Source organism: Pseudomonas sp. AC172 (assembly GCF_979258595.1).
Genome location: NZ_OZ409868.1, coordinates 2,914,267 through 3,027,140 on the forward strand (window position 1 = coordinate 2,914,267; position 112,874 = coordinate 3,027,140).

General features: G+C 59.4%; 103 protein-coding genes and 4 tRNA genes (2 of these 107 only partly in view). 48 read left to right on the plus strand and 59 right to left on the minus strand.

The features are described 5' to 3' along the window. From ACZ0A4_RS12980 to ACZ0A4_RS12990, 3 genes are all read left to right on the plus strand, one after another. Window positions 1–74, plus strand: partial view of a LysR family transcriptional regulator gene (locus tag ACZ0A4_RS12980; protein WP_016986544.1) — the 3' portion only. It extends 856 nt beyond the left edge of the window; 74 of the gene's 930 nt are visible here — the last part of the coding sequence; its start codon lies beyond the left edge, outside the window; its stop codon occupies window positions 72–74. 188 nt (window positions 75–262) lie between these two features. Then, complete coding sequence (locus ACZ0A4_RS12985; protein ID WP_093434160.1) at window positions 263–664, plus strand: MerR family transcriptional regulator; 402 nt, start codon at window positions 263–265, stop codon at window positions 662–664. A gap of 86 nt (window positions 665–750) precedes the next feature. After that, the gene (locus tag ACZ0A4_RS12990; RefSeq protein WP_463575027.1) at window positions 751–1,650 is read left to right on the plus strand and encodes a hydroxymethylglutaryl-CoA lyase; all 900 of its coding nucleotides are present in this window, start codon (window positions 751–753) and stop codon (window positions 1,648–1,650) included. A 669-nt stretch (window positions 1,651–2,319) separates the two neighbouring features. On the opposite strand, the gene ACZ0A4_RS12995 is transcribed toward ACZ0A4_RS12990, so the two are convergent. Then, on the minus strand, window positions 2,320–4,017 hold the full coding sequence (locus ACZ0A4_RS12995) for an AMP-binding protein (protein WP_463575028.1): 1,698 nt from the start codon (window positions 4,015–4,017) through the stop codon (window positions 2,320–2,322). Window positions 4,018–4,227: 210 nt separating this feature from the next. Here ACZ0A4_RS12995 and ACZ0A4_RS13000 point away from each other — a divergent pair, with 210 nt between their 5' ends. The 4 genes from ACZ0A4_RS13000 (at window position 4,228) to ACZ0A4_RS13015 (ending at window position 9,975) form a co-directional block, all read left to right on the plus strand. Then, window positions 4,228–5,391 (plus strand): isovaleryl-CoA dehydrogenase, encoded by a 1,164-nt coding sequence (locus ACZ0A4_RS13000; RefSeq protein WP_110719347.1) that lies wholly within the window; start codon window positions 4,228–4,230, stop codon window positions 5,389–5,391. 97 nt (window positions 5,392–5,488) lie between these two features. Next, window positions 5,489–7,093, plus strand: a complete 1,605-nt coding sequence (locus tag ACZ0A4_RS13005) for a carboxyl transferase domain-containing protein (protein ID WP_463575029.1) — start codon at window positions 5,489–5,491, stop codon at window positions 7,091–7,093. Window positions 7,094–7,210: 117 nt separating this feature from the next. Then, a complete protein-coding gene (locus tag ACZ0A4_RS13010) occupies window positions 7,211–8,026 on the plus strand; it encodes a gamma-carboxygeranoyl-CoA hydratase (RefSeq protein ID WP_463575030.1) in 816 nt (271 codons plus the stop codon). Beyond that, window positions 8,026–9,975 (plus strand): acetyl/propionyl/methylcrotonyl-CoA carboxylase subunit alpha, encoded by a 1,950-nt coding sequence (locus ACZ0A4_RS13015; protein ID WP_463575031.1) that lies wholly within the window; start codon window positions 8,026–8,028, stop codon window positions 9,973–9,975. The genes ACZ0A4_RS13010 and ACZ0A4_RS13015 overlap by 1 nt, the downstream gene beginning before the upstream one ends. Before the next feature lie 18 nt (window positions 9,976–9,993). Here the strand turns inward: ACZ0A4_RS13015 and ACZ0A4_RS13020 are convergent, their stop codons facing one another. After that, window positions 9,994–10,653 carry a LexA family protein gene (locus ACZ0A4_RS13020; RefSeq protein WP_463575032.1) on the minus strand — a complete coding sequence of 220 codons (660 nt, stop codon included), beginning with the start codon at window positions 10,651–10,653 and terminating at the stop codon, window positions 9,994–9,996. 130 nt (window positions 10,654–10,783) lie between these two features. On the opposite strand from ACZ0A4_RS13020, the gene ACZ0A4_RS13025 reads away from it, so the two are divergent. Continuing rightward, a complete protein-coding gene (locus ACZ0A4_RS13025) occupies window positions 10,784–11,122 on the plus strand; it encodes a DUF6124 family protein (RefSeq protein ID WP_463575033.1) in 339 nt (112 codons plus the stop codon). A gap of 144 nt (window positions 11,123–11,266) precedes the next feature. Here ACZ0A4_RS13025 and ACZ0A4_RS13030 read toward each other — a convergent pair whose 3' ends face one another. Then, window positions 11,267–11,506 (minus strand): hypothetical protein, encoded by a 240-nt coding sequence (locus ACZ0A4_RS13030; RefSeq protein ID WP_463575034.1) that lies wholly within the window; start codon window positions 11,504–11,506, stop codon window positions 11,267–11,269. A 96-nt stretch (window positions 11,507–11,602) separates the two neighbouring features. Here ACZ0A4_RS13030 and ACZ0A4_RS13035 point away from each other — a divergent pair, with 96 nt between their 5' ends. Together ACZ0A4_RS13035 and ACZ0A4_RS13040 are read left to right on the plus strand one after the other, a co-directional pair. Beyond that, window positions 11,603–12,754 (plus strand): M14 family metallopeptidase, encoded by a 1,152-nt coding sequence (locus tag ACZ0A4_RS13035; protein WP_463575035.1) that lies wholly within the window; start codon window positions 11,603–11,605, stop codon window positions 12,752–12,754. A gap of 142 nt (window positions 12,755–12,896) precedes the next feature. Continuing rightward, on the plus strand, window positions 12,897–14,090 hold the full coding sequence (locus ACZ0A4_RS13040) for an MFS transporter (RefSeq protein WP_463575037.1): 1,194 nt from the start codon (window positions 12,897–12,899) through the stop codon (window positions 14,088–14,090). Here ACZ0A4_RS13040 and ACZ0A4_RS13045 read toward each other — a convergent pair. Next, the gene (locus ACZ0A4_RS13045; protein ID WP_463575038.1) at window positions 14,087–14,632 is read right to left on the minus strand and encodes a cytochrome b; all 546 of its coding nucleotides are present in this window, start codon (window positions 14,630–14,632) and stop codon (window positions 14,087–14,089) included. The two genes, ACZ0A4_RS13040 and ACZ0A4_RS13045, sit on opposite strands and share 4 nt — an antisense overlap. Beyond that, window positions 14,629–15,735, minus strand: coding sequence for a catalase family peroxidase (locus ACZ0A4_RS13050; protein WP_463575040.1), 1,107 nt, complete (start codon window positions 15,733–15,735; stop codon window positions 14,629–14,631). The genes ACZ0A4_RS13045 and ACZ0A4_RS13050 overlap by 4 nt, the downstream gene beginning before the upstream one ends. A gap of 157 nt (window positions 15,736–15,892) precedes the next feature. Between ACZ0A4_RS13050 and ACZ0A4_RS13055 the strand changes: the two genes are divergently transcribed. Beyond that, window positions 15,893–16,399 carry a sigma-70 family RNA polymerase sigma factor gene (locus ACZ0A4_RS13055; protein WP_463575041.1) on the plus strand — a complete coding sequence of 169 codons (507 nt, stop codon included), beginning with the start codon at window positions 15,893–15,895 and terminating at the stop codon, window positions 16,397–16,399. After that, entirely contained in the window at window positions 16,396–17,151 is a 756-nt protein-coding gene (locus ACZ0A4_RS13060) for an anti-sigma factor family protein (RefSeq protein WP_463575042.1), read from the plus strand. The genes ACZ0A4_RS13055 and ACZ0A4_RS13060 overlap by 4 nt, the downstream gene beginning before the upstream one ends. A 38-nt stretch (window positions 17,152–17,189) precedes the next feature. On the opposite strand, the gene ACZ0A4_RS13065 is transcribed toward ACZ0A4_RS13060, so the two are convergent. The 7 genes from ACZ0A4_RS13065 to ACZ0A4_RS13095 all read right to left on the minus strand — a co-directional run bounded on the left by ACZ0A4_RS13065 (window position 17,190) and on the right by ACZ0A4_RS13095 (window position 23,635). Next, on the minus strand, window positions 17,190–18,161 hold the full coding sequence (locus ACZ0A4_RS13065; RefSeq protein WP_463575043.1) for a Csu type fimbrial protein: 972 nt from the start codon (window positions 18,159–18,161) through the stop codon (window positions 17,190–17,192). Then, a complete protein-coding gene (locus ACZ0A4_RS13070) occupies window positions 18,158–20,515 on the minus strand; it encodes a fimbria/pilus outer membrane usher protein (RefSeq protein ID WP_463575044.1) in 2,358 nt (785 codons plus the stop codon). Before ACZ0A4_RS13070 ends, ACZ0A4_RS13065 begins: the two co-directional genes overlap by 4 nt. 79 nt (window positions 20,516–20,594) lie before the next feature. Continuing rightward, the gene (locus ACZ0A4_RS13075) at window positions 20,595–21,383 is read right to left on the minus strand and encodes a fimbrial biogenesis chaperone (RefSeq protein WP_463575045.1); all 789 of its coding nucleotides are present in this window, start codon (window positions 21,381–21,383) and stop codon (window positions 20,595–20,597) included. Window positions 21,384–21,416: 33 nt separating this feature from the next. After that, on the minus strand, window positions 21,417–21,917 hold the full coding sequence (locus ACZ0A4_RS13080) for a Csu type fimbrial protein (protein WP_016983916.1): 501 nt from the start codon (window positions 21,915–21,917) through the stop codon (window positions 21,417–21,419). A gap of 4 nt (window positions 21,918–21,921) precedes the next feature. Then, entirely contained in the window at window positions 21,922–22,458 is a 537-nt protein-coding gene (locus ACZ0A4_RS13085) for a Csu type fimbrial protein (RefSeq protein ID WP_277758475.1), read from the minus strand. 20 nt (window positions 22,459–22,478) lie between these two features. After that, the gene (locus ACZ0A4_RS13090; RefSeq protein ID WP_463575046.1) at window positions 22,479–23,012 is read right to left on the minus strand and encodes a Csu type fimbrial protein; all 534 of its coding nucleotides are present in this window, start codon (window positions 23,010–23,012) and stop codon (window positions 22,479–22,481) included. 101 nt (window positions 23,013–23,113) lie between these two features. Beyond that, window positions 23,114–23,635, minus strand: coding sequence for a Csu type fimbrial protein (locus tag ACZ0A4_RS13095; protein ID WP_463575047.1), 522 nt, complete (start codon window positions 23,633–23,635; stop codon window positions 23,114–23,116). Between the two features lie 285 nt (window positions 23,636–23,920). On the opposite strand from ACZ0A4_RS13095, the gene zapE reads away from it, so the two are divergent. Further along, window positions 23,921–25,051, plus strand: a complete 1,131-nt coding sequence (zapE, locus tag ACZ0A4_RS13100) for a cell division protein ZapE (RefSeq protein ID WP_463575048.1) — start codon at window positions 23,921–23,923, stop codon at window positions 25,049–25,051. 150 nt (window positions 25,052–25,201) lie between these two features. Beyond that, a complete protein-coding gene (locus ACZ0A4_RS13105; protein ID WP_463575050.1) occupies window positions 25,202–26,515 on the plus strand; it encodes a leucine-rich repeat-containing protein kinase family protein in 1,314 nt (437 codons plus the stop codon). Between the two features lie 109 nt (window positions 26,516–26,624). On the opposite strand, the gene ACZ0A4_RS13110 is transcribed toward ACZ0A4_RS13105, so the two are convergent. Beyond that, window positions 26,625–27,329, minus strand: a complete 705-nt coding sequence (locus tag ACZ0A4_RS13110) for a YebC/PmpR family DNA-binding transcriptional regulator (protein WP_102901638.1) — start codon at window positions 27,327–27,329, stop codon at window positions 26,625–26,627. Window positions 27,330–27,550: 221 nt separating this feature from the next. Here ACZ0A4_RS13110 and ACZ0A4_RS13115 point away from each other — a divergent pair, with 221 nt between their 5' ends. Next, window positions 27,551–28,936 carry a type VI secretion system Vgr family protein gene (locus ACZ0A4_RS13115; protein WP_463575051.1) on the plus strand — a complete coding sequence of 462 codons (1,386 nt, stop codon included), beginning with the start codon at window positions 27,551–27,553 and terminating at the stop codon, window positions 28,934–28,936. Between the two features lie 22 nt (window positions 28,937–28,958). On the opposite strand, the gene ACZ0A4_RS13120 is transcribed toward ACZ0A4_RS13115, so the two are convergent. Both ACZ0A4_RS13120 and ACZ0A4_RS13125 read right to left on the minus strand, forming a co-directional pair. After that, a complete protein-coding gene (locus ACZ0A4_RS13120) occupies window positions 28,959–30,350 on the minus strand; it encodes an FAD-dependent oxidoreductase (RefSeq protein ID WP_463575052.1) in 1,392 nt (463 codons plus the stop codon). Window positions 30,351–30,422: 72 nt separating this feature from the next. Then, window positions 30,423–31,748: an MFS transporter gene (locus tag ACZ0A4_RS13125; protein ID WP_141129167.1), complete on the minus strand. Its 1,326-nt coding sequence runs from the start codon at window positions 31,746–31,748 to the stop codon at window positions 30,423–30,425. A 282-nt stretch (window positions 31,749–32,030) separates the two neighbouring features. On the opposite strand from ACZ0A4_RS13125, the gene ACZ0A4_RS13130 reads away from it, so the two are divergent. Next, window positions 32,031–32,903: a LysR family transcriptional regulator gene (locus ACZ0A4_RS13130; protein ID WP_463575053.1), complete on the plus strand. Its 873-nt coding sequence runs from the start codon at window positions 32,031–32,033 to the stop codon at window positions 32,901–32,903. 122 nt (window positions 32,904–33,025) lie between these two features. Here ACZ0A4_RS13130 and ACZ0A4_RS13135 read toward each other — a convergent pair whose 3' ends face one another. Continuing rightward, complete coding sequence (locus ACZ0A4_RS13135; RefSeq protein WP_463575054.1) at window positions 33,026–33,886, minus strand: LysR substrate-binding domain-containing protein; 861 nt, start codon at window positions 33,884–33,886, stop codon at window positions 33,026–33,028. 112 nt (window positions 33,887–33,998) lie between these two features. On the opposite strand from ACZ0A4_RS13135, the gene ACZ0A4_RS13140 reads away from it, so the two are divergent. The 3 genes from ACZ0A4_RS13140 to ACZ0A4_RS13150 all read left to right on the plus strand — a co-directional run bounded on the left by ACZ0A4_RS13140 (window position 33,999) and on the right by ACZ0A4_RS13150 (window position 36,817). Then, window positions 33,999–35,108, plus strand: a complete 1,110-nt coding sequence (locus ACZ0A4_RS13140; protein ID WP_463575055.1) for a 2-aminoethylphosphonate--pyruvate transaminase — start codon at window positions 33,999–34,001, stop codon at window positions 35,106–35,108. A gap of 142 nt (window positions 35,109–35,250) precedes the next feature. Continuing rightward, the gene (gene phnX / locus ACZ0A4_RS13145) at window positions 35,251–36,078 is read left to right on the plus strand and encodes a phosphonoacetaldehyde hydrolase (protein WP_463575056.1); all 828 of its coding nucleotides are present in this window, start codon (window positions 35,251–35,253) and stop codon (window positions 36,076–36,078) included. 190 nt (window positions 36,079–36,268) lie between these two features. Continuing rightward, complete coding sequence (locus ACZ0A4_RS13150) at window positions 36,269–36,817, plus strand: cytochrome b (RefSeq protein ID WP_463575058.1); 549 nt, start codon at window positions 36,269–36,271, stop codon at window positions 36,815–36,817. Between the two features lie 3 nt (window positions 36,818–36,820). On the opposite strand, the gene ACZ0A4_RS13155 is transcribed toward ACZ0A4_RS13150, so the two are convergent. Then, a complete protein-coding gene (locus ACZ0A4_RS13155; RefSeq protein ID WP_463575059.1) occupies window positions 36,821–37,747 on the minus strand; it encodes a 1-aminocyclopropane-1-carboxylate deaminase/D-cysteine desulfhydrase in 927 nt (308 codons plus the stop codon). Between the two features lie 200 nt (window positions 37,748–37,947). Continuing rightward, window positions 37,948–39,987, minus strand: coding sequence for a 2,4-dienoyl-CoA reductase FMN-binding domain-containing protein (locus ACZ0A4_RS13160; protein ID WP_463575061.1), 2,040 nt, complete (start codon window positions 39,985–39,987; stop codon window positions 37,948–37,950). Between the two features lie 208 nt (window positions 39,988–40,195). Between ACZ0A4_RS13160 and ACZ0A4_RS13165 the strand changes: the two genes are divergently transcribed. Continuing rightward, the gene (locus ACZ0A4_RS13165) at window positions 40,196–41,326 is read left to right on the plus strand and encodes a carbon-nitrogen hydrolase family protein (protein WP_463575062.1); all 1,131 of its coding nucleotides are present in this window, start codon (window positions 40,196–40,198) and stop codon (window positions 41,324–41,326) included. Between the two features lie 2 nt (window positions 41,327–41,328). Beyond that, on the plus strand, window positions 41,329–42,369 hold the full coding sequence (locus ACZ0A4_RS13170; RefSeq protein WP_463575063.1) for an AraC family transcriptional regulator: 1,041 nt from the start codon (window positions 41,329–41,331) through the stop codon (window positions 42,367–42,369). 386 nt (window positions 42,370–42,755) lie between these two features. Here the strand turns inward: ACZ0A4_RS13170 and ACZ0A4_RS13175 are convergent, their stop codons facing one another. Further along, window positions 42,756–43,622: a DUF2242 domain-containing protein gene (locus ACZ0A4_RS13175; RefSeq protein ID WP_463575064.1), complete on the minus strand. Its 867-nt coding sequence runs from the start codon at window positions 43,620–43,622 to the stop codon at window positions 42,756–42,758. A gap of 92 nt (window positions 43,623–43,714) precedes the next feature. Then, entirely contained in the window at window positions 43,715–44,614 is a 900-nt protein-coding gene (locus ACZ0A4_RS13180) for a LysR family transcriptional regulator (RefSeq protein WP_463575066.1), read from the minus strand. A 118-nt stretch (window positions 44,615–44,732) separates the two neighbouring features. Between ACZ0A4_RS13180 and ACZ0A4_RS13185 the strand changes: the two genes are divergently transcribed. Continuing rightward, the gene (locus ACZ0A4_RS13185; RefSeq protein ID WP_463575067.1) at window positions 44,733–45,938 is read left to right on the plus strand and encodes an MFS transporter; all 1,206 of its coding nucleotides are present in this window, start codon (window positions 44,733–44,735) and stop codon (window positions 45,936–45,938) included. A gap of 709 nt (window positions 45,939–46,647) precedes the next feature. Here the strand turns inward: ACZ0A4_RS13185 and ACZ0A4_RS13190 are convergent. The 10 genes from ACZ0A4_RS13190 to ACZ0A4_RS13235 form a co-directional block, all read right to left on the minus strand. Beyond that, on the minus strand, window positions 46,648–48,519 hold the full coding sequence (locus tag ACZ0A4_RS13190) for a SurA N-terminal domain-containing protein (RefSeq protein WP_463575069.1): 1,872 nt from the start codon (window positions 48,517–48,519) through the stop codon (window positions 46,648–46,650). 228 nt (window positions 48,520–48,747) lie between these two features. Continuing rightward, the gene (locus ACZ0A4_RS13195) at window positions 48,748–49,020 is read right to left on the minus strand and encodes an HU family DNA-binding protein (protein ID WP_003183171.1); all 273 of its coding nucleotides are present in this window, start codon (window positions 49,018–49,020) and stop codon (window positions 48,748–48,750) included. A 148-nt stretch (window positions 49,021–49,168) separates the two neighbouring features. Then, entirely contained in the window at window positions 49,169–51,565 is a 2,397-nt protein-coding gene (gene lon / locus ACZ0A4_RS13200) for an endopeptidase La (RefSeq protein ID WP_463575071.1), read from the minus strand. 163 nt (window positions 51,566–51,728) lie between these two features. Beyond that, window positions 51,729–53,012: an ATP-dependent Clp protease ATP-binding subunit ClpX gene (clpX, locus tag ACZ0A4_RS13205; RefSeq protein WP_003223632.1), complete on the minus strand. Its 1,284-nt coding sequence runs from the start codon at window positions 53,010–53,012 to the stop codon at window positions 51,729–51,731. A gap of 112 nt (window positions 53,013–53,124) precedes the next feature. After that, entirely contained in the window at window positions 53,125–53,760 is a 636-nt protein-coding gene (gene clpP / locus ACZ0A4_RS13210; protein ID WP_007951559.1) for an ATP-dependent Clp endopeptidase proteolytic subunit ClpP, read from the minus strand. A gap of 93 nt (window positions 53,761–53,853) precedes the next feature. After that, complete coding sequence (gene tig, locus ACZ0A4_RS13215; protein WP_463575072.1) at window positions 53,854–55,164, minus strand: trigger factor; 1,311 nt, start codon at window positions 55,162–55,164, stop codon at window positions 53,854–53,856. Window positions 55,165–55,566: 402 nt separating this feature from the next. Next, a tRNA-His gene (locus ACZ0A4_RS13220) sits at window positions 55,567–55,642 on the minus strand. A gap of 77 nt (window positions 55,643–55,719) precedes the next feature. After that, window positions 55,720–55,804 (minus strand) — tRNA-Leu (locus tag ACZ0A4_RS13225). 56 nt (window positions 55,805–55,860) lie between these two features. Next, window positions 55,861–55,936, minus strand: a tRNA-His gene (locus tag ACZ0A4_RS13230). A 32-nt stretch (window positions 55,937–55,968) separates the two neighbouring features. Further along, window positions 55,969–56,045 (minus strand) — tRNA-Arg (locus ACZ0A4_RS13235). A gap of 275 nt (window positions 56,046–56,320) precedes the next feature. On the opposite strand from ACZ0A4_RS13235, the gene folD reads away from it, so the two are divergent. Together folD and pbpG are read left to right on the plus strand one after the other, a co-directional pair. Beyond that, window positions 56,321–57,175, plus strand: a complete 855-nt coding sequence (folD, locus tag ACZ0A4_RS13240) for a bifunctional methylenetetrahydrofolate dehydrogenase/methenyltetrahydrofolate cyclohydrolase FolD (RefSeq protein ID WP_007917331.1) — start codon at window positions 56,321–56,323, stop codon at window positions 57,173–57,175. Between the two features lie 230 nt (window positions 57,176–57,405). Continuing rightward, window positions 57,406–58,344: a D-alanyl-D-alanine endopeptidase gene (gene pbpG / locus ACZ0A4_RS13245; RefSeq protein ID WP_463575073.1), complete on the plus strand. Its 939-nt coding sequence runs from the start codon at window positions 57,406–57,408 to the stop codon at window positions 58,342–58,344. A 53-nt stretch (window positions 58,345–58,397) separates the two neighbouring features. On the opposite strand, the gene ACZ0A4_RS13250 is transcribed toward pbpG, so the two are convergent. The 3 genes from ACZ0A4_RS13250 to ACZ0A4_RS13260 form a co-directional block, all read right to left on the minus strand. After that, window positions 58,398–58,604 carry a hypothetical protein gene (locus ACZ0A4_RS13250; RefSeq protein ID WP_463575074.1) on the minus strand — a complete coding sequence of 69 codons (207 nt, stop codon included), beginning with the start codon at window positions 58,602–58,604 and terminating at the stop codon, window positions 58,398–58,400. A 12-nt stretch (window positions 58,605–58,616) separates the two neighbouring features. After that, window positions 58,617–58,823: a DUF6021 family protein gene (locus tag ACZ0A4_RS13255; protein WP_463575075.1), complete on the minus strand. Its 207-nt coding sequence runs from the start codon at window positions 58,821–58,823 to the stop codon at window positions 58,617–58,619. 90 nt (window positions 58,824–58,913) lie between these two features. Next, window positions 58,914–59,585: a peptidase C39 family protein gene (locus tag ACZ0A4_RS13260; RefSeq protein ID WP_463577551.1), complete on the minus strand. Its 672-nt coding sequence runs from the start codon at window positions 59,583–59,585 to the stop codon at window positions 58,914–58,916. 233 nt (window positions 59,586–59,818) lie between these two features. Between ACZ0A4_RS13260 and ACZ0A4_RS13265 the strand changes: the two genes are divergently transcribed. Then, complete coding sequence (locus ACZ0A4_RS13265; protein ID WP_371043623.1) at window positions 59,819–59,989, plus strand: hypothetical protein; 171 nt, start codon at window positions 59,819–59,821, stop codon at window positions 59,987–59,989. 257 nt (window positions 59,990–60,246) lie between these two features. On the opposite strand, the gene ACZ0A4_RS13270 is transcribed toward ACZ0A4_RS13265, so the two are convergent. Beyond that, on the minus strand, window positions 60,247–60,996 hold the full coding sequence (locus tag ACZ0A4_RS13270) for a TerC family protein (RefSeq protein WP_034154674.1): 750 nt from the start codon (window positions 60,994–60,996) through the stop codon (window positions 60,247–60,249). Window positions 60,997–61,025: 29 nt separating this feature from the next. Next, a complete protein-coding gene (locus ACZ0A4_RS13275) occupies window positions 61,026–61,268 on the minus strand; it encodes a hypothetical protein (RefSeq protein WP_007917343.1) in 243 nt (80 codons plus the stop codon). Between the two features lie 133 nt (window positions 61,269–61,401). On the opposite strand from ACZ0A4_RS13275, the gene nhaR reads away from it, so the two are divergent. Further along, on the plus strand, window positions 61,402–62,301 hold the full coding sequence (gene nhaR / locus ACZ0A4_RS13280) for a transcriptional activator NhaR (RefSeq protein ID WP_108225594.1): 900 nt from the start codon (window positions 61,402–61,404) through the stop codon (window positions 62,299–62,301). Here the strand turns inward: nhaR and ACZ0A4_RS13285 are convergent. Next, window positions 62,296–63,459, minus strand: a complete 1,164-nt coding sequence (locus ACZ0A4_RS13285; protein WP_463575077.1) for an MFS transporter — start codon at window positions 63,457–63,459, stop codon at window positions 62,296–62,298. The two genes, nhaR and ACZ0A4_RS13285, sit on opposite strands and share 6 nt — an antisense overlap. Window positions 63,460–63,796: 337 nt before the next feature. Here ACZ0A4_RS13285 and sstT point away from each other — a divergent pair, with 337 nt between their 5' ends. Continuing rightward, entirely contained in the window at window positions 63,797–65,029 is a 1,233-nt protein-coding gene (gene sstT, locus ACZ0A4_RS13290; RefSeq protein ID WP_463575078.1) for a serine/threonine transporter SstT, read from the plus strand. A 336-nt stretch (window positions 65,030–65,365) separates the two neighbouring features. Here sstT and ACZ0A4_RS13295 read toward each other — a convergent pair whose 3' ends face one another. After that, window positions 65,366–65,875 (minus strand): DUF1993 domain-containing protein, encoded by a 510-nt coding sequence (locus ACZ0A4_RS13295; protein ID WP_463575080.1) that lies wholly within the window; start codon window positions 65,873–65,875, stop codon window positions 65,366–65,368. Window positions 65,876–66,000: 125 nt separating this feature from the next. On the opposite strand from ACZ0A4_RS13295, the gene ACZ0A4_RS13300 reads away from it, so the two are divergent. Beyond that, on the plus strand, window positions 66,001–66,648 hold the full coding sequence (locus ACZ0A4_RS13300; RefSeq protein ID WP_463575082.1) for a YceH family protein: 648 nt from the start codon (window positions 66,001–66,003) through the stop codon (window positions 66,646–66,648). A gap of 134 nt (window positions 66,649–66,782) precedes the next feature. Here the strand turns inward: ACZ0A4_RS13300 and ACZ0A4_RS13305 are convergent, their stop codons facing one another. Together ACZ0A4_RS13305 and ACZ0A4_RS13310 are read right to left on the minus strand one after the other, a co-directional pair. Then, entirely contained in the window at window positions 66,783–67,301 is a 519-nt protein-coding gene (locus tag ACZ0A4_RS13305; RefSeq protein WP_463575083.1) for a cupin domain-containing protein, read from the minus strand. 212 nt (window positions 67,302–67,513) lie between these two features. Then, the gene (locus ACZ0A4_RS13310; RefSeq protein WP_463575085.1) at window positions 67,514–68,332 is read right to left on the minus strand and encodes a shikimate 5-dehydrogenase; all 819 of its coding nucleotides are present in this window, start codon (window positions 68,330–68,332) and stop codon (window positions 67,514–67,516) included. Window positions 68,333–68,588: 256 nt separating this feature from the next. Here ACZ0A4_RS13310 and ACZ0A4_RS13315 point away from each other — a divergent pair, with 256 nt between their 5' ends. From ACZ0A4_RS13315 to ACZ0A4_RS13325, 3 genes are all read left to right on the plus strand, one after another. Beyond that, the gene (locus tag ACZ0A4_RS13315; RefSeq protein WP_007917357.1) at window positions 68,589–68,948 is read left to right on the plus strand and encodes a hypothetical protein; all 360 of its coding nucleotides are present in this window, start codon (window positions 68,589–68,591) and stop codon (window positions 68,946–68,948) included. 230 nt (window positions 68,949–69,178) lie between these two features. After that, on the plus strand, window positions 69,179–69,373 hold the full coding sequence (locus ACZ0A4_RS13320; protein WP_016984641.1) for a hypothetical protein: 195 nt from the start codon (window positions 69,179–69,181) through the stop codon (window positions 69,371–69,373). 102 nt (window positions 69,374–69,475) lie between these two features. Then, window positions 69,476–69,658, plus strand: a complete 183-nt coding sequence (locus ACZ0A4_RS13325) for a hypothetical protein (protein ID WP_463575087.1) — start codon at window positions 69,476–69,478, stop codon at window positions 69,656–69,658. Here ACZ0A4_RS13325 and ACZ0A4_RS13330 read toward each other — a convergent pair. Next, window positions 69,655–70,716, minus strand: coding sequence for an AI-2E family transporter (locus tag ACZ0A4_RS13330; RefSeq protein WP_160058699.1), 1,062 nt, complete (start codon window positions 70,714–70,716; stop codon window positions 69,655–69,657). The genes ACZ0A4_RS13325 and ACZ0A4_RS13330 overlap by 4 nt on opposite strands. A 155-nt stretch (window positions 70,717–70,871) precedes the next feature. On the opposite strand from ACZ0A4_RS13330, the gene trhP reads away from it, so the two are divergent. Beyond that, complete coding sequence (gene trhP, locus ACZ0A4_RS13335; RefSeq protein WP_463575088.1) at window positions 70,872–72,203, plus strand: prephenate-dependent tRNA uridine(34) hydroxylase TrhP; 1,332 nt, start codon at window positions 70,872–70,874, stop codon at window positions 72,201–72,203. A 192-nt stretch (window positions 72,204–72,395) separates the two neighbouring features. On the opposite strand, the gene ACZ0A4_RS13340 is transcribed toward trhP, so the two are convergent. After that, window positions 72,396–73,262 (minus strand): LysR family transcriptional regulator, encoded by an 867-nt coding sequence (locus tag ACZ0A4_RS13340; protein ID WP_463575089.1) that lies wholly within the window; start codon window positions 73,260–73,262, stop codon window positions 72,396–72,398. Window positions 73,263–73,363: 101 nt separating this feature from the next. Here ACZ0A4_RS13340 and ACZ0A4_RS13345 point away from each other — a divergent pair, with 101 nt between their 5' ends. Further along, window positions 73,364–74,257: a DMT family transporter gene (locus ACZ0A4_RS13345; RefSeq protein WP_463575090.1), complete on the plus strand. Its 894-nt coding sequence runs from the start codon at window positions 73,364–73,366 to the stop codon at window positions 74,255–74,257. Between the two features lie 163 nt (window positions 74,258–74,420). Here the strand turns inward: ACZ0A4_RS13345 and ACZ0A4_RS13350 are convergent, their stop codons facing one another. Continuing rightward, window positions 74,421–74,654, minus strand: coding sequence for a hypothetical protein (locus tag ACZ0A4_RS13350; protein ID WP_064117699.1), 234 nt, complete (start codon window positions 74,652–74,654; stop codon window positions 74,421–74,423). Window positions 74,655–74,746: 92 nt separating this feature from the next. Beyond that, a complete protein-coding gene (locus tag ACZ0A4_RS13355) occupies window positions 74,747–75,460 on the minus strand; it encodes a FadR/GntR family transcriptional regulator (RefSeq protein ID WP_463575091.1) in 714 nt (237 codons plus the stop codon). A 346-nt stretch (window positions 75,461–75,806) separates the two neighbouring features. Between ACZ0A4_RS13355 and ACZ0A4_RS13360 the strand changes: the two genes are divergently transcribed. Further along, complete coding sequence (locus tag ACZ0A4_RS13360; RefSeq protein ID WP_463575093.1) at window positions 75,807–77,153, plus strand: MFS transporter; 1,347 nt, start codon at window positions 75,807–75,809, stop codon at window positions 77,151–77,153. Window positions 77,154–77,177: 24 nt separating this feature from the next. Continuing rightward, window positions 77,178–78,521 carry a glucarate dehydratase gene (gudD, locus tag ACZ0A4_RS13365; protein ID WP_463575094.1) on the plus strand — a complete coding sequence of 448 codons (1,344 nt, stop codon included), beginning with the start codon at window positions 77,178–77,180 and terminating at the stop codon, window positions 78,519–78,521. A gap of 189 nt (window positions 78,522–78,710) precedes the next feature. Here the strand turns inward: gudD and ACZ0A4_RS13370 are convergent, their stop codons facing one another. Then, window positions 78,711–79,583, minus strand: a complete 873-nt coding sequence (locus tag ACZ0A4_RS13370) for a LysR family transcriptional regulator (protein WP_463575095.1) — start codon at window positions 79,581–79,583, stop codon at window positions 78,711–78,713. Window positions 79,584–79,743: 160 nt separating this feature from the next. Here ACZ0A4_RS13370 and ampC point away from each other — a divergent pair, with 160 nt between their 5' ends. Beyond that, complete coding sequence (gene ampC, locus ACZ0A4_RS13375) at window positions 79,744–80,910, plus strand: class C beta-lactamase (RefSeq protein WP_463575097.1); 1,167 nt, start codon at window positions 79,744–79,746, stop codon at window positions 80,908–80,910. Window positions 80,911–80,973: 63 nt separating this feature from the next. On the opposite strand, the gene ACZ0A4_RS13380 is transcribed toward ampC, so the two are convergent. The 3 genes from ACZ0A4_RS13380 to ACZ0A4_RS13390 form a co-directional block, all read right to left on the minus strand. Continuing rightward, window positions 80,974–81,240 carry a hypothetical protein gene (locus tag ACZ0A4_RS13380; RefSeq protein WP_463575098.1) on the minus strand — a complete coding sequence of 89 codons (267 nt, stop codon included), beginning with the start codon at window positions 81,238–81,240 and terminating at the stop codon, window positions 80,974–80,976. Between the two features lie 16 nt (window positions 81,241–81,256). After that, on the minus strand, window positions 81,257–81,583 hold the full coding sequence (locus ACZ0A4_RS13385; protein WP_463575099.1) for a DUF6124 family protein: 327 nt from the start codon (window positions 81,581–81,583) through the stop codon (window positions 81,257–81,259). A 425-nt stretch (window positions 81,584–82,008) separates the two neighbouring features. Beyond that, window positions 82,009–82,572, minus strand: coding sequence for a DUF4174 domain-containing protein (locus ACZ0A4_RS13390; RefSeq protein ID WP_095114544.1), 564 nt, complete (start codon window positions 82,570–82,572; stop codon window positions 82,009–82,011). Window positions 82,573–82,780: 208 nt separating this feature from the next. Here ACZ0A4_RS13390 and ACZ0A4_RS13395 point away from each other — a divergent pair, with 208 nt between their 5' ends. Continuing rightward, on the plus strand, window positions 82,781–83,245 hold the full coding sequence (locus ACZ0A4_RS13395) for a GNAT family N-acetyltransferase (RefSeq protein ID WP_463575100.1): 465 nt from the start codon (window positions 82,781–82,783) through the stop codon (window positions 83,243–83,245). 36 nt (window positions 83,246–83,281) lie between these two features. Here ACZ0A4_RS13395 and ACZ0A4_RS13400 read toward each other — a convergent pair whose 3' ends face one another. From ACZ0A4_RS13400 to ACZ0A4_RS13415, 4 genes are all read right to left on the minus strand, one after another. Then, window positions 83,282–83,608, minus strand: a complete 327-nt coding sequence (locus ACZ0A4_RS13400; RefSeq protein WP_463575101.1) for a hypothetical protein — start codon at window positions 83,606–83,608, stop codon at window positions 83,282–83,284. Window positions 83,609–83,615: 7 nt separating this feature from the next. Beyond that, a complete protein-coding gene (locus ACZ0A4_RS13405) occupies window positions 83,616–84,401 on the minus strand; it encodes a sulfite exporter TauE/SafE family protein (RefSeq protein WP_242207532.1) in 786 nt (261 codons plus the stop codon). A 232-nt stretch (window positions 84,402–84,633) separates the two neighbouring features. After that, on the minus strand, window positions 84,634–85,848 hold the full coding sequence (locus tag ACZ0A4_RS13410) for an MFS transporter (protein ID WP_463575103.1): 1,215 nt from the start codon (window positions 85,846–85,848) through the stop codon (window positions 84,634–84,636). 176 nt (window positions 85,849–86,024) lie between these two features. Then, entirely contained in the window at window positions 86,025–86,774 is a 750-nt protein-coding gene (locus ACZ0A4_RS13415) for a hypothetical protein (protein WP_463575104.1), read from the minus strand. A gap of 277 nt (window positions 86,775–87,051) precedes the next feature. Between ACZ0A4_RS13415 and ACZ0A4_RS13420 the strand changes: the two genes are divergently transcribed. Beyond that, entirely contained in the window at window positions 87,052–88,200 is a 1,149-nt protein-coding gene (locus ACZ0A4_RS13420; RefSeq protein ID WP_463575105.1) for an aldose epimerase family protein, read from the plus strand. 143 nt (window positions 88,201–88,343) lie between these two features. On the opposite strand, the gene ACZ0A4_RS13425 is transcribed toward ACZ0A4_RS13420, so the two are convergent. From ACZ0A4_RS13425 to ACZ0A4_RS13450, 6 genes are all read right to left on the minus strand, one after another. After that, entirely contained in the window at window positions 88,344–88,739 is a 396-nt protein-coding gene (locus ACZ0A4_RS13425) for a hypothetical protein (protein WP_463575106.1), read from the minus strand. 79 nt (window positions 88,740–88,818) lie between these two features. Continuing rightward, window positions 88,819–89,082 (minus strand): PAAR domain-containing protein, encoded by a 264-nt coding sequence (locus tag ACZ0A4_RS13430; protein WP_463575107.1) that lies wholly within the window; start codon window positions 89,080–89,082, stop codon window positions 88,819–88,821. 134 nt (window positions 89,083–89,216) lie between these two features. Next, a complete protein-coding gene (locus ACZ0A4_RS13435; RefSeq protein ID WP_463575109.1) occupies window positions 89,217–89,648 on the minus strand; it encodes a DUF4265 domain-containing protein in 432 nt (143 codons plus the stop codon). 9 nt (window positions 89,649–89,657) lie between these two features. Beyond that, window positions 89,658–94,268: an RHS repeat-associated core domain-containing protein gene (locus ACZ0A4_RS13440; protein ID WP_463575110.1), complete on the minus strand. Its 4,611-nt coding sequence runs from the start codon at window positions 94,266–94,268 to the stop codon at window positions 89,658–89,660. Further along, window positions 94,265–97,171, minus strand: coding sequence for a type VI secretion system Vgr family protein (locus ACZ0A4_RS13445; protein WP_463575111.1), 2,907 nt, complete (start codon window positions 97,169–97,171; stop codon window positions 94,265–94,267). The genes ACZ0A4_RS13440 and ACZ0A4_RS13445 overlap by 4 nt, the downstream gene beginning before the upstream one ends. Window positions 97,172–97,297: 126 nt before the next feature. Next, complete coding sequence (locus ACZ0A4_RS13450) at window positions 97,298–97,813, minus strand: Hcp family type VI secretion system effector (protein WP_007949952.1); 516 nt, start codon at window positions 97,811–97,813, stop codon at window positions 97,298–97,300. Window positions 97,814–98,187: 374 nt separating this feature from the next. On the opposite strand from ACZ0A4_RS13450, the gene ACZ0A4_RS13455 reads away from it, so the two are divergent. Together ACZ0A4_RS13455 and ACZ0A4_RS13460 are read left to right on the plus strand one after the other, a co-directional pair. Next, window positions 98,188–99,009 carry an aldo/keto reductase gene (locus tag ACZ0A4_RS13455; protein ID WP_463575112.1) on the plus strand — a complete coding sequence of 274 codons (822 nt, stop codon included), beginning with the start codon at window positions 98,188–98,190 and terminating at the stop codon, window positions 99,007–99,009. A gap of 25 nt (window positions 99,010–99,034) precedes the next feature. Next, on the plus strand, window positions 99,035–99,505 hold the full coding sequence (locus ACZ0A4_RS13460) for a DUF1810 domain-containing protein (protein WP_463575113.1): 471 nt from the start codon (window positions 99,035–99,037) through the stop codon (window positions 99,503–99,505). Here ACZ0A4_RS13460 and ACZ0A4_RS13465 read toward each other — a convergent pair. Further along, window positions 99,470–101,830, minus strand: coding sequence for a DNA polymerase II (locus ACZ0A4_RS13465; RefSeq protein ID WP_463575114.1), 2,361 nt, complete (start codon window positions 101,828–101,830; stop codon window positions 99,470–99,472). The two genes, ACZ0A4_RS13460 and ACZ0A4_RS13465, sit on opposite strands and share 36 nt — an antisense overlap. Before the next feature lie 198 nt (window positions 101,831–102,028). On the opposite strand from ACZ0A4_RS13465, the gene ACZ0A4_RS13470 reads away from it, so the two are divergent. Then, window positions 102,029–102,469: a CBS domain-containing protein gene (locus ACZ0A4_RS13470; protein WP_008084932.1), complete on the plus strand. Its 441-nt coding sequence runs from the start codon at window positions 102,029–102,031 to the stop codon at window positions 102,467–102,469. A gap of 127 nt (window positions 102,470–102,596) precedes the next feature. On the opposite strand, the gene ACZ0A4_RS13475 is transcribed toward ACZ0A4_RS13470, so the two are convergent. Then, a complete protein-coding gene (locus ACZ0A4_RS13475; protein ID WP_463575115.1) occupies window positions 102,597–103,220 on the minus strand; it encodes a glutathione S-transferase N-terminal domain-containing protein in 624 nt (207 codons plus the stop codon). A gap of 1,113 nt (window positions 103,221–104,333) precedes the next feature. Here ACZ0A4_RS13475 and ACZ0A4_RS13480 point away from each other — a divergent pair. The 7 genes from ACZ0A4_RS13480 to ACZ0A4_RS13510 all read left to right on the plus strand — a co-directional run. After that, on the plus strand, window positions 104,334–105,149 hold the full coding sequence (locus ACZ0A4_RS13480) for an energy transducer TonB (RefSeq protein ID WP_463575116.1): 816 nt from the start codon (window positions 104,334–104,336) through the stop codon (window positions 105,147–105,149). A gap of 67 nt (window positions 105,150–105,216) precedes the next feature. Beyond that, window positions 105,217–105,903 carry a MotA/TolQ/ExbB proton channel family protein gene (locus tag ACZ0A4_RS13485; protein ID WP_371857975.1) on the plus strand — a complete coding sequence of 229 codons (687 nt, stop codon included), beginning with the start codon at window positions 105,217–105,219 and terminating at the stop codon, window positions 105,901–105,903. After that, entirely contained in the window at window positions 105,903–106,304 is a 402-nt protein-coding gene (locus tag ACZ0A4_RS13490; protein ID WP_463575118.1) for an ExbD/TolR family protein, read from the plus strand. Before ACZ0A4_RS13485 ends, ACZ0A4_RS13490 begins: the two co-directional genes overlap by 1 nt. A gap of 206 nt (window positions 106,305–106,510) precedes the next feature. Then, window positions 106,511–109,222 (plus strand): TonB-dependent receptor, encoded by a 2,712-nt coding sequence (locus tag ACZ0A4_RS13495; protein WP_463575119.1) that lies wholly within the window; start codon window positions 106,511–106,513, stop codon window positions 109,220–109,222. Between the two features lie 149 nt (window positions 109,223–109,371). Then, window positions 109,372–111,237 carry an extracellular solute-binding protein gene (locus ACZ0A4_RS13500; protein WP_463575120.1) on the plus strand — a complete coding sequence of 622 codons (1,866 nt, stop codon included), beginning with the start codon at window positions 109,372–109,374 and terminating at the stop codon, window positions 111,235–111,237. 1 nt (window position 111,238) lies between these two features. Continuing rightward, complete coding sequence (locus ACZ0A4_RS13505) at window positions 111,239–112,303, plus strand: microcin C ABC transporter permease YejB (protein ID WP_016983984.1); 1,065 nt, start codon at window positions 111,239–111,241, stop codon at window positions 112,301–112,303. Beyond that, window positions 112,303–112,874, plus strand: the 5' portion of a protein-coding gene (locus tag ACZ0A4_RS13510) for an ABC transporter permease (protein WP_150731467.1). It continues 451 nt past the right edge of the window; 572 of the gene's 1,023 nt are visible here — the first part of the coding sequence; the start codon lies at window positions 112,303–112,305; its stop codon lies beyond the right edge, outside the window. Before ACZ0A4_RS13505 ends, ACZ0A4_RS13510 begins: the two co-directional genes overlap by 1 nt.

Genomic DNA, 112,874 nt, shown 5'->3' on the forward strand with positions numbered 1-112,874 from the left:
GCTGGATGCGTGAGCAGATGATCGAGTTGTGCCAACAGGTGACGGCGCAGGAGAAGAAGCTCGATAAGGTGTAGGGCTTTTTACCGCGTTATCGTTCTTCGCGAGCAGGCTCGCTCCCACAGGTTCTGTGGTATTCACAAATCCACTGTGGGAGCGAGCCTGCTCGCGAAGAGGCCATCGAATACAACACAAAATCATCCCGCTTGACGTAAACGTCAACCTGCCATTAGCTTAGCGCCAAGACCTTTTTCCGAGCGCTTCCATGAGCAGCCAGACTTACAGCATCTCCGACCTCGCCCGCGAGCTGGACATCACCACCCGGGCGATCCGCTTTTATGAAGAGCAAGGCCTGCTCAGTCCTGAGCGTCGTGGCCAGGAACGCATCTATTCACCCCGCGACAAGGTCAGCCTGAAGCTGATCCTGCGCGGCAAACGCATCGGTTTTTCGCTGGCCGAATGCCGCGAACTGATCGAGCTTTACGACCCGTCCAGCGGTAACACCAAACAGCTCAACAGTATGCTGGCGAAAATCACTGAGCGCCGCGAGCAGTTGGAGCAGCAGTTGTTGGATATCGAACAGATGAAGCTGGAGCTGGATACCGCAGAAGAGCGCTGCGTGCAGGCGCTGGAGCAGACGCTCAAAAGCCAGCAGGCCATTCAGTAACAACCCCATTCCCTGTGGGAGCGAGCAGGCTCGCTCCCACAGGGGGATATCCGCAGACTTCAGATAATTACTACAGGTCAACCGCCATGTCCCTCCCCTCCCAAGTACGCCTGATCGAAGTCGGCCCGCGCGATGGCCTGCAGAACGAAGCCCAACCGATCAGCGTCACTGACAAGGTGCAACTGGTCGACGCTTTGAGCGCCGCCGGCCTTGGCTATATAGAAGTCGGCAGTTTCGTCTCACCCAAATGGGTGCCTCAGATGGCTGGTTCCGCCGAGGTGTTCGCGCAGATCCAGCGCAAACCCGGCGTGACCTACGGTGCACTGGCGCCGAACCTGCGCGGCTTTGAAGATGCGATCGGTGCGGGGGTCAAGGAAGTGGCTGTGTTTGCTGCCGCTTCCGAAGCCTTCTCACAGCGCAACATCAACTGCTCGATCAGCGAAAGCCTCGCGCGCTTCACTCCGATCATGGAAGCGGCGCAACAGCACGGCGTTACCGTGCGCGGTTACGTGTCCTGCGTGCTCGGCTGTCCGTACGAAGGCACGGTCGCGCCGGAGCAAGTGGCGATGGTCGCGCGCGAGTTGTATGCGATGGGCTGCTACGAGGTATCGCTGGGCGACACCATAGGCACTGGCACTGCTGGCGCGACTCGCCGCTTGTTTGAGGTGGTATCGGCGCAGGTTCCGCGCGACAAGCTTGCCGGGCATTTTCACGACACCTACGGTCAGGCCATGGCCAATATCTATGCCAGTCTGCTTGAAGGCATTTCAGTATTCGACAGCTCTATCGCGGGCCTCGGCGGCTGCCCGTACGCCAAAGGCGCGAGCGGTAACGTTGCTACCGAAGATGTGGTGTACCTGCTCAATGGCTTGGGTATCAAGACCGGAATCGACCTGGACGCCTTGATTGCCGCGGGTCAGCAGATCAGCGCGGTGCTCGGTCGCCCGAGCGGTTCGCGCGTGGCCAAGGCTCGCAGCGCACAGTGAGGGGACAAGGTGTTACCGCTGTGTCCGGAATGTGCGTTCAAGCGAGTAACACGGAAACAAATTGTCTGGTTTCGCTGGAGTGAAAAATCGCTGAAATTCTCAAGCTGTTGATTTATAAAGAAATTTAAAAGTTGGCACGGCTTCTGCTATCTCTATGGCATAACAAGAATAAAAAGCAGCAAACCAATAAAAACAAGACGTACCGACTCTGACATAACAAAAACAACACGGCAGAGACGCAGCTAACAGATTTTTTTGGAGAAGGTGTGCTTTTCAGGGTGCTCTCAGGAGTGACCCGCAACCGGGCAGAGAACAATAAAACTACCTTCAGGTAGCTCCCGAATCGGTTGGATCGCTTAGCGAGAAAGTAGATCAGCGCTCAAAAAAATACGTTTGCTCTTGACCCCGGATGGGGGTCGCCAAAAACAGCGGTAAAGGGCCACGGTTGCCAAAAACAACAACAGACCGACCCTCAATAATAAAAAAGAGCACGCGACGACAAAATTAAAGGGGAGCCTCGGCTCCCCTTTGTGCTTTCTGCGATTCCTCTTTTCCTCAACGCTTATCCCCTGTGGGAGCGAGCTTGCTCGCGAAAGGGGTGTGTCATCAACAAAGATATTGGCTGACCTGACGCCTTCGCGAGCAAGCTCGCTCCCACAGGGTTTGCGGTTACCGCTCGAAAGTTTTCAGTTCTTCGATGCTTATTTCGCGCATGCGAAATTTCTGGATCTTGCCCGTGACCGTCATCGGAAACTCTTCGACGAACTTGAAGTGCCGTGGCGTCTTGAAGTGCGCGATGCGTTCCTTGCACCAGGTTTGCAGCTCCAGCTCGGAAGCATTGTGGCCGGGGTGGAATTTGATCCAGGCAACAATCTCCTCGCCGTAACGTGAGCACGGAATGCCGATCACCTGCACGTCCGCCACCGCTGGGTGGGTGAAGAAAAACTCTTCCAGCTCACGCGGATAAACGTTCTCGCCACCACGGATGATCATGTCTTTGTTACGCCCAGCGATGTTGACGTAACCCTCCTCGTTCATGCTCGCCAGGTCGCCGGTGTGCATCCAGCCCCCCTCATCGATGGCTTCGGCGGTGGCCTGCGGATTGTTCCAGTAACCGAGCATCACACTGTAACCACGGGTGCACAGTTCGCCGATGGCGCCGCGCGGCACGAGGTTGCCTGCCTCATCAATGATCTTGCTTTCCAGCTGTGGCTGCGTGCGGCCAACGGTGGTCACGCGCAGTTCCAGCTCGTCGTTCGGGCCGGTTTGCAGCGACACCGGGCTGGTTTCGGTCATGCCGTAAGCGATCTGCACTTCGCTCATGTGCATCTCGCTGATGACCCGGCGCATCACTTCGATCGGGCACGTCGCACCGGCCATTATTCCGGTGCGCAGGCTCGACAGATCGAATTCGCCGCGCTGTGGCTGGTCGAGCATGGCGATGAACATGGTCGGTACGCCATAGAGGCCGGTGGCTTTTTCTGTGGCGACGGTTTGCAGGGTCAGCAATGGATCGAACGCATCGTTGGGGTAAATCATTGTGCTGCCGTGGGTGATGCAGCCGAGGTTGCCCATGACCATGCCGAAGCAGTGATACAGCGGCACCGGGATCACCAGACGATCGCGCGGGGTCAGGCCGATGCTTTCGCCAACCATGTAACCGTTGTTGAGAATGTTGTAGTGGCTGAGGGTCGCACCTTTGGGGAAACCGGTGGTGCCGGAGGTGTACTGGATATTGACGGGTTGATCGAAGTGCAGGCTGTTGCTGCGTTCGCTGAGCTGTTGCGGGGAAGTCTTCGCGGCCATATCAGTCAATTGCGACCACGGCAGGAAACCTGATGGCGGCTGTGCGTCGAGGCTGATCACGCCGCGCAATTGCGGCAGGCGCTCGCTGCGCAGTTGGCCGATGGATTGTTCGGCCAGTTCTGGTACCAACCCTTGCAACATGCCGTGGTAGTCAGAAGATTTGAACGTCCCGGCACAGACCAGCCATTGGCAGCCGGATTGTTTGAGCACGTATTCGAGTTCGGAGCTGCGGTAGGCCGGGTTGACATTAACCAGGATCACGCCGATTTTCGCCGTAGCGACTTGGGTGATGCACCACTGCGCGCAGTTCGGCGCCCAGATACCGAGGCGATCGCCGGCCTGCAAACCCAGGGCGAGCAGCGCTCTGGCGTGCAGATCCACCGCATCGGCCAGTTGGCGCCAGGAATAGCGCAACTGCTGATGGCGCACGACGAGCGCTTCTCCGTCGGGGTATTGCGCAACAGTCTGATCGAACTTCTGCCCGATGGTCATCGCCAGCAAGGCTTTGTCCTGAGAACCACGGGTGTAGCTGCGCTGCGGGTTTGCACTGGGTTGATCCATGACGACCCCTATTGTCTTTATTAGTGGGTTTTGCCGGATTTAATCCCAGAGGGATTTCTCCGCTTCAATCTTGAACTGCCCTTACTCTCGCCTAAGTTGACGTTAACGTAAAGGGTGATTGACAGCCATCCGCCACAGGCTTACGTTAACGTAAAGGTGAGAGCTGAGTGACCGCCCTCCCCACCCTACAAAGAAGCCAAAAGGTGCCCCATGAGCTATCCATCCCTGAACTTCGCCCTCGGTGAAACCATCGACATGCTGCGCGATCAGGTTCAGTCCTTTGTTGCCAAGGAGATCGCTCCGCGCGCGGCGCAGATCGACAGCGACAACCTGTTCCCCGCCGACATGTGGCGCAAGTTCGGCGACATGGGCCTGCTCGGCATCACCGTGCCGGAAGAGTACGGCGGCGCGGGTTTGGGTTACCTGGCGCACGTGGTGGCGATGGAAGAAATCAGCCGTGGCTCGGCCTCGGTGGCGCTGTCTTACGGCGCGCACTCCAACCTCTGCGTCAACCAGATCAACCGCAATGGCAACCACGAACAGAAAAGCAAATACCTGCCGAAGCTGATCAGCGGCGAACACGTCGGTGCGTTGGCGATGAGCGAGCCAAACGCCGGTTCCGACGTGGTTTCAATGAAACTGCGCGCCGACAAACGCGGCGACCGTTTCGTCCTCAATGGAAGCAAAACCTGGATCACCAACGGCCCCGACGCCAACACTTACGTGATCTACGCCAAAACCGACCTGGAAAAAGGCCCGCACGGCATCACCGCATTCATTGTTGAACGCGACTGGAAAGGCTTCAGCCGCAGCAACAAATTCGACAAGCTCGGCATGCGCGGTTCCAACACCTGCGAGCTGTTCTTCGATGACGTTGAAGTCCCGGAAGAAAACATCCTTGGCGTCCTCAACGGCGGCGTGAAAGTGCTGATGAGCGGCCTCGACTACGAGCGCGTCGTGCTGTCCGGCGGTCCGACCGGGATCATGCAGTCGTGCATGGACCTGATCGTGCCGTACATCCACGACCGCAAACAGTTCGGCCAAAGCATCGGCGAGTTCCAGCTGATCCAGGGTAAGGTCGCCGACATGTATACCCAACTCAACGCCAGCCGCGCCTATCTGTATGCGGTTGCGCAGGCTTGCGAGCGCGGCGAAACCACCCGTAAAGATGCCGCCGGGGTGATCCTCTACACCGCCGAACGCGCCACGCAAATGGCCCTCGACGCGATCCAGATTCTCGGCGGTAACGGTTACATCAATGAATTCCCGGCGGGCCGCTTGCTGCGCGACGCCAAGCTGTACGAAATCGGCGCCGGCACCAGTGAGATCCGTCGCATGCTGATCGGTCGCGAACTCTTCAACGAAACGAAATGAATTTCGTCAGCTGCGAGCCGCAAGTTTCAAGCTGCAAGAGAACCGCTTTAACTTGCCGCTCCAAGCTTGCAACTCGTAGCTGCTTACGGAGTAAGCCATGATTCTGCACACTCAGCTCAATCCTCGCTCAGCGGAGTTCGCCGCCAACAGCGCAGCGATGCTCAAACAGGTCGACGCGCTGCACACTCTGCTCGCCCAAGTGGCGCAGGGTGGCGGCGCGAAAGCCCAGGAACGCCATAACTCGCGCGGCAAACTGCTGCCGCGTGAGCGCATCAACCGCTTGCTTGATCCGGGTTCGCCATTTCTGGAAATCAGCCAATTGGCCGCCCACGCGGTTTACGGTGAAGACGTCCCGGCCGCCGGTGTGATCGCCGGGATCGGTCGGGTCGAGGGCGTCGAATGCATGATCGTTGCCAACGACGCGACGGTGAAGGGCGGTTCGTATTACCCGCTGACCGTGAAGAAACACCTGCGCGCGCAGACCATCGCGCAGCAAAATCGCCTGCCGTGCATCTATCTGGTGGATTCCGGTGGCGCCAACCTGCCGCGTCAGGACGAAGTGTTCCCGGACCGTGAGCACTTCGGGCGGATCTTCTTCAATCAGGCCAACATGAGCGCGATGGGCATTCCGCAGATCGCCGTGGTCATGGGCTCCTGCACCGCAGGTGGCGCGTATGTGCCGGCGATGGCCGACGAAGCGATCATGGTGCGCAATCAGGCGACGATTTTCCTCGCCGGCCCGCCGCTGGTGAAAGCCGCAACCGGTGAAGTGGTCAGCGCCGAAGATCTGGGCGGTGCCGATGTGCACTGCAAGATTTCCGGGGTCGCCGACCATTACGCCGAGAGCGACGAGCATGCCCTCGCCCTCGCCCGCCGCAGCGTTGCCAATCTCAACTGGCGCAAACGCGGTGAACTGCAGCAACGCGCGCCGATTGCACCGTTGTACGCCAGCGATGAGTTGTATGGCGTGGTCTCGGCCGACGCCAAGCAGCCGTTCGATGTGCGCGAAGTGATTGCGCGACTGGTCGACGGTTCGGTGTTCGATGAATTCAAAGCGTTGTTCGGCACCACGCTGGTCTGCGGTTTCGCGCACCTGCACGGCTACCCGATCGCGATTCTGGCCAACAACGGCATCCTCTTCGCCGAAGCCGCGCAGAAAGGCGCGCACTTTATCGAACTGGCCTGCCAGCGCGGCATTCCGCTGCTGTTTTTGCAGAACATCACCGGATTCATGGTCGGCCAGAAATACGAGGCCGGCGGCATCGCCAAACACGGCGCGAAACTGGTGACGGCGGTGGCTTGCGCGAAAGTGCCGAAATTCACCGTGATCATCGGCGGCAGCTTTGGCGCCGGCAACTACGGCATGTGCGGTCGTGCTTACGACCCGCGATTCCTGTGGATGTGGCCGAACGCACGCATCGGCGTGATGGGCGCCGAACAGGCGGCCGGCGTGCTGGTGCAGGTCAAGCGTGAACAGGCTGAACGCAGTGGCCAAACCTTCAGTGCCGAGCAGGAAGCCGAGATCAAGCAACCAATCCTCGACCAGTACGAAGAGCAGGGTCACCCCTACTATTCCAGCGCACGGCTGTGGGACGACGGCGTCATCGACCCGGCGCAGACCCGCGATGTGCTGGCCCTGGCCCTGTCCGCGTCGCTGAACGCGCCAATCGAACCGAGCCGCTTCGGCGTGTTCCGGATGTAATTTTTTGTGGGAGCGAGCCTGCTCGCGAATACGGTTTGTCAGGTAGCGGATACGTCGACTGATACATCGCTTTCGCGAGCAGGCTCGCTCCCACAGGAACCGTGGAGACGGACGAATATGAGCGATTTCAATACCCTCGAACTGCACAGCGATCCACGCGGCTTCGCAACGCTGTGGCTCAACCGCGCGGAAAAGAACAACGCTTTCAACGCCGAGATGATCCGCGAGCTGATCCTCGCCCTCGACAAAGTCGCCAGCGACGCCAGCCTGCGCTTCTTGCTGGTGCGTGGCCGCGGCAAACATTTCAGCGCCGGCGCTGACCTGGCATGGATGCAGCAATCGGCCGAGCTCGATTACCACACCAACCTAGACGACGCCCGCGAACTGGCGGAGCTGATGTACAACCTCGCCAAGCTGAAAATCCCCACCGTGGCCGTGGTGCAGGGCGCGGCGTTTGGTGGCGCGCTGGGGCTGATCAGTTGCTGTGATATGGCGATTGGCGCCGATGATGCGCAATTTTGCCTGTCGGAAGTACGCATTGGCCTGGCGCCGGCGGTGATCAGTCCGTTCGTGGTGCAAGCCATTGGCGAGCGCGCGGCGCGACGATATGCGCTGACCGCTGAACGTTTTGGCGGGCAACGGGCGCGGGAACTCGGTTTGTTGTCCGAAAGCTATCCCGCCACTGAACTGGATCAACAGGTCGAACAGTGGATCAACAACCTGCTGCTCAACAGCCCCGCCGCCATGCGCGCCAGCAAGGATTTGCTGCGTGAAGTCGGTAACGGCGCGCTGACCCCGGCGCTACGCCGCTACACCGAAAATGCCATCGCCCGCATCCGCGTCAGCCCTGAAGGTCAGGAAGGTCTACGGGCCTTTCTGCAAAAACGTCCGCCGAGCTGGCAAGCCGCAACCACCACCCAGGAGCCGCGTTGATGAGCGCACCCGTTCTCACCACCCTGCTGGTGGCCAACCGTGGCGAAATCGCCTGCCGCGTGATGCGCACCGCCAAAGCGCTGGGCCTGACCACGGTCGCCGTGCACAGCGCCACCGACCGTGAAGCGCGGCACAGCCGTGAAGCGGACATCCGCGTCGATCTCGGTGGCAGCAAAGCGGCCGACAGCTATCTGCAAATCGACAAATTGATCGCAGCGGCCAAGGCCAGTGGCGCTCAGGCGATTCATCCGGGTTACGGGTTTCTCTCGGAAAACGCCGGATTCGCTCGCGCCATTGAAGCGGCCGGTTTGATTTTCCTCGGCCCGCCTGCCTCGGCCATTGATGCGATGGGCAGCAAGTCCGCTGCCAAAGCGCTGATGGAAACCGCCGGTGTGCCATTGGTACCGGGTTATCACGGCGAAGCACAGGATCTCGAGACCTTCCGCGATGCCTGCGAGCGCATCGGTTATCCGGTGCTGCTCAAAGCCACCGCTGGCGGTGGCGGCAAAGGCATGAAAGTGGTCGAGGACGTCAGCCAATTGGCCGAAGCCCTCGCCTCGGCCCAGCGTGAAGCGCAGTCGTCGTTCGGCGACTCGCGGATGCTGGTGGAGAAATATCTGCTCAAGCCGCGTCACGTGGAAATCCAGGTGTTCGCCGATCAACATGGCAACTGCCTGTACCTCAATGAGCGTGATTGCTCGATTCAACGGCGCCATCAGAAAGTCGTCGAAGAAGCTCCGGCCCCGGGCCTGACGCCTGAACTGCGTCGCGCCATGGGCGAAGCGGCTGTGCGTTCGGCGCAGGCAATCGGCTATGTCGGCGCCGGTACGGTGGAGTTTTTGCTGGATGCGCGGGGCGAATTCTTCTTTATGGAGATGAACACGCGACTACAGGTCGAACACCCGGTGACCGAGGCCATCACCGGTCTCGATCTAGTGGCGTGGCAGATCCGTGTTGCCCGGGGTGAAGCGTTGCCGATCACCCAGGATCAAGTGCCATTGAACGGTCATGCGATTGAAGTGCGTTTGTACGCCGAAGACCCTGCGAATGACTTTTTGCCGGCGACCGGGCGTCTGGCGTTGTATCGCGAATCGGCAGCTGGGCCGGGGCGCCGGGTGGATAGCGGGGTTGAGGAAGGCGATGAAATTTCGCCGTTTTACGACCCGATGCTCGGCAAGCTGATTGCCTGGGGCGCGGATCGTGAACAGGCCCGGTTGCGCTTGTTGAGCATGCTCGACGAATTTGCGATTGGCGGTTTGAAAACCAACATCAATTTTTTGCGGCGGATCATCGCCCATCCGGCGTTTGCGGCGGCGGAGCTGGATACCGGATTTATTCCGCGCTATCAGGAGCAATTGCTGCCTGCCCCCGGCACTTTGAGCGATGCGTTCTGGAACGCGGCAGCGCAAGCTGTGGCGCAGAGTCTGCCGCAGTTGGCGCGTCAGGATGATCCTGCTTCGCCATGGTCACTCAACAGCGGTTTGCGTGCGGGATTGCCACGGGAAATCACCCTGCATTTGAGTTGCGAGGGACAGGATCGAGCGCTGACGCTGAGTACCGATGATCAGGCCAGACTGTCCGGCGAAGCACTCATCGTCGAGCACGACGGCGTTCGTCGTACATTGCGTGCCATCCGCCAAGGGGGCTCTCTGTACCTGCAATGGGAAGGTGAGTTGCGGCGCATCGAAACGTACGATCCGGTCAGCGCCGTCGAAGCCAGTCACAGTCATCAGGGCGGCCTGACCGCACCGATGAACGGCAGCATTGTTCGCGTATTGGTCGAGGCCGGGCAATCGGTCGAGGCCGGTGCGCAACTGGTGGTGCTGGAAGCGATGAAGATGGAGCACAGCATCCGTGCGCCGCATGCCGGGGTGATCAAAGCGCTGTATTGCCAGGAAGGTGAAATGGTTGGCGAAGGCAGCGCTTTGGTTGAACTGGAAGCCGTGTGATGGCGAGGTTCGATCTGACTAGTAGCGCGCCGTTGCCTGAACCACAACGCCGATGATTCGACACTCATCGGTCAGCAGGGCTTTCGGCCAGGTCGGATTGAGCGGCACCAGGTAACGCTGACCGCCCTCTTCGTCCAGCTTGCGAAAAATCGCTTCAGTGCTGTCGGGCCACTGGGCGATCACCAGTTTTCCGGGCACCGCCTCGGCGGCCGGGTCGACCAGTATCAGCATGCCTTCGGCAATGCTCTGGCCACTGGGCGCGGTCATCGAATCTCCCGTCACCGTCAACCAGAACGCCGGGCCACGCGCGTGGTAATCCGTCAGTTCGAAGCGCTGCTTGCCTGACGCCTTGGCGTAAGACGCCGGATTACTCTCGCGCACCTCGCACGTCGTCTGCCAATCGCTGACCGGGTAACGGAAGTACGGGTTGTACTTCTGCGCCAGCGGCATGTCGTCGTCAGGTGTTACTTGCGGTTCCCGGATCACCAGCACCACTTCGAGAAAATCCATGCCCAGCGCTTGCAGCACGCGATTCATTTCCGTGATGCCGGGTTCGCGACGCTTGTTCAGCCAATGACCGATCCCGCCCTGGGACATGCCGACGCGCTCTCCGAGCTCTGTTTGAGTGATTTTGAGTTCACTCATCTTGGCCTTGACCAACTCAATCCATTTATCCATGTGCAGCACCTTACGTCGACGCCTTCGGCCAGCAAAACACATATTGTAGTATTTAAATTCTGGTCACAACTACACATAGTACTATTCTTAGGGCACGGATTTTCAATCGACCAAGGAGTGCCTCTTCATCATGAATATCAGCAGCAAAGACTTGCCCGATCTGCAAATGGACACCACCTTCACCTCCCCTCAGGGCAATGCGGCAGCGCAGCGAGCGCTGGACTATTACTTGAAACCAGCTGTGTCAGAACCCGAGGTCGACGAGCGTTTTTTCGATGTCAGGCGCCATCTCAGTGGCGAAGAAGCTCTGGTGCACGCCTCGGACCTGTTGCGCTGTGCGGCGGCCACGGCGTTCAAGGCAGCCGAAAGCCTGCAAGGCGCGAGTCGCGATCTGGCATTTTCAGTGGTGCACATGGTGGATATGGCGCGGGCGATGGTCGACCATTCGCTTGATGCCGATGAAGTCTGAAGAACGGGATTGCGGAGGGACGGGAAAGAATTTCCCCATCGCGCAGATAAAAACATTTGACTTGCAAATGATAATGATTATTATTGCAAGCAGCTGGTCGCGAGATCAGTCGATGGACCAGAGACCTTAGGTCGGTCTTCTGGACTATCTCCTCATCAGGCTAATCACGGTTTTTGACCCGGCTTTTTGCCGGGTCTTTTTTTTGCCCGTTTTTCGGGCTTGTGTCTTCAGGCTAATGAAGTCTTTAGGTGCTGCAAATTCGATGACGCGGATAATATCAAAAGAATATCGCTTGGCAAGCCGGGCCCGGCCACATTGGGGCAAACTAATGACAATTAGCACTTGAGAATCAATCGCACAGTCTCTAAGCTGCTTGCGCGTCATGGAGGACGCCCCCCGCCACACCCCGCAATTCCCCTCGGTTTCAGCCCTGCCTGCGTGTAAAGTAACGGCCATAAAAATCATATTCAGGAATCGATTATGACCGTGGCCAAATCTTCGTTCGACATCAGCGCCAACTTCGACAGCGGCAACATCCAAGTCATCGACATCAGCAACCCGCTCAATCCGGTTCTGGCCATTCGCCCGGACACCCGCAGCGCTCATTTTCAGTGGTTCCACTTCAAGGCCAGCGGCCTGCATGTTCATCAGGAACACTGGTTTCGCCTGGTCAACGCCAGCCAATCCTCCTATAACAAAGCCTGGACCGGCTATCAGGCAGTCGCGTCTTACGACCACGTCAACTGGTTCCGCATCCCCACCAGTTTTGAAGGTGACAGCCTGCGCTTTTGCCTCGAAGCCGAGCAGACCCACGCCTGGTTCGCCTATTTCGAACCCTATAGCCGTGGCCGTCACGACTGGCTGATCGAGCAGGCGCTTAGCAAGGCCGGCACCGAATTGCTGGCGACCGGCAAAAGCATCGAAGGTCGTGACATTCAACTGCTGCGCAAAGGCACCGGCGCCGAAGGCCAGCGCAAAATCTGGATCATCGCTCAACAGCATCCCGGCGAACACATGGCCGAATGGTTCATGGAAGGCGTGATCGAACGCCTGGAAAGGCACGATGATCCGGTGCTGAGCAAGCTGCTCGCCAGCGCCGATCTGTACCTGGTGCCGAACATGAATCCGGACGGAGCCTTCCACGGTCACCTGCGAACCAATGCGATGGGTCAGGACTTGAACCGCGCCTGGCAGAACGCCAGTCAGGAAGTCAGCCCCGAGGTACTTTTCGTACAACAGCAAATGGAAAAGTATGGCGTCGACCTGTTCCTCGACGTACATGGCGACGAAGAAATCCCCCACGTGTTCACCGCCGGTTGCGAAGGCAATCCCGGCTACACGCCGCGAATCGAGAAGCTCGAAGAGCATTTCCGCAGCCACTTGAAACACACCACCAAAGACTTCCAGACCAGGTACGGCTACACCCGCGACGAACCGGGCCAGGCCAATATGACCCTGGCGTGCAACAGCGTCGGCCAAAAATACGACTGCCTGTCGCTGACCCTGGAAATGCCGTTCAAGGATCACGACGACCATCCCGACAAAGAAACCGGCTGGTCGGGCAAACGTTCAAAACAGCTGGGCAAGGATGTGCTGACGACCATCGCAGACATGGTTGATACCTTGCGCTGATCCCCTCCCCGCGCACGACCAGAAGATCGCAGTCTGACTGCGATTTTCTGCTTTCTACCGTCCATTGATTCGCTCAACAAGGTTGCAATATAAAACCCAATAGCGGTAAGGTTTTATTTTGAAACCTAAAGGGACTCGGGACATGCAACCTCTCAACAGCGCAGTGGTTCTGCTTTTCTCTGTGGCATGCGGCTTGGCCGTAGGCAACGTGTATTACGCGCAGCCACTGCTGGACGCCATGGCTGAAGCCTTTGCGATGTCGCCCGCGACCATCGGCATCGTCATCACCCTGACGCAAATCGGCTACGGCATCGGTCTTGTGTTACTGGTTCCCCTCGGCGATCTGCTCAACCGGCGCAAATTGATCGTCACTCAAACCCTTCTGTCCGCAGCGGCGCTATTGATGATTGCACTAGCGCCCAACAGTGCGTGGCTGCTGCTTGGCATGACATTGACAGGGCTGCTCGCCGTGGTGACGCAGGTATTGGTGGCTTACGCCGCCACGCTGGCGCTCCCTGCCCAGCGCGGGCGCGTGGTCGGTGTAGTCACCAGCGGCATCGTGGTGGGAATTCTGCTGGCACGCACGGTTGCCGGCGGCATGGCCGATCTGGCTGGGTGGCGAGCGATCTATTTCCTGTCAGCCGGGCTGACACTGTTGATGGCGTTGCTGCTGTTTCGCGTTCTGCCCAAGCATGAATTCCCACAACCGGCGACTGGCTACATTGCACTGATCACCTCGGTATTCAGCCTGTTCAAAGAAGAACCGGTATTGCGCCAACGCGCGATCCTCGCCCTGCTGACCTTCGCCAGCGCGATGGTGCTGTGGACGCCGATGGTGTTGCCACTGGCCGCGCCGCCTCTGTCCTTGTCGCACAGTGAAATCGGACTGTTCGGGCTGGCCGGTGCCGCAGGTGCGCTGGCCGCCGCACGGGCCGGGCATCTGGCCGATCGCGGTCTCGGGCAATGGGTCAGCGGTCTTTCGCTATTGTTGATGCTCGCTTCGTGGCTGCCGATTGCCCTCACCCAATCCTCGCTGTGGGCACTACTGCTCGGCGTGATCACCCTGGATCTGGGCTTGCAAGCCGTGCACGTCACCAGCCAGAGCATGATTTACAGCGTGCGCCCCGAAGCGCAAAGCCGTCTCACCGCCGGTTACATGTTGTTTTACTCAATCGGCAGCGCGCTGGGTTCAATCGGCTCGACCGCGATGTACGCGTGGGCCGGCTGGATCGGCGTGTGCCTGCTCGGCGCGAGCATCAATGCCGCGGCGCTGGCTTACTGGTGGCTGACCCTTAAAAGCGGCGCACCGGCTCGATGCGCCACTCAAACGGGTTAGCCGCGATCGCGACCGCGCAACATGCTGTCGAGCACCTCGTCGCGGCGAATCCAGCCATGAAACAGCGCCGCCGCCAGGTGCAGCAGCACCGTCAGGAACAACAGGTAGGCCAGATAACCGTGAGCCTTGCGCAATAACGCGAACAGCTGCGCATCGGCCGGAACGATCGCTGGCAACTGCAGCGTTGTACTGAGCATGACCGGCTCACCCGAAGCGCTGATCATTGCCCAGCCCAGCAACGGCAGCACCAGCATCAGCGCGTACAGCAACAGATGCGAAGCCTTGGCCGCCAGCACTTGCCAGCCCGGTAGGTCCGCTGGCAGCGGCGGCTGGCGAGTAGTGAACCGCACCAGCAAACGCACAATCACCAGTGCCAGTATCGCGATGCCCAGCGGTTTGTGCAGATGGATCAGCCATTCATGCCGCTCGGAAACCGAGGTGACCATGCCGGCGCCGATAAACAGCATGGCGATGATCATCAGCGCCATCAGCCAATGCAGCAGGCGCGCCAACAGGGCGAAATGCGTCGGTTGGGTTCTCATGGACGAGCCTCCTGTTTAGCGGCGGGCAACTGGCTGACTTCGCTGGTGCGACGCAGATAGGAATCGGCGTAACCGGCGGAACGGGCCGCGAGCAACGGGTCGTCGGAACCTTGAATCCCGGCCGGTAGCACCAGAGGGTCATAGTTGATGTCACGGCATTCGCCGCTCAGTTGCGGCTGGGTTTTTTCCAGCACCAGCGTGCCGGCGTTCAACACCTTGCGCCCCTCGGGCCAGGTCTTGCTGGCGTCGTTTACCGGATCTTCGGGGTTGGCCAGAGTGATATTCAACTGAAAACGCAGCGGCGCTGACGCCAACCGCTGCACCAGATCCTTCTCGAGAAAATCGCCGCCCTCAGGCGCACTGGCGCCCGCAACGTCCCGCGCCAACGGCGTCATGCTCCAGCGCACGGCCTGCTTTTTACCGCTGGCGTCGACCAGATAGAACGCGTTGACGCTGTTGTAAGTTTCAGTGGCATAACTGGCCGACGGCTTGGCGGTTTTCACCCAGGTCAGAAACGGCACGGTTTCCGGGTGCGAGGCGAAGAACGCCGGCACCTTGCTCGGATCAGGCTTGCCGGTGGCCGGATCCGGCGACTGCGCCTGCTGCAATTGATAGAACGCCTCAGGCGTACCGACCGGGAACACCGGCATGCTGTTCATCCCGGTGCGCCACTGCTGCCCATTGGCCTGGGTGAACCGCAGGGCCAGACTGCGAATCGGTACACTGCTGTCCGGTGCATACGGATTGCCAGCCGGCAGCGCGAAACGCCCGACCACTGCAGTCTGCGGTTCGTTGAACACCTGCGCGGTGGAGAATACCCGCGCCTCACCACTGCTCTCGAAATGCCCGATCACGCACACGCCTTTGGCGTGGTTGCGGCGAAACCCGGGATGCACGCCATTGTTCTTCTCCAGCACATCGACCAGCGCTTTTGGCGTCAGACGTTGTGGGTCGAAGTTACCGTGAACGTAGGCAAACGCCCCGGCCACCGCAGCGACTACCACGGCAATGCCGCCCAGACGCAGCACCAGGCTTGCTGCACTTAGAGGTGGACGCTTTGGCCCGCCGGGCGGTGCAGTATCGGGTGATGAACGATCAACCATGAAAAACTCCAGGGCCATCGGCCACGAGTAGGAAGAATCAGCAAGACGCACCTCGTGTGGATTTATTCCCCACCTCGGTATTTATTTTTCCGAACGTGGAATAACCTCCAACGGCGGACGTCTCCCTAGTCCACAGCGTAGTGACTAGCAGAATTTCATGAGCGAATTCGACGAACAGTTGAGAGAAATCATTCCCAGATTGCGCCGCTTTGCCGTGTCACTGACGCGCAACAGCAGCAGCGCCGACGATCTGGTGCAGGCCAGCCTTGAGCGGGCGCTGTCGAGTTGGGGCAATAAACGCGCCGACGGCGACTTGCGTGCCTGGCTGTTTGCGATCCTGTATCGGCAGTTTCTCGACGCCCATCGTCGCTCGCGACGCTATGCGCGCATGCTCGAATTCTTCACCGGTCGCGACGATGCCGAGCCCTCGGTCGAGCGCACCGTCATCGCCCAGTCGACACTGCAAGCCTTCGACCGTCTGCCTACCGAACAGCGTGCCCTGCTGCTGATGGTCTCGGTGGAAGGCCTTTCCTATAAAGAGGTCGCCGAGATTCTCGGCGCCCCGATCGGCACCGTGATGTCGCGCCTGTCCCGTGCCCGCCAGGCCTTGCGCCAACTCAGCGACGGCGAAATCAGCAGCCCTTCTTTGCGGATACTCAAATGATCAGCCTGCCTCCCAACGAGCGTGACCTGCACGCTTATGTCGACCACCAGCTCAGCGACGCCGACCGGCGCGTGCTGGAGACCTGGCTGGCCAGTCACCCGGATGAAGCGGCGCAGGTTCGCGCCTGGCAACAGGATGCCCAGCAACTGCGCGCGGCACTCGGCGGTGCATTGCAGCAGCCGGCCAATCCGGCCCTTGACCCTGCCATGATCCGTCAGCGCCGCCAGCGTCAGTCACGGCGTCATCTGGCCAGCGCCGCGGTGTTGCTGATCGCAGTCAGCGTCGGTGGATTCAGTGGCTGGCAGGCGCGGGAAATGACCCTCGTGCGCTCGTCCATGTTGCCGATGACTGACGCCTTGCAGGCCTATCGCTTGATTGCCCAGCAAGGCATGCTGCCGGCCGATTACAAAGTCGACAGTGAGGGTGACATGCAACGCTGGCTTGACCGCTATTTCACTCGGGCCAGCCGCTTGCCTGACCTGAGGGCGGCCGGGTTTGAACCGGTCAGCGGACGCCTGCTCAGCACCGACGAAGGCCCGGCGGCGATGGTCATGTATGAGGATCGCAGCGGGCACAAGGTGAGTTTCTACGTGCGCCCACCGGGGCCGAAGAACACCTTTTTACCCCGTGGAAGCCGCAGTGATGGCGACTTGCAGGCCGAATACTGGTCGGGCGGCGGGTACAACTACGCGATGGTCAGCCCGGTTGATACGCCGGCGGCGCAACAGCTCAAGCAATCACTGCAATTCTGAGAGCTCCACCTCGCTCCCACAAGGGTTCAGGGTCAGGCTCAGAAACCTACGTCGAGCACTACATTATCCAGATAGGTCCCCGCCGGCGGCGTGGTCTGGTCGGTGTAGATCTTCGCGTTGTAGTTGAAGATCTGACTGCCCGTGCCCAACCCGTTACCCGGATTGACCTCGGCGTCGGTACTCGCCCGCCTGGCCGTGCCGACACTGCCCCAGCGCGTGGTGCCGGCGCTTTTGAAAATGTCGTAGGCCAGATAATTGCTCCCGGAAATCATCCGTCGCCGGCCGCCGACACTCACCGCGTTCTGCCCGTCACTCAACCCCACGGTGTAGGCACTGCCCTTGGTGCAGGCCAGATTGATCGTCTGTCCGGTCACCGGCGTAAAAGCGCTGACCACCGGCGCACTGCCGAAGGCAATGTTCGGCGCAGTAATCGTGCAGTCATTGGACACCGTCAGATTCACCGTCAGCGAAGTCGTGCCGTTGGCGATATCGCGCCCGATGCAGATGGCACCGATGCCGATCCCCGAGCAGTAATTCCAGTTCCAGAAAATGCTCAGCGTCTCGGTATAAACCCCGGCGGCAACATTGCTGCCAATGGTTGTACCGAGATACAGCGGCACGGTTTTCGGCGTCGTGCCGTTGAGCAGGCCCAAGGCATCGATGATGCCATTGCGCGCAAAGTCATAGGCGGTGCCGCGGGTCAGCGGATAGCTGGTGCTGTTGTTCGCGTAGATCGTGTAATTGATGACATCGCCGGTCGGCCCGACCAGACCACTTTGAGTCGATGAAACGGTGCCCCAGAAGTGATCGTTGCTGGTCAGCAGGGACAACAGAGAGCCGGTGCAACTCAAACCCGCATTCAGTGTGGAACTGGGCTGCGAAGTCGTGCGCACGGCGATCGAACTGAGCATACCGAACGCCGCCGGCGTGGTGCTGACCACCGAGCACGCGGCCTGCGCCGCCGCCGGCAGCATCAGCGCCAGCAACATAAGCCAGCGTGCGCGGATCATTGACACACCAGCGGGCCAATCAACGGCACCTGATCCTGATTCAGGTCGACACTGAACTGCGCCTGGCAGGTCTTGCCGTCGGCCAGCGTCACGTGCAGCGAGTTCTGCGCCTGCAGGTTTTCCAGATAGACCAGCCCATCCCAGCCCACGACCGTTCGCGTGCCGCTCTGCTCATGCAAAACACCCGCGCCCAGCGGCAACTCGCGCTGCTGCGCGTCGACCAGCACGATGCTCGCGGCAATCACCCGGGTCAGCGGAAATTCCAGCAGATAACCGCTGCCACGCCTTACAGCGATGCGTTGTTCGACGTTGGGGCTGCGCACGTTGGCCGGCAGATTCAGGGGATCGATTTCATACTTGCCGCGGTAATAGGCGCTGCTCCATGGCACCAGCAAATGACCATTCTTGTCGGTCTGACCGACCTGCTGGTTTTCGTAGCGCACCGGAATGTCGGCAAAACCATCGGTACTGACCACCACAAACGCATCGTCGATACGGTTGGCGGCGAACACCTGACGGTCCATCCACACCAGCGAACCACTGGCGTCGGCCCAACGGGTTTCGGCGTCGGAAGTGCCGTAGACACCGGCCTGCAACTGCACCGATTGCAGACGCCAGGTGACGTCGGCCTGACGATAATCAGCACCATCACCCTTGGCGTAGCCCAGATTGAAACCCACGCCGCCCTCGGTCGGTACCGCGCGACTGTAGTTGACCCGCTGCTGGCTCTGCCCGGTTTTACTACGATCGCTGCTGATCGCCAGGCTGCCGCGCAGATCGAATGGAATCACCAGTTGTGCCTGCACAGCCCAGTTGCTGTCGCCGATCTCGCGGTTGGCCGACAGGTAGAAACTGCTGTTGCGCCACAACGGTTTGCTCCAGCTGAGGTTGAGCAGACGCGTACGCGAATCGTCCGCCGCGCGTACATCGAAATAACCCGCACCGAGGCTGCCCCAGCGGTCGAGGTTGAGACTCAGGGTAGCCTGCTCGCTGCGCCGGCTAAGGCTGATATAGGGACTGTCAACCACGCTGAGGTCGGCGTATTGATCGTGGCGTTGCAAGCGTTGGTAGGAAAAGCTGAAACGCTGATTACTGTACTGATAGCCCAGGCTTAATTGCTGACCGCCCTCGCCATCGAAACGACTTTGACTCACCGCGCTGTTGAGTACACCGAAGTTACCCAGCTGCCAATTGCCACCGAGGCCGCCGAGTGTCAGCGAATCGGCCGCTTCGGCATGACTTTCCAGTGTGAAGCCGTCACTGACGCCATAGCGCAGGCTGCCGGAGGTGACACCCGGGCCATAATTGAAATCCTTCAAACCATAGTCGCGACGCAACGTACCGGCAGCCACGGAAAAATCGCTCAAACCTTTTTGCAGCAAGGTGCTGGTGACATAGAACGGCACCGTGGTCGAGACCTGCCGACCGAGCGCATCGGTGGTCACTACGACAGCTTCGCCAGCACCGTTGATGAACGGAATATTGGTCAGCGTGTAAGGCCCGGGCTGCAAGTCTGCGCTGCTGGATTTGTAGCCATTGATGAACAGATCCACCGAGGACGGCACCGCCGCTTCACCGGCAAATTGCGGCAACGGATAGGTCACCAGATCCGGGCGTACGGCAAAGTCCCGAGAAAACTGCACGCCGCCCAGACGTACCGAACTGCTCCACGGCAACGCACCGCTGATCACGTCACCCGCCTCGTAGGTGAGCATTCGTTCATCATCGGAGTATCGCCACGTGGTGTCGTAGCGCAGATAGCCGTTGTCCAGCGTGTTGAGCGAATCGCCGGACAAGGTTTGCCGATACTGCCCGGTGTTGGACAGCGTGCCCCAGCTGTCGAACAGCCGCACTTCGTTCCACGCCGCCAGGTAAGTGCCGGCATCGTCGGTGTCGTTGAGGTACAGGTCATAATTGAACAACGCGCCGAAACTGCTCAGCGCCGGTGCGCGCGGGTAAGCCTGGCGATTGCCGATGAATTGTTCCGGCAGCCAGTCCGGCGGCACGTCCAGCAGCAAGCGTTGACCAACACTGTCGTAGTCACTGTGCAGTCCCGCCAGACTGTCGAGATCGACCTCGGCACCGAGACTGTCGGGCAACTTCATGCCGGTTTCGCGCAACGCCGTCGCCGGCACAAACAAGCGCCCGTCGCGCTGCTGCACTGCCACGACACGTCCGGTATTCATCTGGTTGACCACCAGTTCCAGAAACAACTGTGCATCACTCACGGCCTCCATGCCGCTGGGTGGCGGCGGCAGATCGCCGGCCCCGGATGGTTGAATGAACATCAGGCAACACGCGCCGGTGATGAGCCACAACGGACGCTGAATACGGCGAACCCGTGCTGGGTTCATACGCGTTTTACGTCCGTCAATGGACTGAATCCTCCTGATACCGCTTTCGTCGACGCCAGATGCCCAGGCTACGACTCACTCACTTGGCTGGCGTGATGCTCTGCACCTGTGCCGCGCCATTGACTCGTACCTGCAACGCCGAATCACTGGTCAGCGGCGTCGGTGCCGGCCAGCGCATCACCGCGCCGGGCAGCACATAACCCAGCAGCCCTTCGGCCAACGGTTTGCTCTGCCCGGCCTGCTTTATAGCGACATCGGTCAGCCGCGCATGCACTGCGCCCTGATTGCGCACTTCCACATAAGGCTTGCCATCCACAGCCACCGTGCGCCAGCTCAACTGCGGCAGGCCGACGCCCTTGGGATCACGCGCACGGCTGCTGTCCTCTTTGCTCCACAACCCGGCGCCATAGGCAAACAGCGGCACCGAATAACGCATCTGGAAGCGGATCGCTGCCGCTGTTTTGCCGCCGTCGGTAGTCGCTGGTTGCGCAGAAGGAATCTCGTCGATGATGATCCGGTAGGCCAGTTCCTGTCCCGGCGGCACTTCTTTGGTCCGGGTCAGGCGCACCAGTTGTTTCTGCCCCGGCTCGATTTTCGCCACCGGCGGGCTGCCGATCACGTCGCGTTGGTTCTGGTATTGCTCGGCGAAACCACTCTGGCTCCAGCCGAACACGCGGATCTGCAGATTGGCGGTTTCGTTGCCGCGGTTTTCCAGCCACAGCGCACTGGCCTGTTGATCAGCCTCCAGCACCGGATCGATCGGCCAGATCAGCACCGAACTCGCCGCGTGTGCCTGGCTTGCCCCAAGCGTGACCATCGTCCACATCGCACAGCGCAGGAAAGAATGCCGTGACGTAACTGCCCCCATAAACCTGCTCCTTGTCGGCCATTCAACTTCGCCTTACCACGACAGTTGCACCTGCAACACATCGCTGTACGTCCCCCCAGGCTGATTGCCCGGCAATTGCACCTGACCGTAAATCGGCAGGCTGATGTTGTTCGCATCGCTGTAAGCCACCGCCACACTCTGGCCAATGCCCAGGCTCTGGCTGTACGCCGCATCGCGAAACAGTGCATACGCTACCCGCGCACTGCCGCTGTTGACCTGCATGTGCCGGCCACTGCTGTTGTACTGGCCGCCATCGACGCTCATGTTCAGCGTCACGCCCGGCGTGCATTGCAATTGCACGCCACCGGTCAGTGCGACCTGCACGGTGCCGGTGGCCAGTGCCGAACGCGAACCGAAATTCAGCCCGCCATAATTCGACACCCCGCCCACCACCAGACACCCGGCAGTGACCGTGGCGCTGACCTGAAAGCTCTGGCTCGTCGCTGCGGTCAGCGGCAGCGGCGCACTGCCCGCACAAAGCAGGAGCAACGCGGCACAGCCATGACGGCGCATGGCATCAGAACGTCAGTTCAACAGCGACGGTGTCGGTGTAAGTCCCCGCCGGCAAACCCGCCTTGCCCACCGCCTGACCGTAAATATTCACCGTCTGCGCGACCCCGGTGCTGGCCGCAAGATTGATGGTCCCGTCGATCGCCAGCAGTTGCGAGTGCCCGGCATCGGTGTACAAGTCGTACGGCACATAATTGGCAACCCCGTCATACAACGCTCGCGTGCCGCCCGGCGACATGCCGTCATGGGAACCCGCGCGCACCTTGACCGTCGGCGTGGTGCCGCTAGAGCAGAGAATCGACAGCGCCCCGCCGCCACCGCCCAACACCTGCCCGGTGGCGGTGGTGAACAGGCTGTTGGCGGTGCCGAAATTCAACGCACCGAAGTTCAGCCCGGTGGAACCGCCGGCGCCGTTGACCTGGCAGCTGCTGATCAGAATCAGGCTGGAGGTGATCTGGCCGGTGACCGTGGTGGCGGCGTTGGCACCTGAAACCAGCGCCAGGCCGAGCAGTGACAAACCTATCCTTGATGCAAACGTACGCATGGAGTCCGTCCTCTACGGGTTTACCAGTCGAGCGTCACCGTCAGGGTGTCGGTATAGACCCCTGCCGGCACCGCGCGGGTATTCGCCACCACCGAGCCAAATACCGGAATGGGTATCTGCGCAGCGCTGGTGACAGCGAAATTGTGTTGCTGGCCGATGCTGTAGCTCCGGGCGCCGGAGGGATCGACAAACAGCTGATAAGGAAGGGTCTGGCGGCCGTTGCTCAGCCGTCGGGTGTTGCCGTCACCGTGGGTGCCGCCATCGATGGTGACGGTGAAACCGGTGACCGAAGGATTGCAGGCGACATTGAGTTTGCCACTGCTGTCGCTGCCGAGACTGGCCTTTATCGGCGCGTTCCAGGTGGGGCCCTGAAGGCCAAAATCGAGGGTGCCGAGGTCGCTGACCGGGCTGGCGGGAGTGCTGGTGTTGGTGACTTCACAGCCGGCAATCAGGATCAACCGCGCATTGATCTGCCCGCTGACCGCCGCTTGCGCATCGTCTGCGAGCATAGCCAGCGTACCTGCCGCCACCACCATCCAGTGTCTGCCTGTCATTGCGCCCGTCCCTGCTCCTTTACGCTGACTCGATCACCGCGCTCATCTTTGAGCGCCTTCCTTGTGCACCCGCGTCCACCGAGTGCCTGTTGTCATCGCGATCACCAAGTGACCGTCACCTTGACCAGATCCGAATAACGGCTGACTCGCGGTACTTCAGCCAACCGCTCGATGCGCGCGTACAGCGGTAATTCCACCGTGCCGCTGTCCGGCACCCGTCCGCTGACCGGCACGTTCACCACCAGCGGCAGTCGTCGCGCCGCGTCCTGATACAAGCGGTAGGGAATCGGCTTGCTGCCCGCCGCCCCTGCCATGTAACGGACTTCCCCGACACCGCCGTGCAAACCGCCGTCGACGCGCATCTGGTACGGCGTGTCCGGGTTGCACTCCAGCCGTGGCAGGCGCTGATTGGTCAGCGCTGCCGCCAACGGCCCGGCAGGATCATCGAGACGCGCAGTGCTGCCAAAGTCGAGCACACCCAGTTGCTCGATGCCGGCCTCGCGCTGCTGGCCGATCAACTGGCAGCCACGCTGCACATCGACGCGCACTTCGACCTGAAGATCCGCCGCATAGACAGGCGTAACGAGTACTCCCAGCAGGCCGATGACCACCCCTGTATTCACTGCGCCATTCCTTGTCAGTGATCGCTTGCGACGTCGTTTCTGTGATTGAGGTTAGCAACAGTCGACGATTCCGCCAGTCGATTGGATCCAGGGATCGCCCGGGATATGTTTCGAAAGGTTGGCAAGTGGTCGGGCCATGTCGCTAAAAATTGCTGTACGCGCCGCATAAGTTTGTTCAATAACCGCCCACTCTCGCCCCGTCCCAGTGGCTGGCCAAGTCGGCGTCTGGTTACACTATGTCGCCGCGCTTCCGGGAGCCGGTTCTACGAACACGGAGACGCCAACGTGCCAGCCCACCCGCCGAAACGATCGCGACTGATCCAGCGCTGGCCGGCGTTGCGCCACTGGTTCGGCAAGGGTTTGCCGGCCAGCGCCGGGCATGACGCCAGTGCCCAGTCGATCCGCGACCAGTTCCGGCACAAGGCCAGCGGTCAGGGTTACACCCTCAGCCACAGCCAGCAGCGCGTCATCGATTGCATGGCGCAGCAGGCCAGTCTGCTGTTTGGCGCCAGCGGCCAAACCGCGCCGAGCCTCTATCTGTTTGGCGCCGTCGGACGCGGCAAGAGCTGGTTGCTCGACGGCTTCTTTCAGGCTTTGCCGATCACGCAGAAACGGCGCCTGCATTTCCATCAGTTCTTCGCGCAATTGCATCAAGGCATGTTCAGCCATCGCGAGCAGGACGATGCCCTCGAAGTGACCCTCGACGAACTGCTGGAGGATTGTAGGGTGCTGTGTTTCGACGAGTTTCATGTGCATGACATCGGCGATGCCATGCTCATCACCCGGCTGTTCAAAGCGTTGTTCAAGCGGCGGATTCTGCTGCTGGTGACCTCCAACTATGCGCCTGAAGGCTTGCTGCCCAATCCGCTCTATCACGCCCGCTTCAAACCGGTGATCGAGCTGATCAATACGCACATGCAGGTCATGGAAGTCGGCGGTCCACACGATTACCGCAGTCACACGCGCCACTCTGCGCAGCAGATATTCACTCAAGGGCATTACGTGTGGCCAGCCACGCCAGCGCAACGCGCCGCTCTGAACTTGGCGCCCGCGTATGCGCCGGGCGTTGCGCTAACGGTCGGCACCCGGCAGATTCGGGCTCGGTGGTGTAAAGAGCGAAGTGTTGGTTTTACCTTCAACGATCTGTGTGAACAGCCGACGGCGGTCATGGATTATCTGGAGCTGTGTCGACGTTTCGACCGCTGGATCATTGATGATCTACCGGAACTGGGAGAATGCCCGATCGCCGCGCAACAACGCTTCATCAACCTGATCGACGTGCTGTATGACCAGGACAAGCATCTGACGTTACTGGGTCGCCTGCCCTTGCGCGAAAGCCTCGAAGGCCACGCCATTGACCTGGCGCGCACGCGCAGTCGGTTGGGGCAGTTGCAAGAGATACACAACGACGACTGACCACACCGGCCCTGTGGGAGCGAGCTTGCTTGCACAGGGTTTTGTGGCGTTTTCAACATGCAACTCAGGCCCGGAACCTGCTTTGCCGTTATCATGTCGCCCATTCCCAGCGCCAAAGCGTCGCTCCACTGATCATTAGCGAACACAAACATGCACACCCTTGCTCAATTACGCGCCGGCGAGTTGTCGGGCATCACGCGGCTGGATCTGTCTTGCGGCCTGACCGAGTTCCCGGTCGAGATTTTCGACCTGGCCGACACTCTGGAAATCCTCAATCTCAGCGGCAACGCCCTGAGCCGTCTGCCGGATGACTTGCACCGTCTGACGCGCCTGCGCGTGCTGTTCTGCTCCGACAACCCGTTCACCGAACTGCCGGCCTGTCTCGGTCAATGCGCGGCGCTGACGATGGTCGGCTTCAGGGCCAATCGCATCGTCAACGTCCCCGCTCAAGCCCTGCCGCCACAGCTGCGCTGGCTGATCCTGACAGACAACTGCATCGAACGCCTGCCGAGCGAACTCGGTGAGCGCCCGGCCCTGCAAAAACTCATGCTGTCCGGCAATCGTCTGCAAGCGCTGCCGCCTTCGCTGAGCAACTGCCATCGGCTTGAGTTACTGCGCATTTCCGCCAACCGGTTTACCGAGCTGCCGCAGTGGCTGCTCGCGCTGCCGAGTCTGACCTGGCTGGCCTACGCCGGTAATCCGCTGGAGACCGAGGCGGACGCCACCGCACTGGAGGCGACGCCGCCAATCGACTGGTCGGCGCTGCGTCTGGAGCAACGTTTGGGTGAAGGTGCCTCGGGGGTGATTTCCCGGGCGAGCTGGCAACGCGACAATGGCTCAGTGACGTCGGTTGCGGTGAAATTGTACAAAGGTGAAATGACCAGCGATGGTTCCCCGCTGCACGAAATGAACGCCTGTGTCACCGCCGGCCTGCATCCCAATCTGATCCGCATCGAGGGGCGCATCAGTGGCCATCCCGACGGCCAGCAGGGATTGGTGATGCAACTGATCGATCCGTCCTTCCGTAACCTCGCCGACCTGCCAAGCCTGGCATCCTGCTCGCGCGATGTGTATGCCGATGATTGCCGCTTCAGTGCCGAGGTTGCGCTGAACATTGCCAAAGGCATCGCTTCGGCAGCGCAACACTTGCATCAACAAGGCATCACCCATGGCGATCTCTACGGGCACAACATTCTGTTGAACGAGCGCGGCGATTGCCTGCTCGGGGATTTTGGCGGGGCGTCGTTCCACGCGATTGCCGACACGGCGGAAACGCGCGCACTGCAACGTATCGAAGTACGTGCGTTCGGGATTTTGCTGGGGGAATTGCTGGCACGCATCGACTCGGGGTTGAGCGATGAATTGCGTGCGGTGCTTGAAGAGCTGGAGCGGCGTTGCTGTCAGGCGGATGTGATGGCCCGGCCTGGGTTTGACGAAGTCATTCGGCAACTTGAGAATCTGTGACCGCTGCGCGGTCAATCGCGAGCAGGCCCGCTCCAGGGGATTTGTGAACGCCACAGATCCAGTGTGGAAGCTAGCCTGCTAGCGATGAGGCCATCACTGATGAAGCCGATCAGCCCGCCAGGCCGACAAACATGTCCTGTACATCATCATGGTTGTCGAGGCCTTCGAGGAACGCTTCAACCTCAGCCATCTGCTCGTCGCTCAAACCGCTGACCGGGTTCTTCGGCTGGTAGCCCAGTTTGGCCGACAGCACGGTGAAGCCTTGCTCTGGCAGCGCTTTCTGCACCGCATCCAGATCGGTAGGATCGGTCAGGAACAGCGTTGCGCCGTCTTCGCCCGGCTCGAAATCCTGCGCGCCCGCTTCGATCGCAGCCATTTCCGGATCGGCGTCCGGGGTGTCCGGTGAAGCCTCGATCATGCCGACATGGTTGAAGTCCCAGGCCACGGAGCCGGAAGCCCCCAGTTGGCCCTTACGGAATGCCACGCGGATTTCCGCAACGGTACGGTTGATGTTGTCGGTCACGCACTCGACGATCAACGGCACCTGGTGCGGGGCGAACCCTTCGTAGGTCACGCGATGGTATTGCACGGTTTCACCCAGCAGACCGGCGCCTTTCTTGATTGCGCGATCCAGGGTTTCTTTTGGCATCGAGGCTTTCTTGGCCTGTTCGACCACCAGACGCAGGTGTGCGTTGGTGGTGGTATCGGCACCGTTGCGGGCAGCGATAGTGATTTCCTTCACCAGTTTGCCGAAGATCTTGCCCTTGGCGTTGGCTGCCGCTTCTTTGTGTTTAACCTTCCACTGTGCGCCCATTACTCACTCTCTTGATCTGTGGCGCCGAGACATCTATTGGCCGACGCGTGGCGCCAAGTTTATACGGCCTAAAGTCGGCAATCGACCAAAAAAACACAATGCAGAATCGACATCTTCACCAGTGCTTGTAGGGGGATTCTGAAAAACACCTTTGACATGACCATTCAGCGCTGTGGTTTCGTACCCTCTCAGGCCCGTATTGCCTGACAGAGCCTGTTCGAATGCTCAATGACAAGGAAAGTCCTTTTACCCTGACCCTTACCGACAGCGGCCTGTGCCTGCCGGTGGTGCGTTTCCACGGTGAGGAAGCGCTCAACCAGCCCTACCGCTTCGACATCGAACTGATCGGCCTGGCCCCCGCCGTGGCGCCGGGTAACTTCCTGCACCAACCGGCCTACCTGCGCCTGGATGACCAGCATGGGGTTCACGGCTTGATCGACAGTGCCTGTTGCGAACATCGCGGCACGCATCGGATCGGCTATCGACTAACTGTCGTGCCGCGCCTGCAAAAGTTGGCCCAGCCGTGCAAACGGCGGGTCTTCGTGCAACGGAGCGTGCCGCAGATTCTCCAGCAACTGCTCAAGGAAAATGCCCTGCCCGTTGAGGGCTACCGAATTGAAATGAGCGTCGGGCAATACCCTGTCCGTCCGTTTTGCATTCAGTACGAAGAAAGTGATCTGGCGCTGCTGCACAGGCTTTGCGAGGAGGAAGGCATCCACTATCACTTCGAACACCGAATGGACGGCCACATTGTCGTGTTCGCCGATGACAGCCTGAGCCTGCCCCAAGTGCCGGTGCTGCTTGCCTTCAAGACCGGCGAGCAAACGCCCTCTCCCTGCGTCAGTGCGCTGTACCAGCATCACCACGCTGCCCCCATCGCCACGCTGCAGGCGGTGCGTAATCGAGGGCAACAGCTGATCAGCGCCGATGCCGCCAACCACATCACGGCAAATCCCCTGCCGCCAGAGCAACGTCACCACGAACAACGCAGCCGTCGGCATCTGGAGCGGCAACGCTGCCAGCACCGCACGATCAATGGCCGCAGTGATCGGGTCGGTTTGCTCAGTGGGCATCTGCTGCAAGTGTCGGCGCATCCGATCAGCCACTTCAACGAACAATGGCGGATCACGTCGATCCGTCATCACGGGGAGCATCCGTCGATTCTTGACCCGAGCCCTGCCCTGCACCGCTACCACAACGATTTCGCTGCCCAGCCCTGGTCAACCGATTTTCGTCCCGCGCTTAGGCAAGCCCGCCCCGGCATTGCGGGATATCAGCTGGCGCAGGTGTTCGGGCCTGCCGGGCAACCGGCACAACTCGATGAGCAGGGTCGAGTCGCCGTCAGTCTGTGGCCCTCGAAACACCCGCAAGCACTTGATGACAACGCGATCTGGTTACCCATCGCCATGACGCGAGCCAATGGTCGAATCGCACTGGACGAACTGCCCTGCGCCGACAGCGAAGTGTGGGTGAGTTTCCTCGACAGCGACCCGGATCGACCGATCCTGTGTCTGGGCAACTCGCGCAAGCCTACGCCTCGCGAACCATCACCCGCACGTGACAGCAGCTTGTTGCTCGACTGGTTGCTCAACAGCGATGCCCGTTGAGCCAACCTGCAGGAGCAGTGTTTCAACCTTTGTCGGCCTTGCCCGCCGCCGCGGCGAATTTCGCCAGACGCACGTCCAGGTGCCGAGGTCGCCGCCCATGATCCTCGGCGCGCTCCTTGCGGCGGATGGCGTTGCGCACCATCAATGAGCCGAGGTAACGGATAGGTTCCGGCGGGAAGTAGCCCAGCGGCCCGTTGACCAGCGGCGAGCGCGTCCACGGGTTGTCCAGGCCTTGCACCAGTGAAGCGAGAATCTGCCCGCCCATATGACACGGGCCGACGCCGCTGCCCGAATAGCCAAAACCGTAAAACACATTGCCGGCGCTGCTCATCTGGCCGAAGAACGGCAAACCGGTGACCGAGCGATCCGACGGCCCGTTCCAGGTGGCATCGACTTTCACATCGGCAAACGCCGGGAAGAAGTCCGCAAGGCTGTTTTTCAGCAGGTCGGCATAAGGCGATGGCTGATCGAATACCGGCAGCATCCGCCCGCCAAACGCGAAGGTGTTGCCGCCCTTGCCGAGCATGATCCGGCCGTCCGGAGTGTTGTGGTAGTAGTGCACGAAAATCCGCGAATCGAGTACCGTCACGCCGCTGGTCAAACCGATCTCCTGCAAAAGGTCGGGCCGCGGTTCGGTGATCAACATGTCGCTGGAGACAATCGCCACGCTGCGTTCGAACTGCGGGAAGGCACGGGCCATCCACGCGTTCATTGCCAGCACCACGCGATCAGCGATCACCGTGCCATCCGGCGTCTGCAAGCGTGCCGGGCGTCCTTCTTCCAGCCCGGTCATGGCCGTGTTTTCGTGAATTTTCACACCCAATTGCAACGCCACCCGACGCAGGCCACGCACCAGTTTTCCCGGTTGCACACTGGCCGCGGCCGGCGAGAACCAGCCTTCCAGATGTTTGCTGGAGCCGGCCATCCGTTGCACATCGGCCAGCGGGCGCTGGGTGAACGAGTTGATACCGTTGCGCTCCAATGCGGCGATCACCGCATCGGTCGAGCCGACTTGTGCGCGGTTGGTCGCGGTGTACAGCGTGCCGTCGAGGCGGTAGTCGGCATCGATGCCGTACTGCTCACAGAACTCGCCGATCGCATGGATGCTGCGTTCCGATTCCTTGACCAGACGTACCGCTTCCTCGACGCCAAACAAGCGTTCAAGGGTGAAATATTTCGCTGACCACGACAGCGCACATCCGCCATTTCGGCCGCTGGCGCCGGCGCCGCAGATGTCCGCTTCGATCAGCAACACATCGAGTTCAGGGTTCTGTTGCTTGAGCATGATCGCCGTCCACAACCCGGTGTAGCCGCCGCCAACGATGCACACATCGGCGCGTACTTCGCCCTTCAACGGCGGGCAGGTTTGCGAGTTGTCGGCCTGCAAGGCCTGCTCCAGCCAAAACGGTCTCATGGGGTTTCTCCAGTCAGATAGCCACGACACAGCCTGCCGCGAGCGTCGCAGCAGGCCGCGAGGCAAAGGGTTTCAGGAACGCAGGGGTTTGATCGTCAGCGGGCAATTGGGGATCGAGGCGCGCGGTTCCATGACGCCGACCGGGCGACTGTTCCAGTGCGGAATCAGCACCAGCGCCGAGAACAGCGCACAACCGGCGAAGACGATGAACACCGTCACCGAATCGAAGTAGCCTGGCAGCAAACCGCCGAGTACCGCGCCGACCGAGCCGCAGCCGTTGACGAAACCGGCCGCCGTAGCGCCGGCCTTGGCTTTGCCGAAGTCGATCGCAGCGGCGCCGCTGATCATTGAATCCGGGCCGTACAGTGTCAGGCCCATGACGAACAGCAACGCGACAACCAACAAGACACTGCCGGTGTGCAGCGCGCCCATGAACAGCGCCAGCGTCACGGTCAGCGCCAACAGGCTCAACACGCAGGCCGGCATGCGCCGGGCACCGAACAGTTTGTCCGAGGCCAGGCCAATCAGGATCGGCCCGAGCAACCCGGCCAGTTCGAACGAGGTGGGAATGATCGCCGCGCCGACCTTGCCGACACTGGGCATCTGTTCAAAGACAATCACCGGGCCCCACAACAGAATCGCGTAACGCGCCGGTTTCAACATGAAATACGCCAGGCCCAGTACCAGCACCGTGCGGTTACGCAGGATTTCCTTTAACGGCTCCCAGACACTGAGTTTGCTGTTGGCTTCGGTTTCTTCTGCGGTCAGCTCAGGTTCCGGCTCGACCGCCGGCAAACCGACGTCTTCCGGTTTGTTGCGCTGGAAGATAAAAAACAACACCGCCACCACGGCGACCACCACCGCACTGGAAATGAACGCCGCGTGCCAGGTGCCCATCAAGGTATACGCCCACCAACCGGCGAAGGGCGACGCCACCAGGCCACCGAACGCGTAGCAGGAACTCCATAGGCCGAGCACCCGCCCGCGCTGCTGAGAGGGGAAGAAACTACCAAGGTTTTTGCACAATCCCGACCAGCCGGTGGACTGCGCCAAACCCTGAATCAACATACAAGTCGCGAAGATCGGCAGCGTGGCAAAACTGCCCATCACCAGCGCCGCTGCGGCAGAAATCAGCAAACCACCGAGCACCACGACCCGTGGGCCAAAGCGGTCGGCAAGCATGCCCCAAGTGAACTGGCCGATGGCGTAAGCCGCCAGATAGATCGCATCGAGGTTGGCCATGGCCATCTTGTCGAGCATGAAGGTAGGGTCTTCGGCGATGCCCAGTTTGGCCACCGAAAACGCTTTGCGGGTGAAGTAGAACGCGGCGTACGCAAGCCAGGTAATCGCGAAAATCTGCATGCGCCAACGCGCAATGGTGCCGATGTGCTTGTTCATGGTGGTTCTGACCTCAGGGTGTGAGTGTGCCGGCAGAATCGTTAAGCAAAACGCCTGTGTTTTTATTGTTGAGCACTGCGATATCACCCCGTCCCTACGGCGATATCGGTCAGATGAGTCCTGCTGTTGCACGCACAGGCTCATGGCTCACCGTGCTGCCCGAGCGGGCAGTCAGCGATGGCGTGCGCCGATCAAAGCAATTACTGTTTAATAAATAAAATCGATTTATCGTATTTCACACATAAGCTCAGCTTGTTACTGACTTAACGATCAGGTGACTTCATGTCGGTGTCCCACGCCCAACTCAAAGCCTTCCATGCTGTGGCCGTGCATGGAAGCTTCACCAAAGCCGCCGAGCGCCTTTTTCTCACGCAACCGGCGATTTCCGACCAGGTGCGCAAACTCGAAGAGCGTTTCGGCGTTTTACTGTTTCACCGTAATAAACGTTCCGTACGCCTGACCGACCTGGGCGAGCGCTTGCTGGCGATCACCCAGCGCCTGTTTGTAATTGAAGCCGAAGCGCAGGAATTGCTGCAGGAATCCCAGGCCTTGCAGACCGGCAGCCTGATTCTGGCAGTGGATGCGCCGGTGCACGTGCTGCCGCAGATCGCGCGGTTCTGCGAACGCTATCCGGGGATCAGCGTGAAGATCGAGACCGGTAACACCGATGAATCACTGTTTCGCCTGTTCAATTATCAGGCAGATTTAGCCCTGCTCGGGCGTGACGTCAGTGATGAGCGTTTGCTCTGTGTGCCGCTGCGCAATGATCCGATGGTGGCGTTCGTGTCGCGCAATCATCCGTGGGCCGAGCGTGAATCGATTTGCCTGGAAGACCTGGATGACACGCCGCTGGTGCTGCGTGAACACGGCTCGGTGACGCGGCAGACGCTGGAAGAGGAAATGGCCCGGGCCGGGTTTCGCATTCGCCCGGCGATTCAGGTAGAAGGACGGGAAGCGGCGCGTGAGGCGGTGGTGGTCGGGATTGGTGTCGGCGTGGTCTCGGCGGCGGAGTTTGGCGCGGATTCGCGGGTGTGTGCGTTGCCGATTGTCGACTGCACGCGACGGCTGACGGAAACGCTGGTGTGTTTGCGTGAGCAAAGCAATCGACGGGTGGTGGCGACCTTCCTCGAAATGGTCCGCGACAGCCTTGTGTAAGTAATACCGGCCCCATCGCTGGCAAGCCAGCTCCCACAGGTTTCTTGGCTGTACCCAGCACCTTTGAACGACCGAGATCACTGTGGGAGCTGGCTTGCCAGCGATTGGGGCGACTCGGTGTATCAGGTTGGCGCAAGACCGAAGAACGCCTGAATCAAGCGCAACTCCCGACGCCGCTCCATGCAACCAATCATGTGCCGATTGACCAATCCGCCCCCGACAATCGGGATCGCCACCACTCGCGGATCATGGCTGACCTCCACCGACGACACCACGCCTACGCCCAACTCAGCGGCGACGGCTTCAGTCACCGCCTCACGGCTATCGAGTTCGAGCAACACACGCGGATGGATCGATGCCTGCCCACAGGCGTCATCAAACGTACGCCGGGTGATTGAACTCGGCTCGCGCAACACCATGATCACCTGATCCAGTTCCTTGAGCTTCACTTCACCGGCACGCACCGCCCACGGATGCCCCGCCGGCACCAACGCGCAGATCCGCGATTCGCTCAACGCTTGCAGATGCAGGCCTTTGCGCGGCTCCACTTCGGTCAACACCGCCACATCGGCGTGTTCCGACAACAAAGCCGCCAAGGTTTCCTGGGCATTGCCCAAGCGCAGATTCACCGTGATCCCCGGATAGCGCGCACGCAGACTGGCGAGCATTGGCATGACCATGTGCGGCCCGTCCGCCGCCACCTCCAGCCGTCCGGTCAATAACTGCCGGTTGGCTTCCAGCATCGCCTGCGCCTCTTCCGCCAGGCCAAACATCGCGCGGGTGATCGCCGCGAGTTTGGTGCCCTCCTCGGTCAGTTCCACCCGTCGCGCGGTGCGCCGCAACAGGGTGATCTGGTAGTGCTCCTCCAGCGCTTTGATGTGCCCGGTGACCGCCGGCTGACTGATGAACAACCGCGCGGCAGCGCGGGTGAAGCTGCCTTCACGGGCCACGGCGTCGAACGCACGAAGCTGGAACAGGTTCATGAATAACTCTCGCTGATGGCTGGCATAACAACAAACAATTTGATTGATGCAACGGCGAATTGCAACGTATGCCCCGTAGCTTCATCCCACAGCGCTATCCGAGGACACACGAATGAGTATCGCCGAACCCATCCTGCTCACTCCCGGCCCGTTGACCACTTCGGCCCGCACCCGCCAGGCGATGATGGTCGACTGGGGGTCATGGGATGACCGCTTCAATCAACTGACCGCCAGCCTCTGCGAACAATTGCTGGCGATCCTCAATGGCGCCGCAACTCACCACTGCGTGCCATTGCAGGGCAGCGGCACCTTTGCTGTTGAAGCGGCCATCGGCACGCTGGTGCCGCGTGACGGCAAAGTCCTGGTGCTGATCAACGGTGCCTACGGCAAGCGTTTGGCGAAGATCTGCGAAGTGCTTGGCCGCTCGTTCAGCACCTTTGAAACTGCTGAAGACGAACCGACCACCGCTGCTGACGTCGATCGCCTGTTGCGCGCCGACAGCGCCATCTCCCACGTCGCACTGATTCATTGCGAAACCAGCACCGGGATTCTTAATCCACTGCCGGAGATTGCTCAGGTCGTCGCGCAACACGGTAAACGCCTGATTATCGATGCCATGAGTTCCTTCGGTGCCCTGCCAGTGGATGCGCAGCAAGTGCCGTTCGACGCACTGATCGCCGCTTCCGGCAAATGTCTGGAAGGCGTACCGGGGATGGGGTTTGTCTTCGCCCGCAAGGAATCACTGGCCGCAGCCGCCGGTAATTCGCACTCGCTGGCGATGGACCTGTTTGACCAGCACACCTACATGATGAAAACCGGCCAATGGCGCTTCACCCCGCCGACCCACGTCGTCGCGGCGCTGCACGAAGCGTTGCTGCAATACAACGAGGAAGGTGGCCTGCCGGCGCGGCATGCGCGTTATGCCGCCAACTGCGAGGCGCTGATGGACGAGATGGGCAAACTCGGTTTGCGCAGCTTCCTGCCAGCGGCGATTCAGGCGCCGATTATTGCCACGTTCCATGCGCCACAAGATCCGCGTTATCAGTTCAAGGATTTCTACGAACGGGTCAAGGCTAAGGGTTACATCCTTTATCCGGGCAAATTGACGCAGGTCGAAACCTTCCGCGTGGGTTGCATCGGCCATGTCAGCCCGGACGAAATGCGCCAGGCCGTGGCGGCTGTTGGCGACGTGTTGCGCGAGATGGAAGTCCTCGAAATCTGAATTACCACGACCCCTGTGGGCGCGAGCCTGCTCGCGAAATCGGTCGCACATACAACATAGATGTCGACTGACACGACGCCTTCGCGAGCAGGCTCGCTCCCACATTTTTGAATTGCATTGCCATTACAGGAATTTGATTGCCATGAACTACGTCAATCCAGACAAGCTGCAAGCCGCGATCCTCGACTGGGCCGGCACCGTGGTCGATTTCGGCTCTTTCGCACCGACGCAGATCTTCGTCGAAGCCTTCGCCGAGTTCGACGTGCAGGTCTCCATCGAAGAAGCCCGTGGCCCGATGGGCATGGGCAAGTGGGACCACATCCGTACCCTCTGCGATCAGCCGCAAGTGGCCGAGCGTTATCGCAAGGCGTTCGGCCGCACGCCGACCGATGACGACGTCACCGCGATCTACAACCGTTTCATGCCGCTGCAGATCGAAAAGATCGCCGAGCACTCCGCGCTGATTCCCGGCGCGCTGGAAACCATCGCCAACCTGCGTCAGCAAGGCATCAAGATCGGCTCGTGCTCCGGCTACCCAAAGCAAGTGATGGACAAGGTCGTCGAGCTGGCTGCCACCAACGGCTACGTCGCCGATCACGTGGTCGCCACCGATGAAGTGCCGAACGGCCGACCTTGGCCGGCTCAGGCGCTGGCCAACGTGATCGCGCTGGGCATCGACGATGTCGCGGCGTGCGTGAAGATCGACGACACCGTGCCGGGCATTCTCGAAGGCCGGCGCGCCGGGATGTGGACCGTCGCGCTGATCTGCTCGGGCAATGCGCTGGGTCTGGATTACGCCGGTTTCCGCGCCTTGGGCAGCGATGAGCTGGCCAGCGAACGCAAACGCATTCACGCGCTGTTCGAAGGCTCGCGCCCGCACTACATGATCGACACCATCACCGATCTTCCGGAAGTGATCGCCGACATCAACAAGCGCTTGGCCAACGGTGAGATGCCGCAGTCGAGCTGATCCCTGCCACTTTGCTGCAAACAAAAACGCCAGCGTCTGCACGACGCTGGCGTTTTTTATTGGCAAAGCCCTGATTCAGAGCATTGAAAGTCCGATCAGCCTCAGGCAAATCCGCCAAAGCGGATTACAGTTAAAGCATGCCGTCGCACAAGAACGGCCGTTTTGACCCTGATCTGTGAGGAAACACTGTATGCCGTGGACAAGTTCCGAATCCCGCTACAGCACCGTATCGGTCCTGTTGCACTGGCTGATGCTGGTCCTGTTGGTGCTGGTGTACGCCAGCATGGAGTTGCGCGGTCTGTTTCCCAAAGGCAGTGGCGGGCGCACGCTGATCCGCGAAGTGCACTACATGCTCGGCCTGACCGTGTTTGTGCTGGTGTGGTTTCGCCTGCTCGCGCGCAGCCTCGGCCCGGCGCCGAAAATCTTCCCTGCTTCGCCACAATGGCAGACTGTGCTGGCGCGGCTGATGCATTGGGCGTTGTACCTGTTCATGATCAGCATGCCGATTCTGGGCTGGCTGATTACCAGCGCCGAAGGGCATCAGGTGATGTTCTATGGTTTTGATCTGCCGCTGCTGGTCGCGCAGAACAAGGATTTCGCCAAACAGGTTGAGGGCTGGCATGTGCTCATTGCCACGATCGGCTACTGGTTGATCGGCCTGCATGCGCTGGCGGGGATCTATCACCATTATGTGGTGCGCGATAACACGCTGCTGCGGATGATGCCCAAGCGCGGTTGACCGTCAGGGGCTGGCGATAAAACCGCGCCGGCCCTGCAAGCCACCGGTATGAATGAAGATCAGCCGCGTGCCGGTTGTGAACTTGCCCGCCTCGACCTGCTGCTTGAGCGCCAGCAACGCCTTGCCGGTGTACAGCGGTTCCAGCGGTATGCCGCTGGCCTGCCCGGTTCGTTCGATAAACGCAAGCAACGCCGGATCAACCTTGGCAAAGCCGCCACGGCTGGCGTCGATCAGTTCATAACTTCCGTTGCCCTGCCCTGCGGCTTGCAGGATCGACTCGACTTGCGGCGCCACACCGTGGTCATCCGGCACAGCCAACGCGCCATAGACCGGGTGCGCCCCAGCCTCGGCGAGCACCAGACCCGCCAGTGTGGTGCCAGTGCCGCAGGCCATCCACCAGCCGTGATAATTGCTCCAGCCGAGGTCGGCCAACTGCCCCTGCGCCTGCTCCTTGATGGCCGCACAACCGAGCGCTCCCGGTAATCCGCTACCACCCTCCGGCACCGCGTGCAGATGTGGGTATTGCTCGTGCCAGGGTTGCCAGAAGCCCGGCTCGTTTCGTGCGCGATAGCCGCCGTAACCCAACCAATGCAGCTGCATGCCGAACGCCTGCAGATCCTCCACTGTCGGCGTGTCCTGCGCATGCCCGCGCAACAGCCCCACGGTTTTGAACCCCAACCGTTTGCCGGCCGCCGCCAGCGCATGCAAGTGATTGGAGTGAGCACCACCGAGACTGATGATGCCTTCGGCACCGGCACGGTCAGCGGCTTTGAGGTGTTCGATGAGTTTGAACCACTTGTTGCCGCTGATCAGCGGGTCGATCTGGTCCAGACGCAGGATCGCGACTTCAATGCCGGCGGCGGTCAGCCAGTCCAGATGAAGGTGTTCGAGGGGGGCTTGGGGTAGCCAATCGGAGGGAGGCAAAAGCATGGACGGCGATTCGATCTGGAAAGAGACAGCATTCTAGTCGCTCACAAGCCGCCATCGCGAGCAGGCACACAAGGTTCGCGGTGTGCACAAATCCTGTGGGAGCGAGCTTGCTCGCGAAAGCGGAGTGTCAGCCAATACATATGTCGACTGACACCACGCCTTCGCGAGCAGGCTCGCTCCCACAGGTTCAGCGGTGGAGCTTAGAGCTCAGCGGCGAGGCGCGAACCCTGGTTGATCGCACGCTTGGCATCCAGTTCAGCGGCGACATCCGCGCCGCCGATCAGGTGCACGTTCTGCCCCGCTTCGACCAGACCGTCATGCAATTCACGCAACGGATCCTGCCCCGCGCAAATTACAATGTTGTCCACCGCCAGCAGTTGCGGCTCGCCGGTTTCGCCGATGCGGATGCGCAGGCCTTGGTCATCGATGCTCAGGTATTCAACGCTGTTGAGCATCTGCACCTGCTTGTTCTTCAGACCGGTACGGTGAATCCAGCCGGTGGTTTTACCCAGACCATCGCCGACCTTGGTTTTCTTGCGCTGCAACAGGAACACTTCACGGGCCGGCGCGTGCGGTGCGGCTTTGATACCCGCCACGCCACCGCGTGCCTCCAGTTGCGTATCGATGCCCCACTCTTTCCAGAACGCGGCACGATCCTGACTGGTCGCCACGCCTTCATGAACGAGGAATTCCGAGACGTCAAAACCGATACCACCGGCGCCGATCACCGCTACGCGTTTGCCAACCGGTTTGCGCTCGAGGATTACGTCCAGATAACTCAGCACCTTGGCGTTGTCGACGCCCGGAATTGCCGGCACACGCGGCGCAATGCCGGTGGCGAGGATGATTTCGTCGTAACCGCCTTCAACCAGTTTTGCTACGTCGACGCGGGTGTTCAGGCACACCTCAACGTTAGTGGTCTGCAGTTTGCGCTTGAAGTAACGCAGGGTTTCGAAGAACTCTTCCTTGCCCGGCACACGTTTGGCGATGTTGAACTGACCGCCGATTTCGCTGGCCGAATCGAACAAGGTCACCTGATGGCCACGCTCGGCGGCCACGGTCGCAGCGGACAGCCCGGCGGGGCCGGCGCCGACCACGGCGACTTTCTTGATCTGCTGCACCGGCAGGTAGTTGAGTTCGGTTTCGTGGCAGGCACGCGGGTTGACCAGGCAACTGGTGAGCTTGCCGCCGAAGGTGTGATCAAGGCACGCCTGATTGCAACCGATGCAGGTGTTGATTTCGTCGGCGCGACCTTCGGCAGCCTTGTTGACGAAATCCGGATCGGCGAGGAACGGCCGCGCCATCGAGACCATGTCGGCATCGCCTTCAGCCAGAATCTGCTCGGCGATTTCCGGGGTGTTGATGCGGTTGGTGGTGATCAGCGGAATGCTCACCGAGCCACGCAACTTGGCTGTGACCTTGCTGAACGCCGCGCGCGGCACTTTGGTGGCGATGGTCGGAATGCGCGCTTCGTGCCAGCCGATACCGGTGTTGATGATGGTCGCACCGGCCTGCTCGATGGCTTTGGCCAGGGTGACGATCTCGTCCCAGGTGCTGCCGCCCTCGACCAGATCGAGCATCGACAGACGGAAAATGATGATGAAGTTCGGGCCGACCGCTTCGCGAACGCGACGAACGATTTCCACCGGCAGGCGCATGCGGTTTTCGTAGCTGCCGCCCCAACGGTCGGTGCGGTGATTGGTGTGCGCGGCGAGGAACTGGTTAATGAAATAACCTTCCGAACCCATGATCTCGACGCCGTCATACTCAGCGGTCTGCGCCAGTACCGAACAGGTGACGAAATCGCTGATCTGCTTCTCGATGCCTTCTTCATCCAGCTCTTTAGGCTTGAACGGGTTGATCGGGGCCTGAATCGCACTTGGCGCCACTTGCTTCGGGCTGTAGGCATAGCGTCCGGCGTGGAGGATCTGCATGCAGATCTTGCCGCCCGCGTCGTGCACCGCGCGGGTGACGATGCGGTGCTTGAGCGCTTCTTCTTCGGTGGTCAGCTTGGCCGCACCGGAATACACACCGCCCTCGTCGTTCGGGCCGATACCGCCAGTGACCATCAGGCCAACACCGCCGCGCGCGCGCTCAGCGAAGTACGCCGCCATGCGCTCGAAACCGCCCGGCTTTTCTTCAAGGCCCGTGTGCATCGAGCCCATCAGGGTGCGGTTGCGCAGCGTGGTGAATCCCAGGTCCAGCGGGGCCAACAGGTGCGGGTAATGAGCGGTGGTCATCGGTAACTCCACAACGAGCAATCACGGAAAAGTTGCGGGCGCTCTGCGGCTCCCGTCAGTCATGTTCGACAGACTAAGAGTCGCATCGCTGTCACTCAATGACCGTAACTGACAACTTATTGATCCAAATGCGCAGCGCCCCTTGGCAACCAGGGCCATGGGCCCTACCCTAGTCGCCATACCCTGTACCCGGTAGTTGTTGGTTTTCATGCGCAAACTTTTGTACCTGTTCTTTTCCATGGCCCTCGTCGCCGCCCTGACCACCTACGCCATGTGGGCGGCGGACCGGCCGGCGGGGCATTACCTGTCGGACTTACGCATTAAAGTGGCAGTCGACCAAGGCACCCCCGCCGATCGTGGCAATCTGCTGGGCATCCAGCCCGAGCTGTTTCCGACTGACTATCAAAACCCCGAGCGCTTGCACCGCAAACTCGCGGCTTATCTGCAGCAAGCGCAGGATCAAGGCCTGCTGAACGACAAAACCGTCGTGGTGCTGCCGGAGAACGTCGGCACCTGGCTACTGCTCAGCGGCGAAAAAGACGAGTTGTACCAGGCGCCATCCCTCGCCGAGGCGATGAACTGGCTGGCGGCAAGCAATCCGCTGCTGTTCGCCCGCGCCTGGCTCAGCGCCAACGGCAGCGACCGCCTCAACGACGCGTACCTGCGCATGAAGTCCAAGGCGATGGCCAAGGATTACCAGGCGCTGTTCGGTGGTCTGGCCAAAGAGTTTCACGTGACACTGGTGGCCGGCTCGATCGTGTTGCCGGAACCGAGCATCCGTGACGGCCGGCTGAAACCCGGCAGCGGCGCCCTGTTCAACAGCAGCGTGGTGTTCGGCCGTGACGGCGTGCCGCTTGGCCAGCCGCAGCGGCAGATGCACCCGGTGTTCGATCAGCGTGAAGTGATCGAAGGCGCAGACAAACACCAGATCAACGTGGTCGACACCCCGGCCGGACGCCTCGGCGTGCTGATTGGCAGCGACAGTTGGTATCCGGACAACTACCGCAAACTCGATGAGCAAAACGCGCAATTGGTCGCGGTACCGGCGCAGGTGTTAGGTCAGAGTGCGTGGAATCAACCGTGGCGCGGCTACAAAGGTTCAAGTACACCGGGATCAGTCAGTCTCAAGCCCGGTGAAGTCACTGAAGGACAGGCCTGGCATCGTCTGACGCTGATCGCACAACCGCCGAGCAGTCGGGCGATTGCCGGCATCAGCGTGTTCCTGCGTGGGCAGTTCTGGGACAAGGCCAGTTCCGGTCAGAGTTTCCTCAGCAGCAACGGCCAGCAGTTCGCCGATGGCGAGGCCCGTGGCGCGCGTTTGTTGAATATCTGGTTGTAACCATGAAGCCGCTGCCGATGCGCCTTGGGGATTTGTCGGTGGGTTTTGTGCACAGCCTCGCCGATGCGGTGCGCAGTCATGCGGTCGATCCGCAGCCGCTGCTGGAGCAATATGGCCTCGACGCCGCGCGACTGGCCGAGGCCGGGGCACGCTTGTCGATTCCGCGCTATATGCGTCTGGGCCACGCGGCGATTCAGCTGACCGGTAATTCGGCGCTGGGCCTGCGCATGGGCCAGCTAAGCCGCCTGAGCCAGGCCGGGCTGGCCGGTGTCACTGCCGCACAAGCGCCTACCGTACGCGAAGCCGCGCGCTGTCTGATCCGTTTCGAGGCGTTGTACGGTTCCAACTATCGCGGCCAGTCCAGTTTCCACGAAGATGCCCATGGCGCGTGGCTGCGTTTCTATTCGATCAGCCCGTATAACGCCTATAACCGCTTTGTCGTGGACTCGATCATTGCCGGGTGGCTACATCAGCTCTCCAATGTCAGCCGCGAGCCGCTGCGCGCTGAACGCATCGACATCGAATTCGAAGCGCCCGATTATCGCGAGGCTTACAGCGTACTGGGGGATTGCCCGATCCAGTTCGGCGCCGAGCGTAATCAACTGCGCCTGAACCTCAACAGCCTCGCACAACGTAATCCCGAGCATTGCCCGAGTACCTGGCGGCATCTGCTGCAACTGTGTGAACGGGAACTGGAACAATTGACCCGCACCCGCAGCCTGCGCGAACGCATCACTCAGCTATTGGGGCCGTTGCTCAATGGTGGCCGGGAACCCGACCTGGAAGAAGTGGCGGCACGTTTGAAGCTGACGACCTGGACCTTGCGGCGCAAACTGGCCGAGGAAGGCACACAGTTTCGCGCGATCCTCAACGATACGCGCCGGGACCTGGCGATGACCTACATCCGCGACACCGAACTGGCCTTCGGGGAGATCGCCTACCTGCTGGGTTTCGCTTCAGCCGAAGCGTTCCAGCGAGCCTTCAAACGCTGGAGCGGCCAGACGCCCGGCGAATTCCGTCGCAGCCATCGTAAATCCGCCTGACGCTTACAGCTCGGTGGCGTCTTCGGCGGGCTCCAGAGGATCCAGCTCGAAGGCTTGGTATTCGAGCAGCTCTTCTTGATACTCATCCATCGCGTAATCCCCCTGCTGCTCTCTTGAATGGGCCTGAGCAAATGCCCAGTGCCTCGAGCTTAACGTGCTCGTGTGAAGGAAAAGTGAAACCCGGCCTTCATGAATAAAACGTAGCAGCTGGTCAGGAATTTATCGCGGGAATTTTGTCAGGGGAATGTAACGAGATTTTAAGTGCATCAGAAACCACTGTGGGAGCGAGCTTGCTCGCGAAGGCGTCGGACCATTCAGCACAGAGGTGACTGAAAGTCCGTCTTCGCGAGCAGGCTCGCTCCCACAGGGTTTGGGGTGAGGCTGGATTATTGACCGGAGGCAGGCATCGCCGGAATCGGCTCGGATGGCGGCGGGATGTCCGGGTTGGCCGGTGGCGTGATGGTTTCGGTCGCCGGCGCAGGTTCTGCGCTCGGGGCCGGAGTGATCGGCGCGGCCTCTGCCGGTGGCGCAACCGGTTCAGACGTTACTGGCGTCGCCTCAGCAGGTGCCGGCGCCGGTTCTGCGGCCGGCGCAGGTGTCGCAGCAGGCTCAGCCGCCGGAGGTGGAGTTGGAGTCGGTGTTGGCACCAACGCTGCCGGAGCCGCCTTCGCCTCTGGCACACCCAGGTCAGCCTTGGGCTTCTCTTCGATATGCGCAGCTTTCTTCGCATCGGCCGGCAGGAATAATTCCACCAACGTAAAGAAACGCTCGTAGAACTTCTGCGACGTCACCGTCTCGCTGGCGACCTTGACCATCGAATCGTCGGACGAGCCGATCGGCATCGACACCGAACCCAGCACACCGACGCCGAGACTGGCCGAGTTGTTGGTCTTCTTCAGCGCGTAGCGATCCTGCAAGGCGTTGGCGAACATCGTCGCATGGTGTCCGGCACTGCCGTCATCGGCGCAGACCACGTTGAAGCTGATCTCCATGTGGGTATCGCCGGTTTGCTGGAAACTCTTGTGGCCACTGACCAGTTTCGGGTCACTGCTGGTGATGATGTAGCCCTGGCTGAGCAACGCACGCCGGGCCGCTTCGCAGCTCACTGCGTCGGTCACCGGGTAATTGCGCGAAAACGTACCGGAGTCATCGAAGTTCTCATGCTCATACATCGGCTTGTCTTTCGAACAGCCGGCAACAGCGGTCAACAACAGCGCCAACCCGACAACACGCATGGGAGTGGAAATCAACATTGAACATCCTGAGAGAAAACAGTCCGGGGCGTATTGTGCAACAGATCACGACCCTACGGCGCATGGATTAGTGTCTTAAAGCAGTTACAACACTATCGACCGTCAGTTGCGGGGAAAAGTCGCAACGCCAGATGATCGATGAACACGCGCAATTTCGCTGTGGCGTGCCGACTCGATGGCCATAGGACCCAGAACTGCCCGGTGTGTTCAAGATGCGCGTCGAGCACGCGACGCAAGTGCCCTTGCGCCTCGGCCTCGCGGGTCATGAAATCCGGCAGACAGGCAATGCCCATGCCGGCCAGTGCCGCGTGGCTTACCGCCTCAATCGACGTGCTGACCAACCGCGTCGGCAACGTCGGCTCTGCGGCTCCCTGCGCGCGAATCAGCGGCCAGTTTTCCAGTTTTCCAGTGGCATGAAAGGTGTGCCGAAGGCACGCGTGCACCGCCAGATCGCCCGGCGCTTGCGGCACGCCGCGCTGCGCCAGATAAGCCGGACTGGCCACCAGCACCATGTGAAATTCGCCCAACGGTCGCGCCATCAGTCGCGAATCCCGGGGTTTACCAGTGCGGATTACGGCATCGAAACCTTCTTCAACCACATCGACCATGCGATCGGTCAAATCCAGATCCAGTTCAATCTGCGGATACAACGCCATGAACTCGTTCATCACCGGCATCACCAGTCCATGTACCTGCGGCAGACTGATGCGCAACTTGCCGTGGGGTTTGGCAGCGGCATCGCACAGTTCGAACTCCGCCGCCTCGACTTCCGCAAGAATCTTGCGACAGCGTTCAAGAAACAGCGCCCCTTCACTGGTCAACGTGACGCTGCGGGTGGTGCGCTGAAACAGCCGCACGCCCAGTCGCGCCTCCAGCCGCGCAATGCTTTTGCCCACCGCCGACGATGACACCCCTTGCAGCCGGCCAGCCTCAGTGAAACTGCGCGTCTCGGCGACCTGAACAAACACCGAAATACCGCCAAGGCTATCCATACCACCCTCCCATTGCTGACATCCGTGTCCGATATGTTCGGAACCTTAACCCGTTTTTCGCCGATGTGCAGCGCCCTACCCTGTGTTTCTCGTCAACTTTGCACATGGATGCCGCCTCATGAACGATGCCCAACTCGGTTGCCCCGCACTTGAACACCCTGCCGATCGCCACGAGCGATTACCCCTCGGCGCACTGCTGGCACTGGCCACTGCCGGATTCATTACGGTCATGACCGAAGCCATGCCCGCCGGCCTGTTACCGCAGATGAGCAGCGGCCTGAATGTTTCCCAGGCGCTGATCGGGCAATTGGTCACGCTGTATGCGATCGGCTCGATCCTGGCGGCGATCCCACTGACGATCGCCACCCGAGGCTGGCGAAGAAAACCGCTGCTGCTGGCCGCCATCGGCGGCTTTGCCATCGCCAACAGCATCACCGCCCTGTCGGAATGGTACTGGCTGACGCTGATTGCACGGTTTATTGCCGGCATATTTGCCGGGTTGCTGTGGGCACTGCTGGCGGGATACGCGAGCCGTATGGTCGCGCCACACCTGCAAGGCCGCGCCATCACCGTCGCGATGCTCGGCGCACCGCTTGCGCTGTCACTGGGAATACCCGCCGGCACCCTGCTCGGCACCCTGGTGGGCTGGCGCCTGAGCTTCGCCATCATGACCGCGCTGACCGTTGTGCTGGTGATCTGGGTACAGTGGCAAGTCCCGGACTTCGCCGGCGAACGCGCGGGAAACCGCCTGCCACTGCGTCAGGTGTTCACCTTGCCGGGCGTGCGATCCGTGTTGTTGGTCACGCTTACCTACGTCGTCGCGCACAACTTGTTGTACACCTACATCGCGCCGTTCCTGCAGCCATCCGGGCTTGATGCCAATGTCGACCGCGTGCTGCTGGTATTCGGCCTCGCCTCGGTGCTGAGCCTGTGGATCGTCGGCAGCCTGATTGACCGCTGGCTGCGCGAACTGGTGTTGATCAGTGCCGGGCTGTTCATGCTGTCAGCGGTCGTGCTGGGCCTGTGGCGCGATTCGCCGATTGTCATTTACATCGCTACCGCTGTCTGGGGACTGGCGTTCGGCGCCATGCCATCGTTGCTGCAAACCGCATCTGCCAAAACCGCGAAAGAGGCTGCCGATACAGCGCAATCGATGCTGGTGACGCTATGGAATGTCGGGATTGCTGGCGGTGGCTTGGTCGGAGGTCTGTTACTGGGAAACCTTGGGGTGGGGACATTTCCGTGGATCGTTGCAGGATTGCTGGTATTGACCTTGTCTGTGGCGGTCAACGCTCGGGACCAAGGTTTTCCAAAAGCTGGATGAGACCGATTGCCCGCTGGATTAAATCCGGTCTGCTGGAAATTGGTCGACTGACAGGCCGCCTTCGCGAGCAAGCTCGCTCCTACAATTGGAATGAGTACATCTGCAAAAACAGGTCGGCCGGTAGGCCGCCTTTGCGAGCAGGCTCACTCCTAAAATTGGAATGAGTACATCTGCAAAAACAGGTCGGCTGGTAGGCTACCTTCGCGAGCAGGCTCACTCCCACAGAAGAGCAAAAACACAGAACCGCAAACACCTCGCGCAGCTTCGCTTCTCACCACTCAACAGGATGAGCGTTAGCTCGGCTGCAGCTTTTGATCTTGATCCACCGGTCCCGTCGGCAGGCTGAGTGGAGGGGTTTATCCGGGGGTGGGAGCGCAGCGACCGTTTGGCGGAGCCAAACACATCGAGAGGAGGTGCAGCGAAGCAAACCGTAGGCGATGCCCCCCGGATGAATCCCGGAGCGAAGGAACCCCGAGCTTTAGCGAGCGGGCCGAACGTTGGGACAAGCCTTTTTGGGTACTTTTTCGGCGTCTGGAAAAAGTGCCTCGCCGTAAGGGCGAAACCGCCAACGGCACCCCCCGAAGCAACGGATATTCACCTAAAACCCCAAGAGCATGGCCGGCCCAAAGGCCGCCAAGACCCGGCACCCAGAGCAAAAAAAAGCCCCGACCTATTCAGGCCGGGGCTCTCATCACATCTCAGTCAACCATCAAAACCGCTTGATGTCCGCCTGAGCTTCCAACTGCTTGCGATACGCCGCAAAGTCCTGCTGCCCCTCACGCGAAGCAAGGAAACGACGGTACTGAACCTTCTCTTCATCCGTCGGCGCAGCCGCTTCGTTAACGCCGTTCAGACGCACAATCATCAGACTACCGTCCGGCAAAGTGACGCTGGTGAACGTCGGCTTGTCCTTCGCAGCCGGCTTCGGCATACGGAACAACGCTTGCAGCACCGCCGGATCAACACCTTCCTGACCACGGGTGGCCGCTTCGGTAGCTTTCCAGTTCTGCCCGTCAACCGCCTTGTCCAGAGGAGCCTTGCCATCGCGCAGATCAGCAATCAGCTTCTCGGCCTTGGTCTTGGCAGCCGCGCTCGCGTGCTCTTTGGTCAACTGAGTGCGGATGGCCACATTCACGCTTTCCAGCGGCAGTTGCGCAGGCTTCAGGTGCTCCTTGGAGCGCAGCACGATCACGGTTTCCGGATCCAGTTCGATGGCGGTGCTGTTGGCACCCTCGTCGATCACTTCAGTGCTGAACGCAGCGGTGACAACGGCACGGTTGGCCGCAACACCTTCGCCACCTTCCCGGCCGAACGGCTTGGAGGTGTGCACGGTCAGTTTCAGATCCGCCGCTGGCTGAGCCAGGTCAGACGCTTCGAACGCCGAGTCTTCCAGTTGCTTGGTCGCCTCGACGAAACGCTGTTCGACCTGTGCGGCTTTCAGCTCGCGGGTCAGCTTGTCTTTCAGGCTGGCCAGGGTCGGCACTTCCGGCGCTTCCACGCCCAACAACTTGATCAGGTGATAACCGAAGTCAGTACGAATCGGCTCGGACACCTGGTCTTTCGACAGGGAGTACAAGGCTTTTTCGAACGCCGGATCGTAAACGCCAGGACCTGCATAACCGAGGTCACCGCCATTGTTGGCCGAACCCGGGTCCTGGGAGAACTCTTTGGCCAGCGCTTCGAACTTCTCGCCCTTGGCCAGACGCGCCTGGACGTCGTCGATCTTCGCCTTGGCCTGAGCTTCGGTGGTCTTGTCGTTCACTTCGATCAGAATGTGCGCGGCACGACGCTGTTCCGACAGGTTGGCGATCTCTTTCTGATACGCCGCCTGCAGGTCTTCGTCTTTCACGGCAACCTGATCGAAGAACGAAGACTTCTTCAGCTCTACGTAATCGATGATCACCTGGTCCGGAGTCATGAACTCCTTGGCGTGCTCGTCGTAGTAAGCCTTGACTTCGTCGTCGGTCAGCTTGACCGCCGCCGGGTCAGCCTTGACGTTCAGGGTGGCGAAATCGCGTGTCTGTTTTTCCAGACGGGCGAATGCCAGCACTTCAGCGTCAGTCACAAAACCGCTGCCTGCCACACCAGCACGCAGTTGGCCGATCAGCATCTCCTGAGCCAGCATCTGGCGGAACTGCATGCGGCTGTAACCCAGTTGACGGATTACCTGGTCGAAACGCTCGGAGCTGAACTTGCCGTCCACCTGGAATTCAGGTGTCTGCAGGATCACTTGGTCCAGTGCACCTTCGGAGAAGGCGAATTTCGCTTGTTCGGCACCTTGCAGCAGCAGCTTGCGATCGATCAGACCCTTGAGGGCCGATTCGCGGAGCATTTTTTCGTCGAGCAAAGACGCATCGAAGTCTTTGCCCAGCTGTTGCATCAGCTGACGGCGTTGCATATCAACGGCCTGGCTCAGCTCGTTCTGGCTGATTTCATCACCGTTGACCTTGGCCGCCTCATTCTTGTGAGTCGTGGCCTGGAAAATGGCGTCGAAACCGGTCAGAGCCATCAGTGCAACGATGACCCCGATAATGGTCTTGGCAATCCAGCCTTGTGAATTGTCCCTGATATTCTGCAGCATGCGTCCCCCAGAAACGGTTGAACTTCAAAATTAGGCAACCGTGGAGCGTGGGTAGAATCCGGATAGAAGAAAGGCGCATCCGAGGATGCGCCTTCTCGTAACTGGCGGAGCGGACAGGGCTCGAACCCTCGATCCCGGCGTTACAGGCAACTGTTTCAGCTACCTGCTCTACCGCTCCGCTGCCAAGTCAGGCATGACCCCGACCCGGATGGGTAAAAACCTGAAAACTTAGTTAACAGCTTCTTTCAGTGCTTTACCGGCTTTGAAACCTGGCTTCTTGGCAGCCGGGATTTCCAGAGTCTTGCCGGTCTGAGGGTTACGACCGGTACGAGCCGGACGGTCCGTCACGGAGAAAGTACCGAAACCAACCAGAACAACGGAGTCGCCAGCCTTCAGAGCGCCAGTGACGGATTCGATTACAGCGTCCAGCGCACGGCCAGCAGCAGCTTTCGGGATATCAGCGGATGCAGCGATAGCATCAATCAGTTCCGACTTGTTCACTCTAAGTCCCCTTATATCTATTTTGAGATGATTCTAAGTTTTTTGGTGAAAGCAAAAACGAGTGCTGAATGGCCTACAGACACTTAAGAGCCGCTTTATAACAAGGGCTCTAAAAAACTGTCAAGGAAGCCCCCCAAGCAAAAGCGTATTAATGCGTGCTAATTCTTTCCTTAGAGTCAGACTCACGTTTTTCGTCCTTGGCAACTATCTCCGGAGCCACATCCGGCAAGGGCTCCGGCGCGTATTGCAGCGCAATTTGCAGGACCTCGTCAATCCATTTAACCGGTTTAATCTGCAGATCCTGCTTGATATTGTCAGGAATCTCCTTCAGATCACGCACGTTCTCTTCCGGAATAATCACGATCTTGATTCCGCCGCGGTGAGCCGCCAGCAGTTTTTCCTTCAGGCCACCAATCGCCAGCACCTGACCACGCAAGGTAATTTCACCAGTCATAGCGACATCGGCGCGCACCGGGATGCCGGTCAATGCCGATACCAGTGCCGTGCACATGCCTACACCAGCGCTAGGGCCGTCCTTCGGGGTCGCCCCTTCCGGCATGTGGATGTGTGTGTCGCGCTTCTCGTGGAAGTCCAGAGGAATGCCAAGGCTCTTGGCGCGGCTGCGCACAACAGTCAGCGCGGCAGTGATCGATTCGACCATTACATCGCCCAGCGAACCGGTCTTGATCAGTTGACCTTTACCCGGCACAACCGCGGCTTCGATGGTCAGCAACTCGCCGCCCACCTGTGTCCAGGCAAGGCCGGTCACCTGACCGATCTGATCCTGCTGTTCGGCCAGACCGTAACGGAACTTGCGCACACCGAGGAAGTGCTCCAGCAGGTCAGCTGTCACTTTCACCGAGAAGCGTTTCTCCATTGCGTGCTCTTTCACCGCTTTGCGGCAGACCTTGGCGATCTGGCGTTCGAGGCCACGCACACCCGCTTCACGGGTGTAGTAACGGATGATGTCGCGGATCGCTTCTGCTTCGAATTCCAGCTCGCCTTTCTTCAGACCATTGGCGGCGATCTGTTTTGGCGAGAGATATTTGACGGCAATGTTGATCTTCTCGTCTTCGGTGTAGCCCGGCAGACGGATGACTTCCATCCGGTCGAGCAGCGCCGGCGGGATGTTCATCGAATTCGAGGTGCACAGGAACATCACATCCGAGAGGTCGTAATCGACTTCCAGATAGTGGTCGTTGAAGTTGTGGTTCTGCTCAGGATCGAGCACTTCCAGCAACGCCGACGCCGGATCGCCACGCATGTCACTGCCCATTTTGTCGATTTCATCGAGCAGGAACAGCGGGTTGCGCACCCCCACCTTTGTCATCTTTTGAATCAATCTTCCTGGCATCGAACCGATGTAAGTCCGACGGTGACCACGAATTTCCGCTTCATCACGCACGCCACCGAGGGCCATGCGCACGAACTTGCGGTTGGTGGCGTGGGCAATCGACTCCGCCAGCGAGGTTTTACCCACGCCCGGAGGACCGACCAGGCACAACACCGGGCCACGGATTTTCTTCACGCGTTTTTGCACGGCGAGGTATTCAAGGATACGTTCCTTGACCTCTTCGAGACCGTAGTGATCGGCATCGAGAATGTCTTCTGCACGCGCGAGGTCCAGGCGAACCTTGCTCTGCGCCTTCCACGGCACCTGCACCAGCCAGTCGATGTACGAGCGCACCACGGTGGCCTCAGCGGACATCGGCGACATCTGCTTGAGCTTGTTCAGCTCGGCAGTGGCCTTGGCCAGCGCGTCTTTCGGCAGACCGGCAGCGTCGATACGCTTTTTCAGGTCTTCGATTTCGTTGTGGCCTTCGTCGCTGTCGCCGAGCTCTTTCTGAATGGCCTTCATCTGCTCATTCAGGTAGTACTCGCGCTGACTGCGCTCCATTTGTTTTTTGACGCGGCCACGAATGCGTTTTTCGACTTGCAGCAGATCGATCTCGGCATCCAGCAACGCCAGAACGTGCTCGACCCGGGCCGACAAATCGATGATTTCGAGAATTTCCTGCTTCTGCTCGATTTTCAGCGCCATGTGCGCGGCCATGGTGTCGACCAGACGACCCGGTTCATCGATGCTGTTGAGCGACGACAGGACTTCAGCCGGGACTTTCTTGCCCAGCTGCACATATTGTTCGAACTGCGACAGCAGCGTACGCACGAACACTTCGGATTCACGCTCGGCAGCGTCGACTTCTTCGATCAACGAGACTTCGGCACGGCAGTGGCCGTCGACTTCGCTGAAGCGCTCGACGGTGCCGCGCTGCTCACCCTCAACCAGAACCTTTACGGTGCCATCAGGCAGCTTGAGCAACTGGAGAACGGTGGCGATGGTTCCTACGCGATAGAGCGCGTCTTCACCGGGATCGTCGTCAGCCGGGTTTCTCTGGGCCAGCAGCAGGATCTGCTTGTCGCCCGTCATCGCGGCCTCGAGGGCTTCGATGGATTTCTCGCGCCCCACGAACAGCGGGATAACCATGTGCGGATAAACCACGACATCACGCAATGGCAGGAGAGGCAATTCGATGGTTGTCTTCATGATTTCGCCTCTACGGCGGCCATATGGCCGTAATCAGATGGAATTGAGCTTGAAACCAAGATGGGGGCTGCCTTGAAAAAAAACAAGCGCAAAGCGGATGTAAAAAATGACATAAAAAAAAAGAGGCCCGAAGGCCCCTTCTTTGTTGCGGCGCAGTGGACGCTTACGCGTCCGGTGCTGCCTTGGCGGTCGGCTCACTGTTTTCGTAGATATACAGTGGCTTGGACTTGCCTTCGATCACGCTTTCATCGATCACGACTTTGCTCACCTCGGACTGCGAGGGGATTTCATACATCGTGTCGAGCAGTACACCTTCGAGAATCGAACGCAGGCCACGGGCACCGGTTTTACGTTCCAGGGCACGCTTGGCGACCGATTTCAGCGCGTCGGTCCGGAACTCCAGATCCACGCCTTCCATCTCGAACAGCTTGGCATACTGTTTGGTCAGAGCATTTTTCGGCTCGGTGAGGATCTGCATCAGCGCAGCCTCATCCAGCTCGTCCAGCGTCGCGAGGACCGGCAGACGACCGACGAATTCCGGGATCAGACCGAACTTGACCAGATCGTCAGGCTCGACTTCACGCAGGGATTCACCGACTTTCTTGCCCTCTTCCTTGCTGCGCACTTCTGCGTTGAAACCGATGCCGCCTTTGGTGGAACGGTTTTGAATAACCTTTTCCAGACCGGAGAACGCACCACCACAGATGAACAGGATGTTACGGGTGTCGACCTGCAGGAATTCCTGCTGCGGGTGCTTGCGACCACCTTGCGGCGGTACGGAAGCGACCGTGCCTTCGATCAACTTGAGCAAGGCCTGTTGCACGCCTTCACCGGAAACGTCCCGGGTGATCGACGGGTTGTCGGACTTGCGGGAAATCTTGTCGATTTCATCGATGTAGACAATACCCATCTGGGCTTTCTCTACGTCGTAATCGCACTTCTGCAGCAGCTTCTGAATGATGTTCTCGACATCTTCACCCACATAACCCGCCTCGGTGAGAGTGGTTGCGTCGGCGATGGTGAACGGAACGTTCAGCAAGCGGGCCAGTGTTTCGGCCAGCAGGGTTTTACCGGAGCCTGTCGGGCCGATCAGCAGGATGTTGCTCTTGCCGAGTTCGACGTCGTCAGCCTTTTTGTCACGCTGGTTCAGGCGCTTGTAGTGGTTGTACACCGCTACGGCCAAAACCTTTTTCGCACGCTCCTGACCAATGACGTACTGGTCAAGGATGCCGCTGATTTCTTTAGGCGAAGGCAATTTATGCGCGCTGCTTTCGGCCTGGGCTTCCTGCACCTCCTCGCGGATGATGTCATTGCACAGGTCGACGCACTCGTCGCAGATAAAGACCGAGGGGCCGGCAATCAATTTGCGCACTTCATGCTGGCTTTTGCCACAGAAGGAGCAATAGAGCAGCTTGCCGTTGTCCTCGCCGTTGCGGGTGTCAGTCATTCGTTCGATCCAAATCCGATAGGCTTGCAACACAAGATGAAGGCTATTGCGGGCTTTTTCAAGCCCGCCGCTGATCGGCCAAGCCGACCAAGCCTATTTTGAGCTGCTTATTTTAAGCTGGGCGCTGGTTGATCACTTCGTCGATCAGGCCATATTCCTTCGCAGCTTCTGCACTCATGAAGTTGTCGCGATTGGTATCGCGCTCGATTTCTTCCAGAGTACGCCCGCTGTGCTTGGCCATCAGCGTGTTCAGGCGCTCGCGAATGAAGAGGATTTCCTTGGCGTGGATTTCGATGTCCGACGCCTGGCCCTGGAAACCGCCCAGTGGCTGGTGAATCATCACGCGCGAGTTCGGCAGGCAGAAACGCTTGCCCGGGGCACCTGCGGTCAGCAGGAATGCACCCATGCTGCAGGCCTGGCCGATGCAGGTGGTCGATACGTTCGGCTTGATGAACTGCATGGTGTCGTAGATCGACATGCCTGCAGTCACCGAACCGCCCGGGGAGTTGATGTAAAGATGGATGTCCTTGTCCGGGTTTTCCGCTTCAAGGAACAGCAGTTGCGCGCAGATCAGGTTGGCCATGTAGTCCTCTACCGGACCAACCAGAAAGATCACTCGCTCCTTGAGCAGGCGCGAATAGATGTCATAGGCGCGTTCGCCACGAGCAGATTGCTCGACAACCATCGGGACCAGGCCGCCGGCGGCCTGGATATCAGAGTTCTGCTGAATATAAGAATTACGGAACATGCTCTGCAGTCGCTCCCAAATAGTTATGTCTTGAATACGCATAAGCCAGCTCGAGAGCTGGCTTATGGTGTGTACTTCTTAACGCAAAATCAATCAGTCGGCTGTTGGAGCTTCTACCGGCTTGACTGCTTCTTCGTAAGAGACCGCTTTGTCGGTCACACTAGCTTTCTGCAGAACAGTATCCACAACTTGTTCTTCCAGCACAACCGAACGCACTTCGTTCAGCTGCTGCTCGTTTTTGTAGTACCACGACACAACCTGCTCAGGCTCCTGGTAAGCCGAAGCCATTTCCTGAATCATTTCGCGAACGCGAGCTTCGTCAGGCTTCAGGTCGAATTGCTTGACCACTTCAGCAACGATCAGACCCAGCACAACGCGGCGCTTGGCCTGCTCTTCGAACAGCTCGGCCGGCAGTTGATCAGGCTTGATGTTGCCGCCGAACTGCTGAACAGCCTGCACGCGCAGACGATCAACTTCGTTGGACAGCAGCGCCTTAGGCACTTCGATCGGGTTGGTGGCCAGCAGACCGTCCATTACCTGATTCTTGACCTTGGATTTGATCGCCTGACGCAGTTCACGCTCCATGTTCTTGCGAACTTCGGTGCGGAAACCGTCGATGCCGCTTTCCTTGATACCGAATTGAGCGAAGAATTCTTCGTTCAGCTCTGGCAGTTTAGGCTCGGAAACAGTGTTGACGGTCACGGTGAACTCGGCGGTTTTGCCAGCCAGGTCCAGGTTCTGATAGTCCTCTGGGAAGGTCAGGTTCAGAACGCGCTCTTCGCCGGCTTTGGCGCCAACCAGGCCTTCTTCGAAGCCCGGGATCATGCGGCCGGAACCCAGCACCAGCTGAGTGCCCTTGGCGGAACCGCCAGCGAACACTTCGCCGTCAACCTTGCCAACGAAATCGATGTTCAGTTGGTCTTCGTTCTGGGCAGCGCGATCGGCCACTTCAAAACGGGTGTTCTGCTTGCGCAGGATGTCGAGCATTTTGTCCAGGTCAGCGTCAGCCACGTCAGCGCTCAGGCGCTCAACGGTGATGCCGTCGAAACCGGCAACGGTGAACTCAGGGAACACTTCGAATACAGCAACGTATTCCAGATCCTTGCCAGCTTCGAGCGACTTAGGCTCGATCGAAGGCGAACCAGCCGGGTTCAGCTTCTGCTCAACCACAGCTTCGTAGAAGGAGGACTGGATAACATCACCGACAGCTTCCTGACGAGCATCAGCACCGAAACGGCGCTTGATTTCGCTCATTGGCACTTTGCCTGGACGGAAGCCAGCAATCTTGGCCTTTTGGGCAGTCTGCTGCAGACGCTTGTTGACCTGGCTCTCAATGCGCTCAGCCGGCACGGTGACGCTCATGCGGCGCTCAAGAGCAGTAGTATTTTCAACAGAAACTTGCATGGATATTCCTCGTTGCACAGACGTTAGCCGGCCGTTTCCGACCCCAGAATCAAGGGCATGCATTCTAGTGGGTCAAACTCAAGAAGTCACCCTACTGAAAACGGGTAAAAAAACAGCAGGCATATTATCGGGGCCACTACACCAATGCAGTGCGCCCCACAGGCGAATACAACCAATCACGCCAGGGCTCTGCGCCAACCGCTTCTATATATAGAAGAGATTGCCGTTCACTCCCTGACGGCCGTTCTTGCAAGCAAGCCCGGCGAGCAGCGCAGCATCATCGAGCAACATAAATACGACGAAGCGCCCTGCCCTTGCGCCCCGAAACCGACAATCGCCGGTTTTCAGAACCGCTAAAACAAAAAAGGCGCCAGACTGTTAAATCTGGCGCCTTTCGAAATATGGGGTGGACGATGGGGATCGAACCCACGACAACGGGAGTCACAATCCCGTGCTCTACCAACTGAGCTACGCCCACCATATTGCGTAACAAAAAAGCCAAACAACTTCTTTGTTGAAACTTCACCAGCCCGAAGACATGAATGAAGCTTTAATTGGTGCGGATGAAGAGACTCGAACTCTTACGCCTCGCGGCGCTGGAACCTAAATCCAGTGTGTCTACCAATTCCACCACATCCGCAGATGAAGCTTTAAAGCAAAGGCGCCAGACTGTTACATCTGGCGCCTTTCGAAATATGGGGTGGACGATGGGGATCGAACCCACGACAACGGGAGTCACAATCCCGTGCTCTACCAACTGAGCTACGCCCACCATATCGCGCTACTTGTGCCAAAGCTGCCTAATGGCGCACCCGGCAGGACTCGAACCTGCGACCATCCGCTTAGAAGGCGGATGCTCTATCCAGCTGAGCTACGGGCGCCTTATTAATCTGTATTCTTAAAGGACTACAAACTAAGTGCTTTCCAGTGTCGCAGAACCTTGATTCCGCTTCACCTTCTTAACCAGTGCTAGGCTGTGCCCGACAAGTGCGACGAATAGTATAGAGCGCTCCGAAGGTCGTCAAATCCTTTTTGAAAAAAATTCATTTAATTAAAGGAGTTAGAGGAATTTGCTGACCAAGCGCCTTTGCCCTCACCGCTCGACATGCGAGAATGCGTTCTCATTTTTTCCCCTCTCGATGGTTAATCACGCGCAATGACTGCACAACTAATCGACGGCAAATCGATCGCCGCCAGCCTGCGCCAGCAGATCGCCCAACGAGTTGCCGAGCGTCGCCAGCAAGGCCTGCGCACTCCCGGCCTCGCGGTGATCCTGGTCGGCAGCGATCCTGCCTCTCAGGTTTATGTCTCGCACAAGCGTAAAGACTGTGAAGAGGTTGGCTTCCTCTCTCAAGCCTACGACCTGCCCTCCGACACCACGCAAGACGCGTTGACCGATCTGATCGATCGCCTTAACGACGACCCTGCAATCGATGGCATCCTGCTTCAGTTGCCGCTGCCCGAGCATCTGGACGCCTCCAGACTGCTGGAGCGTATCCGCCCGGACAAAGACGTCGACGGTTTCCACCCTTATAACGTCGGCCGCCTGGCCCAGCGCATTCCGCTGCTGCGTCCATGCACGCCCAAAGGCATCATGACTTTGCTGGAAAGCACTGGCGCTGATCTCTACGGTATGGACGCAGTGGTTGTCGGCGCCTCCAACATCGTCGGTCGCCCGATGGCGATGGAACTGCTACTGGCCGGCTGCACCGTGACCGTGACTCACCGCTTCACCAAGGATCTGGCCGGCCATGTCGGTCGTGCCGATCTGGTGGTGGTGGCCGCCGGCAAGCCGGGCCTGGTCAAAGGCGAGTGGATCAAGGAAGGCGCGATCGTGATCGACGTCGGCATCAACCGTCAGGATGACGGCAAACTGGTCGGTGACGTTGTTTACGAAACCGCCCTGCCCCGCGCCGGCTGGATCACCCCGGTGCCGGGCGGCGTCGGTCCGATGACCCGTGCCTGCCTGCTGGAAAACACCCTTTATGCGGCAGAAACCCTGCACGCCTGACCGGTATTTTCAGCAATAAGAAAAACCCGCCTTGTGCGGGTTTTTTCATGCCTGAGAAAAAACTGTAACCGTTCGCCGGAAACCCCTCTTTTTACAGGCCTTTTCACGAGATTTTCAGGTCACTCAAACAACCATCGACAGATCTTCAGCCATACTCCTAGAATGCGACGCTTTGAAGAAATAACCCGTTACAAACTAACGGAATATCCAACTTTTATGAGTTCGCCCGCGTGAAAATTCGTCTTTCGATTCTGAGCCTGTTTTTTGCAGTTTCAGGCACTTTCATCACGCCAACGATCAACGCTGCGGAAACCACCGCTGCCCCACGCGACGCTTCGACCCTGAAGATCGCCTCCGGCAGCGCCCTGCTCATGGATATGCAGACCAATAAAGTCATCTACTCCAGCAACCCTGACGTGGTCGTGCCGATCGCTTCTGTCAGCAAGTTGATGACCGGTTTGGTTGTGGTTGAAGCCCGGCAAAACATGGACGAATGGATCAATGTCGATATCAGCAATACGCCGGAAATGAAGGGCGTGTTCTCCCGAGTCAAACTAAAGAGTGAACTGCCGCGTCGCGAGATGCTGCTGATCGCCCTGATGTCTTCGGAGAACCGCGCGGCCGCCAGCCTCGCGCACCACTATCCGGGCGGTTATGCAGCCTTTATCGCGGCGATGAACGCCAAAGCCAAGGCGCTGGGCATGACCAGCACGCACTTCGTCGAGCCGACAGGCCTGTCGGAGCGTAACGTTTCCACCGCCCGTGACCTGAGCAAGTTGCTGGTGGCCGCGCATAAGTATCCGCTCCTCAGTGAACTCACCACTACCAAGGAAAAAACCGTGTCGTTCCGCAAACCCAATTACACCCTGGGTTTCCGTAATACCGACCACTTGGTCAATAAGGCCGATTGGGACATCAAGATCACCAAAACCGGCTTCACCAACCCCGCTGGGCATTGCCTGGTTCTGGTGACGAAAATGGGCAATCGTCCGGTCGCTTTGGTGATTCTCGACGCATTTGGCAAGTACACCCATTTTGCCGACGCCAGTCGTATTCGCAGCTGGGTGGAAACCGGGCGAAGCGCCAACGTTCCCGCGGTGGCTCAACAATACAAGGCCGAGAAGAACCTCAAGTCGCGCCAGAGCGGCGTGGTTGAGGCGTCCAAGTAACCCGCCGCACAAGAAAAAGCCCCGAATCGTCGGGGCTTTTTTTCGTCCGTGAATCAGTCATTGGGCAGCGGCATTTTGTCGTCATCGGGGACGCCATCGCCTGCACTCGGATCGCGCGAAGGCTCGGGTGTCAGCACATTAGGCCGAGCCATCGGGTCGCGCATCGGGCTGTCCGGGTCCAGCACCGGATCAATGTCCGGTTCCGGCGTCGTGGGTACACTGTCAGGTTTTTGATCATCGAAGCTTGAATCGGTACTCATACGCACCTCGCATCAAGGTTTCAGATTGGCTAGCGGGTCATAAGGTTTGGCCGGCGTCTTCTCGTCTTCACCGGGTTTTACGTCTTTCGGCGCTTTTGCCGGGCCAACCGGATCGACTTGCGGATCGTCGACGTCTGGCGAATCCGGGTCGAAGCCCAGATCATGACCCGACGAATGCTCGGACGAATGCGGCCCTTTCGGGGATGGGGAGTCTGCCATGTTCGTCTCCTGATTCACCCGCAACAAACGGGTTCTACTCGTAGGAGGCCTGCCGGGCCCAGTCGTGCCCGGCAGATGACGAACGGAAAGTCAGTGAGCCGCCAGGGCCTTGCGCGCCTGCGCCGCTTCGTTTTCCTGACCGGCCTGAGCCAGTTCATCGGCCGCTTTGAGCCAGCGCTGACGGTCGACGGCTGCCGGAATCTGCGACGGTTTCTGAATCAGCACGGCCCAGCCACCGGAATTTTCCAGGGCCGACTCAAAGGAACCGAAACTCATCAGTTCGCGACGGTTCATTCCCGCACGCAGCAGCACCTTCTGCTTGTTGCGGTCATAACCGGACAAGATCGCGTACCGCGGCTCGGCCCAGAACGCCGAACCCTCGCTGAAACGCACCATTACCGGATAACCCGCCGCCACTTGCGTCAAAAGCGCAGGCAGATTGCTGTCCAATGGATAAACCACCATGCCGTATTCGCGGGCAAGGTTCTGGATATTCTGCTGCAGTTTGTCTTCGGCACCCGGCAAGTGCAGGGGTTTTTCCAGCAAGCCCGGGGTGATCACGACGCCCTGCTGCGATAACAGGCTGGCCAGCACTTGCGGCCCGCTTTGATTGGCTTCACCGCGATAGAACGTGCCGCTGAGTTCGACCCGCTCCGGCAGACGCTTGACCTCGGGCGCGACACTGCCTGCACATCCGGCCAACAAGGCCGCACAACCCGCCACCAGCAGCGCCGCACGAATTCGAGAAATTACCTGCACCATCATCACTCTCTGTTCAGACGCCGGTCATCGTGTTCCGGCAACGCCTGCGATCATAGGGCCGCGCCAGTCTGCGGTATAGCCTTAAGCGGCAGACACGCCGATTGCATAGAGCAAACTGATTGGTCGCAATCGACCTTTGGTCAATAGTCTGAAACACCCCATTGTCTAGACTGTCACTGAAACAGAGCGAATTGAAAAGTGTGCGCCCGATGCACGGCGAAGAGGAGGCACTGATGAGCCTGACCATGACCATTGTGATGTTGATTGCCGGCTGGCTGGCCGTGGCGGCTGCCATGTTGTGGGGGGTGCTGCGGATTTCACGGCGCCACCATCACCATCCGGTTCAGCCTGCTGCGGTTGAGAAAGCCGAGGAACACCGGGTACGCCACGCGACTGCGCACTGATGTTCAACATCAAAAGCTAAAGCCCCTCACCCTGGCCCTCTCCCCGAGATAGAGGTGATTGATCGAGTTGTTTTCTCGAGTTACGCCGACCTGCAATACCGAGCCCAACCCAAGTTTGAAAACCACACAGATCGGCTCCCTCTCCTTTGGGAGAGGGCTGGGGTGAGGGGCTGGTTCTATTCCACACTGCAAATTCAGAATCGAAAAAAAACCGCCTGATCTCTAAGAGTCAGGCGGTTTTTTTGTACTTTCAGCAGTTACGCCTGCTCAGCCAGCTTCTTCTGCTTCGCCCGACGCGACATCATGTTCAGCACTTCAATCGAAGCCGAGAACGCCATCGCCGCATACACATAACCTTTCGGTACATGGGCGCCGAAACCTTCAGCGATCAAGGTCATACCGATCATGATCAGGAAGCCCAGGGCCAGCATCACCACCGTCGGGTTATCGTTGATGAACTTGGCCAGCGGTTCAGCGGCAAACAGCATCACCAGTACCGACACCACCACCGCGATGATCATGATCGGCAAGTGTTCAGTCATGCCGACGGCAGTAATGATGCTGTCGATCGAGAACACCATGTCGAGCATCAGTATCTGGCCAATAGCGGCAGCGAAACCCAGCGTAACCGTCGAGGTCGCCGACTTCGGATCTTCCGGTGCCGGGTCCATGCTGTGATGGATCTCGGTCGTGGCTTTCCAGACCAGGAACAGACCACCGGCAATCAGGATCATGTCTTTCCAGGAGAACGCCTGACCCAGAATTTCGATCACAGGTGCAGTCAACTGCACGATGAAGGCGATGGTGCTCAACAGCGCCAGGCGCAGGATCAACGCCATGCCAATACCGATGCGGCGCGCTTTCTGCTGGTACTGCTTGGGCAGCTTGTTGGTCAGGATCGAGATAAAGATCAGGTTATCGATGCCGAGCACGATTTCCATCACCACCAATGTGGCCAAAGCAACCCAGGCGGTGGGGCTGGCGGCGAGCTGTAACAGATATTCCATGGGTCAGTCCTGACTCTGTGTAAGACGAATTAGATGGTCTTGGAGGAAGATTCGGATTTTTCCGCGTCTTTTTCCGGTGTTTCCTTTTTCTCGATCAAGCCGCCGGTGGCATCGCTGAGCGCTTGCTCGGCAGCCTTGTGGGTGTCGTCGATCGCTTGCTTGGCGCTTTCGGCAGCCTTGCCCATCAGTTGCTGGGCGCTCTTCTCGGCCTGATCGCAACCGGCCAGAAGCAGTAAAGACGTAAACATCAATGCTGGGATTGTGTATTTCATAAGGTTTCCTTCGAATGAACAGACAGGCTCACAGACCGGCCGTCGATGGCTGGGCATTCTAGGGAGATGAACACTTCAGGAAAATTCGTATTTTTAGCGGCTATACTTCGTTTTTCACGAAGTGTAGACCGTCATGCTCAATTACCGACAACTGCATTACTTCTGGGTCGTAGCCAAGACCGGCAGCATCGTGCGCGCCTGCGAGCAACTGAACCTGACCCCACAAACCATCAGCGGGCAGATTTCTTTGCTTGAGCAGACTTACGGCATCGAGTTATTCAGAAGGGTGGGCCGGCAACTCGAATTGACCGAGGCTGGCCGGCAAGCCCTGCCCTACGCCGAGCAAATGTTTCAACTGGGCGGCGAACTGGAGCTGATGCTGCGCGCACAACCCAACGAGCAGCAGATCCTGTTCCGCGTGGGCGTTGCAGACGTGGTGCCAAAATCCATCGTCTACCGCCTGATCGCACCGACCATGGAGCTGAACGAGCCGCTGCGTATCACCTGTCGCGAAGACAAACTCGAACGGTTGCTCGCCGATCTGGCCATCCAGCGCCTGGACCTGGTGATCTCCGACAGCCCGATGCCTTCGCACTTGGACATCAAGGGCTACAGCCAGAAACTCGGCGAGTGCGGGATCAGCTTCTTCGCCACTCCCGAACTGGCGGCAAAATACGGTCAGGATTTTCCACGCAGCCTGCACGGCGCACCGTTATTGATTCCAGGGGCGGAAACCGTTGTGCGCAGCCGCTTGCAGCGCTGGTTTGCCGAGCAGCAGATCCAGCCGCAAATTGTCGGCGAGTTCGATGACAGTGCCTTGATGCAGGCGTTCGGCCAATCCGGCAGCGGGATTTTTATCGGCCCGAGCGTGATTGCCGATGAAGTGAAGCGCCAGTACGGCGTCGAGCTGATTGGCCAGACCGACGCGGTGACCGAGTCGTTCTATGCCATTTCGGTGGAGCGCAAGGTCAAGCACCCCGGTATCGTTGCGATTACCGAAGGTGCCCGACGCGAGCTGTTTACCGCTTTATGAGGCCTCGGCGCACATTTCGCGCGGCTTGAGTGTCATCAGCACCATGGCGAGGAATACCGACAGCAAGATGAATCCGGCGGCGGCAAAGCCGAGGAAGCCCAGACCCGCGCTGTCGATGACCCGGCCTCCGACGATAGCGCCTAGACCAATGCCCAGATTGGCCCCGGCGATGTTCAACGAAGCAGCAAAGGCCGGCGCTTCTGGCGCGGCTTTCATCAGGCGCACATGGCTGACCAGGAACAGCGCGGCCTGGGTCACACCCCAGATACCCATCGCCACCGCCAGCCCCAGCGGCGAATGAATGTTCGGTACCAGCGAGACCATGCCGGCAATCATGAACGCACAGAACAACACCGACGCCCCCAGCGGATGCCGGTCCACCGCACGACCGCCCAGCGAGTTGCCGATCAGCCCGACCGCGCCAAAGGCCATCAGGCACCAACCAACCACAGTGCCGTTGAACCCGGCAAGGCGCTCAAGGATGTCGGCCAGATACGTGTAAGCAGTAAACATGCCGCTGAACACGAGGATCGACAGCACGATATGACCGATCATCAACGGGCTGCGCAGGATCTTGAACTGCGAACGGAAGCTGACCTGATGCTGGTGCAGACTGGTTTTCGGCAAGTAGACAAACAGCAGCAAAGCTTTGGCAAAGGCGATCACCGCCAAAATGCCAAAGGCACTGCGCCAGCCGAACGCATCGGAAATCAGCGTGCCGACCGGGATACCAAACACTGTGGCGCAGACAATGCCGAAGCCGATCTTGGCGATCGCCCGACCGGCGAAATCCGGGCCGACGATGTCCACTGCCGTCTCACTGGCCAAGGCCCAGAACACCGGCAGGCCGAGCGCCGGGATCAACCGGGCAATCGCCATCACCCAGATGTTCGGCGCCAGCGCCGCCACGGCATTGGCCAGACCAAACATGATCAGGATGCTGATAAACAGTTTGCGCCGCTCGAAGCGGGCGAAATACGCGGTCAAGAAAGGCCCGAACATGGCCACGGTAAAAGCGAATAGAGTCACCAGCAATCCGGCCTGCGGGATGGTGACTTCAAGGTCTCGGGCAATCGCCGGCAACAGGCCGACAATGACGAATTCCGTGGTCAGCACCGTGAAACCGGCGGCGGACAACAGAAGAATGGGCAACAGCATGCGCAACTCCAGCAAAACGACGACACCAGCGTTGACCCGGAGGCCCGCTGGCGAAATTTGAAAATTAGGATGCGCAATCTTAACAGAGTGTGTCCGCACTGACTTGCACAAACCTGTCTATCTGGTTGAACGATCGGGTGGCAGATCGTCACATGCCTGAAGGATAAGGCCTACGCTGTGATAAAGTCCGCGCCCTGAAAAACGTACAGCCCATTCAGCGGCATGTTTAATGGCGTTGATGTCGCCTCAACACTTTCGGTTCGTGGCACTGTTCTGCCCCCGTTTCACCCGTACTGCCACGCAACCTTGCACCCTATAAAAAATCAGAGATGCCGTTATGACCGCTTCATCCCCTTCTCTATTGCAACGCTTGAAAAATCTCAGCCTGGTCACGCAGATCGTGATCGGCCTGATCGCCGGTATCGCCCTGGCGATGCTTGCCCCGGAAGCCGCGAAGTCCACGGCCTTCATCGGCAAGGTGTTCGTTTCGGCGTTGAAAGCCGTCGCGCCGATTCTGGTGTTTGTGCTGGTGATGGCGTCGATTGCCAACCACAAGCACGGTCAGGAAACCCATATCCGCCCGATTCTGTTCCTCTATCTGCTGGGCACCTTCGCCGCAGCAGTGGTGGCCGTGGTTGCGAGCATGGCGTTCCCGTCGCATCTGGTGCTGTCCACCGAAAACGTTGCGGTCACCGCGCCGGGCGGCATCGGCGAAGTGTTGCAAAGCCTGCTGTTGAGCGTGGTGGACAACCCGGTCAGCGCCCTGATGAACGCCAATTTCATCGGCATTCTGGCCTGGGCGATCGGCATGGGCATCGCGATTCGCCATGCCGGCGACACTACCCGCGAAGTGTTGGGTGACCTGTCCAACGGCGTGACGGTCATCGTACGCGTGGTGATTCGCTTCGCCCCGCTGGGTATTTTCGGCCTGGTCGCTTCGACACTGGCTACCTCCGGCTTCGGCGCGCTGATCGGTTACGCGCACCTGCTGGCCGTGCTGCTCGGCTGCATGCTGTTCGTCGCGCTGGTGATGAACCCGCTGATCGTGTTCTGGAAGCTGCGTCGCAACCCCTACCCACTGACCCTCAAGTGCCTGCGTGAAAGCGGTATCACCGCGTTTTTCACCCGCAGCTCAGCGGCGAACATTCCGGTCAACCTGGAACTGAGCAAGCGCCTGGGCCTGCATGAAGACACCTATTCGGTATCGATCCCGCTGGGCGCGACCATCAACATGGCTGGCGCGGCGATCACCATCACCGTACTGACCCTGGCTGCCGTGCACACCTTGGGCATTGCCGTGGACATGCCGACCGCGATCCTGCTCAGCGTTGTCGCTGCGATCTGCGCGTGTGGCGCTTCGGGTGTGGCTGGCGGTTCGTTGCTGCTGATTCCACTGGCGTGTAGCCTGTTCGGGATTCCGAGCGAGATTGCCATGCAGGTAGTGGCGGTCGGTTTCATTATTGGCGTGCTGCAGGATTCAGCGGAGACGGCGCTGAACTCCTCCACCGACGTGCTGTTCACCGCTGCGGCGTGCCTGGGTGAAGAAGCAAAAGCCCAACGTACTGCCTAACAGACTTACCCTGTGGGAGCGAGCCTGCTCGCGAAGGGGCGGGTCAGTCGACATTGATGTCGCCTGACACACTGCATTCGCGAGCAGGCTCGCTCCCACAATGGAAAACAAAAAGCCCGCCGAGGTGTGACCAGGCGGGCTTTTTTGTGGCTGAGATCTTTTCCCCCCTCACCCCAACCCTCTCCCCCCAAGGGGGGCGAGGGGGAAAGGGGGCTGATTTGTGTGCTGTTCAAAACCTGAGTTCGACTTGATGTTTCAGGTCGGCGCATCTCGAACAAACAACGCGATCGGTCTCCTTTACCTCCGGGAGAGGGTCAGGGTGAGGGTTCTTGAAAATCAGAACGCCCCCATGTAATCACGCTTGCCCACCTCAACACCGTTATGACGCAGCAGCGCATAGGTAGTGGTGACATGGAAGAAAAACTGCGGCAGACCGTAAGTCAGCAGGTAAGCCTGACCGCTGAAGCGCTTCTCTTTCGGCGTGCCCGGACGGGTAACGATTTCGATGCCTTCCTTGCCATCGATCTGCTCTGGCTTGATCTCGCCGATGTAGGCCAGAACTTTGGCGATCAGGGCTTGCAGCTCGGCGAAGGTGGTTTCGGTATCGTCGTACTTAGGCACTTCGACTTCAGCCAGACGCGAGGAAACGCCTTTGGCGAAGTCTACGGCGATCTGCACCTGGCGAGTCAGCGGGAACATGTCTGGATACAGACGGGCCTGCAGGAATGCGTTCGGGTCGATGTTTTTCTCGGCGGCGTGGGCTTCAGCCTTTTTCAGCACATCGCTCAAAGCGTTGAGCATTTGTTGAAAAACCGGGACGGATGCGGCGTACAGGGAAATGGTCATGGCAGTCTCGCGTGGTGGCTGGGTGGAACAAGGAGGCGATTATAGCCATGCTTGATGACCACACGGCTTGCCTTTTATTTGGCAAGGATTAGGCTAGGCGCCTTCGACTGCAGAGGGAACGCGCGATGACCACAGAGACAGAATCCACCTTCGACGAGCCACGGCTCAACGCCACGGAAATCCGCATTCTCGGTTCGCTGATCGAGAAACAGGCGACCAGCCCGGAAACCTATCCGCTGACCCTCAATGCACTGGTGTTGGCCTGCAATCAGAAAACCAGCCGCGAACCGGTGATGAACCTGACTCAGGGTCAGGTCGGCCAGAGTTTGCGGGCGCTGGAAGGTCGTGGTTTCGCCAAACTGGTGATGGGCAGTCGCGCCGATCGCTGGGAGCACAAGGTCGACAAGGCGTTGGAATTGGTGCCGGCGCAGGTGATTCTGAGCGGTCTGATGTTTCTGCGCGGCCCGCAAACCGTCAATGAGCTGCTGACCCGCAGCGGGCGCATGCATGATTTCGAAGACGCCGAGCAGGTGGTGCATCAGCTTGAGCGCCTGATTGCGCGGGAGTTGGCGGTGTTGATTCCACGGCAGGCCGGGCAGCGCGAAGATCGCTACACCCATGCACTGGGTGATCCGGCGGATATCGAGGCGATCATGACGGCGCGACAGAATCCGCAGGAACGCGGTGCCGGCAGTGGCGTTTCGGTTGAGCGTATCGAAGAGCTCGAAGCGCGGATTGCCGCGCTGGAAGAACGCTTGGCCCGACTCGAATAACCACCACAAATACATTGTGGGAGCGAGCTTGCTCGCGAATGCGGTGTGTCATTCAACGATGATGTAACTGACACCGCCTATTCGCGAGCAAGCTCGCTCCCACAGGGGTTATTCATCAGGTTTAGGCTCTGGGGTTATTCACCATCCCAGTAATCGACGCCATCCGCCTGCCGCGCCACCGCGACAAAGCCCGAAGCATTACCCTCGGCATCAATCGTGAAGTTATCCATCACCACATATTTGTTCGAATCCGGGTACTCACAAATTTCCGGCTGCTGCTGGGTGCTCACCGCCAGATAACGCAGTTCGGCCTGACTGGTATTGATGATCTGATGCGCCTTCTCCGGCCCACCCGGCGGACAGGCGATCACATCACCTTCGCGGATCGGGAAACGTTCGGCGCCCAGTCGCACTTCGCCCTCCCCGGCCACCACGTAGAACATTTCTTCATTGACCCGATGACTGTGAAACGGGCTGCCGCGCATGCCTGGCGGAAGCGCGTACAGGCGATAACCGAGTTTTTGCGAACCCAGTTGCTGGCCGATACGGGCCATGCGCTGCTGATAGCGCCCGGCCGTTTCGCCTTCCGGGGCCAGGGCTTCGGGCAGGGGTTCGAGTTCGACCTGATGCAGGTTGAGGATGGGTGGGTGCATGGGGGCCTCGGTCACGGTTTTTGTGGTGGGCAAGTCTGTGCTTGCTGGAGGAGGCAATATAGGCAGCAGGATAAACCGCGGTGAATTCATCGCTGGCAAGCCAGCTCCCACAAGGTATGGGAGCTGCTCACAGATTTGTGTTCCAACCCGATACCTGTGGGAGCTGGCTTGCCAGCGATGAGGCCGGTTAACTCACAGCACAATCATGAGAATCAGCTCCGGGCAAACGCCACCGCCGCCGCAAACTGCTCTTCATTCGGCCGAACGCCGGTGTACAGCACAAACTGCTCCAGCGCCTGGATCGCAATCACCTCAAGCCCGGTAATCACTTTTTTCCCTTCGGTCCGAGCGCGCACGATCAGCGGCGTCTCCGACGGAATCGCCACCACATCAAAAACCGTCTCGGCCGCTTTGATCACTTCTGCCTCAAACGCCAGTTGCCCAGCCTCCGGCCCACCGTCCATGCCCACCGGCGTCACATTGATCAACATCTGCGGACGCTTATCCCCCAGTTCCGCCTGCCAGCGATAACCCAATGAATCCGCCAATGCACGGCCGGCGTGCTCGTTGCGGGCGACGATCAGACCGTTTTTGTAGCCACCGTCGCGCAAGGCACTGGCCACCGCTTTTGCCATGCCGCCGCTGCCACGCAGGGCGAAGGTCGAGTCCTTGGGCACTGCATGGGTTTCCAGCAACTGCGCCACGGCGATGTAATCGGTGTTGTAGGCCTTGAGATGGCCGGCTGTGTTGACGATGGTGTTGATCGACTGGATCGCCGCCGCCGACGCATCCAGCTCATCGACCAGCGCGATGCACGCCTCTTTGAACGGCATCGACACACCGCAGCCGCGAATACCCAAGGCACGAATGCCGCCGACGGCGCCGGTCAGGTCTTTACTGCTGAACGCCTTGTAGTAGAAATTCAGGCCCAGTTGTTCATACAAATGGTTATGAAAACGCAGACCGAAATTGCCTGGGCGCCCCGACAGGGACATGCACAGTTGGGTGTCTTTGTTCGGGTTCATCTGCATGAAACTTCTCCTTCAAACGCACTTTCGGATAGACGGGATTAGCCAGCCCATCGAGTTCTGAACGATCATAGAGGCCTGTTTTAAACGTGTTCTGTGGCCCTTGCACGGCCCGGTAAAGAAGCCGGTACAGACCTTACACAAAATTTACCCAGCGGCTGTGCTGATTTTCAGAATTTCGCTGTCTTAGAAGTATCCCCGCGACAACTGTGGGCCTGGTGCAGGCCCTGCCGCCGGGTCGAAGAACCGAGGACTTATCATGATTCGTAAACTCCCCATTCTGGCCTTGTTGATTGGCGCACTTGCTGTCACAGGTCAGGCAGAAGCCGGTGGTGGCCACGGCTGGCAAGGCCCTGCGGTGTTTGGCGCGATCGTCGGCTCGGCCATCATCGGCTCGGCACTGATCAACCAGGATCGGCCGGTGTATGTGCAACAACAGCCGGTTTATGTACAGCCACAACCGGTCTACGTGCAGCAGCCGCCACCACCGGTCTACTACCAGCCGGCGCCGGTGTATGTGCAGCAACCGGTGTACATCCAGCAGGCCCCCGTCTACTACGGCCCGCCTCGCGGTTATTACGGCCGGCCACATGGCTACTACGGCGGCCCTCGCTGGTAACCGAAACACAAAGCCCCGCTTTCATAGCGGGGCTTTTTTATGACCGTTGGTCGGCCAGCGTCTGAAAAAATCTCGCCAAGGTCGCTGTGAGGACAGTTTCACCGGCTAAAGTCGGCATGATTGATTGACCGTTATGGTCTTTTCCATAAAACGGTCATTTATTTGTCATGACGGAACCGCAATCTGAATCCGTCCGTAAACAACAGGTTGATAACAACAAGGACGACTGTATGCCAACACAAAACCCGCACCGCATTGTCGGTCTGTGCACCTCCAGCAAGGTGTACAGCGCGCTGACCGAGCTCAAGCATCTGGAAGGCCATCGTTGCGCCAAGTTTCTTTCGCTGCTGGCGGAAAACCTCGTGCACAAAGGTTTGCTCAACGAACGCGAAGTCATGCACATGCTCGATCAAGTGGTCGATTGAGAGAGCCCTCAACGGCATCAATGACCACTATCGAAAGCGTTGATTGTCCGTAGAAGCGGCGAATCTCTAAGGTAGCTCCATTGTTAGATGGAGGTACTCGTCATGGCTCAGGTTCAAATCATGTCCGTTATCGGCAGCGCCGTTCCCGCCTCGCTCAGGGCATCGGGTCTGCTCGCCTGCTGGTATCTGATGCGCGACGGCGAAGCAATCAGCGGCCCGCTCACTTCGCTGCCCGCGGCACAGGCACTGTCGCAAAAGATCGTCAGCCGGCCGTTTCACGCTTAAGGCAATTGCACCTTGGGTTTGGTCTCGGCAAACAGCGCCCAGCTCGACATGAACAACGCCGCGATCAGCGGCCCGATCACGAAGCCGTTGAGACCGAACACCGCCAGACCGCCAAGGGTCGAGATCAGAATCAGGTAATCGGGCATTTTGGTGTCCTTGCCCACCAGAATCGGCCGTAGCACGTTGTCCACCAGCCCAATCACAAATACCCCGAACAAGCCCAGCACCACGCCTTGCCAGATCATCCCGCTGAGCAGGAAATACACCGCCACCGGCGCCCAGACAATTCCCGCACCCACCGCTGGCAGCAACGATAAAAACCCCATCAAGACCGCCCACAGCAATGCGCTGGGGATGTCGAGAAACCAGAAAATCGCTCCGCCCAGCGCGCCTTGAGTCACCGCGACGACGAGATTGCCCTTCACCGTCGCCCGTACCACACGGTTGAACTTCAACTGCAAGCGCCGCTTGTGGCCTTCCTCCAGTGGCACGGCAGTGCGCACCTTGCGCGCCAGTTCGGCGCCGTCGCGCAGAAAGAAAAACAGCAAATACAGCATGATGAAAAAACTCACCACGAACTCGAATGTGCCCTGACCAAAACTGAATGCCTGGCTGGCCAGCACCTGACTGCCCTGCATCGCCGATTTGACGATTTTCTCGCGCAAGCCATTGAGTTCGCCCATGCCAAAACGGTCGAGCAAGTGCTGAAAGTACGGCGGCAAGCTGTGCTTGAACTGCGCCAGATATGCGGCAATGTCCAGCTCACCACTTTCGATATTTTTGTAAACCGTCGCCCCTTCCTGCACCAGCAACACGCTAACGATGATCACCGGCAGAATCGCGATGACCAGACAGATGCTCAACGTGCACAGCGAGGTCAGGTTGCGTTGCCAGCCAAATTTCGCCTGCAACTTGCGTTGCATCGGCGCAAACAGGATGCCGAGGATCACTGCCCAGAACACCGCACCGTAGAACGGCAACAGGATCCAGATAAAGGCCACCGTGACCAGCACCAGCAGCACGGTCAGGGATTTGAATTGAAGACTCTTTTCGTTCATGTCCGGTCCATGTCAGTCAGGCGTCATGCACGCCCCGCTCCTTAGTCAGCCGCGGCGCGCACGAGTGCCATCTTTATTCATGGAGCATAGATCCAGATCAACAAACCCTCGCCGTACCTGGCTTACCCTGCCGCGCTTTTGCGACCGACACCGCCATGACCTCGATCCTCGCCGCCCCCGAACTGCTCGCTCCCGCCGGCACCCTGAAAAACATGCGCTACGCCTTCGCCTACGGTGCCGATGCAGTCTATGCCGGCCAGCCGCGTTATAGCCTGCGGGTGCGCAACAACGAGTTCGATCACGCCAACCTCGCGTTGGGCATTGGTGAAGCCCAGGCGCAAGGCAAACGCTTCTACGTGGTCGTCAACATCGCCCCGCACAACGCCAAACTGAAGACCTTCCTCAAAGATCTGGCGCCGGTCATCGAGATGGCGCCGGATGCGCTGATCATGTCCGACCCGGGGCTGATCATGCTGGTGCGTCGACATTTCCCGCAGATGCCGATCCACCTCTCGGTGCAGGCCAATACGGTGAACTGGGCGAGCGCCGAGTTCTGGCAGCAGACGGGTTTGAGCCGGATCATCCTGTCGCGAGAATTGTCGCTGGAAGAAATCGGCGAGATCCGCGAACAGGTGCCGGGCATGGAACTGGAAGTGTTCGTCCACGGCGCGCTGTGCATGGCCTATTCCGGGCGCTGTCTGCTATCGGGTTACATGAACAAACGCGACGCCAATCAGGGCAGCTGCACCAACGCCTGTCGCTGGAAATACTCGGCGCAAGAGGCCACGGAAAACCAGCTCGGCGACATCGTTCAGACCTTCCAGCCCGAGCCAACATTGGGCATCGGCGCGCCGACTGATCAGGTGTACCTGCTGCAGGAAGCCAACCGTCCCGATGAATTGATGCCGGCATTCGAGGACGAGCACGGTACTTACATCATGAACGCCAAGGACCTGCGTGCGGTGCAGCATGTTGAGCGCCTGACGCGTATGGGCGTGCATTCCCTGAAGATCGAGGGCCGGACCAAATCGCACTTTTATTGCGCACGCACCACGCAGGTGTATCGCCGGGCAATTGATGATGCGGTGGCCGGGCGCGAATTTGACCGCAGCCTGATGACGGATCTGGAGTCACTGGCGCAGCGCGGCTACACCGAGGGCTTTCTGCGTCGGCATGTGCATGACGAGTACCAGAACTATCAGCATGGCAGTTCGGTGTCGGAGCGTCAGCAGTTCGTTGGCGAGTTGACTGGCGAGCGGCGTGGGCGGCTGGCCGAGGTCAAGGTGAAGAACCGTTTTGGTCTGGGTGATCATCTGGAGTTGATGACACCGAAGGGCAATGTTCATTTTGATCTTCATGAATTGCAGAGCCTCAAGGGTGAGGCCATTGAGGTGGCGCCGGGGGATGGGCATACGGTTTATGTGCCGATTCCGGAGACGGTGGATTTGCGGTTCGGGTTGTTGATGCGGGATATCGGCGGTGCCTGAAAAAGCCCCTCACCCTAGCCCTCTCCCTGAGGGAGAGGGGACTGATTGGGGGATATTGGAGAAATCCACCGACCTGAACGTGCTGTGCCGAATCCATAATCAATTGGGTCGATCAGGTCGACATATAACGCATGACACCTCGGTCGGCCCCCTCTCCCTCCGGGAGAGGGCTGGGGTGAGGGCTGGCTTTTCCTACACACTAAACTCCTCCCGCAACATCCCCACAAACGCCTCCCGCGCCGGATGCACGCCGGCGTTTTCATGCCAGTAAAACAAATTGTCGACGGCGGTCAATTCCGGGAATTCGTACCCCACACACCCAGCCCCTTTCGCGTACTGCTCAAACACGCCCTTGGGCACCAGCGCCACCCCTGCCCCGGCACTCACACAACCGACAATCGCCCCATAACTGGCGAGACTGACGATCGGCAGCGACAACCCCTGACGCAACAGCCAATGCTCCAGCGCCGCCCGATACGGACAACCCTGCGGCCACATGAACACGGTTTTGTCCTGCAGATCATCAATGCCGCGCACCGGCCCGAACGAGGTTGATGCAATCAGCAGCAATTCTTCGCGATACATCGGCGTGCGCTTGAGCTGCGAACGTTCGACATCCACCGCGACAATCGCGCCATCGAGGCGATGGCTGACGGTGTCGTCGAGCAACTGCGCCCAAGTGCCGGTGGTAAGTTCCAGTGCGACCTGCGGATAACGCTGGTGAAACTTCGCCAACAGGCGCGGCAAACGCCCGGTCGCCGACGATTCAATGGCACCGATGCGCAGCGGCCCGGACGGCTCTGCCGAGGGGTCAACCGCCCGTTTCGCTTCAGCGGTCAGCGCCAGAATCTTCTCGGCATAGGCAAGAAACGTCTGTCCCGCCGGACTAATGCGCAACCCGCGCCCCTCACGCAGAAACAGCGCAACGCCCAACTCGGCCTCCAGCGCCTTGATCCGCGCGGTGATATTCGACGGCACGCAAAACAGCTTTTCCGCCGCCCGCGCGATGCTGCCAACCTCAGCCACAGTCTTGAACATACGGATTTGTGCCAGCTCCATACCCATCACTCTGAGTGAACATTCAGCGCATTATAAGTCAGTTGTGGCGAATGATTGGGCGCCCGGATACTCGGCGCATCAACACCACTGAGCGCCTGATCATGCCGCACCCTTCCCCGTGGAAAATCCTCTTGGCGATGACTTTTGTCATCGTTTGCTGGGCCTATTCGCCGACCGGAATTCACATCGGATTGCATGCCTACGCCCCCGGACAGTTGGCGTTGCTGCGGTTTCTGGTGGCGTCGGTGTTCATGGCGTTGATCGCCGCGTTCAAAGGCATTCGTCTGCCGTATTGGCTGGATGTACCGCTGTTGTTCGCCCTGGGTTTTTTCGCCGTCAGCCTGCACCACGTCGCGTTGAATATCGGCCAGCAAAGCGTCAGTGCCGGCGCTTCCAGCGTGTTGGCGCAATCGAGTCCACTGTTCAGCACGTTGCTGGCGCGGTTCTTGTTCAAGGACCGGGTCAGCGCCTGGCGTTGGGGTTGTGTGTTGCTTGGCTTTGTCGGCGTGGTGATTGTGGTCAGCGGTGACAAAGGTTTGGGCGACTTCAATGCGCATGCCCTGTTGATCTTGCTGGCGGCGGTTTCATGGAGCGTTTATTTCGCCCTGCAAAAACATCATGCACGGCGTTACGACGGCTTCAGCCTGGCGTGTTACGCGGTATGGTCGGGGACGATGATGCTGCTGATCTATCTGCCTGGGCTGGGTCAAACCGTGCTGAATGCGCCGCTGCGGGTACAGTGGGCAGTGTTGGCATTGGGCGTGTTTCCCAGTGCGCTGGCCTATCTGGCGTGGGGCTTTGTGCTCAAGCATGTGGATCTGAGCCGGGCGACGATGACGTTGTACCTGATACCGCCGACGGCAATGGGGATTGCCTCGGTCGGGTTGGCGGAGCGGCCGACGCTGATGGTGCTGGTGGGGTCGGTGGTGGTGCTGATCAGTGTGCTGGCGTTGAATCTGGAGCGGCGGGTTGGGGTGGTTCGGACAGCAATCTGATCATTGATTATTGTTGAAGCAAATGCCGCCATCGCTGGCAAGCCAGCTCCCACAGGGTTCTATGGTGAACATAGTTTTCGGGGACATCCGCAAAACCTGTGGGAGCTGGCTTGCCAGCGATGGGGACAGCACAGACAACACATTAATCAAAACCAATCACCGTTCAGCGCCGATCATCGGACAACGGCGTCGGCTCATCTGCCGGCGGCACATCCTCATCATCCGCTGCCGGATCCTTCCAGTCTTCGGGCCGGTCAGCATCGCTCAACGGATCACGTCCTGGGGGCATTCCCATCGGTGAATCATGATCGGCCAGCGTCGGCTCATCGGTGCCGGGCATCGGCCGGGTTGGGTCGGTGGGCAGCACGCCACCCTGAAACAGCAAATCATTAGCCATGACACACCTCACCAAGGAGGTCCGGAATACCCGGGCCGTACAGCTTGGAATCAGGCCTGTCGGCAGCGTGCTATCGAACAGACCGACGGCGCTCAACCCCGTGCAGAGAAGCGATCCCGGCTGTTGGTCAGATGCAGCCACATCGCGGCCCGTGCGGCATCCGCATCCTGACGCTTGATCGCATTCAGAATCGCCTCATGTTCCAGATGGGCCAGTTGCCCGAGCTTGCTCAGATCGGCCGCGCCACGCTCGGCGGCATTGAGCCGGTGACGCGGAATCATTGCGCTGCCCAGATGCTGCATGATCTCGCTGAAACAGACATTGCCGGTGGCCTCGGCGACCAGCAGATGAAAGCGCCGATCCGCCTCGACGCAGCTGTCGTTGTTGTCGAGCAGGCGTTGATAGTCATCCAGCGCCTGACGCATCTGCAGCAATTGCTGCTCGGTACGCCGTTGCGCCGCCAGCGCCGCCGCTTGCGTTTCCAGGCCCAGACGCAGTTCGAGAATGCTGCGCACACCGAGCGCGGTGTCGACATTCAGGCGCAAACCCTGCTCCGCTGCGCGCTCGATGACGAACGTGCCGATGCCGTGGCGCGTCTCCACCAACCCCGAAGCCTGCAATTTGGAAATCGCCTCGCGCACCACGGTGCGACTGACGCCGTACTCCTGAACGATGGAATTTTCCGACGGCAGCTTGTCGCCGGGTGACAGCTGCCCGAGCAAGATGCTCTGAGTGAGTTTTTCCACCAGATCATGGGCGAGGTTGTGCGCACGTTTGCGGGCGGGGACGTCGAGGTCTTCTTGCATGGTCGGTTCCGGTGATCGGGGCTAGCGGATCGTAGCATCGCGCAGGAGTCTTAAGAGATTGATTTTAGCGCCTCCACTTGTATGACAACACTCAAATAAATTCAGATCCTCTTTGATCCTCCTGTCGATAAACGCTGTGTTGCAGTGGAGCGGCATCGCGTTCAACGCCCAGATAAAAACCCGTAAACATTAGCAATCAAGGTGAAAAGGCATAAAAACACGACCGTCCAGAGAAAAATAATCGCCCCGACCCACTTGTAGGACAAAAATTTACAGTTGTATGATGTCTATCAACAACGCTGCACTGCCCTACCCCGCATAAAAATAATCAGTGGGAGAAAACCAAGTGAAAACCTCCGTCTCCGGGATGAACGAGGGCGTCGATTCGACACTCGCGTCCGCCATCTCGAAAGTGAAACGCCACATCCTGCCGCTCTTCGTGATCATGTTCATCGTCAATTACATTGACCGGGTGAACATCGGTTTCGTCCGCACTCACATGGAACATGACCTGGGTATTGGTGCCGCCGCGTACGGCTTCGGCGCAGGTCTGTTCTTCATCGGTTATGCGCTGTTCGAAGTCCCGTCGAACATGCTTCTGCAGAAAGTCGGCGCACGCATCTGGCTGACCCGCATCATGTTCACCTGGGGCCTAGTCGCCGCCGGCATGGCGTTCATCCAGAACGAAACCCACTTTTATGTGTTGCGCTTTTTGCTCGGTGTGGCCGAGGCCGGATTCTTTCCCGGGGTGATCTACTACTTCACCCGTTGGTTGCCCGGCGCCGAACGCGGCAAGGCGATTGCGATCTTCCTCAGCGGCTCCGCCGTAGCCTCGCTGATCTCCGGCCCGCTGTCCGGCCTGCTCCTGCAGATCAACGGGCTGGGCATGCACGGCTGGCAATGGATGTACTTCATTGAAGGGATGTTTTCCGTGTGCCTGTGCGTGTTCGTCTGGTTCTGGCTCGACGCCAAACCGCACGACGCGAAATGGCTGACCCGCGCCGAACAGGACGCACTGGTCAACGCCATCGACGCTGAACAGAAGGCCCGCGAAGCCGCGACGCCGATCCGGCCATCGATGGGCAAACTGCTCAAGGACCGCCAGATCATCCTGTTCTGCCTGATCTACTTCTTCATTCAACTGACCATCTACGCGGCGACCTTCTGGCTGCCGAGCATCATCAAGAAAATGGGCGAGATGAGCGACTTCCAGGTCGGTCTGTTCAACTCGATTCCATGGTTGCTGTCGATCATCGGCATGTACGCCTTCGCTTCGTTCTCGGCCAAGTGGAAACACCAGCAGGCGTGGGTCGCCACCGCCCTGTTGATCGCCGCTGCGGGGATGTTCATGTCCACCACCGGCGGGCCGATCTTTGCTTTCGTTGCGATCTGCTTTGCCGCGCTGGGCTTCAAATCCGCTTCATCGCTGTTCTGGCCGATTCCGCAGGCGTATCTGGATGCCCGTATCGCTGCGGCGGTGATCGCGCTGATCAACTCGGTGGGCAACCTTGGCGGCTTCGTTGCGCCGACTACATTCGGCCTGCTCGAAGAACACACCGGCTCGATTCAGGGCGGTCTCTATGGCCTGGCGGCGACCTCGATCATTGCCGCGATCATCGTCTTCTTCGCGCGCACCACACCGAAACCCGCTGCCGACATCGCCGTGGTCGAGACCGCGCCGAAACACGCCTGAATTCTTTATTAAAAGGATAAAAACATGACCGCACACGACACCGCCAAAGCCCCGATCATCACCGACATGCAAGTCATCCCGGTGGCCGGCTACGACGGCATGCTGCTCAATCTGAGTGGCGCCCATGGGCCGTTTTTCACCCGCAACATCGTTATTCTCAAGGACAACGCTGGCCACACCGGTGTCGGTGAAGTGCCCGGTGGCGAGCGTATTCGCCAGACCCTGGAAGACGCGCGCAGCCTGGTGATCGGCAGCCCGATCGGTACGTATCAGAAGATTCTTAATCAGGTGCGCCAGACCTTCGCCGACCGCGATGCCGGAGGCCGTGGCCTGCAGACGTTCGACCTGCGCATCACCATTCACGCGGTCACCGGCCTCGAAGCCGCGCTGCTCGATCTGCTCGGTCAGCATCTGGATGTACCGGTGGCGGCACTGCTTGGCGAAGGCCAGCAACGCGATGAAGTGAAGATGCTCGGCTATCTGTTTTACGTTGGTGATCAGCGCGAAACCGACCTCGCCTATCGCAGCGAACCGGATGCCGACAACGACTGGTTCCGCGTACGCCACGAAAAAGCCATGACCGCCGAAGCCGTGGTGCGCCTCGCCGAAGCGGCCCATGCGAAATACGGCTTCAAGGACTTCAAACTCAAGGGCGGCGTGCTCAGTGGCGATGCGGAAATCGAAGCGGTGACGGCGCTGGCCGAACGCTTTCCCGAGGCGCGCATCACCCTTGATCCGAATGGCGCGTGGTCACTGAAAGAAGCCATTCGTTTGTGCCGCGACCAGCATCAGGTGCTCGCCTACGCCGAAGACCCGTGCGGTGCGGAAAACGGTTATTCCGGCCGCGAAGTCATGGCTGAATTCCGTCGCGCCACGGGACTGAAAACCGCCACCAACATGATCGCCACTGACTGGCGTGAAATGGGTCATGCGATCCAGTTGCAGTCGGTGGACATTCCACTGGCCGACCCGCATTTCTGGACCATGCGGGGTTCGGTGCGCGTGGCGCAGATGTGCCATGAATGGGGCCTGACCTGGGGCTCGCATTCCAACAACCACTTCGACATCTCGCTGGCGATGTTCACCCATGTCGCCGCTGCTGCGCCGGGCGAGATCACCGCGATCGACACTCATTGGATCTGGCAGGACGGACAGCGCCTGACCAAAGCACCGCTGCAAATTGTCGACGGTCTGGTCCAAGTGCCGAAGAAACCGGGGCTGGGTGTCGAACTGGATATGGATCAAGTGGCCAAGGCTCATGAGCTATACAAAGGCATGGGCCTCGGCGCGCGCGATGACAGCGTGGCGATGCAGTTTTTGATTCCGGGGTGGACGTTCGATAACAAGCGGCCGTGTCTGGTGCGCTGATCATCAACCCAAAGCGGTATCCCAACAGGCTCATTTCTACTGGGAATAGAGGTTGAATCCGAGTAGTTGGTTCAACAGATGAACCTGTGGGAGCTGGCTTGCCAGCGATAGCGGTGGGTCAGCCGACATAGATGTTGGCGGTGCCGGCCCTATCGCTGGCAAGCCAGCTCCCACAGGGGATTATGTGAGTCAGGTAGATATTTGCAGCAGCCAGTTTTTGAAGGCGAACATCGCCGCCGTCTGCGGCCGCGACTGCAACCGCGTCAACCAGTAACTCCCCGTCGTAATCTCAATCGCAAACGGCTGACAAATCGCATCCGCCGCCAATTGCCGGGCAAACATCAGCGGCGGCGCCAACGCCACCCCGCCACCCTGCAACGCCGCCTCCATCATCGCCAGCGACGAATCAAACACGATGCTCTGCGGCGGCGCAGCCTGCGTTGCCAGACCGGCAGCCTGAAACCACTCCGGCCATTCATCCGTACGATAGGAACGCAGCAGCGTCTGTTGCAACAAATCCCCCGGTGATTGCAGTTGCCGAGCGATTTCCGGCACGCACAACACCGACAGCGGCGCATCGAGCAAACGCGTCGCTTCGATGCCATGCCACGCGCCAGCACCGAAGCGAATCGCGTAATCCAGACCTTCCGCCGCCACATCCACACGGTTGTTGTTGGTCGACAGCCGCAAATCTATGAGCGGATGTTTCGCCTGGAAGTCTGCCAGCCTCGGCAGCAGCCAACCTACGGCGAAGGTGCCCACCGCGCCGACGGTCAACATTTCGCGATACTGTCCGCCGGCGAGGCGTTCGAGGATCTGCGCGATGTGATCGAACGAAGTGCTCAGCACCGGCAGCAAAGTTTCACCCTCACTGGTCAGCATCAGCCCACGGGGCAGGCGTTTGAACAGCGTGACATTGAGCTGCGCCTCAAGGCTTTTCACCTGATGGCTGACCGCTGCTTGCGTGACGCACAGTTCCACGGCGGCGCGGGTGAAGCTCAAATGACGCGCGGACGCTTCAAAGGCGCGCAGTGCGTTGAGCGGCAATTGCGGTCGAATCATGCCCAGTCCCGAATTTTTCTAATGGCTCTTGCGAGTTTTCGTCGTTTGTCGATTGGCGTCGCGCTGGCTAGATTGGCGGCGCTGATCAGTCGCCCAACGAACGAATCGCCCGCAGTGTAGCGGGATAACATCATCAACACTCATGGAGAGTGGTTCACTCATGCCATCCGTTCATTCAAACAAAGTCATTTCCCGTGCCGCTTTCGGCCTGTTTTTTGGCGCCTCGTCCTGCATGGCCGCCACGCCCACCGACGCGCAGTTGCAAGCGCTGGTCACCGACGCAGTGACGCCGGTCATGCAACAGCAGAACATTCCCGGGTTGACCGTGGCGCTGACCATTAACGGCCATCCGCATTACTTTAACTACGGGGTAGCTGCGAAAGACACCGGGCAGAAAGTCAGCGAAAACACCTTGTTCGAAATCGGCTCGGTGAGCAAAACCTTCACCGCCACCCTCGCCGGTTATGCCCAAGCCACTGGAAAACTGGACCTGTCGACCAAAGCCAGCCAGCTCTGGCCTGAACTGAAAGGCAGCGCGTTCGACAACATCACGGTGCTGCAACTGGGCACCTACAGCGCTGGCGGCTTGCCACTGCAATTTCCGGACGACGCGGATTCGTCTGACAAGATGCTCGGCTATTTCCAGCAGTGGAAACCGGTCTATCCGGCAGGCAGCCATCGCCAGTATTCAAATCCAAGCCTTGGGTTGTTCGGTTATCTGGCGGCGAAAAGCCTCGGCCAGCCTTTCGATCAGGCAATGACGCAAACCCTGCTGCCGAAACTCGGTTTGCAGCACACCTACCTCAGCGTGCCTGCTGGACAAATGAACCTGTATGCGCAGGGCTATGACAAGAACGGCAAACCGGTGCGCGTCACGCCCGGCGCCCTGGATTCGCAGGCCTATGGCGTGAAAACCAGTGCCGTGGACATGCTGCGTTACGTGCAGGCCAACCTGAAACCTGAAACGCTGGAAGCGTCCTTGCAAAAAACCATCGCCAACACGCACACCGGTTACTACACAGTCGGCGATATGACTCAGGGTTTGGGTTGGGAGATGTACCACTACCCGATCAGCCTCGATCGCTTGCTGGCGGGCAACTCGACGGAAATGGCCATGCAGGCGCACAAGGTGCAGTGGCTGAATCCGCCGCAACCGCAACCGGAAGAGTTATTGATCAACAAGACTGGCTCTACAGGTGGCTTCGGGACTTACGTGGCGTTTGTGCCGAGCAAGGACGTGGGCATTGTGATCATGGCCAACAAGAACTTTCCGATTCCTGAGCGGGTGAAGATCGCCCACAAAATCCTCAGTGCTGTCGCCGATTAAAAGTTTCGCGTCAGGCAATAAAAATGGGCGACCTTTCGCGGTCGCCCATTTTCGTTTCAGCCTTTAAAGCTGTGCCTGCAACTTCCAGCCGATGACATCCATCAAGTCGCAACTGTCCCGCAACGGAATCGCCATCACCCGGGCGAAATCCTGTAGCAGTAATGCGTCGTGGCCCTTGCCGTCACCCAACGCCAGGGTCTCCATCAATTGCGTCACACAGCGCAAACGGTAAGCCGCTGTGCCGTGCAGCACATCCACGGGTGCTTCGCTGTCGATCAACAGACTGGGAATCTTGCAGTCGATCCCGGTAATTGGAATGTGTCGCGCCATGTAAGAACCTCCCTGTTCAGTGTTGCGTCGCCGCCGGTGGATCGAGATTGTCCAGTGCACGGTTGACCAGCAACTCGCCGAGCACGGCCAACTGCTGAATCGACAAGGCGAGACTGCGCGTTGAACCCTGCAGTTCAGAGGCGAGGTCAGTGGTCAGGACGTTCAGTGAAGCGAGGGTTTCGCAAGCGTGGCAGAGCAGCGTGGGCGTCTCGATATCGGGGACGATGGTGAAGAGGTGGCTGATGGGATCGGGATGATGCGGGTTGCGTAAGCGGGGGTTGTTGGCGTCGAAGGATCCTGAATCCATGGGGGATTCGGGAGGGTTTGGCGTTGGTTTTTTCATGTATGAAGTACCGTAGTGAATTGTAGGAAAAACTACCTTTCTCACTTCCACATGAGGGTGGCAGCTGTACGCAGGTGTGGAAGACCAGGCCAATCCACCAAAACCCGGCGCACTCGAAAGTGCCCCTGCGCACAGCCGCCAAAAACGCGGCGATGTTGACATAAATAACGTCGACATGCGCTTTTGAGACATTGATGGATGTAACCGACAACCGGACTTCCACGTCCGACCACTGTGTTTTGCAGCGGCCACAGAAGACTATCCCTACACCGCCAAGCCCACCAGTTCACCACCGCCGCCGCGACTTGCAGGAAAAATCCGACAGAGCTGAAGGGCTTTGCGTCGGAGCATTCAGAAACAGAAAAGGGGCGAGAAGATTGAATCCTCTCGCCCCTTTGACGTGAAATCGTCTCTACAACAACCGATCAATCATCCGGCATTTCCGGCGGCTTGGCTGGTTTCGCAGGCTTGGTCGGCTTCGCGTTCTTCGCACCTTTTGCCGGTTCCGGCGTAGCAGCAACTGGCGCTTGAGCCGCAGCGGCCGCTTCCTTCTCGGCCATTGGCATGGCATCGATGGTGTCGAAAATCTTCTTCAGATCCACCGCTTTCGCTTCATCCCCCGAAGCTGAAAGCTTGGTCTCGCCGTCCTTGCCCACCAGGAACACTTTCGGATACGCCCCGGCGCCGAGCTTCAGCGAGCGCAACAGCGCCATGGTGTCTTGCTGGCCCATGTCTTTGCCGTCGAGTTGGCCGGACATGTTGAGGATGGTGTAGACCTTGATGTTGCGGTCGGTGACACCCTTTTTGTTGGCGGGATCCTCCAGCGACTTTTTCAGCGCCACCCACACGGGGTCGACGGTGCTTTGTGCGATCACGATCAGCGGTCGGGCGCGGCCCATATCCCCGGCGATGGGCGAATCGTTGTCAGCGGCGAACAAGGGGCCGGCAATCGCCAGCAAGAGTGTCAGGGTCAATGACCTGATGAGCATGCGCATCTCCTTTTGATATCCACGCTCTAATGATTGCGCATCGTGGCGATTGTTCCGGGCTGACCCGGCAAATATCTGTCGCCTAGTCAGAAGCTTAGGACAGGCACGACATTGCGCAACATCACCGGCACGATCGCAACCCGGATTTGATTACCTTTTATGACCGCATTAGGGTGGCGGTTCTGCCAATGGAATGGAGTTCACCCGTATGCACATCGATTACCTGTGTGATCACCCCGAATTGATCGAAGAACTGGCCACGCTCAACTTCAAGGAGTGGGGCGAGTTTCGTCCCGGGCAAACCGTCGAGGACCGCATCGAACACATGCGCGAATCCTGCGGCAAAGGTGCAGTGCCCAGCGTGGTGGTGGCACTCGACGGTTCACGTTTGCTGGGCGGTGCGCTGCTGATCGAAAGCGATCTGAAGCTGCGCCCGAACCTGACGCCATGGCTGGCCGGGGTTTATGTGAAGGCTGAGGAACGTGGGCGCGGGATTGCTTCGCAACTGGTCAATCGAGTGGTTGCAGAAGCGGCGGCGCTGGGTGTGCCCGAGTTGTATCTGTACACCGACACATCGCAGTCGTTGTATGCGCGACTGGGTTGGGAAGTGGTTGAAGAGCTGGTCTACGACGATTTACCGGTGACGGTGATGAAATACGTCATTCAGCGCTAACCCGTGGTGAGGTGGCTCGCGGCAGGCTGTGCCGCCTCACCCCAGCGCTGAATCGAGCGCCGAGAGCAATTGCGCAGGGGCGACGGGTTGTCCACCGAGCTTGAGTTCACCGCTGTCGAGTTCAACACTCAACCTCACCGACGCCCGATCGCCCGGGTATTTGCGCAGCACCAGCTCGATGCCATTGGCCGTCTCGTCGGCGGTACCGAGCAAATCCCACAGGCTCTCGCTCAGATCCAGCAGCACTTGCTGGCGCTGCAGATCGACTACCTGCGGCGCATACAGCCAATGGCTCATGCGCATTTCACGCGGTTCGACGCTGATGGCGAGACGGCCATCGCAACGGACAGTGGTTTCAGTCATGGCCGGATCAGAACGCCAGTTTGTAACCGATCAGCACCAGCATCGTCGCCAGGCACGGGCGCAAGACTTCATCGGAGATGCGCCCGGTCAGGTGGCTGCCGAGCCAGATGCCTGGCAGCGAGCCGACCAACAAGAAGCCCAGCACGCCCCAATCCATGTTGCCCATGCTCGCGTGGCCAAGACCGGCGACCAGCGTAAGCGGCACGGCGTGGGCGATTTCGGTGCCGACCAGGCGACGGGTCGGCAGCAACGGATAGAGGATGAACAGCGCGACAGTGCCCAGGGCGCCGGCACCGATCGAGGTCAGGGCAACCATGGTGCCGAGGACCAGACCGGTGATCACGGTCATCACGTTCAGCCGTGAACCGCTTGGGTTGTAGTTGCCACCCGCGCGTTTGTGGGCGAAGTCGAGCAAGCGTTTCTTGAAGAAGATCGCCAGCGCGGTGGCGAAGAGGACGAAGCCCAGCGCCTGTTTGATGATGGCGTTCATCGCGTCCGGCGCGGTGTGCAGGGTGCTGAGGAACCACAGGGTCATGGCCACCGCCGGCACGCTGCCGAGGGTCAGCCAGCCGGTGATGGCCCAGTCGATGTTTTTGTTTTTGCGGTGAACGAGGACGCCGCTGGATTTGGTAATGGCGGCGTACAACAGGTCGGTGCCCACCGCCGTTGCCGGGTTGATGCCGAACCACAACAGGATCGGCGTCATCAACGAACCACCGCCGACACCGGTCATGCCGACAATAAAACCCACCACCAGCCCGGCAATCACCAGGCCGAAATTTGCCAATTCCATTAAACCGTCCAGAAAAACGACAGGAAAAATCTGGCCCGCAGCATAGCGATTTTTCTTATAACCACATATATCGATGCGGTCTATCGTTATGCCATATCGACCTCACCACAATTATCCCCTGTGGGAGCGAGCTTGCTCGCGAAGGTGTTGTGTCAGTCGCCAGATAAATTGAATGTCCCACCGCTTTCGCGAGCAAGCTCGCTCCCACAGTGTCAAGTGGTGGTTTCCAGAGTTAATGCACCCGCCGGCCAGGTTTGAAGCTGTGGGTTTTGTTGACCCACACCGTGGCCAGCGCAATAAGCGACAGAATCAGCAGCGCCCACGGAAACGACATCGCCCCCGCCCGATCCAGCAACAAGCCGCCAAATAAACCGCCCCCGGCAATCGCCACGTTCCACGACGTGGTGAGCATCGCCTGCACCACATCGACATGCTCACCGGCCGAGTCCGCCGCCGAGGTCAGCAGCAACGTGGCCGAGCCGCCAAACGACAAGCCCCACACCGCCATGCAGGCATAAATGATCAGAGGCGACGGCGCCGCCAACGCCAGAACCAGCGCCGTCAGCGCAAACACCGCGAGGCTGATCAATGTGAGCCAGCGCAACCAGCGATCCACCAGCACGCCGATGATCCAGATTCCCACCAGCGAACACAGGCCAAACACCAGCAATACCAGATCGACCCGGTCAGCCAGACCGGCCTGCATCAGAAACGGCGCGATGTAGGTGTAGAGAATGTTGTGCCCGAGCATCCACGTCAGCACCACGAACAACACCGGCCGCACGCCCGGCAGGCGCAACGATTCGAGCAACGGCAGACGCTCTTCGCTGGTTTGCCCCGGACGATCCGGCACGGCGATGACAATCCACGCCGCCAACACCAGGGCCAGCGCCGACATGATCCCGAACGACGCGCGCCAGCCGATCAGATTGCCCAGCCACGTCCCCGCCGGCGTGCCCAGTGACAACGCCACGGGAGTGCCGAGCATGGCAATCGCCAGCGCCCGCCCCTGCTGATGCACCGGCACGATGCCCCGCGCGTAGCCGGCCATGATCCCCCACGACAACCCCGCCGCCATCCCGGCGAGAAAACGCGAAGCCAGGGTCAGACCGTAATGACTGGAGAATGTGGTGACAGTGTTGAAAATCAGAAACCCGCCGACCGTCATCAACAACACCCGCCGCCGTGGCCAGCCGCGCGTGGCGACGGTCAGCGGGATCGCCGCGACAATCGAACCCAGCGCATACAGCGTCACCAGTTGCCCGGCGAGTACTTCGCTGACATTGAGCCCGGCGCCGATTTGCGGCAGCAATCCGGCCGGGAGGGTTTCGGTGAGGATGGCGATGAAACCGGTCATGGCGAATGCCAGCAACGCGGCATAAGGCAGTTTGTCCGCACGGGCGGTGCGGTCGACGCGAGTGAAATCGGCGCTTGCGGGGTCGGTCATGACGGGGGCGGCTCCATATTGATCAATAGCGGTGACGGATTGTATACAAAAACAACCTTCACTAATGGATCAATGTGGGAGCGAGCCTGCTCGCGAATGCGGTGGATCAATCAACACTTCGGTGCATGAAAGACCGCTTTCGCGAGCAGGCTCGCTCCCACATTGGATCTCTGCACTCATTGCACCGGCAAGAAATTCAGGAACAGCAAACTCTGCGCATAGTTAAGGCCGATCCGCCGGTAGCGCTCGTCAAGCATCTGCGTGATCAGGTCCAGTCGCGCAACGATTTTGCCGAACTCGGTGGCGAAGCTCAGGTTGCTGCCCTCCTCCGAGATCTCATTGGAAAACAGCAGTGGCTGGCCGGCGGTGTTTTGTCGCTGGGACAAAATCCACGTGGCTTTTTCGATATTGCGTGCAGCGTTGTGAACGAACGTCGGGTTGATCGCGTCCGTCATGTAGAACTCGGTGCGATTGCCGTGGGCGGTGACCAGCATGCTGCCGATGGCATAGATGAACGCGCCGACGCGGTCACCGAGAAACTCCGGACTCATCGCATAGCTCAGCGCGGCCAGATCCTTTCGACCACCCAACACCGGCAGCGGCTGTTGCTGCTCGATGGCCATCCGCACCTGTTTCACCGCAGCATGGATGTTGAGAAACCCTGACTTGCGCAGCTCGTCCGGGTTGCGCAGGTACAGCTTGGCTTGCAAGCGATAGAGACTGCTGAGGTTGTCGCGCATCGCCAGTGTGGCCATGCGGTCGACGCTGGTCTGCAGGAACTCCTGCGGCTTCCCTTCACGCATCTGGTTGAAGAAGCCGTTGCCGTCCTGGTGACTGCAACCGCTGAACAGCAGCGACGACAGACAGGCCAGCAACAGGCACGGGCGGCGGAAAAAAGCAGCGATCAGGGCAAAAACTCTCGGCATGAAATCTCGAACAGGCACATTCCTGTGCGGCGGGAGTCACCGCATCCTGGCCATGGATAGAGCCGCCGATTGCGAAAAAGTGCAGTGGTGCAAGCAATCGACCGACCTTCGGGCCTTCGTCCCGAGCAATTTAGTCTGGCTTTATTGTTGAAATAAACGATTCATCAGCTATAAATTTTCTCTTGAAGATAATTTAGTCTGACTACTTGATTGATCGGTGATTTATTTTGCCGATGGAACGTCACGCTGAAAACAACAACAAAAAGGAACGTCAATCATGCTTCAATCCCGTCACCTGCTCTCCGGCCTCGGACTGTCCCTGATGATCGCCACCCTCTCCGCCAACGCGGCCGGCCTCAGCGCCGAACACAAAGCCTTCGGCAAAACCAATGACGGCACGCCCGTCGAACAATACATCCTGCGCAACAGCCACGGCATGCAAGCCACCGTCATCACCTACGGCGCGACCCTGCAATCGCTGAAAGTCGCCGACAAGCACGGCAAGTTCGACGACGTCGTGCTCGGCTTCGACGATGTGCAGGGCTACCAGAAAGGCACCGCCTACTTCGGCGCGACCATCGGCCGCTTCGGCAATCGCCTCGCTGAAGGTGCGTTCGAACTCGACGGCAAGCGCTATCAAGTGCCGCAAAACGACAAGACCAACGCGCTGCACGGCGGCACGCAGGGCTTCGACAAGAAAGTCTGGAAGGCACAGGAAACCAAGGACAAGGACTCAGTCGGCGTGACCCTGACCTATCTGTCGGCGGACGGCGAAATGGGCTTCCCCGGCAACCTCACCACTGAGGTGACCTATCGCCTCACCGACAACAACGAACTGCGCATCGACTACAAGGCCAGCACCGACAAACCGACCGTGCTCAACCTGACCAACCACAGCTACTTCAACCTCGCCGGCGCCGGCAATGGCGACATTCTCAAACAGGTCGCCACCCTGCACGCCAGCCATTACACCCCGGTCACCGCCAAACTGATCCCGACCGGCGAACTGGCGCCCGTCGCCGGCACGCCGATGGACTTCAGCAAACCAACCGCGATCGGCACGCACATCAAGGCTGATCATCCGCAGTTGAAATTCGCCGAGCCGAAACAGGGTGGGTTCGATTTCAACTGGGCGCTGGATACCAAGGGCGATATCGGCAAAGTTGCGACTGAGGTGAGTGACCCGCAGTCAGGTCGCGTGCTGCAGTTGTTCACCACGGAGCCGGGTGTGCAGTTCTATACCAGCAACTTCCTCGACGGCACGGTCAAGGGTAAGGGTGGCAAGGTCTATCCGCACTGGGGCGCGTTTACCCTGGAGACTCAGCATTATCCGGATTCACCAAATCAGCCGGACTTCCCGAGTACTCGGCTTGATCCGGGGCAGACTTACAGCCACAGCGTGGTGTTGAAGTTCTCCGCGAAATAACCTGCCCGTTCCACCTGATCGTTCTCACGCGCAGCAAAGGCATGCGGCCCGGGACGCTCCGCGTCCCTTCGCGAACTGGAACGCGGAGCGTCCCTTGAGGCATTCCTTTCCTGCGCGTGGGAACAATCAATCATCAGGGATGATTACAGACCCACACGCTCCAACCCCTGACGCATGCCTTGATCCGCCTGCTCGCACCACTGCTTGAGCGTCAGACTCGGCGGCAGATTGGCCTCCAGGGTTTTGTATTGGCCGTCGTCCAATACCTCACCCTTGCGACCATGGGCCTCGTTCTTATCGCCGTCGCTCTTGTCCATCTGCCCTGGAATACCGGCAACAAACGCCACCATTTTATTGGCGTTCGTAGCGCTTTCAGCTTTCAGGAAACCTTTGTCAACGCAATGGTTAATCAGACCGGACATGTTGCGCCCATTGTCGTACATCCCTTTCAACGTAGCGGCGTCCGGTCCTTCTGCATGAGCAACATTGACGGTGCCGAGAGCGGCGGTCAGTGCGAGGATCAAAGCGGTGTTCTTCATGTTTATTCCTTTAATGGATGAAGCCAGGTTGTTTACTTGCAGTATTCAGAGGGCGAACGAAGAGCTCACCCTCGCGGATTCAACTGACCACCGCTCCTTTCGGGCCACTGGCAATCAGCGCGGCCCCGCAGGCGGTTTTCATGCCGTCCAGCGCGATGGGCGTTCCATCGACGGTGTAAGTGCTGCTGCCTTCGGCAATCGGAAAAATGCCTTTGCACAGAGGACAGCTGACCTTGTGACCCTCCCCGGCGATGGGCTTGCCGTTTAGGTCGGTCTGGGAAAAGGCTTCGAGGACTTTGCCACCGTGAGTGGTGGAGTCGCCCAAGCGAATGGCGTCTTTCATGTTGTCATTCCTTTGACCAAGTCGTTGCCAGGCGAAGTTGATCCACGCGATCAGTCAAGCGTGAAACCCCTCGCAATCCGGTTTCAATGTTTCTTACTCAACCATCCAGACATCTTCATAGCCTGCTGTATCACCTATTGGCGGAGCAGGCCGTATTCATAATCCAACCACCCGTTTTCCTCTCCCTTACTCAGGTATTCGATCACTTCATCAAGAGAAACGCTCACGGGAATATTTACGGAAAAGAATTTTTCACTCATTCCTTCCCAGGTGCATCCCATAACGACCAGTTTCTCCAGGACGATCGAAATATGAGGCTCCCCTGCATCAAAAAAGATAATTCGAATAGTGCTGTTTCCACTGCTTGTGATCACCCTTTCAAAGTAACGCTCACCGTCGGCCCCCGCTTTAGTCAGAATCTCGTCATCGAGACAAGCATCCTTGGAGTAGAACGGTATGTTTTTCACAATGAATGATCCGGAAGCCAATGACTCAGCCCAAACACTCTCACTTGAGACGGGTGGGTAATCATCCGTGACGGTTAATTTAAAAAAAATCTTTTCCATTTCTGATCCTTAAGGCGTGTAAGAGTCGCTCTTGTCGAGGTTGCATATGCGACATAGTACTTGACCATTTTCTGGCGTACCCGAGCCGTTCTTCGATTTGGGAATGATATGGTCGATGTGCGCCTCATTGTCGGGAGGCCGTACTCCACGCTGATGCCGTACAGCATTGATTACATCCGACTCGCACAGCTCACAGGTCATCGCCCCGTGGCGTGACACGTTTTCCTCTTTTACTGCTTTTTTGCCTGCTGTCGTAAAATCTTTGCCTTTACGACTGCCGGGCGGGCTCATCGGCATCAGGCCGAAGGGATCAATCCACTCAACCGGGTTAGGCGTGTATTGGTAAAGATTCAAACCACCGTCATAGCTGATGGGATCTTTACTAATAAATCGCCCAACACCTGGATCGTAGTATCGATAGCGATTGTAATGCAGCCCTGTCTCATGATCGTGATACTGTCCCTGAAACCGGATCGGATTGGTCACGCCCTCCTGGGCAGCCGAAGCCGAGCGCTGTTCGCGTACCGCTCCCCAAGCCTTATACTGCGCACTCCAGGCAATCTCGCCATTCTGATCAGTCAGCTCCTGGGGCGTGCCCAGTTGATCGCACTGATACCAGCTCAGCACATCAATCGACGGCGCTGATGGTGTGTGACTCCACAGCGGATCTTCATCCAGGTTGTAGTCTTCGCCGTAGCTCGGTATGCCCGTCAAGTTGATTGAGTTGTGCGTTAGTGCCTGAGCCACAGGAATGAATGTGTTCGGTTCGAAGATATAGTGAACCGTCCTCCCCGCATCGCCATCATGCTGTGCAGGACTACTTTCCCAAGCGAGATTGTCGCCATCCCAACCGTATAGCGTGAAGCCACAGCCATTCTCACGCTGCATCCGCGCTTGTTCGCTCCGGTTCCACAGTGAGCCTGCTTCTGGGCGCTGCTTGTAATGCACATTCGAGTGTTTGAAGAGGCGGCGCCCCAACGCATCGTAGGCGTACTTGACCGACAACCGGGCGTCATCAAAATGCATCAGCCGATCGAACAAATCCCAGCGCATCTGACTGTAAGCGCCGTTATCCCAGCGTTTGATCTGGTTGCCGCGATCATCGTATTCGTAATGGGTGCCTGCGTATTCACGCAGCAGGTTGTCGAGCAGCTTGCTACGCCGTGGCGTTAGTTCCAATGGACGTTGAGACTCGGTGGATTTTTCGTCCAGCAAGTTGCCCGCCGGGTCGAAGGCGAAGGTCTCTACGCCCAGACGGCTGACAGCACTGAGCAACCTGCCAACAGGATCGTACCGATAAGAAAGCGCACCGCGACGACTGTCGTTGATGCCTGTTAGCTGGCTGCCAGCATCATAGGTGTAGTCGCGCTTGATCAGGATCGATCGATCATCACTTCTACCGAGCAGTTGCTCCTGCAGTTGCCCCACCGAATCCCATTTTTGCGCCTGTACCAGCCGGTTGCCCTGATGACGCAACACCTCGCGGTGCATGTCGTCCCGCTCATAACCGAGCAGTTCATGTTCATTGAGGCGAAGTGCCAGTAGATGACCGCTGCCGTAGGTCAGCCAACTTACCCGGTGGCCATCCGGGCGAATGGTCGCTATCCGCTGGTTAAGTACGTCGTACTCGTGCTGCCAGACCGCAACAACAGGTTTGTCCAGCCCCAGATAATATTGATGCTCGCGCACCAGGTTGCCCGTCGGGTCGTGGAACCATTGAACTCGGCTGTCTGCGTTGCTGGCAAGGATCAGGTTGCCTTTTCCGTCATACGCATAGGTTTCTGATTGCGACTCATCACCAAGACTCGCACAACGTTCAATCACGCGTTGCAGAGCGTCAAATTTAAAAGCAATGGTTCTTTCACCATCGGCAGTGCTGGACAGGCGACCTGTAACGAAGTCGTATTGATGACGCGTAATCCGACCGTCAAACCCTCTCTCTGTTAACAGACGACCTACAGGGTCATATTGAAATTGTGCAGATTGCTCGTTCTCGTTTTCCAGTGCCTGTAAACGACCTAATCGATCCCACCGGTAACGCAGTGTGTTTTCGGCCGCATCAACACGTTCAGAGACAAGCCCGACAGCGGTGTAACTCCAGGTCGTGCAGCGACCCAGCCCGTCAACATGCGCCAGCAATCGTCCTTCAGCATCGCGTTGAAAATGCTCTTCGGTCTTGTCCGGATGCTTGATAAGCGCTAGCTGGCCAGCTCTGTACTCATATTCGGTGCTTTGGCCTGATGCATCTATCGCACAAACCAACTGCCCACGCTGGTTGTATTCCCATGCACTGGTTTTTCCTGAGCAGTCGGTATATTTGACCAGGTGGCCGGCGTCATCGTACTCAAGTACTTTTTCATTTCCTGCAGCATCCTTAATCGCTATAGGAAGGCCGGTTTTGTCATAGGCATATTCAGTTTTATTGTTTAACGGGTCGACTGACTCGACTAGATTGCCACTGTCGTCGTAGGCCCGCTTCCACACGCCCCCGTCGGCATCCATGATCTTTATCAGTTGATCTTGATCGTCATAGGCGAAGTGCAGCGTTGAGTTATCCGCCCGGATATGCTCAAGCTTGTTGCCGCGTTCGTCGTAGCGATAACGATCTGTGGTGCCGTCCGTATGCACATGACGCACGACGTTTTTTGCTTCGTCGCGAAACAGCCACTCAGACAAGCCATCGGCATGCTGGATGCGATAGGTATATCCAAGGATGTCGTAATAGTGCCAGGTCTCGTTGCCGTAAGCGTCGGTGACGTAGGTCAGGCGGATGTTTTCGTCCCACTCCAGACGTGTGTCGAAACTGCCGTCATCGGCCCATTCGCGCACGGCTTTGGCCTTGGCGCTTGATCCGTCCCACTGCAGGTTCATGCCACGCCCGGTGCGGTCGGTGTAGCGGGTGATCAGGTGATGCTCGAACTGATACGACCAGACGGCACCGTTCTCGTCCTGCGCCTGAATCAGGTCGCCATAGGCGTCGTACTGGTAGGCGCAGAGCTGGCGCAGTGGTTCGCCGTCAACGATCTGCCAGAGGCCGATAAACCGGCCGTGCTCGTCGATCATCGTGCCGAGGTGCAAATGGACTTTGGTGAAGTCGTTTTCCTGATAGGTGATCAGGTCGGAGAGCAGCGAGTGTTCGCCGTGACGGTGCTCGTAATGCAGCATGATCCCGGCGCCGTTGCGCAGCGAGATATTGCTCAGCACAAAGCGCTGGCCACGGCGGACGTAGGTTTCCTTGCGTTCGAAACCACGGCACAGCAACAGCTGTTCTTCGCTGTTGCGGACCAGGGTGATGTTTTCGATGGCGTCGTAGTGGAACAGGCCGACTTTTGGCAGTGGGTAGCTGTGGTCGCGGCCGTCGGCGCCGTAGAACGTCAGCCCATCGTCCACGCAGTCGAAACGCGTGGTGAATTCGTTGATCCAGCGAGCACCGAGTTCACTCTGATCGTAGGCGCCGAGGCGGGAGTTGTAGGTGCGCGCCCATTCGATCGGGAAGGGGCCTGACAGGCTGAAATCGGTGTGGCTGAGGCTTTCCGAACCCAGGGCAAAGTTGATGCTACGACAGGTGCCCGGACAGGGGCCGTTCTTTCTCGGATTAGCCGCTTGAGCGGCCGGAGCCTGGAGACCTACGGCGCCCAGTCCGCCCTCCGAAGCCGTCCGCTTGGCTTGACTGGTCTGGTCCGGCTTAACTCCAGCGCTCTGCCCATGAGCATTGCGCTTACGCCAAAGAGTGACCGCACTGGATAAAATCAGCAGCAACCAGCCAATCGAGTTCTGAACCGATTCATCGTCCAGCTTGCTCAATTGAGTGCGTAACTCCGGGCCCATCGCCCGCAGCTTCGCGGTCTCGCCAGCAACCTTTTTCTTGATCTCATCAGGCAGCAGATGATCCGCCGCGCTATTGGCCAACCCTTTGCCTGCCGCTTTGTAGGCGCTGGAGGCGGCACCGAAAATATTGCCAATCGCCGCAAGTGGATCATTGAGTAACTGATCGCCGGCGGCACTGATCTGTTGACCGGCAGCCTGCGCATCCCCCTTGGCATCCAGCTTGCCATTGGCCACCGTGTCGAGACCTTTGGCGATTTCGTTGATGACGTCCTCTCCTAGCTTGCCAGCGTCCGCCAAAATCCCCGGCAGCTTACCTTTGGCCTGTTCAACGAAGTCATCGAGGGTGCCGATGATGGACTCGTTCAAGTGGCCGACCAGCACTTCGATCACCGAGGTACTAAGCAACGCCTTGCTGCTGGCTTTCATCTCCTGACGCACCAGAAACAGCGTCGGGCGCAGGGTCATGCGCGCCGCTGCCATCGACGGCGGCAAAGGCAATACGCCAATCAGGTTGATGCCCAGGCTGGCCCACGCGAGCAAATCGCGTTGCTTGGCGTTCGACAGGGTGACAATGTCACCCAGCGCATCGACCAACGCCATGATGTTGCCCACAACCGGCAAGGCGCCGGCGACGTTCTTGATCCGGTCGAGGGTGACCACACCACCGCTGGCCGATTGCAGCCAGGCATCAAAGGTTGCCGCACTGCTGGCGACGTCCTGAATGTCGATGGCATTGAGTGGAACGATGGCAACTTGAGGTTCACGTTTTACAGCAGCTACTTCAGTAGTCATGACAGCATCTCACCCGCCAACAGGCCCGGGGTTTTCAAGGAAGGTTTTGGCAGACTCGGTGTGGGCAGGCTCGGCAACTTGCCCGCCTTGCTCGCCGCCCCTAGAAGCCCCGAAGCACTCGGCATTGCGGCACTGGCAAGTTTCGGCAACCCGGCCACCCCGCCCTGCACCACGCCTTTCACTTGCTGCGCCGTTTGCATCGCGCCTTGCGCCGTCTGCATCGCACTCATCCCTGTTTGCGCCATGTCCTTGCCCTTCTCCAACATCTCCCAACTCTTGCTCGGCAAGACCTGCGCGACCATCGCCTGCACCTGACTCGGCACCTCTTCCGGCCCCGGTGGATTCAACGGCCATTCCGGCTTGCCGATGTAACTGCCATCGCTCCAGGTGTCCGCCGGATCCTTGCCGAACAGCACCCGCGCAGGCCCCGGTGCGGCGCCGGCGACACTGGCGAAACCCTTGCCGTCGAGCTTGCCCTTGATGCTTTTGCCCAAGGCATCGATGACTTCGTAATCGCCCTCTTTGATGCCCTGACGCCCGGCGTACTGGTTGAACAATTCCAGATTGCCCTTGCCCGGTTTCGGCGGTTCCGGGAATACTCCGGCCAAAGATTTCGCGCCGGTGTAGGCGAAGTTCGCCGCGTGCGCGGTGTACGGGCCGCTGGTGGCGTGGGTGATGCCGCCGGCGTTGTAGGTGGTGGCGCTGCCGCCGCCCTGGATCACCAGTTCGGTTTTTGCGGTGATGGTGATGCGGTCGGCGTTGGCGGTGATGTTGAGTTTGGCCAGCAGGTTGATGCTGTCCTTCAGGGCCCGCACGTCGATATCACCGGAGGCCGCGACCAGCCGCCAACCCATGCTTTGCACGAACAGACGCATGCCCCGACTGGCACTGGCCAGCAGGCGTTTGCCGATCGACAGGCTGGTGTGGCCGGTGCTGCTCAGCGCCAGGTGTTCGCCGGTGGCGATGTGGCTGGAGCGCGGCGTGGTCAGGGCAATGCCGGCCGGGCTGGCGAGGACCAGATGCGGCTCGGTGAACTCGGGGAATTCGTTGGCGGTGAGGTTCGCCGGTCCGCTGCCGAGTACGCCTTGATGCTGGGCGTGCAGCGCTTTGGCGACGTCGTCCTGATCACCGGCCTCTTGGGCTTGAAGCTCTTTAGCTTGCACGGCGAATCCGTCCTGCTGATCGCTGGCCGTGGCGAGGCGTTCAGCGGTTTCCGGCAGATCCTTGTGATGCTTGGATTCGTTTGGACGCGGCTCAGTGGTGATCAGCAGACCGGCCGCCGCACGCACCGCACCGTGGCGGTCGGTTCTTAATTCAAAACCTTCACCGCGCGGCTGGCCACCGCTCGGGCGCGGATGAGTCAGATAACCAAGGTTGATCGCACTCGCGCCGTGGTCGCTGCGCAGCGCGATGCTGATCTCACTGGTGGTGTCGTCGATGCGTAATTCGTTGGCGCGACTGCCCTTGTATTCCTTGCTCTTGACCGTCGCCAGCGTCTTGAAATCCGGCAGCTTGTACGGCGGCAGATTCGCGCCGTGGTACAGGCAGCCGGTGATCAGCGGCTGATCGGGATCGCCCTCAAGGAAAGTGATCAACACCTCCATGCCGACCCGTGGGATGTTGATCGAGCCAAAGGTCTCGGCCGCCCAGCTCGACGCGACGCGCATCCAGCAACTGGTCATGTCGTCGTGCTTGCCTTCGCGGTCCCAGAAGAACTGCACCTTCACCTGGCCGTACTGGTCGCAATAAATCTCTTCGCCTTCAGGGCCGCAAACCACCGCGCTTTGTGTGCCGAGGACTTTTGGTTTCGGGTGATCGAGCGGCGGACGATACGGCACGTCCCACGGAATCGCGCTGAAGCGGTTGCGGTAGCCCTGGTGGAAATCGTCTTTGTTGTCGGTGGTGTCGCTGGTCACCGACTCTTCGAGCACTTGCGGCTGCTTGCCTTCGTGGAAGATTTCGGTGAGCAGCCACAGGTCATTCCACGTCGGGTTGGCGTGGTCGGTCAGGGCGAGGAAATGCCCGCTGACCAGGATCGGCTGATCGCTGTTGCCCTCGGCCAGACGGTAGTCGCTGCGATGGCGTTCCAGCGCGCGATTGGCCAAGTGTTTACCGCGCTCGCGATCGACGAAACGGCCCGGGTAATCGTAGTCTTCGAGGTCCGGTTGCGCGCTGCTTTTGGCATCGCTTTCCAGCTCGATTTTCGGTTTGACGAAGTCGTAATCACGGCGCGTGGTGCGGCTGGTGCGGGTGGCCACGCGCAGGCCAAAACGCTTGACCACCGGTTTGTCGGCGACCAGTCCGGAATCCTGCTGATAGGCCACTGGCGCCAGTTTCGGGAACACCGTCTGGTCATCACCAAAGGTCAGCTTGTGGCCGCTGGACGTGTGCTGGAAGTGGTAGTGAATGCCCTCTTCTTCACACAGGCGCTGGATGAAGTCCAGGTCCGACTCGTCGTACTGCACGCAGTAAATGCGTTCGGGATAAATCGCGCTGAGCTGGAAGTGGTAATCGCTGGCGAGGATGCCGTGTTCTTCCAATACCTTGCTGATGATCTGCTGCACGGTCATCTGCTGGAAGATGCGCTGATTGACCCGGTGCGCGAGGTACGCCAGTTGCGGGCGCAGGGAAATCTTGTAGCGGGTCAGGCGCTTGCCCGCCTCGCCCTGGGCGATGCTGTAGACCAGCCCGTGAATGCCGCTGCCACTCGGCGACAGCTGAAGAAACGCCAGTTTGTGCAGCACGCTTTCGAGGTTGATCGAGGCCTTTTCGCTGACCAGTTCCAGCTCGAATTCGAACGGCGTATTGAGGGCCTCGCGACCGGTGAACGACAGCACCTGGAAATCGCTGTCGATGCCATCGACGGTCAGATTGAAATGAGGCTGGTTGGCCGGTGAGAACATCCCTTGTTCCTCGCGCAATGCTGCAACGCGCAACAGCCCGCTGCGGGGCTATTGGCAAAAATTCTTTAGAAGTGAGTGCGCCCCGACCAGCGATGCCGGCCGGGGCGGTACAACCATCAGCCGTGATTAAACGACTGGAGCACGCCAGTCATCGGAACCCGAAGTACCGGAGACTTCGTGAGTCCAGGTGATTTTGCGGTAGGTGAACTGCACTTCTTCCAGATGGGTGAAGTGCGCGTTGCCTGGATCCTGGCAGTTGTGCATTTTGTTGTTGATGGCGACGATGATCGCGTCTTCCAGTTTGGTGGTGTAGTAGTGCTCTTGAGTACCTTGCGCCGAAGTGCGGTACCACTGGATAACGATTTCGCTCATGCGCTCGCCGGAAGTCAGCGCCGCTTGCAGCAGTGGCGAAGCCTTGTCGTAGACCTTGGTGATGACCACTGGTTTGTGCACGCGCTGACCGGTTGGCTGACCGGATTGTGGGTCACGCGGGATGATCACGTCGTGGGTGAAAGCCTGCACCATGACCTGGTCTTCGTGGCCTTCCTGGTAGGTGTTGCCTACGGAGTCAGCGGTGAATGCGCCTGCAGTGATCAGGCCTTGTTTTTCGCCGGTAACCGACATGTACGCTGGTGTTGCCATGGGATGCTCTCCTTGCTTCAAAGACATACCTCTCAGGCACCATTGCCTGAAAAGGATGGCTATGCGCCATCAAGCTTCATGCCAGCTTTTATGCAACCCATACAGATCAAGGCCCCGAGCTCATCGATTGATTTTTTCCTGTGATCAAGCCAATGAAAAACAAGGGAAAGTGCGCAACTTCTTGCGCAGTGGTGTGCAAGAAGTTGCGCACTTGGCTGGAGGCTATGTGTTACGTGCCCTGCAGAGACTTACCCGGGTGAAAACTGGTAAGGCACTGCGCAACTTCTTGCGCACTTGTACGGGCAGATGAAGGAACCCCTGCGCTATCCTGCTGCCCACTAAAAGGTATCGACACATTCAGCAAGGAGGTTTGCATGCGTACCCTCGAACTGGCCGGCGTCCAGGTTCCGATCATTGGCCAAGGCACCTGGCGCATGGGTGAAGACCGCTCGGCGCACAAGCGTGAAGTGGCGGCGCTGCGCACGGGGATCGAGTTGGGCATGAGCCTGATCGACACGGCGGAAATGTACGCCGAGGGCGGCGCCGAAAGCGTGGTTGGCGAAGCCATTGCCGGCCTGCGCGATCAGGTGTTTCTGGTGAGCAAGGTCTACCCGCACAACGCCAGCCGCAAAGGCATCCCGCAGGCCTGCGAGCGCAGTCTGCGGCGGCTCGACACCGATTACATCGACCTCTATCTGCTGCACTGGCGCGGCCAGTATCCGCTGGAAGAAACAGTGGAAGCATTCGAACGATTGCGCGAGGACGGCAAGATCGGCCGTTGGGGCGTGTCGAACTTCGATGTCGATGATCTCGAAGAGCTGTCCAGCTCGGCCTGCGCGACCAATCAGGTTCTCTACAACCTTGAAGAGCGCGGCATCGAATTCGATCTGCTGCCGTGGTGCCAACACCAGCGCATGCCACTGATGGCCTACTGTCCGATCGGCCAGGGCGGTGCCATGCTCGCCGAGCCGGTGTTGAAAGAAATCGCCGCTCGTCACGGCGTAACCCCCGCACAGGTTTCGCTGGCGTGGATTCTGCGTCAGGATGGCGTGATTGCGATTCCCAAGGCTGTACGGCCGGAACACGTGCAACTCAATGCACAAGCCGCGCAACTGCAACTGGAGGCCGGGGATCTGGCGGCGCTGGACCAGGCGTTTCAAGCGCCACAACGCAAGCAGCGGCTGGCCATGGTCTGAGCCAGCGGCTGGCGAGGGCTTCGCGATGAGAAGCACTGATCAGTACGACCCGTTCAACCTGCAACGTTTTGTCCAGGCCCAGGATCCAGTGTTCGAGCGCGTGCAACGCGAGCTCAATGAGGGCCGCAAGCGCAGCCACTGGATGTGGTTTGTCTTCCCGCAGTTCGCCGGCCTGGGCGGCAGTGAAATGTCCCGGCGCTTCGCCATCGGCTCAGCCGAGGAAGCCCGGGCTTATCTGGCTCATGAGTTGCTCGGCGCACGGCTGCGCACCTGCACGCAGTTAGTGCTGAAGGTGCAACAGCGTTCTATCGCAGAAATTTTCGGCCATCCCGATGACCTGAAATTCCATTCTTCGATGACCCTGTTCGCCCAGTTTGCCGCTGAAGACAGCGTGTTCACACAAGCGCTGGAACGCTACTTCCACGGCATTCTCGATGAATGGACGTTGCAACTGCTCGACTCAAAACAGGCCCAGTTGCCCCCCGATCAGGGTTGAGAAATCGTCGTCGACAAACGGCAGAATCGCATCCGCCACCGGTTGCAGTTGCCGGGTGATGTAGTGGTCGTAGTCGATGGCGGCGCGGCGCACTTCCAGCGGTTCCGGGCCGGCCAGGGTGATGACGTAACTGATCCAGCCACCGTTCTGGTATTGCCGTGGTCGCCCGTGTTGTGCGTTGTAGTCGTCGGCCAACCGCGCCGCGCGCACATGCGGCGGCACGTTACGTTCGTAGTCGTCGAGGGTGCGGCGCAGGCGCTTGCGGTAGATCAGGCGATCATCGAATTCACCGGCGAGGGTTTTGCGCACGTAGTCGCGCACGTAATCCTGATAGGGCTTGCGCTGGAATATCCGCTCGTAGAGTTCCTGCTGGAATTGCCGGGCCAGCAGCGACCAGTCGGTGCGCACGGTTTCCAGGCCCTTGTAGACCATTTCATCGTTGCCGTCAGCGCGGGTGACGAGGCCGGCATAACGTTTTTTGCTGCCCTCCTCCGCGCCGCGAATGGTCGGCATCAGAAAGCGTTTGTAGTGAATTTCGAATTGCAGTTCGAGGGCGCTTTCCAGGCCGTATTCATCTCGCACATGCGCGCGCCACCAGTCGTTGACGTGCTTGACCAGCGCTTGACCGATGGCCGCCGCCTCTTCCTGTCCGTGCGGGCGACGCAGCCAGACGAACGTCGAGTCGGTGTCGCCATAGATCACCGCATGGCCCTGCTCTTCGATCAGCTTGCGCGTGCGCAGCATGATCTCGTGGCCGCGCAGTGTGATCGATGAGGCCAGCCGCGTATCGAAGAAGCGGCAGCCGCTGGAGCCGAGCACGCCGTAGAAGGCGTTCATGATGATTTTCAGAGCCTGCGACAGCGGCGCATTGTGTTCGCGCTTGGCGGTCTCACGACCCTGGGCAACGCGCGAGACGATCGACGGCAGGCAATGCCGGGTGCGCGAGAAACGCGCGCCACGGAAGCCCGGCACCGAGTCGGTATCGTCCGGGTGCTGCAAACCTTCGATCAGACCGACCGGGTCGATCAGAAAGGTACGAATGATTGATGGATAAAGGCTCTTGTAATCGAGCACCAGTACCGACTCATACAGGCCCGGTTGCGAGTCCATGACAAACCCGCCGGGGCTGGCCTGCGGCGGATTGGTGCCCAGGTTCGGCGCAACAAAACCCTGGCGATGCATCAACGGCATATACAGATGCGTGAACGCGGCCACCGAGCCACCGCTTCTATCCGCCGGCAGGCCGGTGACACTGGCACGCTCCAGCAAAAAGGTCAGAAGCTCGGTCTTGGCGAAGATCCGCGTGACCAGTTCGCAGTCCTTGAGGTTGTACTTGGCCAGCGCCGGTTTGTCCTCGGCGAACATGCGGTTGATTTCGTCCATGCGCTGGTACGGGTTGTCGATGGCTTTGCCTTCGCCGAGCAACGTCTGGGCGACGTTTTCCAGGCTGAACGAAGGGAAACTCCAGGTCGCTGAACGCAGGGATTCAATGCCGTCGATGATCAGCCGCCCCGCCGCCGAGGCGAAGTAGTGATTGCGGCTGCCGTGTTCGCGCCATTGCATCTCTTCGCCCCCACGACCGATCTTCAGCGGCACACCGAGGCGCCGTGCGTGTTCGTGAAGGATGCGCAGATCGAACTGCACGACGTTCCAGCCAATGATCGCGTCGGGGTCGTGGCGGGCGAACCAGTCGTTGAGTTTCTTCAGAATGATCGTGCGCGAGTCGCAGTATTCGAGGTCGAAATCGACAATGCTGTCATCGCCGTTCGGCGCGCCGAGCATGTACACCTGACGTTCACCGCAGCCTTCGAGGGCGATGGAATACAACTCGCCGGTTTCGGTGGTTTCGATGTCCAGCGAGACCAGCCTTAGCGTCGGCCGATATTTGGGGTCGGGTTTGAGCTGGGCGTTGAGCAATACGCCGTCGGCATCGGGCGTGCCGCTGAACCGCACCGGCGCGGTGATAAAACGCTCCATCAGGTAGCGTTCCGGCGGGCGTACGTCGGCCTCATAGACGTCGACATTGTTGCGGTTGAGCGCGGTTTCCAGGCGCATCAATTGGCCGTGTTGCTGGCAATACAAACCCAGCACCGGACGATGTTCGAAATCCTGCAGGGCCAGCGGGCGCAGTTCGACGTTCTTTTCGTCGTGCAGCAGGCGTTCGGCGGCTGCGCGCTGCACGGCGGGGATAAACGCCACCGACGGCTGATGCGGCAAACGCACACGGCGCGGCCCGGCGTCGGTCGCCAGCCAGAACTCGACTTCGGTGCCGGCCGGGGTATCGCGCCAATGCCGGGTCAGGACGAAGCCCTGCGGTAAATCCACCACTGCAACCTCAGGAATTGAATCAGAAGGGCATTCTACGCGGCATTGCGTGGGATGACCCTGACGATAAATCGGCGCCAACCACGGAAAAACCCGGCAAATGACGTTTTTTGCGTGCTATCTGCCGCTTTGCCACCTTGCCCTGCGCGCTTGCGTCTACGATGCTTGGATAACAACGACAACACCTGAGTAACCGCCATGAAGACCGTCGCCCAACTGCTCAAGCTCAAAGATCAGAAAAATCAGGAAGTGCACCAGATCAAACCTGATCACATGGTGCTCGAAGCGCTGATGAAGATGGCCGAAAAAAACGTCGGCGCCTTGCTCGTGGTCGAAGACGACAAAGTGGTCGGCATCATCAGCGAACGCGACTACGCGCGCAAACTGGTGCTGCATGGCCGCTCATCCGTGGGCACGCCGGTGCGCGACATCATGGTGGCGAACGTGATCACCGTCGATACCCATCAAACCGTCGACACCTGTCTGGGCATCATGTCGGACAAACGCCTGCGCCACTTGCCGGTGGTCGAGAACGGCAAGTTGATCGGTTTGCTGTCGATCGGTGACCTGGTCAAGGAGGCAATTGCCGAGCAGGCGGAGCTGATCAAGCAGCTGGAGCAGTACATCCGCGGGGAATAACTTTTCAGAATCATCCCCTAACCCAGTGGGAGCGAGCTTGCTCGCGAAAGTGGTGGGTCAGAATAACAAGCGTCGACTGACACTACGCTTTCGCGAGCAAGCTCGCTCCCACAGGGTTCTTTGGTGTTCAGGCGGGCCAATGCCGGGCGAAGACCGGCGCCAGCACCGGGTGCCGGTCAATCCGCTGTAACCACGCATAAAATCCCGGCCGCGTCTGGCGCAAATGCTCGCGGCTGCCCGCCCAGCGCGTCACCACCGCCGCCAGCACATCCAGCGCCCCCGGCGTTTCGTCATCCAGATACAACTCGGCAGAAAACTGATCGGCAAACACCTCCCAGCTCCAATGCAGCCGCTCGCGCGCACCGGCGACCAGATTCTGCCGTGAGGCTTCGTCGGGCATCAGCAGCCAGCGCTCCGGATAATCGATGACGCCGATCGCCGCATAGCAGTTGCTGACGATGTAGACCAGACCGCGAATGGCCTGATCACGATCATCCGCCCTGGCTGGCAGCAGGCCGGACTTGGGAAACGTCAGGCCCAGATGAATCAGGATCGCCGCGCTTTCGGTGATGGCGCTGCCGTCGGGCAGTTGCAAGGTCGGTATTTGCTTGAGTGGATTGAGCTGGGCCAGCGCCTCGGCGGCTTCAGTGCTGGCTTCGATATCAATGAAACGGTAAGCGATCTGGCACAGCTCCAGCGCCGCTTCGATGGCGGCTGCGCCTGAGTTTCTGTGCCCGTAGAGCTGGTACATATCCAATCCCCCCGAAAAGACCATTGCCACAGGGTAGATGGCTGTAGCGCGGGTGTAGAAAAAATCTGCCTGTGTATCGGTTTTGGCACGGTTTTCCCATGCACTCGCGACTTGCGAATTCAAACCTCGCAAAACAGCGCTGGCGGTGCCCATCCCGCACCAAGAGCAATCATCGAACGCTATCCGCGTTCTTGTAAGGTGCGATACCGAACCAAAAGTTCGCGTATCCGAGCTGGCAACAAGGAGTTCACCGCGTGAATCTTCAAACGCTCTGCCGCATCACAGCCTCTTTGCATGTATCCGTTCGCTGCCGAGTTCATCCGAACAGTCCCGGCTGCCTTCACACTTACTTTATTACCTGACACCTCGACAGCGCACTGCGTTCGGCAATGAATTATTGGCCGACGGCAGCGTGCTATTTATTTTTTAAATAAGACTCGGGCAGTTATTGCACAAACGCAGTGTGCATTGAACGACAGCAAGATTGTCGAACAATAACTTTCAGCGCCATTGCGAGTGCACCAAAACTGCTCCACGGGTTTGCACTATTCAATACTTAAAACAGTGATTCCATTTAAACAACAACAAGGAACATGCCCCGTGAGCCGCTAAAACATTGACCCGCACCAATTCAGTCCGCCGCGCACCAGCAAGTGCCTTGGCCGCCAGCTGCGCAGTCGCTCTATCCCGCCATCCCGCGTGATATGGCGCACAGCCTGACTCGCCTGTGAAAAAGCTCCCTCAACCGGAGTAACGGCAATCTGCGCGCCATGGAAAAACCATGACAAGGGTAAAACTTATATAAATGCGACATGGGTAACACTCATGAAATACGCACTCTACATTTCAGCAACATGTGGCACAGCGGTTGCTATGTGTAACAAGCATGAGACACCGACCGTTGTCTTGCGCAATAGAAGAACAACCAGGGAATGGCGAATGAACACTCGAAGTCGATGGCGCTAAGCCAGTAAGTTTGCACAAGCCTTAATAACCGGATAGTTCAACTATCGGCTTCTGCACACCTTGAAGAAAGTTGCACCCACCCACTCGAACATCCCCTGGATGTTCGGACGGCACCTTATTGCCCTTCATCAACCCGAGGGAGCTTTAATGAACGATGCGGTAAAGCACAGAACCCTGCCGGGGCCGTTGCGGGAAGCGCCAGTCCCGCCGCCACCGGGCAGGCCGGCGTTTAAAGCCAATACCTCGCAACCCGGTGGTTTGAATAAACAGCAGATGGTGTTGCTCGTGGCTGTGTCGGCGCTGATACATGGCGGCGCCTGGTGGTTTCTCCAGCAATCCAAGACAGAGCCATTGCCAACGCCGCCGCAGATTCCGGAAATGACCGTCGAGCTGACCAGCCCGACGCCACCGGCACCGCCCACCCCCGAACCGCCGCCACCGCCTCCTCCGCCGGAACCTGAACAACCGGTGGAAGACGAGGACGCGGTCAAGCCGCCGCCGAAACCGGTGGAGAAACCCAAGCCGATCGAAAAACCGAAACCGGTCGAGAAGCCGAAACCGGTGAAAAAGGTCGAGCCGCCGAAAGCGCCACCGGCCCCGGCGCAACCGGCTGCACCCGCTGCCCCGGCCACCCCGAGCGCACCGCCAGCCCCTGCCGCCGCACCCGGCCCGGTCAAGGAATCGGCAGCCGTTTCCGGTCTCGCCAGCCTCGGCAACCCGCCGCCGGAATACCCGTCGCTGGCACTGCGGCGCAACTGGGAAGGCAGCGTAGTGCTGCGCATTCAGGTGCTGGCCAACGGTCGCGCCGGCTCAGTGACCGTAACCAAATCCAGCGGCAAGCCGCAACTGGATGACGCCGCCGTTGCCGCCGTGAAGAACTGGAAGTTTATTCCGGCCAAACGCGGTGACACGCCGATCGACGGCTTCGCCACCCAGACCATCGATTTCAAATTGCCGCAATAACCGAACGCTCAATCAACGCACAACCGAATAACGCAAGCGAGGTGTCACCATGAACGATTTGTCTTCGATGATTGTCCCCGGCGTGCTCTGGGGTCTGGTGCTGTTTTCCGTGGTCAGCTGGGCGATCCTGCTGGTCAAGTCGGCGCAGTACCTGCGGCAGAAAGCGCAGAACAAGCAGTTCACTAAAGCCTTCTGGGGCGCGCCGGATCTGCTCACTGCTGCCGAACACGCCAGCCAGTATCCGGGCTCGCTGGCGCGCATTGCCAGCAGCGGTTTTGAAGCGCTACTGGTCGAGGATTCGCCGCGTACCACGCAACAACTGGCGCACACCATCAATCGTTCGGATCGCCTGGAACGCAACCTGCGCCAGCAGATCCAGAAGGAACGCCGCTCGCTGGAAAACGGCCAGGCGATCCTCGCCAGTATCGGCAGCACCGCGCCGTTCATTGGTCTGTTCGGCACCGTGTGGGGAATCATGGAAGCGCTGAAAAGCATCGGCGAAACCGGTTCGGCCAGCCTTGAAGCGGTCGCCGGGCCCATTGGTCACGCGCTGATCGCCACGGGTGTGGGTATCGCCGTCGCGGTGCCGGCGGTGCTGATTTACAACTTCTTCCTGCGCCGACTGAAACTGGCCTCGGCAGACATGGATGACTTCGCCCATGACTTCGACGCCCTCGCCTCGCGCAGTGCGTTTTCCATCAGCCGTCAGGCCATCGCCAGCAAGACCACTGCCGCCGTGCGGGAGGCCAGCTGATGTCGTTCTCCACTCAAGACAGCGATGAAGTGCTCAGCGAAATGAACGTCACGCCGCTGGTCGACGTGATGCTCGTGCTGCTGGTGGTGTTCATCGTTACCGCGCCGCTGATGACCAACGCGATCAAGGTCAACCTTCCAAAAACCGACGCCGTCGCCCCCGCCGAGAAAAAAGACCCGGTGGTGGTCAGCGTCGATCTGGACGGCAAGTTCTATCTGGCCAAGACCGAACTGGCCCCGGAATCGCTGGAGGCCAGCCTCAAGGAGGTCAAGGCCAAGGACAGCGAGGTGCGCGTGCAGTTGCAGGCCGACTCCGCCGTCAATTACGGCCAGGTCGCCAAAGCCATGGCGTCGATCGAACGCTCGGGCATTACCAAAATATCGGTGATGACCACCCACTGAATGCGGTGGCGGGCGCGCCTTGAGAGACACGCCCGCCACCGCTCGCTGACTCCCGTCGCAACCAGCCGACCGAAAAACGCCACGCGTCTTCGGAGGGGATCGGCTTGCTTGAAGAAAGTGGTTTTCCGCACGCGGTATCACCGATAGCGGAGCAATGAGGGGCTCACAAGGCCAATTCGATAACGTCTGAAAAGTCGGAAATAACCATGCTGATGAACACTCCACGCTTCACGCTCAAACCCTTGGTGGCAACGATTTCTCGCCACCGTTTTGTTCCGTTGTATCTGGTGGCCATGGGGATGGGCGCCGGCTCCGTACAAGCGGCTGAGGACGATAACGCTAGCGTCCCGGCGGCAGCGGCAGTGGTTGCGCCGACCACGCAACTGCAACGGGTGGAAGTGACCGGTTCGGCGATTCGCCGGGTTGATGCGGAAACCGCGGTGCCGATCACCATTCTCAAGGCCGATGAGCTGCGCAAACAGGGCGTGACCACCACCGCCGAACTGGTGCAGCGCATCACCGGCAGCCAGTCGATCAACAACAGCGCAGGCTCCGTGGGCGCGGCGACTGGCGGCGCCTCGTTCGCCGACATGCGCGGCATCGGCGCGAACAAGACGCTGGTGCTGCTCAACGGTCGACGCCTGGCCAACAACGCCTTGTCGGGGACCAACTCGGCCGGCGGCGCGGTGGATCTGAACATGATCCCGTTTGCCGCCATCGAACGCGTCGAAGTGCTGCGCGACGGCGCCTCGGCCTTGTACGGCACCGACGCCATCGGCGGCGTGATCAACTTCATCACCAAGAAATCCCTGACTGACGGCCAATTGACCCTCGGCGGCGAAACCCCGACCCACAGCGGCGGCGGTGCGACCAAGGACATGAGCGCCAGTTGGGGCTACGGCGATCTGGAGGAGGACCGCTTCAACGTCCTTGGCGTGTTCAACTACAACAAGCAGCAGAACCTCGACGCCAACGACCGCTCCTTCGCCACCGACTACGCCCCCGGTCGCGGTCTCGATCAGACTTCCGGCACCGCGTTCCCCGGCAACTACAGCCAGAACGGCAACGCCACCAACCCGTTGGCCAACAGCAATTGCAACGGGCCGAACCTGATCGCCCGCGACGGTTTGTGCCGCTTCAGCACCCGCGAGTTCATCGACCTGGTGCCGCAGACCGAGAAGACCTCGTTCTTCGGCAAGACCACCGGCAAGCTCGGCGACGATCATAACGTCAACCTGGAATACTTCTGGTCGCGCAACAACAACGCCACCGCCGTCGGCCCTGCGCCGCTGACCGGCCTGAGCCTGGACGGCTCATCGCCCTACTACCCCGGCAATGGCATCACCCCGGCACCCACCGATTTCGCCCTCGACCCAACCCAACCGGTCGACGTCAACTGGCGTGAAACCGCCGCCGGCCCGCGTGAATCGAAAGACCAGAACACCAGCCAGCGCTTTTTGCTCAGCTTCGATGGTCTGGTCGGCGGTTGGGATTACAACGTCGGCGCCTCGTACAACCAGAACAAAATCGTCTCCAGCGTCACCAGCGGTTATGTCAGCGATCAGGCGATGATCAACGGTCTGGCCAGCGGTTTGCTCAACCCGTTCGGCCCGCAGTCCGCCGCCGGGCAGCAGTACATCGACAACGCGGCGTATCACGGCGCCTATTCCACCGCTGTGGGTCGTGTAGCTGGTTTTGATGGACGTATCAGCCGTGAAATCGGCGACTGGTTCGGTGCCGGCCCTTCCGGCCTGGCGCTGGGCGGCGAGTACCGCAAAGAGAAATTCCATCAGGACTTCGAATCGTTTGCCGGCGACATCCAGAGCCTCGGCATCGACCCCGCCGGCAGTGTCGAGGGTGATCGCAGCGTGAAAGCCGCCTACGCGGAAATCAACGTGCCGGTGCTCGACAGCCTCGAACTGTCCGCCGCCGTGCGTCACGACAAATACAGCGACTTCGGCAGCACCACCAACCCGAAATATTCGTTCCGCTATCAGCCATTGAAAGAGCTGGTGGTGCGTGGTGCCTACAGCGAAGGCTTCCGTGCGCCGTCGCTGTACGAGCTGTATTCGCCGCGCAGCATCACTTACACCCAGGGCTATTACAACGACCCGGTGCTGTGTACCGGCGGCGTGGTGCAACCGGGCGGCAACGGTGGCCGCGATTGTGGTCAGCAGTTCCTCAACCAGATTGGCGGCAACGAAGACCTGGCCCCGGAGAAGGCGCGCAACGTAACCCTCGGCTTCGTCTATCAGCCGATCAGCAACCTGTCGGTGGGTCTGGATTTCTGGTGGATTCACATCTCCAACCAGATCCAGCCGTTCCCGGAATCCACCGTGTTTGATCAGGCCGGTTCCTACCCCGATCGCTTCGTGCGCAATGCCGACGGCACGCTCAACTACATCGTCACCGGCAACGCCAACCTTGGCATTGTCGAAACCAACGGTGTCGATGTGTCGCTGGATTACCGCTTCCCGAACACGCCGTACGGTCAGTTCGGTCTGGGCCTGCAAGGCACTTACGTTGACGAGTACGACTTCCAGAGCACCATCAAAGGCCCGTTCACCGACAAGGTCGGCGACTTTCAGGGTGACGGCGTGATCGCGCGCTGGAAGCACAACCTCACCGGCAGCTGGACCTTCGGCGCGGCCCGGGCAGCACTGACCAACCGCTTCACCACGGGTTACAACGACTACGACCGCGACACCCACGCACGCGTGGCGTCGTATTCGGTGTGGGACCTGTCGGCCGGCTACACCTTCAACAAGGTGCTGGATGTCGATGCCGGGATGAAGAACGTGTTCGACCGCAACCCGCCGTTCTCCAACCAGGCCTACAACTTCCAGAGCGGCTATGACCCGCGCTATACCGACCCGCTGGGCCGTACCTTGTTTGCGCGCATGACGTACCACTTCTAAAGAACGAGCACCGCAAAACCCTGTGGGAGCTGGCTTGCCAGCGATGGCGGTTTGTCAATGAAATGGATGTTGACTGACTCACCGCTATCGCTGGCAAGCCAGCTCCCACAAGGGTTCCGTGACCATTCAGGGATTTTGGGAGTGACTTCATGAGATTCATGCGCAACATGGCCGCTCTGCTAATAGGCAGTGCGCTGCTGTGCACCGGCACTTCGGCGCTGGCCAGCGGCAGTTATGCGCTGACGGTGTATGGCGAGGCGCCGAAGTATCCGGCGGGTTTCCGGCATTTCGATTTCGTCGACCCCAATGCGCCCAAGGGCGGTTCGCTCAGCCGCGCTTCGATGGAAATCGGCCAGTACAACTACATCAGCCCGTATGCCGATCAGGGCATTTCCGTGGTGCAGGTCAACGACTGGGTGTACTCGCCACTGGCGTTCCGTTCGCTCGATGAGCCGTACACCGTTTACGCATTGGTCGCGCAGCAGATCGAGCGCGACCCCGAAGGCTTGTGGGTGCGTTTCACCCTCAATCCAAAAGCACGTTTCGCCGACGGTACGCCGATCACTGCCGAAGACGTGCGCTACACCTTCAACCTGCTGATGACCAAGGGCAGTCTGAGTTATCGCCAGCAATACGCCGACGTGCAGGACGTGCTGATCGAAGGCCCACGACAGGTGCGCTTCACCTTCAAGAACAATCTCAACCGCACCCTGGCGCTGGACCTGGCGACGATGCGCGTGGTGCCCGAACACTGGTGGCAAACCCGCGACTTCGCCAATGGCGGTGGTTTCGAGCCACCGCTGGGCAGCGGCCCGTACCGGGTGAGCAAGGTCGACGCCGGGCGCAGCATCAGTTTCCAGCGCGATCCGGACTGGTGGGGCAAGGACCTCCCGGTCAGTCGCGGGATGTACAACTTCGACAGCCTCACGGTGAATTTCTACGGCGACACCGACGTCGCCCGGCAATTGCTGCAGGCCGGCGCATTCGACTACAACCGCGAGTTTTCCTCGTCCGGATACGTGGTCGGTTACGACAGCCCGGCGTTGCGCGACGGTCGCTTGCAGCAGTCGATTCTGGCGCCGGATAAACCCACGGCGGCGCAGGGTTTTGTGTTCAATCTGCAAAACCCGATCTTCCAGGATCGCCGCGTGCGTCAGGCAATCAGCCTGCTGTGGGATTTCGAGTGGACCAACAAACAGATGATGCGCGGCTTCTACGTGCGTCAGAACAGCTTTTGGCCAAAGAGCGAAATGGCCGCCACCGCGCTGCCTGATGCCGAAGAATTGAAGATCCTCGAACCGCTGCGCGGACAGATACCCGACGAGGTGTTCACAACGGTGTACCAGGCGCCGAAAACCGATGGCAGCGGCTACATCCGCGACAAACAACTGCAAGCGCTGAAGCTGCTTGCCGAGGCCGGCTGGACACCGCAACACAATCGTCTGGTCAACGCTGCTGGCGAACCGCTGGAGTTCACCTTTCTCGACGGTCAGGGCGGCTTCGACCGCATGCTGTTGCCGTTCAAACGCACCCTCGCGCAGATCGGTATCACGTTGAATCTGCGGCGCATCGATTCCGCGCAATACGTCAACCGTCTCAACGCCCGCGACTACGACATGATCGTCACCAGTTTCCCGCGCAGTGGCGATCCGATCGTCTCTCCCGGCCGCGAGTTGTACAGCCTGTACGCCTCGCAAAGTGCCACGCAAGTCGGCAGCTCCAACTCGATGGTGCTGGCCAGTCCGGCGGTCGATCAACTGATCGACGGGCTGGTCCAGGCCAACACTCGCGAGGCCATGGTGCATTACGCGCGCGCCCTCGACCGGGTGCTGCAATGGGGTTACTACATGATTCCCAACTACTACTCCAAAGGCACGCCGACGGTGTATCAGAACCGCTTCGGCATGCCGCCGGTGCAACCGGCGTACGACGAAGGCCTCAACACCTGGTGGGAGGTCTCGGCCAAGGCGTTGACCACCCAGCAGATGCACACTCAGCTCGCGGGGGGCCAGTGACATGTTGCGTTATCTGAGTCGACGTTTGCTGCTGATCATCCCGACGCTGTTGTGCATTCTGGTGGTGAATTTCCTGATTGTGCAGGCCGCGCCGGGTGGTCCGGTCGAGCAAGCCATCGCCCGCCTGCAAGGCTTTGGCGGGCACAGCATGGGCGGCGGTGGCGAGGTTGCTGCAATTGGCGGCGCCGGGCGCAGCAGCCGTGGCCTCGATCCGGCGCTGATTGAGGAGATCAAACACCATTACGGTTTCGACAAACCCATGCACGAACGCCTGTGGCTGATGCTGAAAAACTACGCGCAGCTGGATCTGGGCAGCAGTTTCTTTCGTGGCGCCAAGGTCACCGACCTGATCGTGCAGAAGTTGCCGGTATCGCTGTCGCTGGGCTTGTGGGCAACATTGATCACCTACCTGATTTCGATTCCGCTGGGCATTCGCAAAGCGATCAAGAACGGCAGTGCGTTTGATGTCTGGAGCAGCACGGCGATCATCATCGGCTACGCGATGCCAGCGTTCCTCTTCGCAATTCTGCTGATCGTGGTGTTCGCCGGTGGCAGCTACGTCAACTGGTTTCCAGTGCAGGGGCTGGTCTCGGACAATTTCGACAGCCTCAGCACGCTGGGCAAGGTCGGCGACTACCTCTGGCACCTGGTGCTGCCGGTGACGGCGCTGGTGATTGGCGGGTTTGCCACACTGACGATCCTGACCAAAAACAGCTTCCTCAACGAGATCAGCCGCCAGTACGTGATCACCGCGCGGGCCAAGGGTCTGACCGAGAGGCGCGTGCTCTACGGCCATGTGTTCCGCAACGCGATGTTGTTGGTGGTGGCCGGTGTGCCGTCGGCGCTGATCGAGGTGTTTTTCGCCGGTTCCCTATTGATCGAAACCATCTTCAACCTCGACGGCCTCGGGCGCATGAGCTACGAGGCGGCGGTGTCGCGCGACTATCCGGTGGTCTTCGGTGCGCTGTTTCTGTTCACCCTGTTCGGCCTGTTGATCAAGCTGATCGGCGACCTCTGCTACACCCTGCTCGACCCGCGCATCGACTTCTCGGCGAGGACTGCCTGATGTTCACTCTTTCCCCTCTCGGCCAGCGCCGTGTCGCGCAGTTCAAGGCCAATCGCCGTGGGCGCTGGTCGTTGTGGCTGTTTATCGGTCTGTGCCTGATTTGTCTGGGCGGTGAATTGATCGCCAACGACAAGCCGTTGGTGATCCGCTACCACGACGCTTTCTACTTCCCGATCCTCAGCGATTACCTGGAAACCGATTTCGGCGGGGAGCTGCCGTTTCAGCCGGATTACGCCAGCAATTACGTGCATAAACTGATCGAGGATCAGGGCGGCTGGATGCTGTTTCCGCCGATCCCGTTCAGCTACGACACGGTCAATTACGACCTCAGTGAACCGGCGCCTAGTCCGCCTTCTTCGAGCAATTGGCTGGGCACCGATGATCAGGCGCGCGACGTGTTGGCGCGGGTGATTTTCGGCACGCGGATTTCGATCCTGTTTGCGCTGATTCTCACTGGCATCAGTGCGCTGATCGGCATCGTTGCCGGGGCGTTGCAGGGTTATTACGGTGGCTGGGTCGACCTGCTCGGGCAACGGGTGCTGGAGATCTGGTCGGGGTTGCCGGTGCTGTA

Bases quoted from the DNA above. Each gene is read 5' to 3' on its own strand.
- ACZ0A4_RS13410 (WP_463575103.1), bottom strand. From the start codon at position 85,848: ATGACCGACCCCGCAAGCGCCGATTTCACTCGCGTCGACCGCACCGCC.
- ACZ0A4_RS13310 (WP_463575085.1), bottom strand. From the start codon at position 68,332: ATGCAGATGAACCCGAACAAAGACACCCAACTGTGCATGTCCCTGTCG.
- ACZ0A4_RS13265 (WP_371043623.1), top strand. From the start codon at position 59,819: ATGAGCCTGACCATGACCATTGTGATGTTGATTGCCGGCTGGCTGGCC.
- ACZ0A4_RS13505 (WP_016983984.1), top strand. From the start codon at position 111,239: ATGTTGCGTTATCTGAGTCGACGTTTGCTGCTGATCATCCCGACGCTG.
- ACZ0A4_RS13400 (WP_463575101.1), bottom strand. From the start codon at position 83,608: ATGACTGAAACCACTGTCCGTTGCGATGGCCGTCTCGCCATCAGCGTC.
- ACZ0A4_RS13395 (WP_463575100.1), top strand. From the start codon at position 82,781: ATGCACATCGATTACCTGTGTGATCACCCCGAATTGATCGAAGAACTG.
- ACZ0A4_RS13045 (WP_463575038.1), bottom strand. From the start codon at position 14,632: ATGAGAACCCAACCGACGCATTTCGCCCTGTTGGCGCGCCTGCTGCAT.
- gudD (WP_463575094.1), top strand. From the start codon at position 77,178: ATGACCGCACACGACACCGCCAAAGCCCCGATCATCACCGACATGCAA.
- ACZ0A4_RS13165 (WP_463575062.1), top strand. From the start codon at position 40,196: ATGCGCAAACTTTTGTACCTGTTCTTTTCCATGGCCCTCGTCGCCGCC.
- ACZ0A4_RS13345 (WP_463575090.1), top strand. From the start codon at position 73,364: ATGCCGCACCCTTCCCCGTGGAAAATCCTCTTGGCGATGACTTTTGTC.
- lon (WP_463575071.1), bottom strand. From the start codon at position 51,565: ATGAAGACAACCATCGAATTGCCTCTCCTGCCATTGCGTGATGTCGTG.
- ACZ0A4_RS13445 (WP_463575111.1), bottom strand. From the start codon at position 97,171: ATGTTCTCACCGGCCAACCAGCCTCATTTCAATCTGACCGTCGATGGC.
- ACZ0A4_RS13435 (WP_463575109.1), bottom strand. From the start codon at position 89,648: ATGGAAAAGATTTTTTTTAAATTAACCGTCACGGATGATTACCCACCC.
- ACZ0A4_RS13370 (WP_463575095.1), bottom strand. From the start codon at position 79,583: ATGATTCGACCGCAATTGCCGCTCAACGCACTGCGCGCCTTTGAAGCG.
- ACZ0A4_RS13060 (WP_463575042.1), top strand. From the start codon at position 16,396: ATGATCAGCCTGCCTCCCAACGAGCGTGACCTGCACGCTTATGTCGAC.
- ACZ0A4_RS12995 (WP_463575028.1), bottom strand. From the start codon at position 4,017: ATGGATCAACCCAGTGCAAACCCGCAGCGCAGCTACACCCGTGGTTCT.
- ACZ0A4_RS13440 (WP_463575110.1), bottom strand. From the start codon at position 94,268: ATGACTACTGAAGTAGCTGCTGTAAAACGTGAACCTCAAGTTGCCATC.
- ACZ0A4_RS13275 (WP_007917343.1), bottom strand. From the start codon at position 61,268: ATGAAATACACAATCCCAGCATTGATGTTTACGTCTTTACTGCTTCTG.
- ACZ0A4_RS13340 (WP_463575089.1), bottom strand. From the start codon at position 73,262: ATGGAGCTGGCACAAATCCGTATGTTCAAGACTGTGGCTGAGGTTGGC.
- ACZ0A4_RS13185 (WP_463575067.1), top strand. From the start codon at position 44,733: ATGAACGATGCCCAACTCGGTTGCCCCGCACTTGAACACCCTGCCGAT.
- ACZ0A4_RS13330 (WP_160058699.1), bottom strand. From the start codon at position 70,716: ATGAACGAAAAGAGTCTTCAATTCAAATCCCTGACCGTGCTGCTGGTG.
- ACZ0A4_RS13260 (WP_463577551.1), bottom strand. From the start codon at position 59,585: ATGGTGCAGGTAATTTCTCGAATTCGTGCGGCGCTGCTGGTGGCGGGT.
- ACZ0A4_RS13315 (WP_007917357.1), top strand. From the start codon at position 68,589: ATGATTCGTAAACTCCCCATTCTGGCCTTGTTGATTGGCGCACTTGCT.
- ACZ0A4_RS13160 (WP_463575061.1), bottom strand. From the start codon at position 39,987: ATGACCACCGCTCATTACCCGCACCTGTTGGCCCCGCTGGACCTGGGA.
- ACZ0A4_RS13050 (WP_463575040.1), bottom strand. From the start codon at position 15,735: ATGGTTGATCGTTCATCACCCGATACTGCACCGCCCGGCGGGCCAAAG.
- ACZ0A4_RS13005 (WP_463575029.1), top strand. From the start codon at position 5,489: ATGATTCTGCACACTCAGCTCAATCCTCGCTCAGCGGAGTTCGCCGCC.
- ACZ0A4_RS13070 (WP_463575044.1), bottom strand. From the start codon at position 20,515: ATGAACCCAGCACGGGTTCGCCGTATTCAGCGTCCGTTGTGGCTCATC.
- ACZ0A4_RS13270 (WP_034154674.1), bottom strand. From the start codon at position 60,996: ATGGAATATCTGTTACAGCTCGCCGCCAGCCCCACCGCCTGGGTTGCT.
- ACZ0A4_RS13430 (WP_463575107.1), bottom strand. From the start codon at position 89,082: ATGAAAGACGCCATTCGCTTGGGCGACTCCACCACTCACGGTGGCAAA.
- ACZ0A4_RS13075 (WP_463575045.1), bottom strand. From the start codon at position 21,383: ATGGGGGCAGTTACGTCACGGCATTCTTTCCTGCGCTGTGCGATGTGG.
- ACZ0A4_RS13380 (WP_463575098.1), bottom strand. From the start codon at position 81,240: ATGGCGCGACACATTCCAATTACCGGGATCGACTGCAAGATTCCCAGT.
- tig (WP_463575072.1), bottom strand. From the start codon at position 55,164: ATGCAAGTTTCTGTTGAAAATACTACTGCTCTTGAGCGCCGCATGAGC.
- ACZ0A4_RS13190 (WP_463575069.1), bottom strand. From the start codon at position 48,519: ATGCTGCAGAATATCAGGGACAATTCACAAGGCTGGATTGCCAAGACC.
- ACZ0A4_RS13255 (WP_463575075.1), bottom strand. From the start codon at position 58,823: ATGGCAGACTCCCCATCCCCGAAAGGGCCGCATTCGTCCGAGCATTCG.
- ACZ0A4_RS13490 (WP_463575118.1), top strand. From the start codon at position 105,903: ATGTCGTTCTCCACTCAAGACAGCGATGAAGTGCTCAGCGAAATGAAC.
- ACZ0A4_RS13500 (WP_463575120.1), top strand. From the start codon at position 109,372: ATGAGATTCATGCGCAACATGGCCGCTCTGCTAATAGGCAGTGCGCTG.
- ACZ0A4_RS13450 (WP_007949952.1), bottom strand. From the start codon at position 97,813: ATGGCAACACCAGCGTACATGTCGGTTACCGGCGAAAAACAAGGCCTG.
- ACZ0A4_RS13125 (WP_141129167.1), bottom strand. From the start codon at position 31,748: ATGAACAAGCACATCGGCACCATTGCGCGTTGGCGCATGCAGATTTTC.
- ACZ0A4_RS13470 (WP_008084932.1), top strand. From the start codon at position 102,029: ATGAAGACCGTCGCCCAACTGCTCAAGCTCAAAGATCAGAAAAATCAG.
- ACZ0A4_RS13025 (WP_463575033.1), top strand. From the start codon at position 10,784: ATGAATATCAGCAGCAAAGACTTGCCCGATCTGCAAATGGACACCACC.
- ACZ0A4_RS13295 (WP_463575080.1), bottom strand. From the start codon at position 65,875: ATGACCATTTCCCTGTACGCCGCATCCGTCCCGGTTTTTCAACAAATG.
- ampC (WP_463575097.1), top strand. From the start codon at position 79,744: ATGCCATCCGTTCATTCAAACAAAGTCATTTCCCGTGCCGCTTTCGGC.
- ACZ0A4_RS13080 (WP_016983916.1), bottom strand. From the start codon at position 21,917: ATGCGCCGTCATGGCTGTGCCGCGTTGCTCCTGCTTTGTGCGGGCAGT.
- ACZ0A4_RS13115 (WP_463575051.1), top strand. From the start codon at position 27,551: ATGCTCAATGACAAGGAAAGTCCTTTTACCCTGACCCTTACCGACAGC.
- trhP (WP_463575088.1), top strand. From the start codon at position 70,872: ATGACCTCGATCCTCGCCGCCCCCGAACTGCTCGCTCCCGCCGGCACC.
- ACZ0A4_RS13495 (WP_463575119.1), top strand. From the start codon at position 106,511: ATGCTGATGAACACTCCACGCTTCACGCTCAAACCCTTGGTGGCAACG.
- ACZ0A4_RS13480 (WP_463575116.1), top strand. From the start codon at position 104,334: ATGAACGATGCGGTAAAGCACAGAACCCTGCCGGGGCCGTTGCGGGAA.
- ACZ0A4_RS13155 (WP_463575059.1), bottom strand. From the start codon at position 37,747: ATGCTTTTGCCTCCCTCCGATTGGCTACCCCAAGCCCCCCTCGAACAC.
- ACZ0A4_RS13405 (WP_242207532.1), bottom strand. From the start codon at position 84,401: ATGGAATTGGCAAATTTCGGCCTGGTGATTGCCGGGCTGGTGGTGGGT.
- ACZ0A4_RS13150 (WP_463575058.1), top strand. From the start codon at position 36,269: ATGCCGTGGACAAGTTCCGAATCCCGCTACAGCACCGTATCGGTCCTG.
- ACZ0A4_RS13300 (WP_463575082.1), top strand. From the start codon at position 66,001: ATGACCACAGAGACAGAATCCACCTTCGACGAGCCACGGCTCAACGCC.
- clpP (WP_007951559.1), bottom strand. From the start codon at position 53,760: ATGTTCCGTAATTCTTATATTCAGCAGAACTCTGATATCCAGGCCGCC.
- ACZ0A4_RS13425 (WP_463575106.1), bottom strand. From the start codon at position 88,739: ATGAAGAACACCGCTTTGATCCTCGCACTGACCGCCGCTCTCGGCACC.
- ACZ0A4_RS13000 (WP_110719347.1), top strand. From the start codon at position 4,228: ATGAGCTATCCATCCCTGAACTTCGCCCTCGGTGAAACCATCGACATG.
- ACZ0A4_RS13170 (WP_463575063.1), top strand. From the start codon at position 41,329: ATGAAGCCGCTGCCGATGCGCCTTGGGGATTTGTCGGTGGGTTTTGTG.
- ACZ0A4_RS13105 (WP_463575050.1), top strand. From the start codon at position 25,202: ATGCACACCCTTGCTCAATTACGCGCCGGCGAGTTGTCGGGCATCACG.
- ACZ0A4_RS13355 (WP_463575091.1), bottom strand. From the start codon at position 75,460: ATGCAAGAAGACCTCGACGTCCCCGCCCGCAAACGTGCGCACAACCTC.
- phnX (WP_463575056.1), top strand. From the start codon at position 35,251: ATGAACTACGTCAATCCAGACAAGCTGCAAGCCGCGATCCTCGACTGG.
- ACZ0A4_RS13110 (WP_102901638.1), bottom strand. From the start codon at position 27,329: ATGGGCGCACAGTGGAAGGTTAAACACAAAGAAGCGGCAGCCAACGCC.
- ACZ0A4_RS13320 (WP_016984641.1), top strand. From the start codon at position 69,179: ATGCCAACACAAAACCCGCACCGCATTGTCGGTCTGTGCACCTCCAGC.
- ACZ0A4_RS13015 (WP_463575031.1), top strand. From the start codon at position 8,026: ATGAGCGCACCCGTTCTCACCACCCTGCTGGTGGCCAACCGTGGCGAA.
- ACZ0A4_RS13020 (WP_463575032.1), bottom strand. From the start codon at position 10,653: ATGGATAAATGGATTGAGTTGGTCAAGGCCAAGATGAGTGAACTCAAA.
- ACZ0A4_RS13325 (WP_463575087.1), top strand. From the start codon at position 69,476: ATGGCTCAGGTTCAAATCATGTCCGTTATCGGCAGCGCCGTTCCCGCC.
- ACZ0A4_RS13090 (WP_463575046.1), bottom strand. From the start codon at position 23,012: ATGACAGGCAGACACTGGATGGTGGTGGCGGCAGGTACGCTGGCTATG.
- ACZ0A4_RS13285 (WP_463575077.1), bottom strand. From the start codon at position 63,459: ATGCTGTTGCCCATTCTTCTGTTGTCCGCCGCCGGTTTCACGGTGCTG.
- ACZ0A4_RS13130 (WP_463575053.1), top strand. From the start codon at position 32,031: ATGTCGGTGTCCCACGCCCAACTCAAAGCCTTCCATGCTGTGGCCGTG.
- ACZ0A4_RS13175 (WP_463575064.1), bottom strand. From the start codon at position 43,622: ATGTTGATTTCCACTCCCATGCGTGTTGTCGGGTTGGCGCTGTTGTTG.
- ACZ0A4_RS13415 (WP_463575104.1), bottom strand. From the start codon at position 86,774: ATGCCGAGAGTTTTTGCCCTGATCGCTGCTTTTTTCCGCCGCCCGTGC.
- ACZ0A4_RS13055 (WP_463575041.1), top strand. From the start codon at position 15,893: ATGAGCGAATTCGACGAACAGTTGAGAGAAATCATTCCCAGATTGCGC.
- ACZ0A4_RS13305 (WP_463575083.1), bottom strand. From the start codon at position 67,301: ATGCACCCACCCATCCTCAACCTGCATCAGGTCGAACTCGAACCCCTG.
- ACZ0A4_RS13250 (WP_463575074.1), bottom strand. From the start codon at position 58,604: ATGAGTACCGATTCAAGCTTCGATGATCAAAAACCTGACAGTGTACCC.
- ACZ0A4_RS13120 (WP_463575052.1), bottom strand. From the start codon at position 30,350: ATGAGACCGTTTTGGCTGGAGCAGGCCTTGCAGGCCGACAACTCGCAA.
- ACZ0A4_RS13180 (WP_463575066.1), bottom strand. From the start codon at position 44,614: ATGGATAGCCTTGGCGGTATTTCGGTGTTTGTTCAGGTCGCCGAGACG.
- ACZ0A4_RS13460 (WP_463575113.1), top strand. From the start codon at position 99,035: ATGAGAAGCACTGATCAGTACGACCCGTTCAACCTGCAACGTTTTGTC.
- ACZ0A4_RS13035 (WP_463575035.1), top strand. From the start codon at position 11,603: ATGACCGTGGCCAAATCTTCGTTCGACATCAGCGCCAACTTCGACAGC.
- ACZ0A4_RS13390 (WP_095114544.1), bottom strand. From the start codon at position 82,572: ATGCTCATCAGGTCATTGACCCTGACACTCTTGCTGGCGATTGCCGGC.
- sstT (WP_463575078.1), top strand. From the start codon at position 63,797: ATGACCGCTTCATCCCCTTCTCTATTGCAACGCTTGAAAAATCTCAGC.
- ACZ0A4_RS13140 (WP_463575055.1), top strand. From the start codon at position 33,999: ATGAGTATCGCCGAACCCATCCTGCTCACTCCCGGCCCGTTGACCACT.
- clpX (WP_003223632.1), bottom strand. From the start codon at position 53,012: ATGACTGACACCCGCAACGGCGAGGACAACGGCAAGCTGCTCTATTGC.
- ACZ0A4_RS13485 (WP_371857975.1), top strand. From the start codon at position 105,217: ATGATTGTCCCCGGCGTGCTCTGGGGTCTGGTGCTGTTTTCCGTGGTC.
- ACZ0A4_RS13350 (WP_064117699.1), bottom strand. From the start codon at position 74,654: ATGGCTAATGATTTGCTGTTTCAGGGTGGCGTGCTGCCCACCGACCCA.
- ACZ0A4_RS12985 (WP_093434160.1), top strand. From the start codon at position 263: ATGAGCAGCCAGACTTACAGCATCTCCGACCTCGCCCGCGAGCTGGAC.
- ACZ0A4_RS13455 (WP_463575112.1), top strand. From the start codon at position 98,188: ATGCGTACCCTCGAACTGGCCGGCGTCCAGGTTCCGATCATTGGCCAA.
- ACZ0A4_RS12990 (WP_463575027.1), top strand. From the start codon at position 751: ATGTCCCTCCCCTCCCAAGTACGCCTGATCGAAGTCGGCCCGCGCGAT.
- ACZ0A4_RS13010 (WP_463575030.1), top strand. From the start codon at position 7,211: ATGAGCGATTTCAATACCCTCGAACTGCACAGCGATCCACGCGGCTTC.
- ACZ0A4_RS13065 (WP_463575043.1), bottom strand. From the start codon at position 18,161: ATGATCCGCGCACGCTGGCTTATGTTGCTGGCGCTGATGCTGCCGGCG.
- ACZ0A4_RS13040 (WP_463575037.1), top strand. From the start codon at position 12,897: ATGCAACCTCTCAACAGCGCAGTGGTTCTGCTTTTCTCTGTGGCATGC.
- ACZ0A4_RS13085 (WP_277758475.1), bottom strand. From the start codon at position 22,458: ATGCGTACGTTTGCATCAAGGATAGGTTTGTCACTGCTCGGCCTGGCG.
- nhaR (WP_108225594.1), top strand. From the start codon at position 61,402: ATGCTCAATTACCGACAACTGCATTACTTCTGGGTCGTAGCCAAGACC.
- ACZ0A4_RS13475 (WP_463575115.1), bottom strand. From the start codon at position 103,220: ATGTACCAGCTCTACGGGCACAGAAACTCAGGCGCAGCCGCCATCGAA.
- folD (WP_007917331.1), top strand. From the start codon at position 56,321: ATGACTGCACAACTAATCGACGGCAAATCGATCGCCGCCAGCCTGCGC.
- ACZ0A4_RS13385 (WP_463575099.1), bottom strand. From the start codon at position 81,583: ATGAAAAAACCAACGCCAAACCCTCCCGAATCCCCCATGGATTCAGGA.
- ACZ0A4_RS13030 (WP_463575034.1), bottom strand. From the start codon at position 11,506: ATGACGCGCAAGCAGCTTAGAGACTGTGCGATTGATTCTCAAGTGCTA.
- ACZ0A4_RS13420 (WP_463575105.1), top strand. From the start codon at position 87,052: ATGCTTCAATCCCGTCACCTGCTCTCCGGCCTCGGACTGTCCCTGATG.
- ACZ0A4_RS13135 (WP_463575054.1), bottom strand. From the start codon at position 33,886: ATGAACCTGTTCCAGCTTCGTGCGTTCGACGCCGTGGCCCGTGAAGGC.